Here is a 115,343-nt window from a genome sequence, read left to right on the forward strand (position 1 = left end):
GGAAAGCGGTTGTTGCTTTCCGGACAGCGAAAAGTCAGGAAGATTTTTTCTCCATTTGTTGTTCCATGTTTTCAATCGTTTTCCGGATTTCTTTGATTTCATTTTGCAGGGCGTCTTTGTTTGGCTCAATGCTTTTTTGCCATTCTTCGATACAGTGTTGGATTTCTTCCATTACGTTCGTGGCGACTTTTTTGCCTTCTATTGAAAAATCTTCGACGGATGCTTTTAAGTCTTTTACATTTTCGGCGATCCTTTTGGCCGATTCAATGAAATCACCGGAATTATTTTTGATGGCTTCCCGTATTCTTTTTCCGGAAGCGGGTGTGGTGAAAAGGACGGAAACAGCGCCTGCTGTTGCTCCAACCAGTAATCCGTAAAATAAACTGGATTTGTTCATGGAATGCACCTCCTGGAATGGTCTTTTATCCTCATGATATAGAATTTGCCAGTCTTTTGCAAAGTTCTCTTTCTTTTTTGCCGGGCTCGTCCAAAGCGATATTCCAAGCTTGACCGCGGATTGTCCTTCACGGGCGGTATGAAGGACAAAAGAGCGGACGCCACGCATCCAACTGTCTTTCATCAGCCCGATGAAAGACAAAACCTGGCCCCCGTGCCGTGGAATTGTCCTTCACAGGCGGTATGAAGGACAAAAGAGCGGGCGGCATGCATCCAACTGTCTTTCATCAGCCCGATGAAAGACAAAACCCGGCCCCCGCACCGCAGAATTGTCCTTCATAAGCGGTATGAAGGACAAAAGAGCGGGTTCGGCGCGTGCCTCTGTTTGTTCTTTACCCGCGTCTGGTACATGTTAATCCGCATCAGGGCATATGATGTAATAGTCCAGGCAGAAAAGAGGGGGAGTTCGTTGGGGCGTGTTGCTTTCTGCTTTTTAATGGCCGGCGTTGTCCTGTTTGCCGCGATGGTCCGGCACATGCTGCTGTACCAGAAAAGAAGAATTTATCCGCCGCGGAAAGTCATAAGAAAAAGGATTGCATTTTTCGGAACGGCCGGAATGGTTTTCCTGCTTCTCGCCGCTCTGTTTCATTTATTTTAAGCTGTGCAAGCGAAAAAAACCGCCGGAAACCCGGCGGCCATTTTCACGCTTGCATGCTGTGGGCGGCATTTGTGCGCTTTGCAACGTTTGAGATGATCGGAAAAAGAATAAACATCGCAACTGCATTGAGCACGGTTGCCGGCAAAACGACGGTGCCAAACAAAATGGCAAAAGGCCCTGGCAACCCGGCAATAAAGAACGCGGATCCTAAGAAAATGATGCCTGAAATCAGTGTGCCAATGGCCGTGAATACAATCAGTGCCGGCAGCTTTTTTGCCAGTTTTCCGGAAGCGAGAAGCAAACCGTAAAAAGCAAAAGAAGTGATACATTTATCGATGATGTTCGGGAAAAAACCGCCCGGGAAGCTGGTGGTCAGGCCGGAAATGATGCCGGTCAGTACACCAAGCAACAGTACGTATTTTTTCTCCTTGAACAAAATAATGCCGATAAACATCATAGTAAGCATCATATCCGGTTTCATCCCGAACACGAAGCCCGGAATCACCGTGTGTAATACCGTGCCGATCCCAACAAGCAACGCCAAGCTGACAAGTGATTTTGTCTTCATCTGTCTCCACTCTCCTATTCTCATCTCATCTGGTGCTTTCCCGACGTACCCTCATGGCCGGCGGCGAAAGATTAACCTTATTATAGCATGCAGCCGGAAAAAGTGACGCATGTTTTGATCAAATTGGGCGCAACAAAAAATGGCAGCCCAAATGGCCGCTGAAAAAAATAAGCGCGAACCCGGCTGCAAAAACGCAAAAGTGGGCTTATTCAGTGGCACTACCCGGTGCAACTTATATTTTTTTGGAAATCTCCGCGGCGATTTGCTGGAGGTCCTCCTGGCTGTAATCTTTTTCATGTGTTTTCCAGACTGCCCCGAAGCCGTCTCCTTTTCCATATCGCGGGATCAGGTGCATATGATAATGGAATACAGACTGGCCGGCAATCTCGCCATTATTGTTCAACACATTGAGCCCCACAGGCTGGAATGCCGCTTTCAATGCATTGGCTACGACAGGGACGGATTCAAAGAAATTGCGGGCAATCTCCGGCGTCAGTTCGTAGACATTCTCTTTATGTATTTTCGGGACAATCAGGGTATGGCCCTTTGTCACCTGGCTGATGTCAAGAAAAGCGTATACATGCTCATTTTCGTACACTTTTGCACTCGGGATTTCACCGTTTATAATCTTGCAAAAAATACACATTTTGATCAACCTTTCCATTTTTTTGATTTCATTATAACGGATGAAAAGGCGAAAGAAAAGGAAACGGGGCGGAAATCTGCGTTTCCGCCCCGCTCTGCAGGGTTTTTCAACTAGCCGAAAAGCACCTTTGATCAACACTTCATTTACGAATGATATGGTTGATAATGGGCTTCCTCAACTTTTTCCAACGCGATCATCCCCTTATTGGGTAACGTTTAAAGTGCATCACCTTTAAACAGATTCACCGCCAGCACCTCATGAAAAGGGTGCCTGGAAGTCGGTTATGGCTAATGTAAAGCATCGTTACTGGTCTTTGACAACCACCCCGATTGCTTGTTTTTCCCCTGCAAGTATAGGATGGGCAAATGGTTGGAATCTATACATGCGCATTGCAAAAATTTTTCAGGCGCGCAGTTGGCATTCAGTCACGAACGCTTTCATGGTACAATAAAGGGTACAGATCAGAACTTTTGACATAAAGGGGTTCTTTAGATGACATTATTGGAAGTGGCGTCCTTAACAGGTGGATATACGAAAAAACCTGTGATTCAAGATGTTTCATTTACAGTAGAAGCGGGGCAGCTGATCGGGCTGATCGGCTTAAACGGCGCCGGAAAAAGTACGACCATCCGGCATATTATCGGGTTAATGGAACCGAAAAAAGGGCGGATCACGATCAACGGCAAAAACTTAAACGCGGATCCGGACGCTTATCGGAAGCAGTTTTCGTACATACCGGAAACCCCGATTTTATATGAGGAACTGACGCTGGAAGAACATTTAAAACTGGCGGCAATGGCATATGGCATCGATGAAAAAACCTATGCGGACAGAACCGCGCCTTTATTAAAGGAATTCCGCCTGCATAAAAAGCTCGGCTGGTTTCCGGCCAATTTTTCAAAAGGCATGAAGCAAAAGGTGATGATTATGTGCGCCTTTTTAGTCCAGCCGAGCCTGTACATTATTGACGAGCCTTTTCTCGGCCTCGACCCGCTCGGCATCCAGTCACTGCTGGATTTGATGGGCACGATGAAGAAAAAGGGGGCGGGCATCCTGATGTCCACCCACATTCTTGCAACGGCAGAACGGTATTGCGACGGATTCATCATTTTGCATAACGGGCGGATCCGTGCGAAAGGAACATTAGAAGAGCTGCAGCAGCAATTTTCGATGCCCGGCGCAACATTGGATGATTTGTATATCCAATTGACAAAGGAAGATGACGATGAACGAAATTGACCGCCTTTGGAAAGAAAGATTTGCTTCCTACTTACAAAACCTAAGGCGCTATACACGGTATATTTTTAATGACCATTTGCTGTTTGTGCTGATTTTCGGGCTCGGTGCCGCCGCTTTTTATTACAGCCGCTGGGTGAAGCATCTCAGTCCAGATTTTCCCGTTGCCCTTGTAATGGGCCTTTTGCTCGGGTTGTTTCTGGCGGCGAGCCCGGTGTACACGCTGTTAAAAGAAGCGGACCGGGTGTTTCTTATCCCGATGGAAATGCGGATGCGCCCGTTTTTTAAAAAAGCGATCCTGTTTTCCTTCAGCATTCAGGCTTATCTGCTTCTGTTTGTGCTTGCCGCTTTGATGCCGATGTATGCGGCTGTTACGGGGCACGGATTCGGCCGTTTTTTTGGTCTGCTGATCCTGCTGCTCGTGTTAAAAATGTGGAACCTGCTTTTGAGCTGGAACGTGTATAAACTGCCGGAGCCGTATGCCCCTGTTTTCGACTGGATCATCCGGTTTGCATTAAGCGCCGCGTTTGTGTTTCTCGTTGTCAATGAGGCAAACCTCTTTCTTGTGGTCATTCTGGCTGTCGTTATGCTCGGCTTGTTTCTGTATTTTTACCGGCTCGCCCAAAAACGGACACTCAGATGGGATGCGCTCATTGAACGCGAAGAAAGGCGGCTAATGGGTTTTTACCGGTTTGCAAATCTGTTTGCCGATGTGCCGGAACTAAAAGGGCAGGTCAAACGGCGCAAATGGCTCGATCCGCTCCTCGCCGGCATCCGGTACGGCCAGGAACATACGTATCAATACTTATTTGCCCGCACGTTCCTCAGGACAAGCCAGTATTTCGGGCTTTTTGTCCGGCTGACCGCGATCGGGGCCGTGCTGTTGTTTTTCAGCCATGAACGGGTGCTCACGCTCGTTCTTGCCGTCGTGTTTATTTATTTGACAGCTTTCCAAATGATCCCGATGATCGGCTCCCACGATTTAAAAATCTGGCTACGCCTCTATCCGGTGCCCCGCAAGTTGAAAGAAACGTCTTTTATCCGGCTGCTTGCAGTCTGCCTGTATGTGCAGACGGTCATTTTTGCAGCGGCGGCCGCATTGAACGGCTTGTGGATGAACGGTCTTTTCGTCCTTGTGGCAGGCGCTGTATTTTCCTGGCTGCTTGTCGCCTGGTATGTCCCCGGAAAAATTCGGCGCCAGTAACGCCGGCGTAAATTTAAAAATGGCGCAGGCTCTCCATGTAAGCGGCGGTTCAGTTGGCAAGTGGCAGCCTGCTCGTAAACATGAAAAACGGCACAAGCTGGAGAGCCTGTGCCGTTTTTCCATGTCCGACCGCCCCATTTGAATGCGTCCGTCTATGGCGTTTTCAGCCACTGGCCAAAAAGCCGCCCCTTGTCTTTAGAGATTGCAGGCTTTTGCTGAAAAAACGGAACCCCATGCCTGCAGCGGTTTTTCAAAACGCCCGGATTGCCGGGGAAAATAAAACCAGGCCGGCAACGTTGATGCTTGAGCATTTTCAGACGTTCTGGTACCGGATGGCTGCTGCACCCAAAGTTTTGGCGGCAATAAGCATCGCTTTTTCATGGATGTCAAAGCGCGGATGGTGATGCGGATAGGCCGGGTCGGCTTTTTCCGGGTCCGCCCCTGTAAAGAAAAAGACGCCTTTTACATGCTGTAAATAATAGGCAAAATCTTCCCCGATCATTGACGGGTCGACTTCTTCCACATTGGTGACACCTTCGATTTCTTTTGCGCAGTCGGCCAAAAATGCTGTTTCAGCCTCATGGTTCACAACCGGCGGATATCCGCGGAAATAGTGATAATCATATGTGCAGTCCGCCGCCAGGCATGTGCCTTGGATGATCCTTTCGATTTCTTTTTCCACCCTGTCCCGCACATCTTCGTCAAATGTCCGGACCGTGCCCGTGATTTTCGCCGTATCGGCAATGATATTGAAAGCATCGCCGGATGAAAAGGACCCGACCGTTAAAACCGCGGACCGGATCGGATTAATCCGGCGGCTGATGACTTGCTGAAGATTCGTGACAAGTTGCGCCCCGACTACGACCGCGTCTTTCGAAAGATGGGGCTGGGCGCCGTGCCCGCCATGGCCTTGGATCGTCACTTCAAACCGGTCGGCAGCCGCCATAAACGGCCCTCTCCGGTATTGGATATGTCCAACCGGGACCGTTGCCCATAAGTGTGTGCCGAAAATGGCATCCACGCCTTCGAGGCAGCCATCTTCGATCATGGCTTTTGCCCCGCCTGGCGCGTATTCTTCGGCATGTTGATGGATGAAAACATACTCGCCTTCCAATTCATCTTTCAATTCATGTATCGCTTTGGCGAGCATCAGCAGTGTCGCCGTATGCCCGTCGTGTCCGCATGCGTGCATCACACCCGGCACCTGTGATTGATAGGGCACATCATTTTCCTCCTGGATCGGCAGCGCATCAAAATCGGCTCGGAGCGCGATGGTTTTCCCTGGCTTTGCGCCTTTTACACGGGCGACGACACCGTTTCCGCCGACATGTTCGCGCGGCCGGATGCCGAGGTTTTTGTAAAAATCAGCGATATAGCGGGCTGTTTCCACTTCTTTAAAGGACAATTCCGGGTGCATATGGAGATATCTTCTTGTCTCCACCATTTCCGGGTACAAACCGTCCAGTTTTTTATGTATTTTTTCCAACACTGTCATCTGCGATTCCCCCAACCAGTTATTTTTACTATTATACCATAATTGTGAAAAAGTCTGCTGCTTTATCGCGGTAACAGCAAAAAGAAAGCGGCACCTGCAGATGCAGGCTGCCGCTGTTGACGCCTTACTACATCATTTACCGCACCGTGTCAAAACGGGCCGCTGTTGGCCTGTGCGAATGGGGAGATCGCAGCTTCAGCCGTCCCGTTTCCGGTCTGCCTGGACATGGACATGGGTCAGATTAGAAACATCGCGACAATGGTTGTCACAATGAGACCGGTGATGACAGGGATTACATTGCGTCTTGCCAGTTCAAACGGGTCGACATTGCAAATAGCGGCAGCTGGAATTAATGCCCACGGAATGATTGTTCCCCCGCCAACGAAAATTGCGGCAATTTGCCCGAGTGCGGTCAGGGTGGCGGCTCCCGAACCAATCGCATGGGCAAACAGTGCTGCAATTGAGCCGGCGAGTGAAATGCCGGAAAACCCCGATCCGTCAAGACCGGTAATGACGCCAACTCCGGCTGTTGTCAGTGCGCCGATTTCTTTTGAGACCGGCATAACCGATGCCAGGGCGCTGCCAAGATCATTCACAATTCCTTGGGAAGCGTCCGGCAGATCGGCATGGATCATCGTATGGAAACCGTCGCCGCCAAGATAGAAAAACGCGGCAATCGGAATGACGGGGCCGAACACCTGGAAACCGAACTGCAGACCGTCTATCAAATATTTTGTTACTTTTTCAAGGCCGTTTTTATGGGAACCGGCCATTGTAATGAGAAGCAGGATCATGATTGAGGTGCCGCCAACGAGTGCGGTTGCCGCATCCCCCTGCAAATGAAAAAGAACCATGGCAACGATGTCAAGGATGAAAAAAACAGGAATGAAAAGAGCAAAAAGTTTTTTGTATACCGGCTTGAGCCTGGGGACTTTTGCATCAGGCGGTGCGGTGCGGCCGGCCGGGTTCTCCCCGGCAGCAAGCAAGCCTTTTTTCATATCGCGTTTAAGCAGCAGAAAAGCGGTAACGGTCGTCACCACGCCCATCACGATGACGAGTGGCACGCTTGCTTCTATTACGGACGATACGGGAATGCCGGCACCGTCAGCTGTCAGTTTCGGCGCCCCCTGGATGACATAGTCGCCGGAGAGGGCGATCCCGTGCCCGAACAAGTTCATTGCGACAGCTACACCGATCGCCGGCAGCCCGACCCGGAGTGCAACCGGCAAAAGCACAGCCCCCATCAGTGCGACAGCAGGGGAAGGCCAAAAGAAAGTGGAGATAAACAGCATTAAAAAGCCGATGATCCAAAAAGCGAGATTCGGCCCTTTTATCAGCTTTGCGAACGGGGCCACCATCACATCATTGATCCCGGTATCAAGCATGCTCCTGCTCATTGAGACGATAATGGAAATGACAAGAATGATGGGCAGCAATTCTTTGATCGCAAATACAAAGCTTGTAAAAATACCGCTGACAGACGCAGTGAACGATCCCGTTGCAATCCATGCAATGATGAAAATGCCGGCAATACATACAAGGGACGTATCCTTTTTCAGTACCATCATCAGGATAATGAAAAAAATAAACATCAAATATACAAAGTGAATGGCAGTCAGATCAATGCCCATTTCCATTGCCCCCTTCTTGATGCAGCATATGGCGGGGGCAATAAATGGGTGACTGTCACGATCAGAGTGCTTATGGCAATATTATCTGCGTAAATCCGAATGGTAACAATAACAGATCCCGGCTGCCTAAGCAGGCGGCCGGGATCTGTTTATCCTTCCTCTTCATCTTGCGGGATGACATATTCTTTTGTAAAAGCAGGGGCATCGTATGTGCTTTTGTTTGTGCCGATTTCATCCAGATCCAGGCTATGGATAAGCAAATAGTCAATGGAACGCTTCCATCTTTCGAAACTTTCTTTGTCTTTCCAGCCGGTAATGGCGATATACGTATCCCCTTTTACCGGGCGGAGGAGCCGGTATGCTGCAAAACCGGGCTTATTCTCTATGGCCGGGGTGTTTTTTTTGAAGTGGAATTCGTAAACCGGTTTTCCTTCATCCGGAATCGGAAGATGGGTAAAAATGAAGAATATGCCGTCTTCCAAATTCCCGTTGGAGGCAGCTAGCTGATAACGGCGTGGCGAGGCAAAAACGGTTTTCCCCTCCGTTTCGTGCAGCAACAGGGCATGTTCCGGGTTTTGCAACAGCACCATCTTTTCATCGGGATATTTTTCCTTTATTTTTAAGAGAAAATCATAAGTACCCGTTGTGACGTAGACATTCATTTCTATCACCCCTCTCTACTTCCAGTTTAACCTATATCTTTCCGCTGTTCAATTTGTAAAGTTTTGCAAAATAAAGACGGCGGCCGAAAGCGAATAGAAATAGGAAGCGGCTCACGCCTTTTCATCTTTTCTGTCTGTGCCGGAGAGGCGATGGGGGAAGGAAGCGGCACAAAATGGAATAATAATGAAAAAACCGGGTAAAAATCGGACATAGCCTGTATTTCGCGTACAACCCTAAGGAAAAGCAAAATACGGCAAATTTGTGACAGTTGAAAGAGCTGGCTGCACAATGCTTTTTAAAACGATTATAGTAAAAAAAGATATTACCCTTTCAGGATAAAATAGTTTTTATTTGAAAAGAATTATTATAAAATAAATGGTGACTGTGTGGCGTGAGGAGGATAACATTTGAAGAAAAAAATCCTAAACGATTCCCTTTTAAAAGCGGCCAGGGGAGAACAGACAGGCCGCGTCCCCGTCTGGTATATGCGGCAGGCCGGCAGATCCCAGCCTGAATACCGGAAACTGAAAGAAAAATATTCTCTGTTCGACATCACGCATCAGCCGGAACTGTGCGCATATGTGACAAGGCTGCCGGTAGAGCATTACGATGTGGATGCCGCCATTCTTTATAAAGATATCATGACGCCGCTCCCCGCCCTCGGTGTGGAAGTTGAAATCCTCAAAGGAGCAGGCCCTGTCATACATAACTCGATTTCTTCGTTAAAAGATGTGGAAAAATTGGGGGAGTTGCATCCGGAAGAAGATGTTCCCTATGTGCTGGAGACGATCCGGCTGTTAACGGAGGAACAATTGGCGGTTCCGTTGATCGGATTTTCCGGCGCGCCTTTTACTCTGGCCAGTTATATGATTGAAGGCGGGCCTTCAAAAGATTATAGAAAAACAAAAGCGTTTATGTATACAGAACCAAAAGCGTGGTTTGCGCTGATGGAAAAACTGGCGGACATGATCATCGTGTATGTAAAAGCACAAATCAAAGCCGGTGCCAGCGCCATTCAAATATTCGATTCATGGGTGGGCGCTTTAAATGCAGCGGATTACCGCAATTATATAAAACCTGTAATGGAACGGATATTTACCGCATTGCGAACAGAAAATGCCCCGTTCATCCTGTTCGGTGTCGGGGCCGGGCATCTGGCGCTAGAATGGAACAGCCTGCCAATTGATGTGGTTGGCCTCGACTGGCGGCTGCCAATCCAAAAAGCGCGCGCGCTCGGCGTGACAAAAGCAATCCAGGGGAATCTTGACCCCGCCGTGCTCTTGTCCCCGTGGGAAGTTATTCAAGAAAAGGCGGCCGCCATACTGGACGAAGGCATGGCGCAGCCGGGTTACATCTTTAACCTCGGGCACGGCGTCACCCCTGATGTCCGTCCGGAAACATTAAAAAGGCTGACAACGTTTATTCATGAATACAGCGAAAGAAAACAACAGGAGGAAGCATAATGGAAAAGAAAAAAATCGGACTGCTTGTCATGGCGTACGGCACGCCGTATAAAGAAGAAGATATTGAGCGTTACTATACCCATATCCGGCACGGGAGAAGGCCCCAGGATGAGATGCTGGAAGATTTGAAACGCCGGTATAAAGCAATCGGAGGTCTGTCCCCGCTTGCCAAAATAACAGAAAACCAGACATATGCGCTTGAAGCGAGGCTGAATGAACGGACGGACGGAGCGGAATTTAAAGCTTATATCGGCTTAAAACATATTGAACCTTTTATTGAAGATGCCGTCAAACAAATGCATGATGACGGTATTGAAGAAGCGGTATCGATCGTGCTTGCGCCACATTACTCGGCTTTTAGCGTGAAATCGTACAACGAAAGGGCGAAAGAAGCAGCGGCAAAACTGGGTGGGCCCGCCATCCAATCGGTCGAAAGCTGGTATGATGAACCGAAATTTGTCGATTTTTGGGCACAGCAACTTCAGAAAACGTATGCTACAATGAGTGAAGAAGAACGTGCGTCTTCCTGCCTGATTGTATCGGCCCACAGCCTCCCGGAAAAAATTTTGCAGTACGGCGACCCGTATCCGGAACAAATCCGGGAAACAGCTGATCTGATTGCGGAGGCAGCGGGCGTCCAGGCGTATGCAGTCGGCTGGCAAAGTGCAGGCAATACGCCGGATCCGTGGCTCGGCCCCGATGTGCAGGACCTTACAAGAACGCTGTATGAAAAACATCATTATAAGGCTTTCATTTATGCTCCGGTCGGGTTCGTTGCGGAACATCTGGAAGTTTTATATGATAATGATTATGAGTGCAAGGCAGTTTGCGATGCAGTCGGCGCATCGTATTATCGCCCGGAAATGCCGAATGACAACCCGGCTTTTATTGATGCGCTGGCTGAGGCCGTTTTGAAAAAAACAAAATTCGGTTTACTGCCGCAAGAATAGGCAGCCGCCGGAGATTTTTAACGTATTTCCATAAAACATGACATTATTGCCAAAGAAGGTGCTGACCATGGCCGGAAACAGAAAAAAAGTAGCTGTACTTGGCGGCGGAATCACCGGCTTGACAGCTGCTTATTATTTGCGGCGCCTTGTTGAGGACCAACAGCTGCCGCTTGATGTGATATTGTTGGAAAAAGGGCGCCGGCTTGGCGGCAAAATCCAGACGGTCAGGCGTGCCGGATTTGTCATTGAACGCGGGCCGGATTCTTTTCTGGCAAGAAAGCAAAGCGCTTTGCATCTGGCAGAAGATCTCGGGCTTTCGCCTTCCCTCGTATCTAATGCGACAGGCAAATCTTATATTTTATTAAACCAACAGCTCTATCCGGTGCCAAGAGGGTCTGTGATGGGCATTCCGACAAGATTAGCGCCTTTTTTTGCTTCTCCTTTGTTTTCCGTTACCGGCAAAATCCGGGCGCTCTGCGATTTGATCCTGCCCCGGAAAAATACCGGTGAAGACCAGTCAGTCGGGGATTTTGTCCGCTACCGGCTCGGTGAAGAAGTGCTGGAAAACCTTGTTGAACCATTATTGTTCGGGGTATATGCCGGGGATGTCGACGAGCTGAGCGTGCTGGCAACGCAGCCTCAATTTTTCGAGGCTGTCCAAAAGCACCGCAGCCTGATCCTCGGCATGAAAAAAGTAGCAGCGGAATTTGCGCAAGACTCCAGGCCTACCCGGAAAAAGGGGGCTTTTTTAACCTTTCAAAACGGCCTTGAAACGCTCGTTGAAGCACTTGAGGAAAAAATCGGCGCTGAGGCAGTCATGAAGGGTGTGACGGTGGACGCGATTGAAAAAAGCGCGGGCGGCGGGGATTACAGGATCACATTGACAAATGGAACCCACATGAAAGCGGATTATATTATTTCAGCCCTCCCCCATTTTTCGCTCCCCCATATTTTTTCAAAGTATGCTTTTTTTGCGCCGCTCGAAAAGGTGCCATCCACGTCCGTCGCAACCGTATCGATGGCGTTTCCGGAGAGCGCGGTAAAAAAAGACATTGACGGGACAGGCTTTGTGGTGACGAGAAACAGTGATTATACAATTACAGCCTGCACGTGGACGCATAAAAAATGGCCGCACACCGCACCGGAAGGAAAAGCGTTGCTGCGTTGTTATATCGGCCGGTCGGCGGAAGCCGCGGTCGTCGATCTCGCAGATGACAGGATCCAGAAAATCGTGCTGGAAGATTTGAATAAAATCATGGAAATTACAGCAGAACCGGAGTTTACGGTTGTTTCCCGCTGGAAATATGCAATGCCGCAATATACGGTAGGCCATAAAGAAAGAATGGATAAGATTTTAGCGGCAGCCAAACATGAATTGCCGGGCATTTCTTTTGCCGGCAGCTCGTTTAACGGGGTCGGCGTGCCGGACTGCATCTCCCAGGGAAGGGCGGCGGTTGGCGAGATGCTCCGGTACTTCCAACTCAAGGCTGAATTTTAATAGACAGTGAAGAAGCGGTAGGGTGCATTCGACTGGCACCTGCCGTTTTTATTGTCCCGAAACGGGAGTCAGGCATGTATAAATTTTTCCGGCGCGTTGCCAGGTAAGTATGCCGCATCAGCGCGCACTCCCCAATGGAGAAATGCTTTATTTGAAGAAGCGGGCAAGCTGAAAAATGAAAAGCTTGAATGATTCGTTTTGGCAAGAAGCAGATTCACTGAATGCAATTACTTGATGTTCAAGGGGAAACGTGGTATATTACTTTTTGTGCAAAAATGACCAAAAAACCAAAATAGTCAATTGTTCTCGAGGGAGGTGGAAAGCTTGGAAACGGACCGCAGGCTGCAAATATTAAACGCTGCTACAAAATCTTTTGCCCAGTATGGTTATAAAGCGACAACAATGGATCTGATCGCGAAAATGGCCAATGTTGGAAAAGGGACCATTTATAACTTTTTCCGCAATAAAGAAGAATTATTCCATGAAATCATTGCCCGCCTGATTGATGAAATGGAGCAGGTGGCAGAAGCGTCAATGGATCCAGATGCTTCCTTTTATGCCAATCTGCATTCCGCTCTGTTCAGCATCCTTGAATTCCGCAAAACCCATCAGCTGACGCTTAAATTATTTGAAGAGCAGAAAGAAATGGGAACGCCGGCCGTCAATGACATGGTCGAGAAAATTGAAGAGCGGATCATTGACTATTTGAAGGGGATGCTCGAACGGGCGATACAGGCGGGGAAAATCAAACCGTGCAATCCGGAACTGACCGCTTTTATCATGTTTAAACTGTACGTCGCCATTATTTTTGACTGGGAAAAGCACCATGATTCCCTGTCGAAAGAGGAAATCGCGGAGGCGTTTGAACTGTATTTGTTAAAAGGGCTGCAGAACTGATTTTTCGGTTGGAAAAGGAGGTATTTTAGATGGACAATTTATGGTTCGCGGAAATACGGAATATTTTACGTTCGCCGAAAAAGCTGATTGAAACGGCAGCCATTATTCTTGTGCCAATTTTATATGCCGGCATGTTTATCTGGTCTTTTTGGGATCCGTACGGGCATCTTGAAAAATTGCCGGTTGCCGTTGTAAATGAAGACAAAGGAGCACAAATGGAGGGGGAACATCTCGCCCTCGGGGATAAGCTCATCAAAAATTTAAAGGAAAAGGACAGTTTTGATTTTCACTTTGTCGATAAGCAAACAGCGGAGAAAAAACTGAACGATAACCAATATTATATGATTATAGAGATCCCTGAAGATTTCTCTAAAAACGCAACCACATTACTGGATAAAAACCCAAAAAAATTGCAGTTGAACTATATTCAAAACCAAGCAATGAACTACACTTCTTCCAAAATTGAAGAATCTGCAATGACAAAAATAAAATCGAGCGTTGCAGAACAGGTGACAAAAACGTATGCGGAAGAAGTATTCGGCAAAGTGAAAGAGATGGCAAACGGCTACCGGTCTGCCGGAAACGGGGCAAGTAGCCTTGCCAAAGGGAGCGGAAAACTAAACGACGGCGCAGTTGTCTTAAGAAAAGGAACGGAAAATTTATTGACCGGCGCTACAGCCTTGAACGACGGCATCGGCCGGGTTCATAACGGCGCGGCTGATTTAAACAAGGGCGCTTTGAAACTGTATAACGGTTCACGCACGCTCGGCGAAGGAATTGCCCAGGCGAACAGCGGCGCCGTTTCCTTGAAAAACCATTTAGCCCAATTGGCGGCAAGCTCGGTTACTTTTTCAAACGGGCTGTCGGAGGCAAAATCGGGTGCTGACAAGGTCGCAAATGGTTCAAAATCGTTGGCCTCAGGCATGAACCAGCTGCAGACGGCAAGTGGCCAGTTGCTTGATGCGTCGAAACAGCTTCAATCTGGTGCCGACAAGGTGGCAAACGGGAGCGCCACATTAAGTAATGGCTTAAATGATGCAAACAAAAAGCTTCCGGCGTTAACGAGCGGCACCGCCAAAGTGCAAAGCGGCGTAAAAGAGCTGCAACAAAAGTTGCCTGAAAATCTTGCAGCGGGCATTACAAGCCAGATGGAGAAAACGATGATGTCCCCTCGTGTTCAGTCACAAATCGATGCGATGAGCGGTAGCATGTTTGACCAGCAAAAGGCACAGGCAGAAAACTTGCTCAGCCAGTTAAAACAAGTGCTGCCACCCGAAACGTATCAGACGGTTTCCAACCAAATCTTAAGTAATTATACAGATAAAAAGAAACAGGAATTCCAACAAGCATTCCAAGACGAGGTCAAAAATAAGCTTTTGGCATCGTTAACCAGCGGGTCTGCCTCTACGCAAGCCGCTTTGCAAAGCCAAATTCAACAGGCGATTGCTCCGTACTTTTCCGACCTGAACGAAGGGCTTACAAAGGTAAGCAGCGGGCAGCAAAAATTGCAAACTGGTATTGACCAACTTACCAAAGGTGCCAATACTTTGAATGCTGGCGCACAGCAACTTGCAAGCGGCCAAAATGCATTCGTCAAAAACGCAACCATTTTTAACGGGAAACTGCAACAAGCTGCATCTGGCGCAAACAGCCTTGAATCCGGGGCGACGGCGGTTGCATCCGGACTTGGCCAGCTTTCTAGCGGATCAGGTCAGCTCGTAACCGGAACGAAACAACTGGCAGACGGGTCAAGCACGCTTGCAGAAGGGACCGGAAAACTGGCTGACGGTTCAAACGAATTGACGAACGGTACACAATCGCTTGCAAACGGCTCAAGCGTGCTCGTAAAAGGCACATCCCAATTGTTAAACGGCGCAGGCCAGTTGCAAAGCGGCAGCAAGCAGTTGAACAACGGTGCGGGCAACCTTGTTTCCGGCACAGGCCAATTAAATGACGGCGCAGACAAACTGAGCAATAAACTTGGCAAAGCGGCTGACCAGGCTGGGGCTATCAACCCGACCGGCGCCACTTATAACATGATGAGCAGCCCGGTCCGGCTGAACCATGATGCTGTGACAAAAGTGCCGAACTATGGTACCGGCCTTGCTCCGTATTTCTTATCGCTCGGGCTTTTTGTCGGCGGATTATTGCTGACGATTATCTACAATGTAAAAGCACCGGCAATCATGCCGAAAAACGGGGTAACCTGGTTTCTTGGAAAATTCGGCGTCATGGCACTGATTGGCGTCTTACAATCGCTTTTGGCAGATTTCATTCTGCTTGATCTGCTGAAATTGCATGTGCAAAGTGTGCCGCTGTTTATGATCGCAACCATTGTGACGAGCCTGACCTATATGGCGATCATTCACTTTTTGGTTGCGGCATTCGCCAACCCAGGCAGATACATTTCCGTCATCATTTTGATTTTGCAACTGACGACAAGCGCAGGCACATTCCCGCTTGAATTGATTCCAAAGCCGCTTCAGGCTGTTCATGATCTGATGCCGATGACCTATTCGCTGCAAATGTTCAAAGCGGTGATTTCAAGCGGCGATTTCAGCTACATGTGGCAAAATGTTGATAAGCTTTCGGTCTTTTTTGCAGCGTTTATCTTTCTTTCCCTTCTGTACTTTGTTGTGAAATTTAGACATCTTCACAGGATGGCAGAAAAGGAAGGAGCAGCCTCTCCGGTAGAAGCATAAGAGATTTGCTGTAAAAGCAGCAGGACGAAGCCATTTTGGCCGATCCTGCTGCTTTTTTATTGCAAAATATGACGAACAGGATAAATTGCTTCAGGCAACACGTAAAGGAGGAATGGTTAGTCCGACTATAGTTGTATTTGTAAATGGAGCTGCATGCCGGTATTTTATATTTCAAGGGCTTGCCGGACATTGCTGTAAAAGACAGGTTTCCGCCATTTTCCATGTGAAGCGATCACAAAAGCAGCCCCTTTTTCGGAAACAATGATAAAACTTTCACAAACTTGTCATGAACGGGTATAAAAGCGCTTTCTGCAGGGGCTTATAATAAGATTAGAGATGGTGTAAAGGAAAGGGTGAGAGAGGTGGGCTACGAACGATTGGCCAGTAAACTGGTGCAGCTTTCGGGAGGCGGGGAAAATATTCAAGCGGTTTTCCACTGTTCAACAAGGCTCCGCTTTAAATTAAAAGACCCGGGGCGGGCAAAAAAAGCGGCGGTAGAGGAGCTTGACGGGGTGATTTCGGCCGCTGTTTCCGGCGGGTATTTTCATATTGTGACAGGGATAAATGCCGGGGAAGTGCACAATGACATGTTAAAATATCTGCATCTAGTCCGGATGGAAAGCGGGCAACGGGAAGAAACTTCTGGCTTTGAAAACCCGGTCATGCAGCCGGGCAGATTAACCGGACGCCCGGATGCGGCAGAAATATCCGGCCTTGAGGATCAATTGTTTCATCAGATGATGGACACGGCGACATCCATTTTGAATGCCCGGGGCGGAGGCGAGCCGGTTATGGTCGTTTTATTCGGGTGCAAAAACAAAGAACCGGCCGTTGCCGGAGGTATCCCGCATAAGAAAACGGAAGAACCGGTGCGATATCAGAAAAAGGAAATGATCGCCAGCCCGTTTACAGGGGAAACGATCCCGCTTGAGCAAGTCAATGATCCTGCATTTTCTTCCGGCATACTCGGCAAAGGGGTCGGCATTAAGCCTTCTGTTGGCAAGCTTTTTGCGCCGATCAGCGGGACGGTAACGGCGGTGTTTCCGAGCGGGCACGCGATCGGCATCACGTCCAAAACCGGCATTCAAATTTTGATTCATATCGGTATTGATACGGTCCGGCTCGAAGGAAAATATTATCATGTCCATGTGAAAAAAGGCCAGCCGGTTGAAAAAGGTGAAATGTTAATCGAATTTGATATTCCTGAAATCGAAGCAGCCGGGTACGATTTAACTTCCCCGGTTGTGATCACGAACGCGGACAATTATGTTGAGGTGCTGGAAACGGACCGGAAAAAAGTTGTTGCCAGTGACCAGCTGATGACGATAGTCAGTTAAAAAACAAACAGGGTGCCACATACGGCGCCCTGTTTGTCAGTAAACAATATCCACCTGATGATCTTTGAAAAAACGGAGCCATTCATCACTCGGTTTTTCATCTGTGACCACAAAGTCAACAGCCGAAAAATCCGCAAAATGGACAAAGGCAATTTTGTCGAATTTGCTTTTGTCCGCGAGCAGAATGACTTTATTTGCCTGTTTGAGCATTTCCTTTTTAATATGGCTTTCCGCTTCATTCGAGTCGGTGATCCCCCGCACCATGGAAATGCCTTTACAACTGAACAGCGCCACATCGACATTGTATTGGCGCACAGCATGTTCAGCAACAGAACCGACCAGCGAATTGGAACGTTTCCGCAGCGCTCCGCCTGTTGACAGAAGCTGAATGTTTGACTGGGCCAGTTCGCTTAATGCGATGGCAGAATTGGTTAAGACGACAAGTCCCTCTTTCGTTCTGTTCAACTCTTTTAACGCTTCCAACACGGTCGAGCTCGCATCCGCCACAATCGTATTTCCGTCTGAAATGAGCGGCTGCAGCTTGCCGGCAATGTTTTGCTTTGCTTCCATATTGACGGTGAATCTTGTCTGGTAGGGGAGATCTTCATTTGTATGGAGATTGAGCACAGCACCCCCGTATGTCCGCGTCACAATTCCTTCTTTTTCAAGCTTCTCCAGATCTCGCCTGATCGTCTCTTCCGTTACTTGAAACTCCTTTGCCAAATTGGCAACATACACTTTTTTCTCCCGGTACAGCGTATTTAAAATTTTATCTCTCCGTTCAAAAGCCAGCATGTCCCCAACCCCGTTCCTGTCCTGTATCCTTTTCTCTGATAAGCCCATTTTAGCAAAAATCGTCCGTTTAAAAAAGAAAACAACAAAAGTACAATAAAATAAATAAAAAAATCTTTTTTTATATTGATTTATGTTTGTTCTTTCGCTAGTATAGGAAATGTGAAGAAGGGTTTTCACAAACCAGTTAAAGAAAGCGGTTTCTGAACCAAATTTTGAAGTGCACGCATGGCGGCTTGTTTGTCCCGCTGCCCAACAATCAATATAACATGGAAGGAATAAGGGCGGCGGAAAAAGCCATACAGATTGCTTTTGATGGTTTGTATATCGGACTGCTGGCGGATTTTTCATCTGGTAATAAGATAGAAGATTTTAAAATAAAGGAAAGCGAGGGGTAAAACGTGATCAGAAAAGCGAGTGTAATGTTTGTGCATAAGGATCAATATGAGGAATACAAGCGCCGGCATGACCATATCTGGCCGGAAATGTCAAAAGAATTAAAGGCGCACGGGGCCCGTAATTATTCGATTTTTTTGGATGAAGAAACGGGTCGGTTATTTGCTTATTTGGAAGTGGAAGATGAAGCGCTCTATGAAAAAATGGCAGATACAGAGATTTGCAGAAAATGGTGGGACTATATGGAACCGCTAATGGAAACCAATCCCGATAACAGCCCTGTGTCTGTTGCATTAAAGGAAGTTTTTCACCTGACCTAACAGCCATCCCATTCAGAACTCCAGCAGTTCACATTGTAAGCGATATCAAACCCTTCATAAAAATGATAACAGAAAGGCGGAGAAGAAATGGCGAGAATAGGAAGCAAAAGCACGACCGGCTGGAAAGCGACAATTTCGGTTGCCATGGCCAATTACATTGAAGCCGGTTCCATTATCGCAGCAGCCAGCAGTTTGACGCTCTGGCAGGCTTACCTGCACTTAAACAGCATTTCCGTGGGTTTGTTAAGCGCCCTCAGTGCCAACGCATTTGGCGCGGCAATCGGAGCACTGTTCGGCGGGTATTTAACCGATAAATACGGCAGAAAATTTATCTACACGTATGATTTGCTTGTATATATGCTTGGTGTGTTTTTGATTGCGGTTTCCGTCAACTTTCCGATGCTGTTAATCGGCACCATTATTACCGGGGTAGCCGTAGGAACAGGGGTGCCTGCTTCGTGGACATATATTGCGGAAGAAGCCCCGCATTCAAAGCGTGCGGCCCATGTAGGTACGGCGCAATTGGCATGGTCAACGGGGCCAATGATCACGTTTCTGCTCGCCGTTTTGCTTGCGCCGCTTGGCCTGCTCGGCAGCCGGATTATTTTCCTCCATCTATTAGTCATCGCATTCATCACTTGGTATATCCGCCAGGGGCTTGAAGAATCAGCCATCTGGAAAGAAGATAAAGAAAAAGAAAAAACCGACGCCCAGCTGGGGAAAAAATCAAGAAGCTCCTTGAAAGAATTATTTCGTTTAAAAGTAAACCGCCAGGCCCTCTTTTTACTGATCGGCATTTATCTATTCTGGAACTTAACGGCAGGGGCAATGGGGTACTTTATGCCCTATATTTACCAAAATGTTGGCGGCCTGACGAACGAACAGGCGAACTTGCTGCAAGCTTTCCTCTGGGCGTTAACGGTGCTGACAACCTATGTTGTCTTTATGAGGCTGGGTGACCGTTACAGCCGGCGTTTCCTCTTTGGTTTAGGGGCGGTGATGGGCATTGCCGCATGGCTTATTTTGACTTTTACAGGGATGAATTGGTTCTCCCTTTTTGCCTTTGTTATTCTCTGGGGAAGCGCTGCCGGATTCGGCGCCCAGGCGTTTTACGGCTTGTGGGCGAGCGAACTGTTTCCGACCCGGTACCGCGCGGGCGCACAAGGGTTCATTTATTTCCTCGTCCGGTTCGGAATTGCCATCTGGTCTTTTCTGCTTCCGACCATTATGGACACGCTCAGTTTTAAAGTAGCGGGAATTGTAATGATCGTATTCCTTGTCATCCATTGTATCATCGGAATCGCGCTCGCACCGTCTACACAAGGAAAAACGCTGGAAGAAATTGAAAAAGAACGGTTCGGGACCGTTCGGGACGGGGTAAAACGAGCCGTTACACCAACAACTGCAGCGGAACATTTGAATCAGTAAACCAAAAGGCACAAGTGCGGATCACACTTGTGCCTAAAAGATTATCTGTTTTTTGCCCGGCTGACCCTGAGTTCGGGCTGTTTGCTTCCGGCTGGCAACAACGTCATCAGTGAACCCGCGACGATCAGGATAATCCCGACCGTAACAGCCGGCGTAATCGCTTCTCTCAGAAAAATGAGGGCCAAAATTGGCGCCAGTGCAGGCTTAATAAAGAAAACCATCGAAGCCATTGATGCACTTGTTACATCCATCGCAAGGAAGTAAAACGCAAACCCGAGCCCGGTGACAAAAATGCCGATATAAATCAGGCTTGGCAGCGTATGCCATGCAATTCCGCGGAACACGGGCACATTTGCAAATACGCCGAGGCCAACGGAACGCAGCCAGCCCGCAACAAATCCAATTTTCGAAATCAATACAAGCGCAAGAATTTCAATGCTGCCGGTAAAAAAGCTCAAACAGGTTAAAATGACACCATCACATTTAAACTGCTGGCTGCCTTTTCTGCCGACAACACTGTAAAGCGCAAACGTAACCGCCGAAAGAAGCGCAACAATGATGCCAAATGGACTTTGGATTTCAAACGGGTTGACGATAAACAAAATGCCGACCAAGCTGATGCCCAATGCAACCAGCGTCCGCTTCGAAAGACGCTCTTTTAAAAGAAAATGGGCGAGCGGAATAACAAACAGCGGGTTGCAACTGAACAAAATCGCAACGGTGGAAGCTTTCGTATAAACAATGGCCAATTGGTAAAATGTCATGCTAATAACAATACATAAAAAGCCGGTTACAACAAAAAATAAAAAACTGTCCTTTGTCATGTGAAAATGATATTTTTTCATATGCTGAAACGCCAATGGCGACAATATAACCGCGCCAATAAAAAAGCGAAGCAGGTTCAATTGGATCGGATGAAACGTACCGGCAACCATTTTTATGGCAATTTCCATCGTGCTGAAAAATATAGCAGACAAAACAATGTATAAAATTCCTTTTTTCATGCTCATTACCTCGATCTCTTTCAAAATGTTTAAATGGTTATCCGGTCATCTGATGATCAACAAAAAACGGCAGCGCAAATTCCCCTATTTCAGTTTTTTTCATCTCTTATTATAATGCTCTTCCATTCATAAAGAAAAGGACAACTATGTGAACAATAGGACAAATTGGTGTCTGCCGCCTGAAGAATTCGTTTCCCTCTCCTTTCATCTTATTTTTCCTTCGATTTTCGCTTGTTTCCTGATGGATTTGTTTTGCAGAGGAACGAGAAAGCCCATGCAGCCCGCAACCCGGTTTCGGACTTGGTAGAGAAGTCCAGCGAATATGAACGATCACGAAAACTTGTAAGAATGGCGGAACTTTAAGTATCTGAAAGTGCCACCTTTTTGACGATCTGTTGAATCAATAGACAAAGAACAGCAAAAAACAAACAACATCATAGTTATATAAATTATGTTTGTTTTATTTGACACCCCAACATAGCCACATTAAAATAAAAGAAGAAACAAAAAATTTCAGATTGAAAGGCTGGGAGAGGATGAAAACGGATACAAAAACATACCAAATGTATATTGACGGGGAATTTACAGATGCTGCTTCAAAAGAAACTTCCCAAGTTATAAACCCGGCAACAGAAGAAGTGATTTCCGAAGTCCCGAAAGCAACAATCGAGGATGTCAGAAGGGCAATCGATGCGGCAGAACGTGCCCAGAAATCATGGGAAAAATGTCCTTCTTCTGAACGGGCAAAATACTTAACTGCGATAGCACAGGAAATACGCCGCAACGCCGATGCTTTGGCGCGCGTCATTTCAGAAGAAGTCGGAAAAACGCTGGAACTTTCCACAACCGAAGTCCATTTTACAGCCGATTATATCGACTACATGGCCGGCTGGGCGCGGCGATACGAAGGGGAAATCGTGCCAAGCGACCGCCCGAAAGAAAACATTTTCGTCTACAAAGCCCCCATTGGCGTCATTGCTGGCATTTTGCCATGGAACTTCCCGTTTTTCCTCATCGCCCGTAAAGCAGCGCCGGCGCTGATTACCGGAAATACGATTGTGATCAAACCGAGCGGGGAATCGCCGAACAATGCGTTGGAATTTGCAAAAATCATTGACAAAATCGGCCTGCCGAAAGGGGTTATCAATATTGTCACAGGCAGCGGAAGCACGCTCGGGGATGAACTGTCCCGCAACCCGAAAGTTGGCATGGTCAGCCTTACCGGCAGTTACAGTGCAGGAGCGGCCGTGATGCGGGCAGCCGCGGACAATATTACAAAAGTTTCGCTTGAATTAGGCGGGAAAGCCCCGACGATTGTGATGGACGATGCCGATATCGATCTTGCTGTCAAATCGGTTGTTGAATCGCGTGTGATCAATACCGGGCAGGTTTGCAACTGCACAGAACGCGTATATGTTCAAGAAAGTGTCGCAGATGTGTTTATCAGCAAAATCGTCAAAGCCATGCAGGATGTCAAATTCGGTGACCCGCTTGCTGAAGAAGGGCTGGATATGGGGCCGCTTGTCAGCAAAAGCGCACTGGAAAGCGTCGATCAAATGGTGAAAAGAGCGGTTGAAGGCGGCGCCAAAGTGTTAACCGGCGGCAAACCGGCTGGCAGGGACAAAGGCTACTATTATGAGCCGACCGTGCTTGTCAATGTCGATAACACAATGGAAATCATGCGCGAGGAAATTTTCGGGCCGGTTCTCCCGATTGCGACGTTTAAAACACTTGATGAGGCGATTGAACTGGCAAATGACTGCCAATACGGCCTGACTTCTGCCATTTTCACTTCCAATGTAGACACAATGATGCGTGCCAGCAATGAATTGAAGTTTGGCGAAACGTATGTGAACCGTGAAAGCTTTGAAGCGATCCAGGGCTTCCACGCCGGCTGGAGAAAATCGGGCGTCGGCGGTGCAGACGGCAAACACGGCCTCGAAGAATACTTGCAAACGCATGTTGTATATGTACAATACAAATAATCAAAAGCGCCGGCCGGCAGCCGGCGTTTTTGATTATCGCAGTTTCTCAATTTCTTTCATGATTTTTTCAGCATCAAAGTCCGCACTTCCGTCAAAGTCTTTTATAAGCTCACCGTCTTTATTGACGACATAAAAACTCGTGCCGTGGACAACCTGGTCATTTCCATCCGATTTGGCGACCGGGTTTTTAAAATTTTTCATCGCAAACTTTTCAATTTTTTTCTGCGAGTAGCCGGTAAGGAAATGCCACATGGAAAAATCGCTGTGAAATTGGTTGGCAAATTGTTTCAGCTTTTGCGGCGTATCCACTTCGGGGTCGATGCTGAAAGATACAAGTTCCACATCTTTGTAACCCGCTTTTTTAATTTTCTCCTGCAATTCGCTCATATGCATCGTCATCGGGGGGCAAACCGTTTTGCAGCTCGTAAAAATAAAGTCGGCCACCCATACTTTCCCTTTTAAATCGTCCAGACTGAAAGATTTCCCATCCTGGTCCTTAAATTGAAAGTGTTCAACCGGGTCCCCTTTTGGCGCACAGGAGGAAAGCGCCGGAAGCAAAAATACGAACAACACGAGAAGTGCAATCTTTCTCTTCAAATCAGCCTCCCCCTTTACGGATGTAAGCGTTATTTTGTATGATCATTATAACATGTATTTTCAGTATAAACGGTAAAAACAGAAAAAGGAGGGTGAAGTGGTGAAAAAGTGGATTCTGGCGGGCTTGTTCCTGATGGCCGTATCGCTCTTTGCCGGATGCGGAAAACAGGAGCAGGCGGCTGTAAAACCGGCGAAAATGGTAAAAGTGCAGCTCATCGTGCCCAAAACCGCTAACGCCGGCACAAGCATCCCGTTAAAGGCGGTTGTCACACAAGGAAAAGAAAAAGTAGACGATGCAGACGAAGTGAAGTTTGAAATTTGGAAGGAAAATTCGGATAAAAACAGCTCGATGTTGGAAGCGAAGCATGATCAGCACGGCATTTATACCGCAAAAACGGTCATCAAAGAACCCGGCACATATACGGTCCAGGTGCACGTGACAGCGCGGAAAATGCATGTCATGCCTAAAACCGCTTTATCCGTAAACTGAAAAACAACCGGGCAGCGTGAAGGCGTTTTTTATCTTTGCGCTGCCCTTTTTGTTATTCATGGCTTTTCACATGCAGGCAGTTCGGGCATGTATTGCCATAGCATTCCGACTGCTCATCGATTTTTTTACCGCATTCTGTGCAATATTTGTCAGGCAAGTTTTTGAAAAAGTCTAAAATATTTTGTACCATTTTCACGACTCCTTTGTTATATAACTGTTTACTATATTTTTTAATTGTATTATAACAGTTTTTAAATGTCAATGGCGAAACGGTGAATTTTTTAGAAAAATAGAGAAAAGATCAAAGATTGCCCACGGGCATCCCTTGTTCTATAATGAAAATGAAAGGGATTGCTTTACATTTTGCATAAAGGAGGCGGCATTATGCTGTTTATTGATAATCAGGGTATTACCGACCCGCGCATCAACCTTGCCATCGAAGAGTATGCCCTGAAAAATCTCGATATCAATGAAACTTATTTACTTTTTTACATAAACCAGCCGTCGATTATTATCGGCCGCAACCAAAACACCATCGAAGAAATCAATACGGATTACGTGGACAAAAATGGTGTCATCGTCGTCCGCAGGCTCTCCGGCGGCGGCGCGGTGTACCATGATCTCGGCAACATCAATTTCAGTTTCATCACAAAAGATGACGGCGAGTCCTTCAGCAATTTCCGCAAATTTACCGATCCGGTTGTGCAGGCATTACGCAAACTCGGTGTAAACGCAGAATTGAGCGGGCGCAATGACATCCAAGTTGGCGACCGGAAAATTTCGGGGAACGCGCAGTTTTCCACAAACGGGCGCATGTTCAGCCACGGCACGTTGATGCTCAATTCAGAACTTGATAAAGTTGCACAGGCTTTAAAGGTCAAAAAAGAAAAAATCGAATCAAAAGGGATCAAGTCAGTGAGGAGCCGCGTCGCCAACATCTCCGAATTTCTCGACCATCCGATCTCCATGTCGGCATTCAGGCAATTGCTTTTGGAAAGCATTTTCGGCGGCAAGGAAATACCGGAATATCAGCTGACCGAAAAGGATTGGGAAAAAATCCGCCAAATTTCCAAAGAGCGGTACCAGACATGGGAATGGAACTATGGCAAATCGCCGAAATTCAATCTCCGACATTCCCGGCGTTTTCCGGTGGGAACGGTCGATGTGCGCCTTGACGTGAACAAAGGGATCATCGAAAACTGTAAAATTTACGGCGATTTCTTCGGCATCGGGGAAGTAAAGGATATAGAAGAAAAGCTGACCGGCTGCCGTTATGAGCGCGCCGGTATTGAAAAAGCGTTGGAAGGCGTAGATATCCGGCATTATTTTGGCAACATAACGAAAGAAGATTTTATCAGCCTTATCTATTAAGAACGCGCAAATTCCCGGGTTCCAATGGCAATCCGGGAATTTGTATTGAAATATTTTAATTGTTTTTATATAATAAATGGGTAGAATGAATGATTGTTCACTCAGAAAGGGGAGGGAGAAATTGAATTTACCGTCCAGTTTAAAAAAGACGGCGGAAACGAACGCGGACAAAACAGCTTATATTTTTATGGATCAGCTTGTTACGTACAAGGAACTTGACACGGCCGTTTCAAAGTTTGCGGACGGGCTGAAAAAACTCGGGCTCAAAAAAGGGGATCATATGGCCCTTCTGCTTGGCAATTCACCGCAATTTATTATTGCCTTGTACGGGGCGATGCGGGCCGGCGTGACGACGATACCGGTCAACCCGATTTACACGCCGGAGGAAATTCGCTACATATTGGATAACGGTGATGTGAAAGCAGTCGTGGCGCTTGATTTATTTGTACCATATGTGGATAAGATCGATGCCCTGCTGCCGAAAGTAGAGCATTACATCATTTGTGAAACCGATCCGGCAAAAGTGGGAAAATATGCGCACCCAAAATTGAAATCGTTTTCACAAATACTGGCGGAAAGTTCGCCGTTCGTCGAAGAAGTGCCGCTTTCTGAAGAGGATACGGCGGTTATTTTGTATACGTCCGGAACGACCGGAAAGCCAAAAGGAGCGATGCTTACGCATAAAAATTTATATTCAAATGCGAGCGATATCGGCTCCTATTTGAAAATGAGCGCGGATGACCGGGTCATTACGGCGTTGCCAATGTTTCACGTTTTCTGCCTGTCGGTTGCCGTGAATGCGCCGCTCATCAGCGGGGCAACGCTGCTCATATTGCCGAAGTTCAGCCCGAAAGAAGTGTTCCGGGTGGCAAAACAATACAAAGCAACGATATTTGCCGGCGTGCCGACGATGTACAATTATTTGTTCCAATATGAAGGCGGGGATCCGAAAGACTTCGCAACGCTCAGGCTGTGCATCTCGGGCGGCGCTTCGATGCCGGTTGCGCTTCTGAAAAACTTTGAAAAAAAATTCAATGTGCTCATTTCGGAAGGATACGGATTGTCAGAAGCCTCCCCGGTTACCTGCTTCAATCCGCTTGACCGCCCGCGCAAACCGGGATCGATCGGCGCCAATATTGTCCATGTTGAAAATAAAGTCGTGGATGAGCTAGGAAATGAGGTGCCTGTCGGCGAAGTGGGCGAACTCGTTGTACGTGGTCCGAACGTGATGAAAGGGTACTATAAAATGCCGGAAGAAACGGCGGCTGCGATCCGGAACGGCTGGCTGCATACCGGGGACATGGCGAGAATGGATGAAGACGGTTACTTTTATATTGTAGACCGCAAGAAAGATATGGTCATTGTCGGTGGTTTTAATGTGTATCCGCGCGAAGTAGAAGAAGTGCTTTACGACCATCCGGATGTCGTGGAGGCAGCTGCAGTGGGCATCCCTGACCCCAATCAAGGGGAAGTCGTGAAAGTATATGTCGTATCGAAAAACAAAAATCTGACGGAACAGGCATTGCTCGATTATTGCAAAGAACGGCTTGCCAAATACAAAGTCCCGAAAGAAATTGAATTTCTGGATGAGCTTCCGAAAAACACAACCGGAAAAATTTTGCGCAGGTCTTTAAAAGAACAGCTGCAAAAACAATCGGCCCGGCCATAAAAAATCGGGATACGGAAAAGCCAAAGATTAGAAAACCGGGCGCACGGTTTCCTAGAAAAATTGCAATATGGAAGTAGGGACTGCTGAAAACGATTAAAAAATCGGCGGTAAATGGCAAAAAACGCATGCAAAGCCAATCAGAATAAATCCGCCGCGGAACGGAAAACCGCTCGAAAAAGCCCGAAAGAAACGGCGGGACACCACCATTCATCGTGTCCCGCCGTTTTTTTATTGCATCTTTCTTGATAAACAACACTTTTTCAGTGCCCTTCTGAACGAAAAGCCAGATTTTTGGCATCTTGTTAGAAAAACAGACAAGGCGTATAATAGGAAAATATAAGAATATTGGATCATCATTTCAAAGCTGGGGGGATAAAAGTTGGAAGCAGCATCCATGGCGGAGGAAAAAACAGGCAGTTTCAAACCCGGGCTGCAGGCAGGCGCAAGCATTGCGATCGGATACTTTCCCATTGCGCTCACATTCGGCCTGTTGTCTAAAACAACCGGCCTGACATTGATAGAGACTGTGCTGATGAGCCTGATTGTCTATGCCGGCGCCAGCCAGTATATGGGTTTAAGTTTGATCGCTGCCGGCACAAGCCCGTTTGTCATTATCCTGACCACCTTTGTCGTCAACATCCGCCATTTTCTTATGACTGCCGCCTTGAACCAAAAAGTGGAAGAACCAAGCAAATGGAAACGCGGATTGTTTGCGTTCGGCATTACGGATGAAACTTTCTCGGTGCTCGCCATGCGGAACGGAAAAATACCGCTCGGCTACGGATTTGGCGTCACTTTTATCGCTTATGCCAGCTGGGTCGTGAGCTCCGGGATCGGGTATGTAATCGGAGCCAATCTGCCGCAATTTTTGCAGGCAAGCATGACGGTTGCCTTATATGCGATGTTTATTGGCCTCCTTGTCCCGTCTTTGAAAAAAAGTGTGAAAGTCCTTTTCCTTGCCGCCCTTTCAGCAGCGTTCAACAGCATTTTTACCGGTTACGGCGTCATGGAGGAAGGCTGGTCCATCATCGTATCCACTTTGTTGTCGGCTTTTTTGGTCGAAATGGCGGAAACATACAAACGGAAAAAGCAGGTGAAAGAAAAATGAACACCATCCTCCTCGTGATTATCGGCATGGGCATCGTAACGTTTTTGCCGCGGATGCTGCCGCTCGTCCTTTTGCAAAACAAAACGCTGCCGCCATTTTTGGAAGGCATTTTAAAAAATGTTCCGTACGCCATTTTAGGCGCCTTGATTTTTCCAAAAGTGTTTTTGATCCAAAAAGATCCGCTGTTCGGGGTAATCGGCGCGGGAACGGCCATCCTCCTCGCGTTCATCGGCGCGAATGTCATCATTGTCGTGCTCGGGGCGATTGCGGTGTTGAGCTTTTATTCTTTTCTGTTTTAAGGCAAAGCCGTATTGGCTGTTCTAAATGCCTTTTTCCTTGGCTACATATATAGAAGAGGACAAGGAAGGAGTGCATGTGGAGTGAAGATGAAGTGGGCGCTGCGGGCGATTGCGGCATACATCCTGTTCGGCCTTTTGATGTACTGGTATTTGTTTTATTACGCCGATGCTGCTCTTCCCGCCCAATATAAAGGGACAGCCGCAGATCCCGCTACTTTTATGAGCGGCCGCCAATTGTTTTTAAGCGAAGCATACGCAAAAATCAGGAATCTGCTTTTTTTCCTATCCGTGCCGTATGAATGGCTGTTTTATTTTTTGGTACTTGTGCTTGGCATTTCCAAAATGTTTGAACAATGGGCAGCGGCAGTTTCACGCATCCGCCTCATTCAAACCGCGGTTTATTTCTTTTGGTTTTCGCTTGCATCCTTTTTGTTTACCTTTCCGTTCGGTTATTTGTCCCATCGTTTTTCAAAAGCGTACGGCATTTCCACCCAAGATTTTGCAGGATGGATGAAAGATGAACTGACCGATTTCTGGGTAAACTTTGCCATCATGTTTGCTGTCGTCGCGGTATTGTACGCCTTGATGAAAAAATTCCGGCGAAAATGGTGGCTCCCGGCCTGGCTGCTTTCCATTCCTTTTACGGTATTCATGATGTTTATCCAGCCGGTCGTGATTGACCCGCTGTATAACGATTTTTATCCGTTAAAAGATAAGGCGCTGGAGGCGAAAATTCTGGCGCTTGCGGAAAAAGCACAGATTCCCGCTGATCATGTGTACGAAGTGAATATGTCGGAAAAAACAAACGCCCTGAATGCTTACGTCACCGGCATCGGTTCCAACTCAAGAATCGTACTCTGGGACACGACCCTCAACCGTATGGATGATAAAGAAATTTTATTTGTGATGGCACACGAGATGGGGCATTATGTAGAAAAACATATCTACTTCGGCATCGCGGGCTATATTTTGATGATGCTCATCGGGCTGTGGCTGATTGCCAGGTGGATGAATGCGGTTGGGCGGTGGATGTCCGGGATTTCCAGCATCAGCTCGCTGCCTTTATTTTTGCTCATTTCCTCGGTTCTCCTTTTTGCGTCAAGCCCGCTTACCAACTGGGCATCGCGCTACCAGGAGATGCGGGCGGACCGTTATGCCGTACAGATGACGCATGATAAAAAGTCCGGGGTTGAAACGTTCCAAATTTTAACAAAAGCGGGTTTAAGCGAAGTCAATCCACCGCTTCTTGTCAAAATATTTCGCTATGACCATCCAACAATGCTGGAGCGGATCCGCATGCTGGAAGAATAAGGGATACTGAAAGTGCAGTAGGCGCGGCCTGTTCCGGGCAAAAATCTTTTGGCCGCGCCCTGCATTTGCCATTTTTATGCAAAAGAAAAGCCGTGCAAACGGGCCGGGCCTGTTTGCATGGCCTGTATTTAACCAAATTGCAGGTTGATTTTTTTCAGTTCGTTTGTTAAATGCATGAACTGCTCCTTATCGCGAAGATCAAGTACATGGTCAATTTTTCTTAACAACGCTTCTCTTTTTTTGTTCAGCAGGATCTCATTCAGCAACATGTCCGTGTAAATGTGTTCCACAAATTTCTCCATCTGAATCCGGGACTTCGGGCTTTCTTTCGGCACGTCAGAGAAAGATTTTTTGTTTTCCATGTATGATCACCTTTTTCCGCTTTTTTTTATTATACAGAGCATTTCAATAAAAAGCAATGTAAAAATTGAATTTTTCTGAAACGGTAAACAAGGAAAAAAATGCATATTTTTAGAAAAACGACTAGAAATGTAGGAAATTTGTACTATAATAGAAAGTGAATTATGAGAAAAATAGAATGGGGGAATACTTTATGCAACATGGAGAATTGGACATTCATCCAAATACGATTGCGCTGATTCCTTGCCAGGAGGGAGGAGAAACAGGGACAAAAATACTGGAAGTGGATCGGGAACGATTTGTGCCAGAACTTCCCCTGAGTATCGTGAAAAAAAGCTGTCAATACTTTGGAAGCGATTACGAAGGAAGGAAAAATGCGACAAAAAGCTTGATTCATGTTCGGCACAAGCCGCCGATCCTCGTTGATCCTCATACAGCTACCATAATTTTTCCAACAAAATCGCCCAGCCAGCCGGACTGTATTTGGCTGATCTCCGGGCATATTAAAGACCACACCCCAGAAGGCAAAAAAACTGAAGTGATTTTTTCAAACAATCAATCACTCGTATTGCCAATCAGCTACGGTTCGTTTATTAACCAGTACCATAAAGCAGCTGCTTTGCAGGTTGCTTATGAAATTAATATCCGACGCTCCCGCATGCAATTTTTGAAACAACAGGGATACAGGGCGATGGAAGACAGCGGGCTGTATTGGATTTAAGCTTGGCAGGGAGGGGGCCCCTGCCTTTTCGTCCAATAAAACGAACGCCTGCCCGGGAAATAAAAATGAAACATTGCGAACGGCAAGTCCGTATACAGGGGGTAGTGCAATTTGAGGAGGTTTGGAAATGAACAACCACGATATTGATTTTAAACTGGTCGGGGATGACATGCAGTTTGTCGAAGTCGAGCTCGACCCGCAGGAGACCGTCATCGCCGAGGCCGGCAGCTTGATGATGATGGAAGACGGCATCCGGATGGAAACGATTTTTGGCGACGGATCGGGCAGCCAGGGCGGAGGCATTATGGGAAAACTGTTCTCTGCAGGAAAACGGCTGATCACCGGCGAAAGTCTTTTTATGACCGCCTTTACGAACGAAGGCCGTGATAAAAAGCATGTAGCGTTTGCAGCGCCTTATCCGGGCAAAATTGTACCGATGGATTTAAGTGAACAAGGGGGAAAAATCATTTGCCAGAAAGATGCATTTTTGGCAGCGGCAAAAGGGGTTTCAGTTGGTGTTGAATTTCAGCGGAAACTTGGAACAGGGTTTTTCGGCGGGGAAGGATTTATTATGCAGAAGCTTGAGGGAGACGGCCTTGCCTTTATTCATGCAGGCGGCACGATCCAGAAACGCGAGCTCGCACCCGGCGAAACATTAAAGGTGGATACAGGCTGCCTTGTCGCCATGTCACGGACGATCGATTATGACATTGAATTTGTCAAAGGGATCAAAACAGCCCTGTTTGGGGGAGAGGGCCTGTTCTTTGCCACTTTACGCGGGCCGGGATCGGTCTGGGTGCAGTCCCTGCCATTCAGCCGCCTGGCCAGCCGCGTATTTGCCGCAATGCCGGCAGCGGGCGGTTCGAAGGATGAAGGCAGCATGGCAAAAGGCTTGTTTAATTTGTTTAACGGGGATTAAGAGGTGTAAAAGCACTGCATTTTGCGGGACGTTTCCCGGAACAGGCAGTGCTTTTTTTTGGCATATGAAAAAATGATACGCCCGGACGGAAGCGGGGAGAGTGCCCCGACGGCGGTTGCGTGGACCGGCCGGATGGGGAGGGCATCCGGATTGGATGGGAAGGACTTTTCCGGGGGCGGGAAAAGGCAGTATTTTACTTGGAAGCGGGGCATCCCCCGGCAGAAAAAACAGGAAGCATATTTTTTTGGCAAAAAGCTTGATTCATAGAAAAATATCCGTTACAATAAAAGAACAAATGTTCCTTGTCCGGCATGTTTCCGGATATGGAGCCAACTGAGCCCATCAAAAGGAAGTGAACCAATTGTCCCTTCGATTTATTACCGGGCGCCCCGGGACAGGAAAGACAGCTTTCATCCACCGTGAAATCAGGCAGAAACTGCTTGGCGATCCGGGCGGGGCACCGCTCATTTACCTTGTTCCGGAGCAAATGACTTTTTTATCGGAAACACGGCTTGCGCATGACCCTGAACTGGGCGGGATGATCCGCGCCCAGGTGTACAGTTTTACGCGCCTTGCCTGGAAAATATTGCAGGAAGTCGGCGGGATCAGCCGTACCCATGTATCGAGCAGCGGGTTAAATATGCTCATTCGGAAAATTTTGGAAGACCAAAAAGAAGAACTGTCGGTTTTCACGCGGGCGGCGGATAAGACCGGCTTTATTGACAATGTCGAACGCATTCTGACTGAATTCAAACGATTTTGCGTTTCACCTGCACAGCTTCAGGAAAAACGTGCGTCAATCGAGGAAGCGGACGGGGAAAGAGTGCTTTCCGACAAGCTGCACGATTTGGAATGCGTATATCAGGCATATGAACAAAAGCTGGAAGGCAAATACATTGATTCGGAAGATTACTTAAGGCTGCTTGCTTCTGCCATTGAAAAATCCCGCTATCTGGACGATGCGGAAATTTATATAGACGGCTTCCATACTTTTAACCCGCAGGAATACTTGGTGATCGGGGAACTCCTGAAAAAATGTCGCCGCGTGACGGTTGCGCTCACAACGGACCGGGCTTTCCGCGGGATGCAGCCGGATGATTTATACTTGTTCCGGATGCCGGGAGAAGCCTATGCCCATATTTATGAACTGGCGCGCGCCTTTCAAATTGAAACGGAAGAAGACGTGGCGCTGTATGAACCGGTCCGTTTCCGGCATGAAAGTTTGCGCTTTTTGCAGTCCCGGTTTGAAGAACTCCCGTTTCCTTCTTTTCCGGGGGAAAGCAGCATCGAAATCTGGCAGGCGAACAACCGGCGGGCAGAAATCGAAGGCGTTGCCCGTTCCATCCGTGAAGCGGTTATGGAAGGCAGCTGCCGCTATCGTGACATTGCCCTCCTTGTTCGCAACGGGGAGGCCTATCAGGATTTAATCGAAACGGTTTTTTACGATTATGATGTGCCGTATTTTATTGACAGAAAACGGCCGATGCTGAACCATCCGCTCATTGAACTGATCCGTTCGACTTTGGAAATCATCCGCGGCAACTGGCGTTATGAACCGGTTTTCCGTGCCATCAAAACAGAATTGCTGTTTCCGCCTGGAGATACCCGTATGCTGCGTGAAAAAATGGACCGGCTTGAAAACTATTGTCTGGCTTACGGCATCCAGGGGGAACGGTGGACGAGTAGAAAAAGATGGGAATACCGGCGGATCCGCGGCCTCGAACTAGAAAACCTGCCACAAACGGATGAGGAAAGAAAAATCGAACAGGAACTGAATGAACTCAGGCTTCTCGTCACGGCGCCGATTTTGCGCCTGTCGCGGCGTTTGAAGCGCGCCCGCACTGGAAAAGCGCTTTGTGAAGCGTTGTATCTTTATCTCGAAGAATTGGAGATTCCGGAAAAACTGGAAGCGCTCCGGCTTGAAAAGGAAGAAGCGGGGGATCTTGTCGCTGCCAGGGAACACGACCAGGCATGGGATGAAGTCATGGGCGTTTTGGATCAGTATGTTGAAATCCTTGGCGATGAACCTGCTGATGTTGGGAAATTCTCTGCCATTATGGAAACCGGGCTTGAGTCATTAAAATTTTCGATCGTTCCTCCGGCTTTGGACCAGGTGCTCGTGGCGAATCTGGAGCAGTCCCGGCTGTCTGATGTCAAACTGGCGTTTATCATTGGGGTCAATGACGGGGTCATGCCGGCGAAAATTTCCGAAGATGGCGTTTTAAATGATGAAGAGCGTGAATATTTAAGACTTACCGGGCTTGAAATTATGCCCGGCAGCAAAAGGCGCCTGCTCGACGAAGAATTTATCTTTTACCGGGCATTGACGACACCTTCTGAAAAACTGGTACTATCTTTTCCGCTTGCCGATGAAGAAGGGAAAGCATTGCTGCCGTCCCCGTTCATCAACCGGATAGAGGACATGTTCCCGGCACGCGGCGGCGGATTATGGGTGAATGACCCGGCGGAACTGGAAGAGAAGCAGCAAGCTGCATACATTTCCCATCCGGCGGCTGCCATTGCTTTTGTCACTTCGCAGCTGCAGTTGAAAAAAAGAGGGTATCCGATGGCCGACTTCTGGTGGGATACGTATAACTTTTATATGGAGCACCCGGAATGGAAAAATCGGGCGGCCCATGCTTTTTCCAGTTTGTTTTACCAAAACAAAGCCCGGAAGCTCTCCGAAAAAACGAGCCGGGAACTGTACGGCGACCATATCCTTGCCAGCGTATCGAGAATGGAGCAGTTTTTCACCTGCCCGTTTTCCCATTTTTCGACATACGGGCTGAGGCTGCGGGAACGGGATGTATTTCGTCTTGATGCGCCGAATATCGGAGATCTTTTCCACGGTGCATTGAAATGGATTTCCGACACCCTGCAGCGCCAAGGCATTCCGTGGTCAGAGATCACAAAACAGCAAAGCATGGAGCTCGCAAAAGCGGCTGTGGACGATCTTGCCCCGAAATTGCAGCATCAAATCCTGCTCAGTTCAAAACGCTACCAATATATTAAAAGGAAACTGGAACAGGTTGTCGGAAGGGCTTCATATATTTTAAGCGTCCATGCGAAACGGAGCGGCTTTGAACCGGTCGCGATGGAACTCGCTTTTGGGCCGAAAAAAGAGCTCCCACCGCTTTCGTTTACATTGAAAAACGGGGCGAAAATGGAGCTGCAGGGCCGGATTGACCGCGTCGACAAGGCGGAAAGTGAAAACGGTGTGTACGTCAGGATCATCGATTACAAATCAAGTGCGCACAAGCTCGATTTGACAAATGTGTATTACGGCCTTGATTTGCAAATGCTCACCTATCTGGATCTCATTATGACGTATTCGAAACAGCTGACAGGGGAAGAAACGATTCCGGCAGGCGTTTTGTATTTCCATCTTCATGACCCGCTGATTTCGGCGGAAAAAATGTTGTCGGCTGAAGAAATTGAAGAAGAAATTTTAAAAGACTTCCGGATGCGAGGACTATTGCTGGACAGCCCGGAAGTGATCACATTGATGGACCGGTCGCTTGAATCCGGCAACAGTGCGATTGTGTCGGCAGGTTTGAAAAAGGACGGCCAATTAACGGCCCGGTCCGAAGTGGCAAGCAAAGAAGACTTTGAAGCGATCCGCAGCTATGTGCGCAATATTTACACAGAGGCTGGTAATGCGATCCTGTCCGGTACGACGGATATCGCGCCATATAAAATAAAAAAACAGGCGGCGTGCACATTCTGCCCGTTCCGTTCGGTCTGCCAGTTTGACCAGTCGATGGAAGAAAACAATTACCGCCTTATTCACCCGGAAAAACCGGAAGAAATCCTCGCCAAAATGAGAAAGGAGCGCAGAACAGATGAAAACAGCCATTCCGGATAAACCGGCGAATGCCGTCTGGACGGATGACCAATGGAAAGCCGTCATGGCAAAAGGGCAGGACATCCTTGTCGCAGCGGCTGCCGGTTCAGGAAAAACAGCCGTGCTCGTGGAAAGGATTATCCAAAAAATATTGGATGAACACGATCCGCTCGATATTGATGAACTGCTCATTGTCACCTTTACCAATGCTGCGGCTGCGGAAATGCGCCATCGCATCGGTAAAGCGATCGAGGAGGCGATCAGCAGCCGCCCGGATTCGCATCATTTACGGAAACAGCTGAGCCTGCTGAATAAAGCGCCGATTTCCACGCTGCACGCTTTCTGCCTTGAAGTGATCCGAAAATATTATTATTTGATTGACATCGACCCCGGATTCAGGATCGCTGATGATACAGAAGCCGAACTTCTGCGCGATGAAGTGCTGGATGACCTCTTTGAAACGGAGTATGCGAAAGCGGGAAATGACCTGTTTTACCGCACAGTCGATACATTCTCAAACGACCGCAGTGATGACGAGCTCCAGCATCTGATCCGGAAGCTTTACGATTTTTCCCGTTCCCACCCGGATCCGTCTGCATGGCTCGATAAAATGGTCGAGCTGTATGATGCCGGGGATGTGGAAGAGGTGGACAGCCTGCCGTTTATGGCAGCGGTGAAAGCTGATATTCACCTCCAGCTGCAGGCTGCAAAAGACATGCTGGAGGAAGCGTATGGACTCGCCTTAGAGCCGGGCGGGCCTGCGCCGAGGGCGGAAAATTATCTCAATGACATGAAGATTACAGACAGATTGCTTGCGGCAATTCACGGTCCATGGCAGGGGCTTTATGAAGAAATGAATGCATGGCAGTTTACACGCGCCAAAGCGTGCAAAGGGGATGCATATGAAGCGGAACTCGTCAAAGCAGCCGATGATTTGCGGAAATCTGCAAAGAAAACACTTGAAGATTTAAAAAAAGACTTTTTCTCAAGGAAGCCGGCATCGTTCCTGAAAGACATGCAGGAAATGCGGCCGGTGATTGCGGAACTTAGAACGCTCGTCAAAAAATTTGCAGAGGCTTATGGCGCGGTAAAAGCGGAAAAAGGGATCGTTGATTTTTCGGACTTGGAGCATTTTTGCCTGGACATTCTTGCTGAAAAAAATGAAGATGGCAGCCTCACCCCGTCAGAAGTGGCCAAAGCTTACCAGCAGCAATTTAAAGAAGTGCTGATTGATGAATTTCAGGATGTCAACATGGTACAGGAAACGATTATGAACCTTGTGGCAAAAGGGGCGGGATTTGACGGCAACCGGTTTATGGTTGGAGACGTGAAACAAAGCATCTACCGGTTCCGGCTTGCTGAACCGAACCTGTTTTTAAAAAAGTACCGGGATTTTGATCCGGAAGGCCGGGATACAGGTCTCAGAATCGACTTGTCGAAAAACTTCCGCAGCCGCAAAGAAATTCTCGACGGTACGAATTTTATTTTTAAACAAATCATGGGCCTAAAGGTGGGCGAGATGGCATATGACAGCCAGGCTGCACTTGTGGCAGGCGCCTCTTATCCGGAAAGGGATCATCCGGTCAAAGTGGCATTGATTGACCAGGCCGATGAAGCGATTGAAGAAGACATTTCGGATGAAGAAACGCTGGACCGGGCCGAACTGGAACAATCCCAGCTTGAAGCCCGTTACCTTGCCCGTGAAATAAAAAAACTGATCGACGAAGAACAGGTTTACAATCCGAAGACCGGCACATTCCGCCCGATCCGGTACAAAGATATCGTTATCCTGATGCGTTCCATGGCATGGGCGCCGACCATAATGGAAGAATTGAAACAGGCGGGCATCCCGTTGTACACCGAACTTTCAACCGGGTATTTTGACGCGACGGAAGTATCCATCATGCTTTCTTTATTAAAGGTAATTGACAACCCGTATCAGGACATTCCGCTTGCAGTCGTGCTCCGTTCCCCGATTGTCGGGCTCGATGAAGAAGCGCTTGCCCTTATCCGCATTCATGAAAAGCGGGGTCCGTATTATGAAGCGGTGAAAAAATTTATAGCAGACCGGCCGGATCCTGAGGAAGAAGAAGCGTATGAGAAAGTGTCCAGATTCATGGAAAAATTGTCGGTGTGGCGGTCTGTTGCAAGGCAGGGGGATTTGTCCTCCCTCATTTGGCAGCTTTACCGGGACACGCAGTTTTATGACTTTGCCGGCGGACTGCCTGGAGGAAAGCAGCGGCAGGCCAATTTGCGGGCTTTGTATGACCGGGCGCGGCAATATGAAGAAACATCTTTCAGGGGGCTGTTCCGGTTTTTGCGCTTTATCGAACGCATGCAGGAGCGCGGGGATGACCTCGGAACAGCGAGGGCATTGAGCGAACAGGAAGATGTCGTCCGCCTGATGACCATCCATGCAAGCAAAGGGCTCGAGTTCCCGGTGGTGTTCGTGGCCGGTCTCAATAGGAAATTTAATATGCGCGATATTAGCCAGGCGTTTCTTCTTGATAAAGATTTCGGGTTCGCCTCAAAGTATATTCATCCGGAAAAACGGATCACATACCCGTCTTTGCCGCAGCTTGCTTTTAAAAGAAAGAAAAAGCTGGAAATGCTGGCTGAAGAAATGCGCGTCTTGTATGTCGCACTCACTAGGGCAAAAGAAAAACTGTATTTGGTCGGGACGGTGAAAAATCTTGGCAAGCGCCTGGAAAAATGGGGGAAAACGAGGCGGCAGGAAGGCTGGCTGATGCCAGACCATGTGCGCGCAGCGGCCGGCACTTACTTGGACTGGATCATTCCTTCGCTCAGCAGGCATGCGGACGGAACAGTGCTTTTCGGGGATGACGGCCGGGTGGTGCTGGATGATCCATCCAAATGGCAGATCGCCGTTTTGCCGAAAGAACAGTTTGCCGATATCCAGGAACCGGAACAAGTTGGGGAAGTGGACTGGCAGCATCAAGTGAAAGCCGGCCTCCCGGTTGCGGCGGAATCCGCTTATAAAGCACAGGTTTTCGGGCGCTTAAGCTTCCGGTACAGCAATGAGCCGGCAACATTCCGGCGTGCCAAACAATCGGTATCTGAATTGAAACGGATGCATGAAGAGCATGACGAAACGAATGGTACCCGGTTTATTCCGAATGCGGAAAAACATATCTTTGACCGCCCCCGTTTTATGCAGGAAAAATCGATTACGCCGGCTGAACGCGGGACAGCGATGCATATGGTAATGCAGCATATCCCGTTTGATGCGCCGCCGACTTATGCTTCCGTTGAGGCGCTGGTTGAAGAGATGGTGAAACAGGAGCTGCTCACGGAAGAACAGGCGGATGCCATTGCGGCTGAACAGCTTGTCCGCTTTTTTGAAACGGATATCGGCCGCCGTATCCTAGCAGCCGGCCGGGTGATGCGGGAAATGCCGTTCAGTTTGTCCGTTCCCGCAGCGGAAATTTACCGAGATGCATCTCTTGCGGATGAACATGTTCTTATCCAGGGCATATTTGATTGCGTGGCAGAGGAAAAAGACGGCCTCGTATTGCTCGATTTTAAGACAGACAATATCCATGGCAGGTTTAAAGGCGGATTTGAAGAAGCAGAGCCTGTCCTACGCAAACGTTATGAAGTCCAGCTGGCCCTTTATTCAAGGGCGCTGGAAACCATTTTAAAGAAAAAGGTAAAAGCGCAATACTTGTATTTCTTTGATGGCGGGCATCTTCTCGAAATCCAATCATAAATGGGCCCTCCTTTAAGGGAGCCCATTCTTGCCATAGCTATTGCAACACATAAAAATTTATCTTTCCATTTTGAAGGCAGCGAGGTAGCGGAAAATTTGCCTGCCCTCTTTGCCTTTCTAATGGTTTCCTGCAGATGGCTGGTCGACAACACTGCCGTTAGCCGTATTGTTTACACTGAGCGCGTTGTTTGTAATGACAAATGCGGAAGTGGAAAGAGAACCGGAGCCGGTAGATGTTTTCGAACTTGTTTTCGGAGAGATGACAGCTGTGTCGCCAAAATGGACAATGCCGCTTCCAACATTATAGATTTGTAAAGGGCCTACAATGGCCGGCATTTTGATCACCTGCTTTCAGGATTAATCTGGCATGACGCTGCTTTCCTCGCTGACGGCAACGGTGCGCGGGGGAACACGGCCGCCAAGCTTCAGAATATTCGGGTCTAGCTGACGGGTATGGTGGACCCTTGATTCAAGGGCGATTGATTTAGTGCTTCCGACTTGCATGACGGTTGAAGTCGACATCCCAATGATCTCTACATTCGAAACTTTTATGACCGGATTTTCTTGGTAAACCTGAAACCGGATTTGTTCTGTTACTGGCGGAATCGGAACGGCCAGGCGGAAAATGGGAAAAGTTTGAAACGGCGCTTCAAATCCGTAGTACAATTCCTGCTGGCGCTGGATCGCAAGGACGGCGGCAGACATCTGGATCCGCTCGGAGTCTCCAACAATGACGTTCGAACCAAATATGACGGTTTTGACCCGGAGCGTATCCACAAAGGAGTTTCTTTGCATCCTGCTATCCCCTCGGCACAAACGGCACGTACGGACTGATAATTAGGGATTCCGGCGGCGTATCGAAGGCCGCTCCCTGCTGAATCGTTTCCGTATCGCCAATGAGGAAAACCGAGGCACTTGAAATCCCGATAATTTGGACATAATCCACACAGATTTCACGGTTTGTGACGTTCAGTTCCATCGCTGGCACCTCCGTTCATTTGCGGCGGCAGATGGGAAATAAAAACTTGTACGGCATGCGCCATATCCGCCTTGATTTGCCCGAGCAATTTGTCAAACCATTCGCCTTCAACGGGTCCGGTTGAATTGAGCTGGTTGATATAATAATCAATGCGCTGTGGAAGTTGGTTTTTCAAGTCATTTTTTATAAAATTATGATATTCTTGATTTAGGCGGACTTTAAATTGCCGCTCATTGTCGGTGATCGTTGTTGGGAGTTCTTTTTCCAAATATTCCATCAGTTTTTCGGTAAGCGCCTGTTTTAAAGCAGCACGGTGTTCATTATTGGCATGGGGGATGCCCTGCGTTTTTGGGATGGCTGCATCCTCTATGCTGGACAGGTCAGACGGATTAATGCCGATATTCAAGGTGCCATCCAGTGTTTCAATTTTTAGCTGATCAAATGCATATTCGATCCGGTCTACCCGGACAGGCGGCCTTGCTTTCAGCTGCTCAATCTCCTCTATGAGGGAGGCAAGCGTCTTTTCCATTTTCGCCAACTTCGTTTCATGGTGTTGAAAGTATTGGTAAAGCTGCCGGAGTTCGGCAAAAAGGTCTGGCATTCAAAAACCCCCTTCTGGCTTAAAGCCCGGCAGTGACCGCCGGCTTGGATCGGAACGAAACAATCAGCCTTGAACTTAAAGCAAAAATCGGCGTGCAGTGTCAATGCTGAACCTGGCGCAGGCTCCGGAAAGACGTGCAGGTTCCGTACACGTGTACATACCAGAAGTCGCTGCCGTCTAAATGTGTCAAGAAAGAACATGCCGGTTTCAGCACACGCGATCTACCCTACATCTGTCCGGAAAGAACATGCCGGCTTCAAACACGACGCCGGGAAAACCGGGTCCGCGCATCCTGCAGCCAGGAATGTATCAAGGCCGCGGCTTTTAGAATGACGCCCGAAACAAAGTGGTGCTTCAAGCCCGAAATGGCGCATAAGCCGGAAAGAACATGCCGGTCATGTTCAGGCATAACGCCGGGAAAACCGAGCCTGCGCTTTCTATCTTGAGCTTGAAGCGGAAGCGCCGGACTGCATCGGAACGGTCACATTCGGATTGTAAGGCTGGTCTGCAGCGGCAGTAGGAGCCGGTTCGGAAAAATTTCCGGTATTATACAAATAAGCTGCCGGCTTGATGATGCCGGACGTGCCAATTTGGAAGACGGAAGAATTGGTAATGCCGCCGATCTTGATCATGCGGATGTGGATGCTTTGTTGCACGTAAAAATTCATCTGTTTTCACCCGTTACAAATTAAAATAGTTTCCCTGGTCAATGGCATCAAAATCATACGTGTTGGTATTGGACTGGTAGTTTGTAATGGACAGGTTTTCACCGGTATTAAAAGATCCCGCCCCGGCAAACGTTTTGGAACTGGCAACCGGCTGAATTAGGAATACGTCACCGACATTAAAGACGCCGCTTGATCCGATGCTGATAATTTGGACGGCGCCGACAAAACCGGGCATGGCGCGCACATCCTTCCTTGGTCAGTGGCAATTGGCTTTTTCATATTTTATTGTATGAAGCAACCGAAAAAAGGGTGATTTATCCGCCTAACAGGCAAAAACAAAAAAGGAGCGTTGCAATGGCTGAATGGGCGCCAATCCGTGAAAAACGGCGGAATCCTGCAATTGACATACTGAGGGGATTTTCCCTTTTTGGCATTCTGATGGTCAATATGCTTTCTTTTCTGTCCCCTTATCTTTATATAAATCCGTATGACTGGTTCAAAGCGGAGGATCGGGCAATCGTGACATGGATTGAGGTATTTTTCCAGTCCAGTTTTTATCCCATTTTTGCGTTTCTTTTCGGATATGGGCTGATGGTGCAAAAACAGCGGGCGGAAAGGGCAGGGGTCGAGGTTTATCAGTTTCTTTTCCGGCGCCTTTCCGTTTTGCTCGTTCTCGGCCTTGCCCATGCATGGCTCATCTGGCCGGGGGACATTTTAGCGGCTTATGCAGTCTTTGGCATGATGCTTTTGCCTTTTCTGAAACTGGGAGGAAAAGTTTTGATGTTTGGCGGGGCTGCGCTCTTTTTTATCCCGCATTTACTCATAAGCTTTTACCTGATGGTGATGGCCATCCGGTCGCCGGACGCTTCACTTTTGTATACCGACTGGCGCAATGCCACCGCTTCATTGCAGGTGTATGCAAACGGGAGCTTTATCGACATTACGAAAAGAAGGTGGCTGGATTGGTATGCGGTATACGGCCCTTCCGGCACATGGCATGCTTTTCTGTCTGTTTTTCCGCTGATAATGGCGGGAGCGGGCGTTTGCAGGGAAGGCTGGCTTACAAAGAGGAGGATTCCGGCAAAAAAATGGCTGCTGTTTTTTTGTTGCTGCTTTGCTTTTGGCCTGTTTTGCAAACTGTTGCCGGTTATTGTCGCCCCCATCCTGCCTTTTCTGTACATCCGGGAGACGATCGGCGGCGTCATCTTAAGCGGTGCTTATGTTGCACTCATTGAGCTCTGTGTGAAGCACCGGCTGGCGGATTTTCTCAGGCCGGTTGCAATGGCCGGGAGGATGTCGCTTTCCAATTACATCAGCCAGTCTGGTTTAGCCTCTTTGATCTTTTACGCCTACGGTCTCGGGCTTTACGGAAAGCTGTCTGTGTCAAGCGGGGTATTGCTTGTTGTTTTGCTTTTTCTTATGCAAGTGCTGGTTTCCGACATTTGGCTGCACCGCTTCCGCTACGGGCCGCTTGAATGGGGCTGGCGGCGACTCAGTTATCGAAATGACAAAAAAGGATGAGGTGTATACGATGAAATTCATGAGCTTTGTTTGGCAAGACCAGGTACAATACGGTGTGCTTTATAATGAAACAACGATTTTAAATTTACGGGTCTTGGATGGTTTTCCGCCATCTTTGCTTGAAGGCATCCGGGCGGGCGAGGCGTTTACCGGCCGTGTCCGGGAAGCATTGAAAAAACCGGAAGCAACCCTTGATGGCGCGCTCGTTCCGCTTCACGAGGTTTCCTGCCTTCCCCCGATTCCGAATCCGGTGAGAAACATGTTGTGTGTCGGCAAAAATTACCGGGAACATGCGATTGAAATGGGGAGCGCGGAAGATATTCCTGAACATATTATTGTGTTTACAAAAGCGACAACAACTGTCAATGCACATGAAGCACCGGTTGATTCACACCGGACGGTTACCCGCGAGTTGGATTACGAAGGGGAGTTGGCCGTCGTGATCGGGAAGGAAGGGAAGCAGATTGCAAAAGAAAATGCCCTTTCCCATGTGTTCGGGTATACCATTTTAAACGATATCACAGCGAGGGATCTTCAACGGAAGCATAAGCAATATTTTATCGGGAAAAGTCTGGACGGATCCTGCCCGGTTGGTCCGTGGATTGTCGATCATTCCGAAATCGAAAATCCGAATGCGCTTGATATCGTGACAAAAGTAAACGGGGAAGTCCGCCAACAGTCCAATACATCCCGCTTCATTTTCCCGGTTGAGGAGATTATATCCGAATTGTCGAAAGGGATGACGCTTTTACCCGGGGATATCATTGCAACGGGCACCCCAGCCGGCGTCGGCAACGGGTTTCATCCGCCGCGTTTCTTGAATCCGGGTGATGAGGTTGAAATTACGGTTGAAAAGGTGGGAACTTTGCGAAACACCATCAAATAAAGTAAGATGGGTATAAGACAGATAAAGAAGCAAAGGAGAAGATCGAACGATGTTAACCCGGACAGATGCGCATGTCACAACATGGGTCATTGCGATCCTTTTGTTTATTTTGGCCTTGTTCCTCCATCGCGCAGGAAAAGAAAAGGCATTTAAAACGGTCCAGATGGTTTTAAGGCTGTTTTACATACTCGTCATCGTCACAGGTGCGCTGCTCTTTTTCCATAACCAGCGCCTCGATCCTGCCCTGTACGGCCTTAAACTGCTTGGCGGGATTCTCGTGATCGGGATGATGGAAATGATTACGCTGCGGCTTTCTAAAAGAAAAAGTACCGGAATTCTCTGGGTTTTGCTGATCATCTTTTTCGCCGCCGTCCTGTATCTTGGGCTGCGCCTGCCGATGGGATGGCATCCTTTTTATTGACGCCCATGCGGTACCGGTGCAATTTTTCAGGATAGGATTTGGAGAGGGGAGGCAAGGGTCGGCTTGCCTCCCTTTTTACATTTTTTTCAAAAGCATGCGCCTTCCGTTACTCCATGTACACTCGAACCACTCGTCCGCTTGTTTGCCCAGCCGGAAATGGTGGTGGACGGATAAAATAGCCTCCCCGTTATCAAACAGCATGAAATTCACGCCTTCTTTTTTCTCCAGGTTGACGAGGCATGACAATACGTTATGACAGTAGATACAATCATAAATAGAAAAGCCTGCCCCGTTTAAGAAAGAGACGAAGCGGTGAAACAGGCCGTCCTCCCACTCTCCGAAGAGCATCTCAAGCGAAAAATTGACCGGCTTCGGAATCCGCAAGCTTGCTTTTTCTTCAAGAAGAAGCATTTCTCCGTCCGACATGACGGTTTGATCTTCTGTTAATATGCCTTTTTTCCAACGCCCGGAATGGAAGATTTCAATTTTTTGGCCAACAAACTCCTCAAGCATCGATGCCTCATCAGATATATCATCAAAAAACACCCATTCTTCATTCAGCTTCTCGATTGAACCGGTTAAAAAAGCGCGGGACTGGCATTCCATGATTTTTAATCTGAACTGTCCGTCCATTTGCGGCCCTCCTTCCCGAGCATCATTTCCTTATTTGTTTTTGACAAGGGGAGGGGTTTTCATACCTTTATAAGCAGAAAGAAAAGGGTCCGGAGCTAGAGATTTTAGCCCGTAAAAATGTTCACTGTTTTGCATCAAGAAACTTTGGTCCGGGGAAATGTACGCCGGTATCGTGCGCGCCTTTTTTAAGCAAAAAGAAAACCGGAAAGGAATGTGCCTTTCCGGTGTGCGCGTCAGCCGTTGATCACGGTGCCGCCGTTTACGTGAATGACTTGCCCGGTCACATAGCTTGAGTCGTCGGACGCAAGATAGACATAGGCAGGTGCCAGTTCGGACGGTTGACCGGGGCGTTTCATCGGGACGTCGGAACCGAATTTTTCAACCTGATCTGCCGTAAAGGTTGACGGGATTAGCGGCGTCCAGATCGGCCCCGGGGCCACGCCGTTCACGCGGATGCCTTTTGATACGAGCGCCTGTGACAAAGAGCGTATGAATGCTGCGATGGCGCCCTTTGTTGCCGAATAATCAAGCAGTTGCGGGCTGCCTTGATAAGCCGTAATCGAAGTCGTGTTAATAATGGAGCTGCCTTCTTTTAAGTGCGGCAGTGCGGCTTTCACCATGAAAAATTGTGAAAAAATATTGGTCCGGAATGTTCTCACAAGCTGTTCTTCCGAGATATCCAGAATGCTTTTTTGCGGGTGTTGTTCGGCCGCATTATTCACCAAAATATCGAGCCGGCCGAATGTGCTGACCACTTTTTCCACTGCGTCCCGGCAATGCTGTTCGTCCCCGATATCGCCCGGGATGATCAGGCATTGGCGCCCCTCTTTTTCCACCAGTTCTTTTGTTTGTTTTGCATCCTCATTTTCATTCAGATAGCAAATGGCGACATGCGCGCCCTCTTTTGCAAAATAAATGGCGACAGATTTTCCGATCCCGGAATCCCCACCGGTAATGAGCGCAATTTTTCCATCTAGTTTGCCGCTTCCTTTGTAGTTGTCTTTTACATTTTTCGGCTGCGGGTTCATTTCCGTTTCAGTGCCGGGCTGCCTGTTCTGGTGCTGGGCGGGTAAAGTTTTCTTGGAAGCATTTTGTTCGTTCGCCATTTTTACCACTCCTCGTTCAATTTTTAAACGGAACGGCAATCCGGAATTTGGATTGACCGGCCATCACCATTAGTCTATACCCGTCCAAAATTTCTATTAACCGGTATACCCGGAAAAAAGTTGGAAGGCGTTATGGCAGCTCATTCAGGAAAAAGACGGATATTGTGCCAGGCCCGGCGTGCGACCCGATCACGGCGCCGATTGTGTTGATCAAGAATTGTTTTGTACCGAAACGTGCTTCAATCAGCTGTTTCATTTCTTCTGCAGCCGTTTCATCATCGCCGTGGCAGATGCCGATCAGCTGGTGTTCAAGGTCTGTGCCGCGTTCTTCCATGATATCGAGCATACGGTGCAACAGTTTTTTCCGCCCGCGGATTTTTTCAATCGGAATCAGCTTCCCGTCCTCTACATCGAGGATCGGTTTAATATTCAGCAAGCCGCCGAAAAATGCGCTTGTTTTCGATAGCCTGCCGCCTCTGGCAAGAAAATCAAGATCGGGGACTGTGAAAATATGCTCCATATGTTTGCTGCGGAATGCGGCATCCCGGATGATTTCCTCTTTTCCTGCCCCGTTTTTCCGTAAATCGGCGGCTGCTTTTACAACGAGGCCGTAACCGATCGAAGCACATTTTGTATCGAGTACCGTTAAATCAAGATTGGGATAGGCTTCTTTCACTTGGTCGGCGATCATGGCCGCCGTTTGGTACGTGCCGGACAGCTCGGACGAAAAAGCCAGGTAAATACCGGTATCTCCTGATTTGGCAAGATCGGTAAAAAGTTTTTCAAAATATTGCGGTGACGGTTGCGACGTTTTTGTACCCACCCCCGCGCGAATCAAGCGGAACACTTCTTTCGGGTCAATGCCGACAAGGTCGTCATAGGATTTGTCCTCTACATACACGGTCAACGGAATCAAGTGTACATGGTTTTCTTTGAAAAAAGACAGCGGCAAGTCGCTGGCACTGTCAGCAAAAATTTGAATGCCCATCGTTTTCACCCTCACAATCAGTTCTGTCTTTAGTTTACCGATTTTCCCCGTTTTGCACAATTTCAAGCAGATGCTTCAAGTGAGGAAAAATGAATCTTGGGGCGCTGCCGAAAAGAAAACCCGTTTCAGGAAGACGATAAGCAAAACCGATGCAGAAGACAACAAGCGAAACCACATGGCAAAGACAGCAAGCAAAACCGCTGCAGAAGGCAACAAGCGAAACTACATGCCAAAGACAACAAGCAAAACCACATAAACAAAAGGAATAGCTGCCGGAAGTCGGCAGCTATTCCAATTTTCCAAGTTCATGCTGCATGTCGCGCAGCTGTGCTTTTTCTGCAAGTGTCGTGTTGGCATATGCACTGGATAAGGCGTTTTTCGCTTTTTGCACCATTTCGTTTTTTTCTTGTTCCGTTCCGAAAGCAGCCGTCTCTTTCGCCAGTTCGACAAATTGCCTGGCCTCTTGAAACAGTCGGTTCGCCATTATAAGATGCCTCCCGAATTGCCTTCTTCGCTCCTGTTCGCTTCTGCTTCGGCCAATGTGGAGTGATACGGGAAACGCTCGCTATACTTTTTCACTGCATCTTTTCCCTGATGGACAAAACGTTTCGATTTGCTGCTTCTGCCCAAACGAAACACCGCCTTTACGGGAAGGGTGCACGGGGTGCCGCGCCCATTTATAGTGTTGGAATTCCCGGCGCTGATTATGCGTTTTTCAGGAGATGGCTTTCAAATTCAGCGCTTCTTCAAGAAAAAGGCCAATGCCGTCTTCCGTATTGGAAAGGGTGATTTCATTTGCGATTGCTTTTAAGGCCGGAATGGCATTTCCCATCGCAACCCCCGTCCCCGCGTATTCAATCATTTCCAGGTCGTTGTCTTCATCCCCGAAGGCAATGATCCGTTCTTTCGGTATTCCGTAGGCGTCGGCGACTTTTTTCACGCCGGCCGCTTTATTCAGCCCGGCTTTAATGATCTCGATGATGTGCCACGGTGCCCCCCAGCGCCTGTGGTCGATCACTTCGGCATGGACATCGCTTAAGTAGCTGCGGATCAACGGCACGTCTTCCTTTGCTGCATGGATCAGCATGGACGTCGGCTCGTCTTTTAAAAAGCGCATTAAATTTCCGGTTGTGACATGCGGGTTTCCAATTTGAAAAATATTGAGCAGTTTTTCGTCGTGATAATGGAGGTACACCTCATCTTTCACTTCTGCTACAATATTATACAGCCGGAAATCGCCGCATGTTTCAACGATCGATTTTGCTACTTGAAGCGGCATCGGTTCATGATAGATGCCAAAGCCCGTATTTTTCGGATGGTGGACAAAAGCGCCGTTAAAATTGACAATCGGCGTATCGAGTCCAAGTTCTTCATAATACGGCTGGCTGGAGCGGAAAGGGCGGCCGGTAGAGATGATGACCTTATGGCCGGCTTTGATTGTTTTTTGCAGAACGGATTTTGTTTTCGGGGAGATGGTCTTTTCATCATTTAACAATGTGCCGTCAAGATCCAATGCAATTAAATAAGGTTGAGGCATTTGAATTTCTCCTTTTTCTCGAAATGATTCAGTTTACATGCAATTTTCGTGATGATCCATTATACTAAATAATATAACATTTTCCCAGCTTAAAAACCTGCTGTAAAGCATTTTTATCTTGCATACCGTTTTGTTATGATAGTTACGGAGGAGGTTTGAAAACCATGGATGAAGCATTGAAAGAAAACATTATGGGCGCGCTTGAACAAGTGATTGACCCGGAAATTGGCATAGATATTGTAAACCTCGGGCTTGTGTATGATCTCGACCTAGATGAGGAAGGCTGCCTGACGGTGACCATGACCCTGACCGCAATGGGCTGCCCGCTCGCGGGAATTCTCGTTGACCAGGTGCAAATGGCGGTACAGGACATTCCTGAAGTGAAGGACACCCATGTCAATATCGTCTGGAACCCGCCGTGGACAAAAGACCGCATGTCGCGTTATGCCAAAATTGCGCTCGGAATTAACTGATTAAACAGCCCCCTCTTCGCCGTTGTATTTTTTGGCTGGCAAAAATAAGCGCTCATGCTTTAACAAGATCAGCCCAAACTAATGCTGACGATAAAAAAAGGGGGCGTTACTTTGGGGCAAAGCAACCTGTTTCACCCCGGAAGCAAAGCACCGAATAATGGGGTTTATGTAGAAGTTGGCGAAAATGGCGACCCGGTCGTAAACCCGAAAAGCGCCCATCTCCACAGAGGCGACCGCTTTCCGGAAACAACGAACGATGCCCGCCATTGGAGGCGCAAACGCAAACCTTAAAATCAAAACGGGGAGAAATCCCCGTTTTTTTGCTGCCGTCAAAGGAAAAACGGTAAAATAAGGACAGGTGCCCGCGCCGCGTTAAACGGTACGCGCCATTCGGAGGTGGAATGGATGGATATCAACCGCATGACTTTTACGGTACAGGAAGGGTTGGCGGAAGCCCAGCAGCTGGCCGCTCAAAAACATCACCCGGAACTCGATATTGCCCATTTATGGAAAACGTTAATGGAAAAGCCGGACAGCCTGCTTCCTGAGATATATAACGGCCTTGGCTTAAGCAAGGAAGAAATTGGAAAAATTGCAGATGGGATTCTCGCGAAAAAGCCGGAAGTGACCGGGCAAAGCGCGCCGTATTTGTCTGCGGCGCTGATCGAGCTGTTCAGACTCGCGGAAGAAGAAATGCGCGCGCTCCAGGACGAGTACATTTCGGTTGAACATCTGGCCCTTGCTGTCATGGATGTCGAACACGATGACCTGTCCCGGTATTTGAAAAGCAGGATCACGAAACAGCAACTGCTTCAGGTGATCAAAAACATAAGGGGGAATCAAAAAGTGGCCTCGCAAAACCCGGAAGCAACCTACAATGTTTTAAAAAAATACGGCACTGACCTTGTTGAAGCCGTTAAAGCCGGAAAAATCGACCCTGTTATCGGCCGGGATGCGGAAATCCGGAACGTCATCCGGATTTTATCACGGAAAACGAAAAACAACCCTGTTCTGATCGGCGAACCCGGCGTTGGGAAAACGGCCATTGTCGAGGGGCTTGCCCAGCGGATCGTCAGGAAAGATGTCCCGGAAGGCTTAAAAGACAAAACGATTTTTTCACTCGACCTCGGGGCGCTTGTTGCAGGCGCCAAGTTCAGGGGGGAATTTGAAGAACGGCTGAAGGCGGTATTGCAGGAAATTAAAAAAAGCAACGGGCAGATTTTGCTGTTTATCGATGAACTGCACACGATTGTCGGCGCCGGCAAAACAGAAGGGGCAATGGATGCCGGCAATATGCTGAAGCCAATGCTTGCCCGTGGTGAACTGCACTGCATCGGCGCGACGACCCTGAACGAATATCGGCAGTATATTGAAAAAGATGCGGCCCTCGAACGCCGTTTCCAGCAAGTGCTCGTCCAGGAGCCGGATGTGGAGGATACGATTTCGATTTTAAGAGGGTTAAGGGAACGTTTTGAAATCCACCACGGCGTCCGCATCCATGACAAAGCGCTTGTCGCTGCAGCAACATTATCAAACCGTTATATTACCGACCGTTTTTTGCCGGATAAGGCGATCGATCTTGTCGATGAAGCCTGCGCAAACATCCGTGTTGAAATGGATTCTATGCCGACGGAACTCGATGAAGTGACAAGGCGTGTCATGCAGCTGGAAATTGAAGAAGCCGCTTTGCAAAAAGAAACGGATGAAGCAAGCAAAGCCCGCCTTGGCATTTTGCAAAAAGAGCTTGCCAATTTGAAAGAAGAAGCGAACCGGATGCGCGCCAAATGGCAGGCTGAAAAAGCGGAATTGCAAAAAGTACAGGAAAAACGGGAATTGCTTGAAAAATACCGGCGCGATCTTGAAGAAGCGGAAAACCGGTATGATTTGAACAAAGCGGCTGAACTTCGGCATGGCAGGATTCCGGCCGTTGAAAAAGAATTAAAACAGCTCGAACAGCAAATGGCGGAAAAAGAAGGCAGCGGGCGGATTTTGCGCGAAGAAGTCACAGAAGAAGAAATTGCAGCGATTGTCGCGCGCTGGACAGGGATCCCTGTGGCAAAACTTGTGCAAAGCGAACGCGAAAAACTGCTAAAGCTGGAAAGCATTTTACATGAACGCGTCATCGGCCAGGATGAAGCTGTCCGCCTTGTCAGCGACGCGGTTCTAAGAGCCAGAGCCGGCATGAAAGACCCGAACCGCCCGATCGGATCCTTTATTTTTCTCGGCCCTACCGGCGTTGGGAAGACAGAACTTGCCAAAGCACTGGCACAGCATTTATTTGACGATGAAAATCATATGATCCGAATCGACATGAGTGAATATATGGAAAAATTTGCGGTCTCGCGGCTGATCGGGGCGCCACCGGGATATGTCGGCTATGAAGAAGGCGGCCAGCTCACTGAAGCGGTGCGGCGGAAACCGTATTCCGTCATTTTGCTGGATGAAATTGAAAAAGCCCACCCGGAAGTGTTCAATATCTTGCTCCAGGTGCTCGATGACGGCCGTATCACTGATTCACAGGGACGGACGGTTGATTTTAAAAATGCGATCGTGATCATGACGTCAAATATCGGGTCGTCCTATTTGCTCGATATCAAAGGCGATGACATCAGCGAAGAGACGAAAAATGCGGTGATGGCACAGTTGCACGCGTCGTTCCGGCCCGAATTTTTAAACCGGATTGACGATATCATCTTATTCAAGCCGCTCACGCTGGAAAATATGATGGGCATCGTGGATAAAATGATGCACGAATTGGCTGCACGCCTCGCTGAACAATCGGTCGGGCTTCAGCTGTCCGATGAGGCGAAAAAATGGATTGCGGAATCGGCCTATGATCCGGTGTACGGGGCACGGCCGTTGAAAAGGTTTATCCAGCATCAAATTGAAACGAGGCTTGCAAAAGAAATCATTGCGGGAAAGGTGAAGCCGCATCAAACCGTCACGCTTGATGTGAAAGACGGCGCGCTTCAAGTGACAACCGAATCATGATGAAAAAACCGGGAGGCACTTTGAATCAGCGCCTCCCGATTTCCGGTGAGGGGTGTTTTGATTTAATGTTCGGGACTTGTGTTTTTCGGCAATGCTGCATTGACAATAAATGCAGCAGCGGAAATGACAAGCGACATAATGGCCATCGTTTTCATGCTGTAATGCGAGTTTGACATGGCACTGCCAACGTAGCCGAGCATTTGGCTCAGTAAAAACACCCAAAAAATCGTTACGATGTATTTCATACTTTCACCCCGATTGAAAAACACTTTTTAAATCACCCTTTATCTTATCACAGCCGCAGTCATTGGAAAAGGGGAACCCGGTTGCCGCGGATGAAATTTTTCCCGAAGGCTGGAACGAAAAATGGGCACAGCGGCCTTTTGTCCGTTTTGGATCGTCCGGAAGTATCTTTACGGCGGGAAAAGCATATGCTTGAATAAAGATGAATGGAGGGCCGGCCATGAATCAAGCACTTGTCATTGGTGCCGGGGCGTTCTTCGGATTTGAGCTGTGCAAGGCACTGCTTGATGCGGGGTATCCGGTTATAGCGGCTGATCAAGAAACGGATCCCGGGTTTTTGTTGGAAGAAAGATGGATGGAAATCGGAAGAAATGCCAATTTGGATTACCAGCCTCTGAGCCGGTTGTCGCCGGAAAAATGCACATGCTGTATTCCGGTATACGATTATTATGTCCGGGATGCCCGTGAAGATTTACAAGATGCATGCCGCTTTTTAGAACCGTTTAAAGCGCAAATCGAACGTGTGGCACTCATTCTTCCAAACCATCTGGCGGTTGCGGAACAGGCAGAATGGGTTCCCGGCGTGCTTGGCGATTGCGCACGCATTACCTTTTTTGTTCCGGCACTGTTCGGCCCCGGTCAGCCCGGGAGCCTTGCTTTTTCCCAAATGATTAACGGGAATACGGAACCGGACTTGAAATATGACGACCGCGATGCCCTTTTTGCAGCAGATGCCGCAGTGGCCATTGTCTCCGAGCTTGAAAAAGGGGAAACGGGGAAAGCCTTTTATTTAAAAAGCCCTGACGGAAACGGATGGGAGCCTGTCGCCCGGTTTTTAACGCAGGATACAGGCAGCCCCACGCTTCCTTCGTGCAGGCTTGAGGCAAAAGGTGAACTGGAACCGATGATCGTCCGGCCGTCCGTTTCCTGGCAGGCCGCGATTCAACAGCAAATCGCCTGTCAACGGAAGAACAGCTAAAGAACGCTAATCTTCCTTTTCAAAATGGGAAAGCCACTTTTCAAAAACCGGCGTGATTTTCCGGAACAACGGCTTAAACTCCTCGAAAATGCCAACGACTTTGTCAGCTTGATCCAGCAACGCTTCCATGTCCACATTGCGGAAAAAAGAAAGGTCAAACAAGCCGCCGTTTATTTCTTCATCTGCTTCTTCCTGTCCGGTCCCGGGCGGCTCTTGCCGCTTTTGCGGGAAAAACATCCGGTCAAAAGGGTGGATTTTTTCATGTTCTTCCATTTTTTCACTTCCTTTCCTTCTTTTTTGCCAGGATGAGGGCGGTCCGGATCTATGATCAGCATATGAGAGAAAAACTGAATCGGCTTGCATCAATGGCCCGGATCTTAAAGCGGGAGGAAAACAAGCACCATGCGATCCGCGCGGCTCCGCCCTATTGGTAGCACGTTTTTTCATCCCGCCATTGTGGGCATGGCCCGTATTTTCTTCTATTCGTGACAAGCAAACAGGGCTTTGTTATAATTAGGAGCAGGTCATAATATTGTGCGATAAGGAATTATGCCGCTTTGATTATTTTAGTGAAAGAAGGAATGCAAAATGAATGCTGGCATTATCGGTGTCGGAAAATATAATCCTGAAAAGGTTTTAACAAATGCGGACTTTGAAAAAATGATGGACACGTCGGATGAATGGATCCGGACGAGAACCGGGATTGAAGAACGGCGGATTGCAGCGGATGATATGGAGACTTCCGATATGGCATATGAAGCGGCTGTAAAAGCGGTGAAACATGCAGGCATTTCCGCGGAAGAGCTCGACTTAATCCTTGTTGCGACCGTGACGCCGGATCAGCCGTTTCCGACGGTTTCCAATATTTTGCAGGACCGCCTCGGCGCAAAAAAAGCTGCCGCGATGGATATCAGTGCGGCCTGTTCCGGTTTTATGTACGGGCTTGCGACGGCCAAGCAATTTATTGAGACGAAAACGTATAAATATGTTTTAATTGTAGGTGTTGAGAAATTATCCAAGATCACGAACTGGGAAGACCGCAGTACGGCGGTGCTGTTCGGCGACGGGGCGGGCGCAGCGGTTGTCGGCCCGGTATCGGAAGGCAGGGGCATCCTTGCTTTTGAACTCGGTTCGGACGGTTCAGGCGGAAAATATTTGTATGAAGATAAAAGTGGCCATATTGTCATGAACGGTCGTGAAGTGTTTAAATTTGCCGTCCGCCAAATGGGCGAATCAAGCGTGCGCGTGATCGAAAAGGCCGGCGTCAGGAAAGAAGACGTCGATTTCTTAATTCCGCACCAGGCCAATATCCGAATCATGGAATCTGCGCGGGAAAGGCTCGGCCTGCCGGTGGAAAAAATGTCGAAAACAATCCACAAATACGGGAATACTTCGGCAGCATCCATACCGATTTCATTGGTGGATGAACTAGAAGAAGGAAAGATCAAAGAGGATGACCTCATCTTGATGGTCGGCTTCGGCGGCGGACTGACCTGGGGAGCCGTACTGATCAGATGGGGACGATAACACGCTTAAATGCAGCATACAGATTGTAAGAAACACGGTCTTCTTATACCAGGAAAAGGAGATGGCATAATGGAAAAAAGAAGAGTGGTTGTTACGGGAATCGGGGCTGTCACGCCGGTCGGAAATGATGCGCGGACAGCCTGGCAAACTGTGCTGGACGGGAAATCCGGCATCGGCCCGCTGACAAGGCTGGATGCGGACCAGTTTCCGGCAAAAGTGGCAGCTGAAGTGAGAGACTTTAACATCGAAGAATTTATTGAACGAAGAGAAGCCCGCAAAATGGACCGTTTTACCCATTATGCGGTTGCATCTGCACTGATGGCGGTAGAAGATGCCGGACTTACGATCAACGAAGAAAACGCAACCCGTGTCGGCGTCTGGATCGGTTCCGGTATCGGCGGCATGGAAACATTCGAAAACCAGTTTGAAGTATTCCAAAAGCGCGGATATCGGCGTGTGAGTCCTTTCTTTGTACCGATGATGATTCCGGATATGGCAGCAGGCCAGGTCTCAATCATTCTTGGCGCAAAAGGGATTAACTCTTGTACCGTCACGGCGTGTGCAACGGGAACAAACTCAATCGGGGACGCCTTTAAAGCGATCCAGCGCGGCGATTGCGATGCTATGATTGCAGGCGGGACGGAAGCGCCGATTACAAGAATGTCGTTCGCGGGATTTTGTGCCAATACAGCGCTGTCCACCAATCCGGATCCGGAAACGGCAAGCCGCCCGTTTGATTTAAACCGGGACGGGTTTGTCATCGGCGAAGGCGCCGGCATTTTGGTGCTTGAAGACTTAGAACATGCTTTAAAACGCGGAGCCAAAATTTATGCGGAAGTGGTTGGCTACGGGTCAACCGGGGATGCCTACCATATTACTGCGCCTGCGCCTGGCGGGGAAGGCGGCGCGCGCTCGATGCAAATGGCGCTTGATGATGCTGGCCTTGCCCCGGATGAAATCGGCTATATTAATGCCCATGGGACAAGCACGCCGTATAATGATAAATACGAGACAATGGCGATTAAAGAGGTTTTCGGCGACCATGCTTACAAACTGGCCGTCAGCTCGACAAAATCGATGACAGGCCATCTGCTCGGGGCAGCAGGCAGCGTGGAAGCCATTTTTACTGTGCTTGCGATCAAAGAAGGCATTGTTCCGCCAACCATCAATATTCAAACGCCTGATCCGGAATGCGATTTGGACTATGTTCCGGATAAAGCGCGCAAACAGGAGCTGAACGCAGCGGTCAGCAATTCGCTCGGTTTCGGCGGACACAACGCAACCCTTGCTTTTAAAAAATACGAAGCCTGATCCAAAAGGGGTATCCCGGTTAAAATGGGATACCCTTTTTGCATGGAAACGAAACCAAATATTGCGAAACGTTTTTCAAGGATCACGTGCTAGAAAAGCCGAGTCGCAAAAAGGGGATGGAACATCACATGCGGTTCCGATAACGTTTTGGCATGGGGATCAAAGGGTGCGGACAGACTCCCATGCTGGCGGTTTCAAAAGTGTGATTTTTGCGGGCGGAAAGATGAATTTACAGGGGAAAAAACGCATTCCGGGATGTGCGGCAGTCTGCTCTGGCTTTTGAAAAATTTATTTTCTAAAATCCGGTCTTCCGCAATAAAATAAAGCAAACGGGAGGGGGAACCGGCGATGGGGATCATTCGGACGGATTTGTGGATGGAAGAAGCTTTCTCAAAACCGGAGCTGTTTTTAGAAACAATCAAACAGGAAAGGGAAGATCCGGAAGATTTTTATCGCTACTTGCAGCGTTTCGGCATGTACCGCCCTTCAAGGCAGGCAGAACAGATTTTTACTGCGTTGAAAAAAGCGGATGCCTGGGAGAAAATCGGGGAGTATCATGCAAAATACAAAAAGCTTTGGAACGGGCCAGATCCGGACATTTACATTTTTCCAGTCAGGAATGGAAACGGTTTCAACTTTGGCCGCAGCCGCGGAAAATCGGGCGTAACACTGCCGGGTGCCGTTTTTTTATTTCTTGCACCGGTTCGGGACCGGAAAGAATGGGAAGCGCTGTTTGTCCATGAATACCATCATGCGGCAAGAATGAGCAGGTTGAAAAAACCGCTGCGTGATTATACTTTGCTCGATTCCCTCGTGTTTGAAGGCCTCGCCGAACATGCCGTGCTCGAGTATGTCGGAGAAGAATATGTATCGGAAACATCAAAACGCTATTCCGAAAAACAGAAAAAACATGCGTGGCAACAGTTTTTCAAAAAAAATCTTGCAGCCGGAAAAGAAGAAAAAATTCATGATGACCTTCTTTTCGGCAGAAAATACGTCCCGCCGATGATGGGATATGCGCTCGGATACCATTTGATAGAGAAGTATAAAACGGCCCATTCTTTTTCTACAATAGCAAATCTCGGCCGCCGTTCCGAAATATTTGCAGAAGGAATGTTTACCAACCCGCCGGAATCCTGAATCCATAAAGTACCAAAAAAATACAAATATAATTTTAACTAAAAAAATGATTGCGTTTCTTTTAATTTTGTAATATTATTTAAACAATAAATTAATAAGATTTTAATCTATTTTCGTTTTTTCTACTTTTACGAAGGGAGGTTTTGTATATTGGAAAAACCACCGCTTTTGCAAATTGAGGATTTGACTGTTTCTTTCCAAATCCAGGATACATACTATCCGGCAGTCGATCACGTCTCTTTAACCGTCAACGAAAATGAAGTGGTGGCGATTGTCGGGGAATCCGGCTGCGGAAAAAGTGCACTCGCTCTGGCAGTGATGGGGCTGCATCCGGAAGAAAAGACAAAAGTTGAAGGGCGCATTCTCTTTAAAGGGCAGGATCTCGTGCCGCTCGGGACTGGGAAACTGAATGAAATCCGCGGGGCGGAAATGGGCATTATTTTCCAGGATCCATTGACTGCGCTGAACCCGCTGATGACGGTCGGGCGGCAAATAGAAGAAAGCATGGATTACCACACCAAACTATCCGGTTCCGAAAAGAAAAAACGGACGCTTGAATTGTTAAGCCGGGTCGGGATCCCTTATCCCGAAAGAACATATAAGCAATACCCGCATGAGCTTTCCGGCGGCATGAGGCAGCGGGTGGTCATTGCCATCGCGATCGCCTGCCAGCCGTCGCTTGTGATTGCGGATGAACCGACAACCGCGCTTGATGTCACGATCCAGGCCCAAATTATGGATTTGCTGAAAGATTTGCAGCGCCAGATGAAGACGGGCATTATTCTGATTACCCATGATCTCGGCGTCGTTGCCGAAATGGCCGACAGAGTGGCCGTCATGTATGCAGGCGAAATTGTCGAAATTGCGGATGTTACAACACTCTTCAAAAATCCGTTACATCCTTATACCCGTTCTTTGCTGAATTCAATCCCGTCGGCGACGGAAGCCAAAGAAAGATTGCATGTCATCCAGGGCATTGTTCCTTCACTGAAGAACCTGCCGCGCTCGGGATGCCGCTTTAAATCAAGGATTGGCTGGATCAGCGACGCGGCGCACGAAGAAAATCCGGTTCTTCGCGAAGTGGAAAACGGCCACTGGGTGCGCTGTACCTGTTACAAACATTTTTATTTCCCGGACGAACAGAACATGGAGACAGGGGATATGTATCATGCCACTTCTTAAGATCGAAAATCTAAAAGTCTATTATCCGGTACGGGGCGGGTTTTTCCGCCGGGTGGTCGATCATGTAAAAGCGGTCAATGATATCAGCTTCGAATTGCAGCCTGGAGAAACGTACGGGCTTGTCGGCGAATCGGGCTGCGGCAAAACGACAACGGGCAGAACGATCGTCGGGCTGAATCATGCAACCGCGGGCAAAATTGTGTTTGAAGGAACGGATTTGGCCCGGCTCAGCCGGAAGGAATTTCAACATTACCGGAAAGATATCCAAATGATCTTCCAGGATCCGTATTCTTCCCTGAATCCGAAAAAGCGCGTGGCGGATATTATCGCTGAACCGATTCGCAATTTTGAGAAACTGCCCCGCGAACAAGAGCGGGAAAAAGTCCGCGAAGTCATGGAAAAAGTCGGCCTGAGTCCGGACTCCATGTTTAAATACCCGCATGAATTTTCAGGAGGGCAGCGCCAGCGGATCGGCATTGCCCGGGCGCTGACATTGAATCCGAAACTGATCATTGCGGATGAGCCGGTCTCCGCCCTTGATGTTTCCGTCCAGGCGCAGGTGCTCAATTTTATGAAAGACATCCAAAAAGAATTCGGGCTCACCTACCTATTTATTAGCCATGACCTTGGCATTATCCGCCATATGTGCGACCGAATCGGCATCATGTACCGCGGGCGTTTTGTGGAAGAAGGGACGAGTGACGAAATTTACGAGAATCCGCAACATATCTACACAAAACGGCTGCTGTCCGCGATTCCAAATGGGGACCCGGAAAATAGAGCAGCACAAAAACAGTACCGGGAAAAAATCAACAATGAATTCCGGCAAGCTTTCAGGGATTATTTTGACGAGGAAGGGAAGCCGTACCATCTCAAGCCGGTTTCGCATACCCATTCCGTAGCACTGCCGTAAAGAGGGGGGCACAGTTATGATTAAATTTATATTGCGCAGAATTCTCATCATGATCCCTCAATTAATTATTTTGAGTATTTTGATTTTCGTGCTGGCAAAGGCCATGCCCGGCGATGCACTGACCGGCCGGCTGGCGAGCAATCCGAAAATGGATATCCACACGCTTCATGAAATGAAAGAAAAATTGGGGCTGTATGATCCGGCTTATGTACAGTACGCCCGCTGGGTGAAAAATCTCTTCAAAGGCGATCTTGGCATGTCTTATATTCACCAGCAGCCTGTAACAGAACTGCTTGCCGGGCGACTGTGGAACACGATTTTACTGTCGGCGGTGATTCTGATCCTGACATATTTGATCGCCATTCCGCTTGGGATCGTGGCCGGGCGATGGACGGATTCATGGGCGGATAAGCTGATTACCGGTTATAACTATCTCAGCTATGCAACTCCGCTGTTTATCTTTGCATTGATTATGCTGTTTGTGTTCGGTTTTGTCCTATCATGGTTTCCGACAAGCGGCAGTGTCAATATCCAGGCCCGTGACGGCACGTTTGAATATTTCATGAGCAAGGCTTACCATCTAATTTTGCCAGCCTTATCCGGATCGCTGCTTGCAACGGTGGGCACGATCCAGTATTTGCGGAATGAAATCATCGATACAAAAATCAAAGATTTTGTAAAAACGGCGCGGGCAAAAGGCGTGCCTGAATCGAAGGTGTATACGCATCATATTTTAAGAAATTCGCTTTTACCGATCGCCACCTTTTTCGGTTATGAGATTACCGGATTAATCGGCGGGTCCGTCATTTTGGAATCGATATTCGGTTATCCGGGGATTGGGCAGCTGTTTTTGCAATCGATTATGCAGCGTGATTACAGCGTAGTCACGGCGCTCGTCATGATTTCCGGCGTGGCGACCTTGTTCGGCACATTATTATCAGACATTATTTTAAGCGCTGTGGATCCGCGTATCCGGATTGAGTAACGGGGGGTGAGAGGATGAAAGCAGTCATTTCAACACAACAGCCCGCAACTGTCGAAACAGAAAAAAGCCCGTCCGGATTTTCGATTATCTGGCGGGAACTGATCAAAGATAAAATGGCCGTTATCTCCATGATCGTGCTGGGGCTGATTCTGATAACAGTTTACGGCATGTCATTGATTTTAAACGAAAATGAGATTGTAAAGGTTGACCTTTTATCCATTTACGCACCGCCCTCAGCTGAACACTGGCTCGGCACCGATTACGGCGGCCGGGATATATTCGGGCAACTGATTATCGGTGCAAAAAATTCGTTTACAATCGGGCTTGCGATTACGTTGATTACCGGTGCAATCGGGCTTGCGGTCGGATTAATTGCCGGTTACTTCGGCGGAGTCATTGACAATATCATCATGAGAATCATTGACTTTATTCTTGTCCTGCCGTTTCTCATGCTCATCATTGTCCTCGTGACAATCGTACCGAAATATAATGTGTTTTCTTTTATTCTCATTATGAGTGCATTCCTTTGGGTCGGAAAAGCAAGACTGATTCGTTCCAAGACGCTTTCGGAAAGGGAACTCGACTATGTCAGTGCTTCCAAGACGCTCGGTACGCCGGACTGGAAAATTATTCTCTTCCAGGTCCTGCCGAATTTGAGCTCGATTATTATCGTGAACTTGACGATTAACTTGGCAAGCAATATTGGGATTGAATCGAGCCTGACCTATCTCGGCTTCGGGTTGCCGGAAAGCACACCGAGCCTTGGGACGTTGGTCAGTTATGCCACAAACCCGGATGTGCTCCAGCATAAATGGTGGATTTGGTTACCTGCATCGCTCCTGATTCTGGTGATGATGCTGTGTATAAATTTTATCGGCCAGGCGTTAAAACGCGCAGCCGATGCAAGACAAAGACAAGGATAAAAAAGAGGGGGCTTAGCAATGAGGAAAAGAAAATGGTCAAGCGTATTCAGTTTGCTGGTGATACTCGTATTGGTGCTGTCAGCCTGTAACAATTCACCGAGCAGCGGAAGCAAGGAAGACAAGGCAGTGAAAACGGAAGATTTAACAAGCAAGTTTCCGAATACCGTCAAAAACAACAAAAAAGCGATTGACGGCGGGATTTTGAATTACGGCATCGTTTCCGATACGCCGATTGAAGGCACATTCAACCTTGCTTTCTACGAAGGGCAACCGGATTTTGAAGTCATTAAATTTTTTGATGATTCGCTGTTAAAAACAGACGAAAACTATGAATTTACGAATGACGGCGCCGCCACGTACAAATTGTCCAATGACAACAAAACAATGACGATTAAAATCAAAGACAATGTCAACTGGTCTGATGGGAAGCCGGTAACCGCCGAAGACCTCGAATTTGCATACCTGGTTATCGGAAATAAAGACTATACCGGTGTGCGCTACGGCGATGCTCTGTTCCAAAATATCGTCGGCATGGATGAATACCATAAAGGAAAAGCGAAAAACATTTCTGGTGTTAAAGTAATCGATGATAAAACGATTTCCATTACCTGGAAGAGTGCCAACCCTTCCGAAAAAACAGGCGTCTGGACAACACCGCTTCCGAAACATTACTTAAAAGATGTGCCGATCGCAAAAATGGCACAGTCGGATAAAATTCGGTTACATCCTTTAGGCTTCGGTCCGTTTAAAGTTAAAAAAGTGGTTCCGGGCGAGTCTGTTGAACTTGTCAGAAACGACCATTACTGGGCAGGAAAACCGAAACTGAAAGGTGTCGTCATCAAAGTGGTCAATCCGAAAGTGGTGTTACAAGCCTTGAAAAAAGGCGAAATTGACTATGCTGCTTTCCCGGTAGACCAATACGAGGCTGCTAAAGGTGTAAAAAACTTCCAGCTGCTCGGCACGATCGATTTGGCTTACAGCTATATCGGATTTAAACTCGGCCACTGGGATGCAAAGAAACAGGAAAACGTCATGGATAACCCGAAATTCCAAAATAAAAAACTGCGCCAGGCGATGGCGTATGCGCTCGATAACAAGTCAGTCGGCGAAAAAATCTACCACGGTTTGCGTTTCCCGGCGACGACTTTAATTCCGCCATCTTTCCCGGAATGGCATGACAAGTCCGCAAAAGGGTACACGTATGATCCGAAAAAAGCAAAGAAACTGCTTGATGAAGCCGGTTATAAAGATGTCGACAAAGACGGGTACCGTGAAGATCCAAACGGCAAAAAATTCGTCATTAATTTCCTTTCCATGAGCGGCGGGGATACGGCCGAGCCGCTGGCAAAATTCTATATGCAGTGCTGGAAAGATGTCGGCTTAAATGTCAAACTTGTTAACGGTCGTCTTGCTGAGTTTAACTCCTTCTATGATATGGTGCAAAAGGATGACCCGAAAGTGGATATCTATGCAGGTGCCTGGGGAACAGGTAGCGATGTGGACCCGTACGGCTTGTACGGTCGGAACGTTATGTTTAACTACACCCGCTTTGTCAGCAAGAAAAATGATGAACTGTTGGAAAAAGGGCATTCTCCGCAAGCCTTTGACACAGCATACCGCAAAAAGGTTTACAATGAATGGCAGAAGTATATGAATGAGGAAGCGGCAGTCATTCCGACCGTTTACCGTTATCAATTGTATGCGGTGAACAACCGCGTGAAAAACTTGGCTGTATATCCGGATGAAACACAAACGGATTGGAGCAAGGTGAGTGTCACATCCGAAAAAGCGGACACCCAAGAATAATCCATAAAGGCCCTGTCTTTGGCAGGGCCTTTTTCCTTTCCGGCTTGCCGGGATCGGGAGAGCAGAGCGTCTTTTTAAAGCAGAGCCTTTATCCTTTCCGACTTACCGGGGGAGGGAAAACGAAGCGTCTTTTAAAGCAGGCCTTCTTCCTTTTCGACGCGGTGGGATTGGGGTTCTTCTTTTTACAAGCGAAGTGCAATCTTTATTTTCTACACAGCGGAATCCGGAAAAGAAGGAATAATTTAACTGCCCCCTGCCTATACTGAATGACAAACAGAGTATACGGGGGGTTATCCATGCTGTATCTTCACGATATATGGGTCAACTGGTTCGAGGGGGAGGAAAACAGTTATAATGTCTGCCCATTCCATGAGTGGCGGAGGGACGATGTGATTGAACTGCTGGACCAGGTGCCGCTTTTATTTGTGGACACGCTTTTATACGAGTACATTGAAAACGATTTGGCTGAACTGCCGCAAACTTTGCTGAATGATGTTTTCCAGAAGGCGGTTTTGCGCAAAAACCATGAACGAATCCAGCTGGAATATTGTTTTGTCGTGACGGATGGAAAAGGGATTTTGGCGGTGGATACGATCGGCTATACGCTACCGATCCGCAAAAGCCGGCTGATTCCGAGGCAGGAACAGCTTGTCTATGAAATGATCGAAGGGCATGAACCGGTGTCCTATCCGTTTGAAAACCGCAGCAATCCGAAAGAACATCATATTTTATCCCCGTCGCCGGAGTGCATGCAGGGGCTGACAAGAAGGGAACGACAATTAAAGCAGCTGTTATTTATGGCGCTCGACCAGCTCTATTCCTCGAAAAATACGGCGGAAGTGCGGTACTGGTATACAGAGTGGTGCCCGGAGCAGTATGAACACATCCAGTTTATGCCTTTTGAAGATGCGTGGGAGCGGCTTTATGCAGAAACAAAAACAGGCTGGTCCAAAAAGCATGAACAGTTGTGCGAAAATATGATCAAAGGGCAGCCTTTTTTTGAAAAACTATGGGAACTGGAACACAATGAAAAAAGCGAACTGATGTAAAAACGAGTTGCGAAACCTCCGCAACTCGTTTTTTTCTTAATGGCGTTTTTTTCTGCCCAATCCCATCGCATTTTCCATTTTTCTCAGCATATTTCCGGCTACAATACTGGCTTTTTCCGCGCCTTCATCTAAAATCCGGTCCAGTTCCTCCGATTCAATCAGTTTATAATACCGTTTTTGGATCGGGGCCAGCCCTTCATTCACTACATCAACGAGATCCGCTTTAAACGCGCCATAGCCGACGCCGTCATATTTCCGTTCCAGCTCTTCAATGGTCAAGCTGCTGAAGTTGGAATAGATGTCGAGCAAATTGGAAATGCCCGGTTTCCGCTCTTTGTCGTATTTGACCACGCCTTCTGAGTCTGTAACCGCGCTTTTAATCTTTTTGTCGACCAGTTTCGGGTCATCAAGCAGCGAGATAAATGCTTTTTTATTCGGATCGGATTTGCTCATTTTTTTCATCGGGTCCTGCAGCGACATAATCCTTGCTCCGGAATTGGAAAGCTTAATATCCGGCAGCGTAAAAATTTCGAGGTAACGTTTATTGAACCTTTCCGCCAAATCCCTTGTCAGCTCGAGATGCTGTTTCTGGTCCTCACCGACCGGCACAAGATCCGTGCTATACAGTAGAATATCAGCGGCCATGAGCGGCGGATATGTGAGAAGCCCGGCCGATACGCTTTCTTTCCCTGCAGATTTGTCTTTAAACTGCGTCATCCTTTCCAACTCGCCGACATAGGCAACGCATTGCAGCATCCATGCGGCCTGGGCGTGCGCCGGCACTTCCGACTGGATAAAGAGCGTCGCTTTGTTCGGGTCAATGCCGACTGCCAGATAAAAAGCGGCAAGGCTCCTGATGTTTTTGCGGAGTTCAAGGCGGTCTTGCGGGACGGTAATGGCGTGCTCGTCAGCAATGCAAAAATAGCAATTAAAGCTGTTCTGCAATTCCACAAACTGCTTCATTGACCCAAGATAGTTCCCGATGTGGATCGTTCCACTCGGCTGAATAGCTGAAAAAATCGTCCTCATTTTTTCTTCCTCCTAAAGCATGGATATTTTTCCAGAAAAATAAAAAACCCATTCAACCAAAATTAGGGACGAATGGGATAAATCCGCGGTGCCACCCTAAGTGCCCGGCAATACGGGCCGCTTAGTTCCAATGCCAATTGGAGCCTGGTTAACGCAAGGCGTACGCCGGAAACTAATGAGGCGGCCGCCCGTTCATCTCCGGAGCTCGAAAGCCCATTCCACCTGCAGGCATGTTTGTTTCCACCAGCCACAAACTCTCTGAAAAGCCATAAACAGATGTACTCTTCTTTTTCATCGCTTCTATATACCAGTATCATTATAATGAAAAGATGGAAAAATGTCAAAAACCGCTGTCCGCCAAGGCCCATTTTATGTAGGATTCCGTCTTTGCCTGATCGTTTTAAACGGCCAGCATTTTATGACGAACTTTGCAGAAAAAGGGCGATGGCCATCAGCACCATCATGGACACCCCGGTAAGAAAAGGCATGGAAACACGCAAGGTAACCAGCTTCGACAGCGGGCGGACGTCCTCCTCGTTAAATTTAGAAGACATTCTTTGAAAACCGTAAACAAACGCGTCAAAAAAACCGGTCCGCGCCATGAAAACCGATGCGGCAAAAAGAATCAACAGTGCCCCGATCGTAAATGAAGTATTAATATAGCTAAGCAAATCGATCCGCTTATACACCAAAAAAGAAAAAAACAAAACAAGCAACTGGGAGGCCAGCAACCAGCAGACAAGCTTTTTGAACATACGCTCACCTACAAAATGATTTTCATTCATTATACAGGAACAAAAGAAAAGATGAAATAGCGGAAAATCTAAACCTAAATTAAAGTTAAATTAAATTTATTAAAATTAATGAAAAAATTATAAATACAACGGAACGCGGAAGTTAAGCGTTTGTTAACGCTTTCAAACAAAAAACATTGTTAAAAAACCTACCAAAGTTTATTTATTTTAATAGTTTTATTTATAATTTTTTTAACCATTTGTAAGGGGTTACAATATTGAGATGACAATATCTTTTTGGTTTATTACTCCTTTTACGTAATTAAAAAAGATTAAAAAAACATGTACAAGAAAGTGAAATGTTAGTATAATTAAATTCGAAAAGTCACTAGCTTTTCAGAAAAATAAAAAAAGGGTGGTTAGCTGATGAAGAAGTCAAAATTTTATGTGTTTATGACGCTGGCTTTTGCCCTGTCGCTCGTCCTCGGCGCATGCGGCGGCGGAAGCAAAAACAGCAGCTCAGGTTCAAGCAGCGGTTCATCCAAAACCAAGCAAGTGCTGAATATGGATGAAACGGCTGAACTTCCGACAGGGGATCCGACACTTGCAACGGATGCGGCAAGCTTTACCGTTTTCGGTAATACAATGGAAGGCCTTTATGTCGTTGGGAAAAATGATGAGCTGAAACTCGGGATTGCGAAAGAAGAACCGACAGTCAGCAAAGACGGCAAAACGTATACATTTAAGCTCCGTAAAGACGCAAAATGGTCAAACGGTGATCCGGTTACAGCAAAAGACTTTGTTTACTCTTGGCAAAGGGCTGTGAATCCGAAGACAGGGTCGCAATATGCTTATATGTTCTTTGGTGTCGTTAAAAACGCTTCGGATATCAATGCTGGCAAAAAAGATCTAAGCACTTTAGGGGTAAAAGCGATTGACGATCATACATTGCAAGTCCAGCTTGAAAAACCGGTTCCTTACTTAAAATCATTGCTGGCTTTCGGCACATATTTGCCGCTCAACCAAAAATTTGTTGAGTCAAAAGGCAGCAAATTCGGGACAAACAGCGACAATATGCTGTTCAACGGCCCGTTCGTATTAAAAGACTGGAACGGCACAGGCTTGACATGGAAATACGTGAAAAACCCGAATTACTATGACAAGAAACATGTGAAACTGAGCCAAATCAATGTTCAGGTTGTAAAATCGCCAAGCACAGGCGTCAACTTGTACAATACGGGCAAAATCGACCGGACTGTTTTGAGCGCCGAATATGCGAAACAATATAAAAATAACAAAGAAGCTGTGACAAATCCGGAGTCAAGCGTTTTCTACTTCAAATACAATGAAGTTAGAAACGGAAAGAAAACCGCTTTAGCAAACAAAAACATCCGGATGGCACTGGCGATGGCTTATGATAAAAAATCGTATGTCGACACGGTCTTGTCTAACGGTTCGATTCCGGCAAACGGGCTCGTGCCGAAAGACTTTACAAAAGATCCGAAAAACGGCAAAGATTTCCGTACGGAATCGGGTTCTTACCTCCAGTATAACCCGACAGAAGCAAAAAAATATTGGGAAAAAGGGTTGAAAGAACTCGGCAAGAAGAACTTAACGCTTGAAATTCTCGGTGATGATACAGATAACGCAAAAACAACAGGCGAATTCTTCCAAAACCAATTGGAAAAGAATCTTCCTGGGTTAACGATCAAACTGAAAAACGTACCATTCAAAAACCGTTTGCAATTGGATACAAACCAAGATTATGACATCCAGGTTGCCGGTTGGAGTCCTGACTACAAAGACCCGATGACCTTCCTCGACTTGTTTGTAACAAACGGCGATAACAACAAATCCGGCTATTCGAATAAAGAATACGATAAGCTGATTGATGAAGCGAAGAACAAATACGGCAATGATCCGGAAAAACGTTGGCAAATCATGCTGCAAGCTGAAAAAATCCTGATGGACGATGCGGCGATCGGCCCGATTTATCAACGTGCTACATTACGCCTTGTTAAACCGTATGTAAAAGGGATCGAGTACCATACATTCGGGCCGGATTACACGTTTAAAGATGCATATGTGCAAAAGTAAGAAAACTGCATGACCTCAATTAAAAAGGTAAAAGAGAGTATTTTCTTTCCGAAATACTCTCTTTTCACCGTTAAGAGGATTTTTATGTGAAAAATTTAAACATTCCTTTTCTTTGGGAGGTGTCACGTGTGACGAAGTACATTGTGCAAAGGATTATTTATTTGTGCATTACCTTATTAATTATTGCTTCTTTTACGTTTTTCCTGATGAAATTTTTGCCGGGGACCCCGTTCCGGAACCAGCAAAAATTATCACCGGAACAGGTTCATATCCTGAACCAGAAATACGGGCTGAATGAATCTTTGCCTGTCCAGTATAAAAATTATATGGTGAATTTGCTGAAAGGGGATCTCGGCGTTTCTTTCCAGTTTGACAACCAGCCGGTTACGCAGCTGATTGTGGAAAGGATGGGTCCGTCCTTGCAGTTGGGGCTTCAGGCCATGATTGTCGGCACGTTAATTGGCATATTACTAGGCGTACTGGCGGCAATGTTTCAAAACACATGGATTGACTACGGAAGCACATTTCTTTCGGTCCTCGGTATATCCATTCCCTCGTTTGTATTTGCCGCAGTCCTGCAATATGCGATAGGCGCGAAACTGCAATGGCTGCCGGTTGCAGCTTGGGATGGGTTCGCCTCTTCCATATTGCCCACGATTGCGCTCGCTATTTTTCCGGTTGCAACAGCTGCACGGTTTATGAGAACGGAGCTGATTGAAGTGTTCGGTTCCGATTACATTACGCTGGCGAGAGCAAAAGGGAATTCTTACGGGCAAATCGCCTTTAAGCACGCGATCCGGAACGCGCTGATTCCGCTTATTACGGTGCTTGGGCCGCTTGCCGTTAACTTGATGACCGGATCGATGGTTGTGGAACAAATTTTTGCTGTTCCCGGGATTGGCGAACAATTTGTTAAATCCATTCAAATGAATGATTACCCGATTATTATGGGGACAACCCTCTTTTTCTCATTCCTGTTAGTTTTGATTACATTAGTTGTCGACATTTTATACGGTGTCATTGACCCGAGAATTCGATTGGCCGGGGGGAATAAATCATGAACAACAACGTAGAGACATTGCCGAAAGAATTATTTGAACCCGCAGCCCCGGATCGCGAACAAAGTGAGTTGATCGCCAAACCGCAACTGTCCTTTATGCAGGATGCATGGATGCGGATCCGCAAAAACAAAGGCGCGGTTGCCAGTCTGTTTGTGATTGTGATTTTAATTTTGATGGCGATTATTGGGCCGCATCTTTCCAAATCGGGTCCGTACGCACAAGATACTTCCAGGGCGAATTTGCCGCCAAGAATTCCTGTGATTGAAAAGCTCGGCATTTTTGATGGGTCCCAGACGGTTGGCGGGCAAAAAGTGAACATGTATGAACAAAACCATATTCATACGTATTACTGGTTCGGCACGGATGCCCTCGGCCGCGACTTGTTTGCAAGGGCATGGCAAGGAACGAGAATTTCCTTATATATTGCCTTCCTTGCGGCGTTGATCGATATGCTCATCGGCGTTTCTTACGGCCTCATATCCGGATACAAAGGCGGGCAGGTCGATAACGTGATGCAGCGGATTATTGAAATTTTGTCCGGTATTCCGAACTTGATTGTCGTGATTTTAATGCTTTTGATCTTTAAACCGGGAATCTTTTCGATCACGATTGCGATGGTAATCACCGGCTGGCTGAATATGGCACGGGTTGTTCGCGGCCAGGTGTTAAAGCTGAAAAATATGGAGTATGTATTGGCGGCAAAAACACTTGGCGCTTCGAACATGCGGATTTTATTTAAACATCTGCTCCCGAATTTGACCGGGGTGATTATTATCAATACCATGTTCACCATTCCAAGTGCAATTTTCTTCGAAGCCTTTTTAAGTTTCATCGGGATCGGGCTCCAGTCCCCGGCTGCATCGCTCGGGACATTGATTGAAGACGGTTATAAGACATTCCAGTTCCTGCCGTATTTGATGGCAGTGCCGGGCACGATTATTTGTTTGCTGCTTGTCGCCTTCAACCTGCTGGCAGACGGTTTACGTGATGCATTTGACCCGAAAATGCGCGATTAAGAAATGAGGTGAAGCCGAATGGAAAAGATTTTGCAAGTGAAAGACCTGAATATATCCTTTCACACTTTTGGCGGTGAAGTAAAAGCGATCCGCGGTGTGAGTTTTGATTTATATAAAGGGGAAACATTGGCCATCGTAGGGGAATCCGGTTCAGGAAAATCGGTGACGACGAAATCGATTATGCGACTGTTGCCTCCTAACAATTCGGAAATCAAGTCGGGGCAAATCCTGTTCGGCGACGTCGACATTGCCAAAGCGTCAGAAAGAAAGATGCAATCGATCCGTGGGAAAGAGATTTCAATGATTTTCCAAGATCCGATGACGTCTTTAAATCCGACCATGACAATCGGGAAGCAGATTATGGAGCCGCTTTTGAAACACCAGAAGATGCATAAAAGTGAAGCAAAAAAACGTGCCATTGAGCTTTTGAAGCTTGTTGGCATCCCGAATGCGGAAATCCGTGTCAAACAGTATCCTCACCAGTTTTCCGGCGGGATGCGGCAAAGGGTCGTCATTGCGATTGCTTTGGCGTGCAACCCGAAAATTTTAATTGCGGATGAACCGACAACGGCACTTGACGTTACGATTCAGGCGCAAATCCTTGAACTGATGAAAAAACTGCAGTCTAAAATTGATACCTCCATTATTTTTATTACGCACGATTTGGGCGTGGTGGCGAATGTGGCAGACCGTGTTGCCGTTATGTACGGCGGAAAAATTGTCGAGATCGGAACCGTGGATGAAATTTTTTATAATCCAAAACATCCGTACACATGGGGACTGATCAGTTCGATGCCGAGCCTTGATGTCAAGGATGAAGAACTGTACGCGATACCGGGCACCCCGCCGGATTTATTGAACCCGCCAAAAGGGGATGCCTTTGCGCCGCGCAATCCGTACGCACTTAAAATCGATTTGGAGCAGGAGCCGCCGATGTTTAAAGTGTCGGACACGCATTATGCCGCAACATGGCTCCTGCATCCGGATGCCCCGAAAGTAGAGCCGCCGGAAGCCGTGAAAAAGCGGATGTACAAGTTTAAAGGAAATGTGCGCCCGATACCGGCTGAGGAGGGGAAGTAAGATGGCAGTGAAAGAAAAACTGATCGAAGTCAAACATTTAAAACAATATTTCAATGTTGGAAAAGCAAATGAAGTCCGTGCTGTCGATGATCTTACATTTGATATTTACAAAGGCGAAACCCTCGGACTTGTCGGCGAATCCGGCTGTGGCAAATCGACAACCGGACGGACGATTATCCGCCTTTACAATGCAACGGCAGGAGAAGTTTTGTATGGCGGCAAAAATGTCCATGCCAAAATGTCCCATAAAGAACTGAAACATTTTCGCCGGAAAATGCAAATGATTTTCCAGGACCCGTATGCTTCCCTCAATCCGCGCCTGAAAGTGGCCGATGTCATTGCGGAAGGAATTGATATCCACGGGCTTGCAAAATCAAATGAAGAACGGATGCACCGCGTTTATGAACTGCTGGAAACAGTCGGCTTAAGCAAAGAACACGCCAACCGCTATCCGCACGAATTCTCGGGCGGGCAAAGGCAGCGGATCGGAATCGCCAGGGCACTTGCGGTCGATCCTGAATTTATTATTGCTGACGAACCGATTTCCGCGCTGGACGTCTCGATTCAGGCACAGGTCGTGAACCTGTTGAAAAAACTGCAGAAAGAACATGATTTAACGTATTTGTTCATTGCCCACGATTTGTCGATGGTGAAATACATTAGCGACCGGATCGGCGTCATGTATTTCGGCAAGCTTGTGGAACTGGCCGATGCCGATGATTTGTATAACCATCCGCATCATCCGTACACACAGTCATTGCTATCCGCCATCCCGCTTCCGGACCCTGATTATGAACGGACACGGCAACGGAAAATTTACGACCCGTCCGTCCATCAATACAAGGAAGGCGAAGAAGTAAAAATGCGCGAAGTGGCACCGCATCATTTTGTTTACTGTTCAGAAAGGGAACTCGAGCAGTACAAAAAAACTTATCATGGCTAATCATTCTCAATGGGAAGAAGAACGCATGCCGGTTGAAATGCGTTCTTCTTCTCACTTTTTTTATAAAAAAATGAAGAATAGTGGTTTAAATAGAGAGAATTGGGGAAAAAGAAGACTATTAAACCGGTGGAAAAATACAACAAACTATTTTTCAAAAAAATATATTCAATCACGCGGATATAGTGTATAATACATAATAGAGATTGTTTGATTAAACTTATTTTAATGTGAGAATCAAATGGGAATCCAAATATAAAAATTTAGGAGTGTGAATGCTAGATGGTCACATTATACACTTCACCGAGCTGCACATCATGCAGAAAAGCAAGGAACTGGCTTGAAGAAAACCATATTGAGTATAAAGAACGCAACATTTTTTCTGAACCGCTTTCACTGGATGAAATTAAAGGGATTTTGCGGATGACGGAAGACGGGACGGACGAAATTATTTCCACCCGTTCGAAAACATTCCAAAAATTAAACGTCGATCTGGATGCCCTGCCGCTCCAAGAATTGTACACATTGATCCAGCAAAACCCCGGTTTATTAAGAAGGCCAATTATCGTGGATGAAAAACGGCTGCAGGTCGGCTATAACGAAGATGAAATCCGCCGCTTCCTGCCGCGGAAAGTGCGGACCTTCCAGCTAAGGGAAGCACAACGGCTTGTCAATTGACAACTTTTAATATTTCTTTTGCCGGATGCCTTTTATAAGCGTAAACCGGCAAATCACCTCCCAGGTTCCGGCCCGGGAGGTTTTCTTCACCTTTTTGTCATAAAATTGTCAAATAACGAATATGTATTTAGAAAATTTTGTCTTGAATTTCTGCAGCAAATCGGATACAATACAAAAAAGATGTAAATGATCTTTTTTGCCGGATGTTTAAGAAATGGGCCGGCGTGGAATTTTAAAAAGGAAAGTTTTTTTATTTCCATTTGCCAGTATTTTATCATAAAATAAAAGTACAAGGTTACCTATACCTGAATGGGGGAACATGTCCCTTCACTACATCTGCAAGAAGGGAGAGTTGATGTATGGAAATCGAAAGAATCAATGAGAACACGGTGAAGTTTTATATTTCGTACGTTGATATAGAGAAACGCGGGTTTAATCGTGAAGAAATCTGGTATGACCGGGAAAGAAGCGAAGAATTGTTCTGGGAAATGATGGATGAGATTCACACGGACGACGATGTATTTGACCCGGAAGGCCCGCTTTGGATACAGGTGCAGGCGCTCGAAAAAGGGCTGGAAGTGCTTGTCACGAAAGCGCAGTTGTCGAAAGACGGACAGCGTTTTGAGTTGCCGATTCCGGATGAGAAGCTGAAAGAACTGCCAATCGGCGACCAGCTTGAGGAATTTTTCAGCGAGAACTTCCAAACGCCGATGCAGCAGGTTTTCACGGATGGCGATCCGCTCGAACAGGTCTTGTATTTCAAGGACTTTGAAGATTTGCTGGCGCTGGCCAAAAACGTCCGGATGGAAGACGTCAGCACGAAGCTGTACGTCTTTGAAGGCAAATATTATCTGTATGTCCGCTTCCCGGAAGATGTAACGGAAGAAGCTAATGACTTTAAGTTAAGCCAGCTGCTGGAGTATTCCGATCTTTCCTCTGTCACCAGCCATCGTCTGCTGGAATACGGAAAGCCGATCATTGACAGCAATGTATTTGCAAAATTAAACTCGTACTTTTAATCGATAAAAATCGGTGCGCAAACGCATCGATTTTTTTGTTTATCCGGAAAAAATTCATCCTGGCAAACAGGATTTTTCGCCCCGGGTGGTGAATGTATTCAATACGGCTGTGCATGGCGTTTATACAGATAAGGGCCGGTCAATCTAAGGCTTGCGGAGAGGCCGGCAACTGCATACGACCGAATGCCACGGCCAAACAAAAGCGGGACTGCCGGCTAGAGGGCCCGCCTACAGTTAAAAAAGGAGAGGATGCCGTTGCTTTCTGCGCTAAACGAGCGGGGGGAGCTGATCATGCTGACGGAACGCTTTACAAGATTGGATCTAAAGCAGTTAAAAACCTCCCATACGTTTTACTGTCGGGACTGCCGTGAACCCCTCATTTTAAAAATCGGCAGCCGTGTCACCCCCCATTTTTCCCATTACCGCCATTCCACTTGTGCCACATTTTCTGAACCGGAAAGCCCGATGCATTTGCAAGGCAAAAAAGACTTGTTTTTATGGTTGAGGGGGCAGGGGCTCGATGTTTCCCTCGAACAATATTTTCCTTCTATCCGGCAAAGGGCAGATCTTGTGGTGCGCAAATACCGGCAGCTTTTTGCCATAGAATACCAGTGTTCCCCGATCCCGTTTGAGCGGCTGATGGAGAGAACGGAAGGGTACAGGCACCTCGGCATTTTGCCTGTTTGGATACTGGGCGGTATGCCTTTCCGGTCCTCAGGGAAAGAGGCGGAAAGCGTGTACCGTTGCAGCGATTTTCAGTTGTCTTTTTTACGGCATACCCGGCACCACTTTTATTTATTCAGCTATCCTCCCGGCAAAAAGAAGGTCTGCCTCTTGTCCCACATGACGCCCATATCCGCCAAAACGTTCCACGCCTGTTACGCGGAAAAGCCGCTGTCTGCCTTTTCTTTTCCGTTTACAGATGACCAGTTTTCATTTGTTTCTGCCCCTGTGCCGCTTCCTGAATGGTTTGCGGAAAGGCGGCGCTGGATCGGCCTGAAGATTCAGTTTGGAAAAGCCTTTCAAGACCCGTTTTTACGGCACGTGTATGAAGCGGGAATGCACCCCGGGTCCCTGCCGCCGTTTATCGGCCTGCCGCTTTTGCACATGGCTGCCTGTAAACAGCATCCGGTCGAGTGGCAATTCTATATATGGCTGGATGCCCTTTTCGCATTGCGGACAAAAGCAGCGGTTTCACTGGACGAACTGCTGCGGCTGTTTACCGTGAGGATGGAAAAAAAGGAAATTGCATTCAGAAAGTCACCGTATGTACGCGAAAGGAACGCGGCGAAAGCGATGATTTATGAGTATGCGCAGCTGCTCGTTCAATTAGGGCTCTGGTCAAAAGGAAAAGCAGGCTACTATATGAATAAAAATGTTTTTGCGCCAAAAAATACAGAAGAACTTGAACATATGGAGCGCCATCTGTCTTCCGTGCTCGGGGCCGGTGTTTCAACCGGGAAAGCGGAACAGTAGCGGGATCAGGGGAGTTACGCTAAAATGAAAAAAGAAGGAATTTTTTGTGAAGAATGGAGGAAAATTGATGGAAAATGGGAAAAAAGTACACGCGTTGCCAAGCCGGGACGAGGTTCGTGAAGCATTAACCTGGAGGCTTGAGGATATTTTTCCAAGCGACGATGACTGGAATAAAGAATACCAAACAGTAAAAGAAAAGCTGGCCGATGCCGCTTCTTATCAGGGGAAACTTGGCGAAAGCGCGGAACAGCTTTATCATGCGCTAAAGTTCCAGGATGAAGTGACAGAAAGGTTCGGCAAGCTGTATACTTACGCGCATATGCGTTATGACCAGGACACAACGAATGCCTTTTACCAGGGGATAGACAGCAAAGCAAAAAGCCTTGCTGCCCAGGTTGGGAGCGCGTTTGCGTTTGTGGTGCCGGAAATTCTTTCGATTGAAGAAGCGAAACTGAACCAATTCCTGGAAGCTTATGAGCCGCTGCAATTGTACCGGCACGCATTGGAAGAAATCAATGAGATGCGCCCGCATATTTTATCGAAGGAAGAAGAAGCATTGCTCGCACAGGTTTCAGAAGTGCTGAATACTTCCAGCACCACTTTCGGCATGCTGAACAATGCCGACCTTGAGTTCCCGACCGTGATCGATGAAAACGGCAATGAAGTGCAGATCACGCACGGCCGTTTTACACGCCTGCTGGAAAGCAAAGACCGCCGCGTGCGCAAAGAGGCATTCCAGAAATTGTATGCAACCTACAAAAAATTCTCCAACACGTTTGCGAGCACGCTCAGCGGCCAGGTGAAAAAGAACAATGTTGTTGCGCAAATCCGCCATTACCATTCGGCGCGTGAAGCTGCCCTTTCGGCAAACCACATTCCTGAAAAAGTGTACGACCAGCTTGTGGAAACGGTGAACAAGCATCTTGGTTTGCTGCATCGGTATGTTGCACTGCGCAAAAAAGCGCTGCAGCTTGATGAAGTGCATATGTATGATTTGTATACGCCGCTTGTCCAGGACGCCGATATGGAAGTAACATATGAAAAAGCGAAAGAGATTGTGCTTGACGGCCTCCATCCGCTCGGCGAGGAATACCGGAGCATTTTGCAACAGGCGTTTGAAAACCGCTGGATTGATGTGGTGGAAAATAAGGGAAAACGGAGCGGGGCCTATTCTTCGGGCGCTTACGGGACCAATCCGTACATTTTGCTGAACTGGCAGGACAATATTGACAATGTGTTCACCCTCGCGCATGAGCTCGGCCACAGCGTCCACAGCTATTACACGCGGAAGAACCAGCCATATCCGTACGGGGATTATTCTATTTTTGTGGCGGAAGTGGCTTCCACGTGCAATGAGGCACTATTGAATGACTATCTGTTAAAAACGATCAAAGACGAGAAACAGCGGATTTATTTATTGAATCATTATCTGGAAGGTTTCCGCGGGACGGTTTTCCGCCAGACGATGTTTGCTGAATTTGAGCATCTGATCCATCAAAAAGCGCAACATGGCGAAGCGTTGACGGCGGAACTTTTAACAGATGAGTATTATAAGCTGAACCAAAAATACTATGGTACGGATACCGCCATTGATCAGGAAATCGGGCTAGAGTGGGCACGCATTCCGCATTTTTATTACGATTATTATGTATATCAGTATGCGACCGGCTTCAGCGCCGCGACCGCGTTAAGCAAACAAATCCTCGAAGAAGGGGAACCGGCTGTCAAACGCTATATCGGCTATTTGAGCGCCGGCAGCTCGGAATATCCGATTGAAGTATTGAAAAAAGCAGGCGTCGATATGACGTCACCCCAACCGGTCGAAGATGCGTTAAAAGTTTTTGAAGAAAAATTAACGGAAATGGAAAACTTGCTCGGATAAAGAAACAACGGCGGAATTTTTCCGCCGCTCAATTTGTATGGGACACTTTTTGTAGATAAGGGAGCAGGCAGCAAGCGTTGTTTTTTAACCCGCTTGTTACAAGTGGCGCCTGTTAAACCCTTTAAAACGGTTGCGGCGGTTTACATGCAAAAGCAGCGCGAAGATGGCCGCGAACAAAAGCGTGGACGTGAGAAAAAGAGGGAGAAGCTTCATCAGGCCGAGCAGATTCAGGCAGAATAAAGCGCAGAAACCGGCGGCAAGTGCGATAAGTTTACATTTTTTCATATCCACCAGGCTCCTTTCATCAGGTTTACACAGTCCCGGTCTTCCGTTATTTACACAGCTTCAGTGCTATTTTATGAACAGGCTGACGCGGTATGCAAAATTTAAATTTGACAGATGTGTGAACTCTTTAACAAGTACTTGCATACCGGATAGGGGGATGTTATTATATAGATGTGAAGTTGATCACAAGCAAACATACCCCTTTGTTTGACCGTGAAAAATTTCTCCCATCCCCTTTGTTCGTGTTGAAAGAGGCCTTGCAAACGCAAGGCCTCTTTCTTTTTTAGGGTTTGGCAAGGATGTTTGGAAAAAATAAATGCAAGCATTTTATGGGAAATCCAGGACGCGAAAGTCGATTCAACACATGGAGAAGACAAACGTACGCATTTTCGTAAATCAAACTCAAAATCGGATTCGCTCAGCAAGCCTAAAATATAAAAATCCCCTGCCATAGACAAGGGTCAGTTGATATATTTCCAGAATGAGCCGTGCTTTCCTTCGATTTTCCGAACCTTTTGCTGAAGAACGAGCTTTTTCAATTCTTTTTCGGCTTCATGGACCGGCAGATCGTATACCACCGCAATTTCCTTTGATGCCACAAACCCGAAATACTTCAGAAATTCCTCCAATGGGGGGAGCGGCAATGGTGAAGGCTCTTTGCCCAGCATCTCCTGAAGAACTTGTACATAAATATCATAAGAATAGAGTCCGGAAATTTTTAATCCTTCATCTTCAATATGTTCATTAAAGAAAACAAGCGACGGGCTTTCGGTTACTTCCATTTCCGACGTAATTTTCAAATCGCACTGAAAAGCCTTCGCTGCGCTTTCGGAATGGATGTCATGCAAAAATTCGTCGACATCGATGGAAGCGCCTTTTGCACAATCCACTAAAATTTGGATATCCGATATATTTCGTTTTTCAAGAAAGACGAGCTCCTGTACTTTCCGCAAAAACCGCAATCCCTGTTTCTTTCCCTGCAGTTCGGCCGCTTTTATCGCAATCGACACGATATAAGGCGACGTAATCGGGTTTTCAATCCATAAACTGCCGTCGCAGGACATGCCGGTGCGGCTCGCCGTTTTTTCCCAGTAATCCGCAATCGCTTCCCGTTTTTTCGGAATGTCGTTCAGATTGGATAATTTTCCGATCAGCACATGGCGGAGGCGGAAATAGACGCCATACTCGAGACGCAGCTTTTTTAAAACCGGTTCCAGCGCCCAGCATTCCGGGCAAAGCGGATCGATAAAAACGTAGATTTCCAGCGGCTTTTTTGAAAAACAGCTGGAATGTTTCATTAAATCAATCATGTTTTTCAATTTGCGTCACCTGGCACATCATCCGGAGTATTGACCATATGCTGTGCGGTCAGGACAAGCCTTTGAAAAAAGAAGTCGCGGAATTCGCCGTCAATCCCTGTTTCGTCCATTGCGGCACTCATGCAGGACAGCCATGCTTTGGCGCGTTTAGGCGTAACTTCATGTGGCAGGTGCCGCGCCCTGAGCATCGGATGCCCGTGCTCTTCCGTGTACAGCGGGGGACCGCCCAAAAACTGCGTTAAAAACTGCTTCTGCTTCCTGGCAACTTCCGTTAAATCATCAGGAAAAATCGGGATTAAATCCGGATGTTTGGCGACCCGCTTGTAAAACGCATCAACAAGCCGGCCAAGTTTTTCTCCCCCAATGATCTCATATGGCACAGTTTTCTTTTCCACCATAGAATAACTGCTCCTTTATCTCGTTTTTATCTTGCGTATATTTAAAATCGACGAAAAGGTTTGCTCATTAAAATTTTTGTCGACATATCTGCCGTTTGTTCTTTATTTTATCAAGGGGGCCGCAATAACTCAAACAATCCGCTTTATTTGGCAAACTTTCACAGCTTCCTATGACCTGGAGCAATAGGTGTCATAATATTTATTTTGGAAAACCTGCGCGATCGACCTGATGAAAGACAATTCATTGGGATGTAAACGTGGTAATGATATTTATCGGGGCGGGGAAGGACAAAATGTATGCGTGTGACCGGGGAAATGTCCTTCATTGCGGCGGGATGAACAAGAGGTATGCGTGTGAGGCGGCGAACTGTCCTTTTGAACCTGTCAAAAGGACAAAACAGGATGCACCCGGGCCCGAAATGTCTTTTTAAAGCCGCCAAAAGGACAAAAGGAGTGGCGATTGGGCTCGAAATGTCTTTTTGGGGCTGTCAAAAGGACAAAACAGGCTGCATTCGGGCTCGAAATGTCTTTTTGAGCTTGTCAAAAGGACAAAACAGGCTGCGTCTGGGTTCAAACTGTCTTTTTAAAGCTGTCAAAAGGACAAAAGGAGTGGCGATTGGGCTCGAAATGTCTTTTTGGGGCTGTCAAAAGGACAAAACAGGCTGCATTCGGGCTCGAAATGTCTTTTTGAGCTTGTCAAAAGGACAAAACAGGCTGCGTCTGGGTTCAAACTGTCTTTTTAAAGCTGTCAAAAGGACAAAACAGGCTGCGTCTGGGTTCAAACTGTCTTTTTGAACCTGTCAAAAAGACAAAACAGGCTGCATCCGGGCTCAAACTGTCTTTTTGATGTCGCCAAAAGGACAAAAGGAGTGACGTTTGAGCCCGAAATGTCTTTTTGAGCTTGTCAAAAGGACAGAACACGCTGCATACAGGCCCGAAACGTCCTTTTGAATCTGTAAAAGGGAAAAAACGCATGCCCGAAACCGTTGAAATGTCCTTCATCGGGGTGATGAAGGACAAAAGTGAGCCGCCAAACATTGAAATGTCTTTCATCGGGCAAATGAAGGACAAAATGCAGGCCCGAGACCGTGAAAATGTCCTTCACCGGGTTGATGAAGGACAAAACGCGAGCCCGAGACCGTGAAAATGTCTTTCACCGGGTTGATGAAGGACAAAACGCGGGCCGCCAACCATTGAAACGTCCTTCATCGGGCAAATGAAGGACAAAACGCATGCCCGAAAGTCAAGTCCAGGTTATTGTGTAAATTTATGGGCAAATGTTTTCAACCACCCCTTCATTTTTTCGGCTTAACTTCCATGGATTTTTTTCTTCATCTCCGGGAAGGGATGTCAAATGCCTTTCAATTTGACATCCCTTCCCGGAGATGAAATCATCCATGATGGAAGTTAAGCTGAAAATGCTGCTAACTATTCTTTCCCATAAGTGACTTCCTCTTCGAGTATTCTGTATCTTGATACTGCATTAAAACGGCACCAACCAAACGAAAAGCAGATTGGGTATTAGGAAAAATGCGAATGACCCTTTCCCTTCTACGAACCTCTTGGTTAAGCCGCTCGAGGGAATTAGTACTCCGTATGTGCATACGAATATTCTCAGGAAAGTTCATGTATTGGATAGTATCTTCAAAACCTTCATCTAAAATGGCCAGGGCTTTTTCAAATCTTGCTTCTGTACCAAATTTGTTTATTAATTCATCTTTAAACTTGCGTATGTCCTCAATCGTAACGGCCTCAAACACGCGCTTAATCATCACCCGGATTTCTGCAGTATCTTTTTTGGGCAGTTTTTCAATGATATTGCGTTTAAAATGAACATTGCACCTTTGCCAAGCAGTGCCAATGAATTCCCGTTGTATTGCTTTCTGAAGGCCCATGTGAGCATCGGAAATAACGAGTTTTGGTGATTGGAGTCCACGTGATTTAAGTTGTTTAAAAAATGAACTCCAACTCTCCAAACTTTCTGCATGGTCAACGCTTAAACCCAGTATTTCACGTGTATTCTTCTCTGTAATGGCAGTCGCAATATAAACAGCCTTTGATATGACCTTATGGTGCTCCCGTACTTTTATATACATGGCGTCCACAAACACATAAGGGTAGTAGGTTGTATTCAACGGTCTCTCGGCCCAAGCATTCACAATGGGATCCAGTTTTTGCGTAAGGGAAGAGACAAACGACTTGGATACATTCTTACCGCAAAGCTGTTCTACGACATTTGTGACCTTACGGGTAGAGACGCCATTGATGACCATCTCCAACATAGAAAGGACGAAAGCTTGGTCACATCTGGCATACTTTTCAAATAAGGTAGTTGAGAATTCGCCATTACGTGTCCGGGGAACTTTTAATGTAACATTGCCGATGCTCATCAACAGCTCGCGTTCATAGTAACCGTTCCGGTAATCCCGGCGTTCAACAGCGCGTTCATAAGGGCTCGTTTTTAAATAGTCATCCCTTTCCTTTTCCATAAACTCGTTTAACACGAGGACAACCGCTGATTTAATTACCGCGTCAAGATCGGAAGTCATGATGGCTTCTTTTAAAACATCCAAATTTAAGTTAAACTGTAAGTGAGTCATTTTATCTCCTCTTTTCATTAGTTTATCGTCGTTGAAAACAGTGTTGCCAAGAGTTGATAAAATGACTCCTTCTTTTTACACAATTATACGGACTTAATCTCTACGAAACCGTTGAAATGTCCTTCATACGGCAAATGAAGGACAAAACGCGAGCCCGAGACCGTGAAAATGTCTTTCACCGGGTTGATGAAGGACAAAACGCATGCCCGAGACCATGAAAATGTCCTTCATCGAGGTAATGAAGGACAAAACGCGTGCCACCACACATTAAAATGTCCTTCATTGGGTTAATGAAGGACAAAACGCATGCCACCAACCATTGAAATGTCCTTCATCGGGCAAATGAAAGACAAAACACGAGCCCCGAACCGTGAAAATGTCCTTCATTGGGTTAATGAAGGACAAAACGCATGCCACCAACCATTGAAATGTCTTTAATAGGGCAGATGAAAGACAAAACGCAGGCCCGAGACCGGGAAAATGTCCTTCACCGGGTTGATGAAGGACAAAACACGAGCTCGAAACCGTAGAAATGTCCTTCATCGAGGTAATGAAGGACAAAACGTGAGCCACCAACCATTAAAATGTCCTTCATCGGGCAAATGAAGGACAAAGCGCGGGCCACCAACCATTAAAATGTCCTTCACACGACAAATGAAAGACAAAAAAGCGGAGCCTTGACCGGGTAATGTTCTTCATCGGCTCCAGTCAGAAATTTCCCCATAAAAAAATGCCGCACAGAGCGGCGGGTTTTAATCGTTATGCCAAATGATTCATAATCGATGAGACGTATTTCTGTGTTTCTTTGAATGGCGGAATACCGCCGTATCGGTCGACATTGCCGGGGCCTGCATTATAGGCGGCCAATGCAAGCTGGACATTGTGGTCGTATTTTCCCAGCAAAGATTTCAAATACTTTGTGCCGGCGTCCACATTTTGTTCCGGGTCAAGTACATTGCTTACCCCGAGCGAGGCCGCCGTTTCTGGCATCAGCTGCATCAGCCCTGCTGCGCCTGCCGCACTCACTGCATCCGGACGATAACCGGATTCCTGTTTGATGACAGCTTGAATGAGCTTTTCTGGCACGCCGTATTTTTCCGATGCTTGCTGAATCGCCTGGCTGATTTTCGCCGGGATTCCACCACTGCCGGAAGCGGCTGTTGTCTGCGTGCTTTCTGAAGCTGAATTTTGTGCAGAAGCGGAAAAAGCCGCGCTTGTTCCTGCCTGCGCCGCAGCTGACGTTTCCTTACCGGACAACGTGCTTAATCCTTGTGAAGCAGGCAACGTGGTAAGCACCGAATTTCCCCCCGTTAAAGAAGACAATGAATTGAACGCCGGATTTAAAGTTGCTGCCAGGGCTGATAACGCCCCGGATTCGTCTTTACCGCTTGCGCCAGCAGCCGTTTCATTTTTCTTTGCTTCTTCTAAAAAGCTTGACAGCATCTCTTGAAAAAGGGAGGTACTGTTGGCCGTTTGAGCAGCATTGCTGCCGGGAGAAAGCGACTGCAGCGCCTCCAGTTCCATTAAAGACGCGAGTTGGCTGATTGTACTCATTTCTCATTGCTCCTTTTTGCCTCATAAAAGCGGAGAACCTTGTTTTTTGCCGGATGGTGCGGGATGCCGTATGTTTCCAGCAATTTTAAAAACTGCTTTGTGCCTGTTTCCAGTTCACTTACTTCATATTCTATCTCAAAATCTTCCTCGTTTAAATAAAAATTATGGTCAAATACGAGCAGCCCGCCTTTATATGCGATTTCAGCCCGCTTTGTTGTAAGTTTTCCAAAATACACCAATTTACTTGGTGTCACCTCTAGTTCCATTAATTTTTCCATGACTTCGCCTTCCGGAAAACCGCTCCCGTTTTTAAGCTTTTGAAAAACTTTTTCGCCAATCATTTGGCTTGTTTCCAGTAGCCCGGTTTCCTCCGGCGTTTTCAAGGTGAGCTGAAAGCACCCTGCTTTTTTCCGGACACGCAAGGCCGATTTTTTATGTTTTAAAGCAAAATCAGGCGTATCAAAATAAAAGTTTTCCTGCTGTTTAAAATCATGTTCCGCGATGCAAAAAGCCCGGGCAAGCCGGCAGAAATCGCGGCGGGTGACCATATTTTTACATTCAATTTCAATTTCTTTGCTCATGATAAGCCCTCACTTCCATCTTCATTATACTAAAGCGAATCCCTTCCTTAAAGTGTCTATTCTCTGTGGAGATATGGTAAAATAAAATGGAATTGAAACTTTGTTTTCCGGCGGGAAGGAGAGGGAGGGAAGCAGATTGCGCAAGATCATTGAACTGGGGCAGCCTGAGTGGAAAGACGGGATCCTTGAGCTGCATTCTGAGCGCCCGGACGTTTCTATGCAGCACCTGAAGCCGGGAGGGCAAATGATCGTCGATTCGGATGCCTGTGCCTTTATCTATCTGGCTGAAGACGATGGCGATGAGGATTATACATATTTATATTTGCCTGTTCCGGTTTGGAAAGAGATTCGGACGGCGGCATTTGAACATAAAAAAGTGGTTGCTGTTTCAAAAGATGGGAAATTGGAGCTTACCGGGCTTGATGAGGAACTTCAATTTTTGCTCGATAATATCCGAGGCAACAGCAATTACGGAAAAAAGATGCTGGATAAGGTAGAGGCCGTTTTTGCATTGGAATGAGATCCGAAGAGGTGATCAGGCAGTGGATTGGGAGGAATTTTTAACCCCGTATAAACAGGCTGTTGATGAATTAAAAGTAAAGTTAAAGGGGATGCGCACCCAATTTGAAAAAGAGCATACCCATTGCCCGATTGAGTTTGTGACAGGGCGGGTAAAGCCGGTAGCAAGCATTATAGAAAAAGCGAACATAAAAGGCATCCCGCTTGACCGGCTGGAGGCGGAAATGCAAGATATCGCCGGGCTCAGGATGATGTGCCAGTTTGTCGATGATATTAAACTGGTCGTCGGGCTTCTCAGACGCCGGAACGATTTCCGGATTGTTGAAGAAAAAGACTATATTTCGAATAAAAAACCGAGCGGCTACCGGTCTTATCATGTCATTATTGAATATCCGGTACAAACGATCCGCGGGGAAAAGAAAATTCTTGCGGAGATCCAGATCCGGACGCTGGCGATGAATTTTTGGGCGACGATTGAACATTCTTTAAACTATAAGTATAAAGGCAGGTTTCCCGAAGAAATTAATTTGCGGCTGAAGCGGGCTGCCGAAGCCGCTTTCCGCCTTGATGAAGAAATGTCTGAGATCCGTGAAGAAATTCAGGAAGCCCAAATGTATTTTTCGAAAAACAAAGAGCGCGCGGAACGAAAAAAGCCATGAAACCGGCGGCAAAAAAAGAAGGGGAGGAGAAGCAGCTTGAAATTTGCCATCACTTCTAAAGGGGATACGGAATCCAATATATGGATGCATAAAATGCGTTCTTATTTGCAGGATTTCGGGCTTGTTTACGACGAGGCACAACCGGATATCGTGATCTCGGTCGGCGGGGACGGCACGCTTCTGTATGCTTTTCACCGCTACAGTTCCCGGCTTGACCGGACGGCTTTTGTCGGGGTGCATACCGGCCATCTCGGCTTTTATGCTGACTGGGTGCCGGATGAGATTGAGGAGCTGGTCGATGCCATCGCCCATAAAACTTACACGACGGTGGACTACCCGCTTCTTGAAGTGATGATTGCGTATGAGCACGGCGGCCACGAAACGCGTTACCTTGCGTTAAATGAGTCAACAGTCAAATGCGTGGACGGCACATTTGTCATCGATGTGGAGATCAATGGCCGGCATTTTGAGCGTTTCCGCGGTGACGGATTATGCCTTGCCACACCAAGCGGCAGTACGGCTTATAACAAGGCGCTCGGCGGGGCCATTGTCCACCCTTCCCTGCAGTCGATCCAGCTCACCGAGATGGCATCCATTAACAATAAAGTGTTCCGGACAATCGGCTCGCCGCTTATTTTGCCGGGGCACCATACTTGTGTATTGCGCCCGGTCCGGCAAAAAGATTTTTTGGTAACCGTTGATCATTTAACACTGCTCCATAAGGAAGTCCGGTCCATCCAGTACCGCGTGGCAAAAGAAAAAATCCGGTTTGCCCGCTTCAGGCCGTTTCCTTTCTGGAAGAGGGTGCATGATTCTTTTATTTCGGATTAGGTGAAAACATGTTGACATTATCGTGGACAATTACAGAAGATGAGGCACATCAGGAATTGAAAGAGTTTTTAAAAACGCGCCATATCTCGAAACGGGCGCTTGCGGATATTAAATTCCGCGGCGGGCTGATCCTTGTGAACGGCCGCGAAGTAACGGTTCGCTATCGCTTGCAGCCGGGCGATGCGGCCGCCATTGTTTTTCCAAAAGAAACCCCGAGCCCCAATCTTACGCCCGAAAACATTCCGTTCGGCCTTGTCTATGAAGATGAAAGCGTGCTTGTTGCCGATAAGCCGGCGTTTATGAATACAATCCCTTCCCGCGAGCACCCGTCCGCAAGCCTTGCCAATGCGGTGCTCGGCCATTACCGGAAAAACGGGATAGAATCCGCGGTCCATGTTGTGACCCGGCTTGACCGAAACACATCCGGGCTTGTCCTGATCGCAAAAAATCGTTATATCCACCATTTATGCAGCCTGATGCAGCAAAAGCATGTAATTTGCCGGACGTACGAAGCGCTCGCGGAAGGGACTTTTACTGAAAAAAGCGGCACAATTGAAGCCCCGATCGGGAGAAAAGAGACGAGCATTATAGAACGCGAAGTCCGGGACGATGGCCAGTTTGCGCGCACCCATTATGAAGTGGTCCGGCAATTTCCGGCATATGCACATGTGCGTCTCCGGCTTGACACCGGCAGGACGCACCAGATCCGTGTCCATCTTTCCTATATCGGCCACCCGCTTCTCGGCGACAGCCTGTACGGTGGCAACACGAGCCGCTTCACCCGGCAGGCGCTCCATTGCAGTGAGCTTTCATTTCAGCACCCGGTTTCAGGGAAAGAAATGCATTTCCTTTCTAAACCGCCCTTTTTGGATCTTCTTTGATGTTGATTCGGATTTCCCTGCTTCTGATGCCAGCGTTTAGTTTCCGGCATGGGCGTTTATCCTTAATTTTGCTGTTGCATGTTCTTTTCTCCCCGGGACTTTATGATTGCTACAGGATGTCCTGAAAAAGCTCAACGCTCTAAAAAAACATGAAGATGGTTATTCCATTATTGCCATGTGGAACGGGAAACGTCAAAATGATTTTATTAAAGCTTAGTTTTTCTACTCTTTTTTAACTATTCCAATTTGTATAAAGAAAAATAAATGCCGATAAAGGAATAATGATTAACGAAGAATAATATAAAAAAGCCTCTAAAAGAGAAAGTTTCCTTTCTCTTTTAGTTCTTTTTAAATGTCGAGAATAGCCTGCCGCATATACTAGGGTAAGTAGTTGAGTTAGAAAAAGTAAATGATTTAATGTCACGATTATTTATCCTCCTTTTAGCTGACTGTTTCGGCACCACCTATGCGGATACTGGGTTAACAAATAAACCGGTGGCCACAACCTTTCCAGCAGCAAGCCAATTCCCCTTTTCGACTTCTCGCGCAACTTCCTGTGCCATTGATTTGCTGATGTGAATCGCATCTTGTAAGGCGTTTTCCTGTGGTTGACCACCTTTTGATTCGTAAAATCTAAAAAATTTTTAGTAACTTTAAATGAAGAGTTTTCAAGTTCTTACTGGTTAATTGTATATTCTCCCGCTTTATTTTTTATCATAACATGTTCTAATATAGGGCTTACTGAATCAGTAAAATTTCTAGATTTGGCAAGGCTGCTGACAGCTTTGACAACCATTTTAATGCAAGAGTTTTACAACAAATCTAGAGAATGATTGCCCTCGAAAGCCGATTCAACGTATGGAGAAGATCAAATCACCCCTTTTCGCAAAAGGATTCTTCTATATTTTTAAGACAGAACTTGCAGACAAATTGGGTACAAACTCAGAATCGGATCCGTTCAGCAAGCCCTAATATAATTCATGGTGTCTTGAGTCTGTTATAATTGTTCTTTAGAAAGATCGTTATAGAACTCATTCCATGAAGTAGACAAGTTAAAACATACTTCCATGGATTTTTTTCTTCCTCTCTGGGAAGGGATGCCAAATGCTTCTCAATTCAGGCGAACGTCCTGAACTTTTCTTCCACATATGGCATTGAAGAGGGGACGGAGACGGTTTCAATTTCCGGATACCGGAGTGCTGTCAGTTTGCCGCCGAATACGCAGCCGGTATCAATATTGACCGTGTGGCCGATCAATCGCGGTTCTTTCACCGGCGTATGCCCGTATACAATCCAGCCTTCCCCCTCATCATTTTTCGCCCAGTCGCGGCGCACCGGTGTCCCGTCCGGATTGGTTTCCCCGTTAATATCACCGTAAAGGATAAAAGTCTGCACCGATTTATTCATCTTCCCAATATCTTTGCGCCGGATGCCGGCATGGGCGATGACTAGCTTGCCGCCGTCTAGAACAAGATAAAGCGGGGATTTCTCATACAGTTCCATAAATTGTTTGCTGTGCCGTTCCCGTTCTTTTACGGGGAGCGCCTCCAGTTCCGCCACCGTTGTTTCAAGGCCGTGCTTCTGCTGGACATTTCTCCCTAAAAAATATCGGTACAGCTTGTTGCAGTGGTTTCCGGGGACATACAGGCCAAGCTTCTTTTTCCACAATCGATAGACAGTATCGGCCACTTCCAAAGATGCCGGCCCGCGGTCTGTCAGATCACCGACAAAACCAAGCAGCCGGCCACCTGGATGAACGGGCATACCGTTTTCCCATTGATACCCCAGTTTTTCCGTAAGCTTCCTGAATTCCGCCATGCAGCCATGTATATCCCCAATGATATCGATTTTCATTGAACTCGCTCCTTCCAACTCTATTTTATGTTGTCCGGCGCGCCTAAACAAATGCCGGGTAGTTGAAAAAAGGTTGGTATTCCCCGGGGTCCCGGTACGATTATCCTGCAACAAATAAAACACAGGTGCTTTTCAAACCCGGAAAGTTCATGTAGAATTGGTATCAGGTACTAAAAATCGTATATAAATTGTAAATAAAGGAGTTAACACGATGCAGTTATCTTTGGAAAATAAAACATTTGTTGTGATGGGTGTTGCAAATAAGCGCAGTATTGCCTGGGGAATTGCCCAATCGCTTGATGCAGCAGGCGCAAGGATTATTTTTACCTATGCGCTCGACCGGAATGAAAAAAGCATCCACGAACTTGCTGAAACGCTGAATCGAAAGGACTATCTGATCCTTCAATGCGACGTGGAAAGCGACGAGCAGATTCAGTCATGCTTTCAAACGATCAAAAAGGAAGCTGGCACGATCGACGGTATTGCCCACTGTGTTGCGTTTGCCCGCAGAGAAGAATTAAAAGGCGACTACACAAACGTGACGCGTGAAGGGTTTTTACTGGCCCATAATATCAGTTCCTATTCGCTATCGGCCGTTGCCAAAGCGGTGAAAGAGCTGGAACTCATGCCTAACGGGGGCAGCATTGTTACCCTGACCTACCTCGGCGGCGAACGCGTCATGGAAAATTACAATGTAATGGGCGTTGCGAAAGCTTCCCTCGATGCAAGCGTCCGCTATTTGGCCTATGACCTAGGAAAGCTCAATATCCGCGTCAACTCGATCTCGGCCGGCCCGATTCGCACCTTGTCGGCAAAAGGTGTCAGCGACTTCAACAGCATTTTGAAAGTGATGGAAGAAAGGGCGCCGCTTCACCGTGGTGTGGATACACGCGAAGTCGGCGATACCGCGTTGTTTCTTTTTAGTGACCTGTCGCGCGCTGTTACAGGCGAAAACATTCATGTGGATGCCGGCTATCATATTATGGGCTAACCGGACAATTCCGGACGGTTCGAAAACTGGTCCTTCCGAATGCCGGCTATCATAAAATGCAACGGCTTGTCCAAAAGCGCAAATGAAAAAAGCCAGGAAGTGAAACCTTCCTGGCTTTTTTGGCATGGCATCAGTCTCTGTAATTTTTTTTATGGCCTTTTTTGTTGTCATAATGATAATGGTCGTTATCTTCAATTTCTGCAGCAGAGAATGTGTAGCTGACAACATTTTGAGGCGTCAGTGTAATGGTTCCAAGCAGGGTAGGTGCAACCCCCGGAATCGTTGTATCTGGAGCGAAATTACCGAGTTCAATGGTTAAGAAGTATTCGTTTTTCCCTTTGGACGGATCGGTATCTACGGCGTGAACCGTCGTTGTCACGTTTTCAAAGAGCACTGTAACGAGTCCGCCGGCTGTAAGAATGCCAATGCCGGAAATTCCGCTTTCATCCCGTTTTTGGGAAATGAGTGTCGTACCGGAAGAATTTCTTCTCCAGATTCGGAAGACTGCCGGAATGGTTAACGGAATGACGATCCCTGGTCCTGCTCCTGTAATTGCCCCAATTAAGGCTGCAAGTGTTACACCGAGTGGCAGGTCTGCTGGCGACCATTCGACAGTTGCGAGCAATGAAACACGGTCATCATAATCATCCACTTTTACATCTACTTCAGCAATAGCGTTTGCCATGTTAAAGACGCCTGTCACGGATACAGGTACGGACGGCGATTGATCTACATCGAATTCCGACAGAAGCCCCCGTTCTTCCTCGTCTTGCCGTTTGTGGTGGCGATGATCATCATAGCAGCTGTCGTTTGAGTCGTAATAAGACATTTAAATGCCTCCCTTCGTTTTGTTACTATATTCTACTCATTCGCATATTTTTGGAATAGACGGATGGTAGCGTATAAAAGCACATTTTTCCCTGCTTTATCCATTTGTGCCAATATGCTGTGGAAACCGCGGTTCCGTTCCTTGTCCCCAAAACATACGATAAGGCAGAAATAGCAAATGATTGGGAGATTCAAGCTCTAGGCACATTTCTTATTTTCGTGCATAGGTATAAAGCGAGCCAGAAATCAGGAGGAGGGATTTTGGAAACATGGAGGAGAGCCAGTACAGCAGCCAAAAACCGCTTCTTTATATTATCCAGCCGAAAAATGTTCCGCTCGCGATCAAGATGCAGAAAGTGTACAGAAATGTGGTGAGCGAAAAAACTGAACATGCCGGCCATGGAACGATCGCGGAACCAATGCCTGCCAGCGGCGATACAGGGCATGCCGAAGAAAAAAACAATGCAGCCGCACGCGAGAAAAAAACAGAACCGGAACAGCCCAAACCGAATAAAGCGGTAGAACAGGAAAAAACAGAAGAAGCTGCAGAACGCGGGGGAGCCGTAAACGTTTCATTCAAGACAAAAACGGCAGATCCTGCGGAACATGAGGAATCGGCAAATGCCATGGGGCAGCAACATGTTGCGGAACCCGCCGGAGCGGTGGAAGCGGAGACGGATTTGGAAACGGACGGCGCTGACAAAGCCGACACCTGGCCGGAACAAGAAACCGTCCAACCACCATCGAGAAAACGGTTCAAAGAAATGACAGTCCATGAAAAAATTGACTATTTAATTCATAAGCCAGGTTTTCTACCGGAAATCCCCGTCATGATTCAAACGAACAGCATCGCCTATCGTGCCGTGATCCTTGAACGGATGGAAGACCAATTGTCCGTCATGCCTTTTTCCTCAATGGAGACGGCCTGGATCAATCTGGACGAGATCACGGACATTAAATTACTGGTTCAGTAAAGCCACGGAAAAAAAGTCGATAAGCGGCAACTTATCGACTTTCATACATTACAAATTGACAAAAGTGTCTTCGAGGCATTGAATGGCAATGAAATCGGTTAAATCAAGCGTGATGCATGTATCGGTTGCTTCGAAGTGGACCCTAGAATGGCCGTCATGATGTTCGCAGACGCATTTTAAAACCCGTACAACAGCACAGCACCCTTCCACATTTTCGACTCTTAAAAATTTCGATTTTTCGCAGAAGTCGTCGCAGCTGTCAAAGTGGTGATTTTTGTAAAATGGTTCAAAAGCACAACCGTCTTTTGTATATAGAATGAATGGACGTGTGTTGACATGTGAATGTTTTTCCCTGTTGGCACCGAGCACGGGATTCAAGCAGTTGGTCGGGCAGCTGCTGTCTTCTACCGCAGCATCCTGCAAATCGTTGATGAAATGTACGACATCACAAACGCAAGTACGGGAATATTCATGGGATTTACTGCTCATTCATTTTTCAACTCCTTCAATGGTTTAGTTTCAGTACACTATAGAATATTGTCTCGGTGCTTTTTTTGTTACGAATGTCCCCGCGTTTTTGCAAAAATAGGCAAACAACTTGCATAGGGAATTTTGTACCCGGGGAAGGAGGCAGGAAATGGTTTCCTATTGGCTTGATTTCGTTCTGCTTGCACTGGCCAGTTTCAGACTGACGCGCTTGTTGGTTTATGATAAAATTACGGCCTTTTTACGAAAACCTTTTCATAAAGAAATAACCGAAATGGCGCCTGATGGAACAATCGAGGAATATATTGAAATCAAAGGAACAGGGATCAGAAAGTGGATTGGCGAATTATTAAGTTGCCACTGGTGCACCGGTGTCTGGTCCGCGGCCATCCTGTACGGGAGTTGGATGCTTTTTCCGCAAATCGGGTCGCCTATTGTCATGATCCTTGCAATTGCCGGCCTGGCGAGTATCCTCGAAACCGTTCTTTTGCGGATCATGGACGAATGAAGTGAACAACCGTGAAAATGCTGCATACGATAAAAAAGGAAGCGCGAATCCTGAGGAAAGGATGGTAAGATTATGGGCAAACCACGCATCAAAATTCCGGTCACCCCTTCATCCGTCCCGGCGTATACAAACAATCAGAAAAAAGTCAAAAAAGGCGGATGCGGCTGCGGCGGCAAAAAAACGCGATAAAACAAAAGCGGAAGGCAGGATTGCACTTCCGCTTTTGTTTTCCCTTTTTTCCAGGATGCGGCAAGAATTTCTAATTATAAAATCTGCGCTTGCGCGAAAAATAGAGAGGTAAAAGTTGAAAGCGCAGAGGGATGAGTATGAAAAAAATCATGTATGTTTTAGCTTCAGTATGTTTGCTCACCGGCTGCGGTTTTAACGGGCCGGAACACAAGGACAGCAAAATGGCCCTTGTGAAAAAAACACAACCGTCGCCGGTGAGACTCACGAACACCGGGAATAAGGCCGTTTCAGGACAATTGAAAAAAGATGTCCTTGGCTTTGACAGCATTTACGATGTGGCCATCATTGAAGGGCCAAAAGAAACATTGGTTGCCTACAAAGTCAGGCATCTGCACCGTTTTAAAATGAAGAAAATCGAAAAACAGCTCAACGCCTTTTTAAAGAAACGCTACCCCGGACGCAAATTTATTACTTCCAGCGACTATAAAATTTTCCTGGAAACCGTCCGCCTCAAGGAAGATATGGACGAGCACAAAATTTCAGCCGGCAAGGCAAAAAAACGTTTCAAAGACATCATCAAGCTGAAACAGGAATTAACATAGGAAAAGGGCTGAGATAATGGCAAACAAAAATCAAAACAAAACACCCGAACAAAAAGCGTATGATCAGTTCGAAAAAAAGCATGAGCTGAAAAGGCCGGTATTGAAAAACTGCATCCGTGCATTTTGGGTAGGCGGCTGTTTTTGTCTGGCTGGTCAGGCCCTTACTTACTTCTATATATACATGTTTAATTTCACCGAAAAAACGGCCGGCAACCCGACAACCGCGACAATGGTGTTTTTATCCATGCTGTTGACCGGCTTTGGCATTTATGACCATATCGGGCAGTACGCCGGTGCAGGGAGCGCGGTGCCGGTAACGGGCTTCGGGAACTCCGTTGTATCCGCTGCGATTGAACATCGGACGGAAGGCTATGTGCTCGGCGTCGGCGGAAATATTTTTAAACTGGCCGGCACCGTCATTGTATTTGGTGTGTTTTCCGCGTTTGTTGTCGTCCTGATCCGGACCGTCATCATGATGTGGGGGGGATCGTAATGCCCGCAAAATCGCAAACATGGACTTTCACGAACCGCCCGGCCATTCTTTCAACCGGTGTTGTCGGGGGCCCGTTTGAGAAAAAGGGGCAGATGGCAGACGATTTCGACCGGTTTTTTGAAGATTTGTGGATCGGCGAGGATTCGTATGAAAAAGCCCAGCGCAAACTGATCGAGGAAGCAGTTGGCATTGCCCTGAAAAAGCGAAACCTTAAGGAAACCGATATTCAGTTTTTTCTCGCTGGTGATTTGATTAACCAAATCACGCCGACAAGTTTTGCGGCAAGGACAAATGCGATTCCTTACCTGGGCCTTTTTAGCGCCTGTGCCACTTCGATGGAAAGCCTGGCGCTTGCCGCTTTCATCGTTAATCACGGTGGGGCGGAGAAAGTGCTGGCCGGGGCTTCGAGCCACAATGCAACAACAGAGAAGCAATTCCGTTATCCGACCGAATACGGCGGGCAGAAACCGCCGACCGCACAATGGACAGTGACGGGAGCGGGATTCGCGGTGGTCGGTACGGAAGAAAACGGGCCGGCGCCGCGGATTACGTCGGCCACGATCGGAAAAGTACTGGACCTTGGCATTTCCGATCCGTTTAATATGGGTGGTGCAATGGCGCCGGCTGCGGTCGATACGATTGAACAGCATCTCCGGGAAACCGGCCGTGATCCATCTTACTATGATTTGATTGTGACCGGCGATTTGGCGAAAATTGGCCGTTCCATCGCGCTCGATCTTTTCAAACAGAGGAATCTTGACATTCGCAGCGAACAGTTCCAGGATTGCGGCCTGATGGTATATGACAAGTCCCAGCCCGTGCAGGCCGGGGCAAGCGGGGCCGGATGTTCAGCGATTGTCTTGTACGGCCATTTGCTAAACGAAATGAAAAAAGGCCGTTACCAAAAAATCTTGCTCGTCGCAACCGGCGCACTATTGTCGCCTTTGTCTTATCAGCAGGGCGAAACCATTCCGTGCATCGCGCACGCCTGCGCCATCGAATATTTGTAAGAAAGGGTATTGCCTGGGTTGCGTTGCGGCATGGATTGAGCCTGCGCCATCGATATTTGCTTAGGTTGCGGCACGGATACGGATAATTTGAGGTGCGCGATCGAGTATTCGCTTAGGTTGCAGCATGGATTGTGTGAGCCTGAGCGATCGAGTATTTGTAAGAAAGGAAGGATGCGTAATGCTTGCAATGTTTTTCTGGGCCTTTGTGATTGGCGGGCTGATTTGTGTAATTGGCCAGTTGCTGTTTGATGTCGCAAAATTATCGCCGGGGCATACGATGAGTGTCCTCGTTACGGCCGGCGCGATTTTATCGGGCCTCGGCCTTTATGAACCGCTTGTAAATTTTGCCGGTGCCGGGGCGACCATTCCAATTACAAGTTTTGGCAATTCGCTTGCAACTGGCGCCATGCAGGAAGTGCAAAGGCATGGCATTGTCGGGGTATTGACCGGCATGTTTGAAGTCACATCTTCCGGCATTTCGGCTGCGATTATTTTCGGATTTATCGGCTCGCTCCTCTTTAAGCCAAGAGGATAATGATGCCGTCCCTGACACACGCCTATACCGAATGCCTGCACCTTACATATTGTATAGTGTAATACAAGAAGTGAGGTGAAAAACATGTTTGGATACGGTTATGGCGGCGGCTGCGGCTATGGCGGTTACGGCGGTGGTTACGGCTACGGCAGCACATTTGTATTGATCGTTGTTTTGTTCATTCTGTTAATTATTGTCGGTGCAAGCTTCTGCTGACAAGTTGCGGGGAGGATTCCCCGCCTTTTTTTATAGCCGGAGAAAAAACGCTCGTACGAGGGGAACGGGCACAAAATGCGAGGCCGGGAATCGGCGAACTGTTCTTCATAGGGAACGATGACCGAGCCGCCTCTAATTGGACAAAAGCCCCGGAACCCGAGCGTGTTTTGTCTAATTGGAAGATCCAATTAGACGCCCATGCTGCAGTGAACGCGCACCAACAGTAGAATGAAAATCAGCTGGCGCATATTTTTCAGGATAGACAAAAGTGAACCGTCAAATTGTCCTTCATCGGAGTAATGTTTTGTTTTGTCCGTGTGGCAACTTCAAAAAGACATTTTGATCCAGTCGCGACTCCTTTTGTCCTTTTGACAGGTTCAAAAGGATATTTGGGCCCAAACGCGATCCTTTTTTTGTCCTTTTGGCAGGTTCAAAGGGACATTTCGGATCCAGACGTAACGTGTTTTGTCCTTTTGGCAGGTTCAAAAAGACATTTTGGACCCGGAAGCAGCGTGTTTTGTCCTTTTGACGGCTTCAAAAGGATTAAGTCCGTATAATTGTGTAAAAAGAAGGAGTCATTTTATCAACTCTTGGCAACACTGTTTTCAACGACGATAAACTAATGAAAAGAGGAGATAAAATGACTCACTTACAGTTTAACTTAAATTTGGATGTTTTAAAAGAAGCCATCATGACTTCCGATCTTGACGCGGTAATTAAATCAGCGGTTGTCCTCGTGTTAAACGAGTTTATGGAAAAGGAAAGGGATGACTATTTAAAAACGAGCCCTTATGAACGCGCTGTTGAACGCCGGGATTACCGGAACGGTTACTATGAACGCGAGCTGTTGATGAGCATCGGCAATGTTACATTAAAAGTTCCCCGGACACGTAATGGCGAATTCTCAACTACCTTATTTGAAAAGTATGCCAGATGTGACCAAGCTTTCGTCCTTTCTATGTTGGAGATGGTCATCAATGGCGTCTCTACCCGTAAGGTCACAAATGTCGTAGAACAGCTTTGCGGTAAGAATGTATCCAAGTCGTTTGTCTCTTCCCTTACGCAAAAACTGGATCCCATTGTGAATGCTTGGGCCGAGAGACCGTTGAATACAACCTACTACCCTTATGTGTTTGTGGACGCCATGTATATAAAAGTACGGGAGCACCATAAGGTCATATCAAAGGCTGTTTATATTGCGACTGCCATTACAGAGAAGAATACACGTGAAATACTGGGTTTAAGCGTTGACCATGCAGAAAGTTTGGAGAGTTGGAGTTCATTTTTTAAACAACTTAAATCACGTGGACTCCAATCACCAAAACTCGTTATTTCCGATGCTCACATGGGCCTTCAGAAAGCAATACAACGGGAATTCATTGGCACTGCTTGGCAAAGGTGCAATGTTCATTTTAAACGCAATATCATTGAAAAACTGCCCAAAAAAGATACTGCAGAAATCCGGGTGATGATTAAGCGCGTGTTTGAGGCCGTTACGATTGAGGACATACGCAAGTTTAAAGATGAATTAATAAACAAATTTGGTACAGAAGCAAGATTTGAAAAAGCCCTGGCCATTTTAGATGAAGGTTTTGAAGATACTATCCAATACATGAACTTTCCTGAGAATATTCGTATGCACATACGGAGTACTAATTCCCTCGAGCGGCTTAACCAAGAGGTTCGTAGAAGGGAAAGGGTCATTCGCATTTTTCCTAATACCCAATCTGCTTTTCGTTTGGTTGGTGCCGTTTTAATGCAGTATCAAGATACAGAATACTCGAAGAGGAAGTCACTTATGGGAAAGAATAGTTAGCAGCATTTTCAGCTTAACTTCCATCATGGATGATTTCATCTCCGGGAAGGGATGTCAAATTGAAAGGCATTTGACATCCCTTCCCGGAGATGAAGAAAAAAATCCATGGAAGTTAAGCCGAAAAAATGAAGGGGTGGTTGAAAACATTTGCCCATAAATTTACACAATAACCTGGACTTGACTTTCAAAAGGACATTTCGGATCCAGACGTAACGTGTTTTGTCCTTTTGACGGCTTCAAAAAGACATTTCGAGCTCGGATGAAACGTGTTTTGTCCTTTTGACGGCTTCAAAAAGACATTTCGAGCTCGGATGAAACGTGTTTTGTCCTTTTGGCAGGTTCAAAAAGACATTTCGGACCCGGAAACAGCGTGTTTTGTCCTTTTGACGGTTACAAAAGGACATTTCGGGCCCGGATACATCGTGTTTTGTCCTTTTGACGGCTTCAAAAAGACATTTCGGGCCCGGATGCAGCGTGTTTTGTCCTTTTGACGGTTACAAAAGGACATTTCGGGCCCGGATACATCGTGTTTTGTCCTTTTGACGGCTTCAAAAGGACATTTCGGATCCAGATGCAGCTTGTTTTTCCTTTTGGCAACTTCAATGAAAGACAAACCCCAGGCCTGGCAAAGCCGAAATGTCCTTCATCGAGATGATGAAGGACAAAACACCGGCTGAAAAATACCAAATTGTCCTTCATCGAGGTGATGAAAGACAAAACCCAGGTCTGGCAAAGCCCAATTGTCCTTCATCGAGGTGATGAAGGACAAAACACTGGCCTGGCAAAGTCAAATTGTCTTTCATCGAGGTGATGAAAGACAAAACACCGGGCGGATAACGCCGAAATGTCCTTCATCGAGGTGATGAAGGACAAAACTCAGGTCGGGAAATGCAGAAATGTCCTTCATCAGGGTAATGAAGGACAAAACCCAGGCCGAAAAACGCCAAACTGTCCTTCACCAGGTTGATGAAAGACAAAACAAGTGCCATGAAACATCAAACTGTCCTTCATCAAAGCACTGGCTGTAAATCAAGCTTGTGCACCGGGAAAATGCACTTTTTTGCAATGTAAAATTCCGGCTAACACGTTTTCAATTGAAAATCCACTTTTGTACTGTCAATCCGGCTTCTTTTTTCATACGATAAAACAGCTTGAAGAGAGGAGCGACGAAGGTGGATCATCAGTTTTTCAAGAATATCGAAAAGAAGACAGGCGTTAATATGAATGACATTTTCCAGCTTGCAAATTCCCTGCAGAACGCGAATTTTAAAGATGAAAATACCGTCCGTGGCATCATCCAGCGCGTCTCGCAAATTGCAAACAAACGGGTACCGAAAGAGCTGGAAGATAAAATTGTTGAATCAATTGTCAAAGATGGAAAAAAGCTCGATTTTAACACGATCAACAAAATGATGAACAACGGAAAGTAACCAAAGCGGGCTTGCAAATCAGATGCAAGTCCGCATTTTTCTGTTTAAAATGAAAGAAGAGAGGGAAAAGAATATAGAAATCATTTAAAGGGGTGACTGCCATGAGTTTGATCGCTCCAATTCCAGACTATCAGGCAAGCCAGTACCGGCTTTATGACGGAATGTCCTTACGCCAGCTTGAAGTGGAAAAAGCAGATGCCGTTTCGAGGGCTTATCCTGTTAAGCGGCAAAACGGCGTCACGGGCGGAACAGAATACCATTTTAAAGCAAATGAACAACCGGGAAGAAAACCGGCAAAAAGCCGGATCATCGCAAAAATCACCGGCCTGGGGCAATATATTGATCTTTCGGTTTAAATCTTTCCCGCTGAAGTGTGAATTTTTTCACAAGATAAGCAGCAAGGTTGAAAAAGCGATTATATAAAATAAACAAAATTGGTGCAAAAAAATAAGGCCATTCTATAGACAAAGCGGCGAGACACAACTCCTTCTCGCCGCTTTGTCACGGATTCTGCAGCCCCAGTTTCCGGATGCTATTTGATCGTTTTCTCCATTGCTTTATGCGGAATGCCGGCATCGAGAAATTCACCGGAAACAACACGGTATCCGAGTTTTTCGTAAAAAGGAATCGCGTGTGTCTGTGCGTTTAATTTGCATTTTTGCACGCCTTGTTCTGCGGCATAATGTTCAATTGCCAGCATCAGTTCCCGGCCGGCCCCTTTCCCGCGCACGGACGGAAGGATGCAGATGCGTTCCACTTTCCCGTACCCGTCCACCATCCGAAAACGCCCGGCGCCTGAGGGTTTCCCTTCATCATCGTACAGCAGAAAATGCGTGCAGTCCTGTTCCAATGCGTCAATTTCTTCTTCAACCGGGACGTGCTGCTCTTCTACAAATACTTTTTTCCGGATTTGAAAAGCCGTCTCCAGTTGTTCTTCATTTTCTACAATTATTACGTCCACATTTGTTAGTCCTTTCCGAGATGATAGGTCTCATAAACGGTCCAAACCCCGTTTTCCAGCTGATATAAAAGATGGAACCGGTTTACCTTTTCTTCGTGGTCAATGCCAACCATTTCCAGCTGGCGGAACACATCGGCATGTTCCTCTTTAGACAACTCCTGGCCGATGGTAATATGCGGCACAAACGGGTACGGAGGCGGCCCGCCCGGCAGACGGTCCCTGAAATCTGCGAAAAGCCCTTCCAGTTCAGGCGTCGGTTCAACTTTAAAATAAATCGTATTGCTGACGGGTTCAAAAGATTTCACTTTTGTTACTTTCAACAAAAACGGGTTGTATTTTTTGGCAATTTCCTTCAGTTGCCCGCGAAAAACTTCCGCCTCTTCTTCGGATGCCTCGAACGCTGCTTTTAGCGTAATATGCGGCGGGATTAGCGCGTATTTCGGATCATAGCGCTTCCGGTAGGAGTTAACAAGGTCCTGAAGTTTTTTTGATGGAAAGACAACAAGCGCATAATTCATAAAATGGCCTCCTCTTTCTGGATATTAAGCCGTTATAATACAATTTTATCAGAAAAATTGCCGAAAATTAATCTTTTTTAAACAGGTACTTGAGGGCACGTGGCAAATCTTTTTGCCAGTACCTCCAAGAGTGATCACCGTCAAATTCGTCATAAAATCCGGGGACCCCTTTTTCTTCCAGAACTTGATGCAGGGTGCGGTTCGGTGTGATAAAATTCTGGATCTTGCCGTCAGTCGTTTTCACTTCCGTCTCGCCTTTTCCAGCAATATGGTAAATGTCCAGCAACTTTGGATCCGTACATTGTTTTGCGGCTTCCATCACTTTTTCATTCACGAGCGGCGACATTAATGCGGCTTTTCCAAATGTATGGGGGTACTTGAATGCCGCCATGAGCGAGACGGTTGCCGCCAGTGAGTCTCCCGCCAGTGCTCGGTCCGATGCCATTTGCGCAGTCGGAAACTCACGGTCAAGGAAAGGGACAAGTTCATGCGCCAAAAACCGGATATAAGCGCCATGTTGCTCGCCGTCAGGATGGTATTTCCGGCGCCTGTCCGGAATATCCGCATAAGGGATCCCGACAATAATCAAGTCTTCAATTTCGCCTTTTGCAAGCAGTTCATCCGCCGCACGTGCAATCCGGCCGAGCTGGAAGAAGTCTTTTCCGTCCTGGCATATGCATACGGCATATTTATAAAGCGGGGAAAAACGCGCCGGCAAGTATACCCAGAGATTGAGCGTTTCCCCGAGTTCCCTGCTTTCAAACGGGACATCTTTAATCGTGCCTCTTTCAATTTCCATATGTTGAAAACCTCCTTCTCAAGATGGGGGCTGCCTCGCCTTCCCGGAAAAAATGGCATTCAGGAAAAAATTTACACACCCCGCTGCCTGTAAATTCAGTTTACCAGCCCATGCGAAAAACATCCAGAATCCGGCAACGCTTGATATGGATAAACCAAGCACCTTTGATGAAGAGAGCTGATTACAGCATGGATAGATTTGGAAAAACGAAGACGTGAGGGAGATCCTAAATTTGAATGTGATATCCATCCGGATGGGAAAAACGGAGCTCATTTTATATGAAGAAAAATTCTCATTAATTTTTTGCCGAACCTGTCTGCATCCTTGCCAAATCTAGGAATTTTGCTTATTTAGCAAGCCCTACTTAAAAATTTTTATTGTTTTCCTTCATTCTCTTTTTCAACATTTCGCGTATAAGTCTTGTCGTTTCAATATCTTTCTGTCGTTCTTCTTCAGAAGCATAATGCTTAGTTCCGCTTACAATAGCAGTGAATTTACCATCGGATGTCATTCCTGGTGGTTCTGTTCATCGTTTGTCAGAAAATAGTTTTTTGCTGCTCATTTACATTTCCTCCAACTCAAACAAAATTTTACCGGATTGAAACTTTTGATTTAAGATTTTAAATTGACTCTCTTAAATAATACTTTGGCCTCCTGATCATTAATTCCTTTCAAATCTCTACCGATTGGGCAGCATCATTCTATCCTTCAAAGATATATATTCTTTAAAAGTAATTTTGGTTTTTAATATGTCGTTGGAATCCATGGAATGGATCATAATATTCCAACGACAAATTCTATTTATTGTTTTTATGGCGTTCTTTTAGCATTTTCAAAAATTCTTTTCGAATCTTCTTACCTTCTTCGATATCTCTTTGTCTTTCTTCTTCTGATGCATAATGTTTGGTTCCTATGGAAATAGCGCTGATTTCCCCATCTTCTGTTATTCCAATTGGATCCGTCCAACGACGGTCGGAATATGGTTTATTATTTTTATCCATAGGATTTCCTCCAATTCGAATATAACTCTACCATTTATAAATTGACTGGATAAGATTTTATAAGCTGTATTACGTTTAAATAATACTTCTTGCTCCTCGTCATTAAATCCTTCTAAATCATGACCATTTTTGCTTTTTATTATAAGGTGAGATTGACCATTTACGTCGTGATCATTCTTCTGCTTTTTGGTTGCAGGTACCTTTTATCTCATGATTGTTTTTTAACGCTTTCAATCATAGGCAAAAGAAAAAGTACCCAGCACAAGGTACTTAAAAATTTTTATTGTTTTCCTCCATTCTTTATTTCAGCATTTCACGTATATATCTTGTCGTTTCGATATCTTTCTGTCGTTCTTCTTCTGTTTCATAGTGCTTTGTCCCACTACTAATTGCACTTGGAGATCCATCAGATTTTAGTCCTATAGGTTCAGTCCAACGAGGAGCAGAAAATAATTTTTCTTTTTTTCCCATATTAAAATGTCTCCATTTCAAAAATAATTTTTCTATCCTTAACAGTTTGGATCGAAATTTTAAATTTGGAATTCCTAACAAATAATACTTCTTGCTCCTCGTCATTAAATCCTTCTAAATCATGACCATTTTTATAAGGTGAGATTGACCGATTACGTTATAATCATTCCTCTGCTTTTTGGTTGCAGCACCTTTTATTTCACGATTGTTTTTTAACGCCTTCAAACATAAAGACTCCTTTTAACGCCTTGCTCAGGGCGAGATAAAGAGAGTCCGCATCCCCATTCCGCCAAAATAAAAAGCAACCTGATTAGAGGAAATATCTTGCTGTCAATTCGGTTTATTTAGGGGACACATCAGTTATTTTTTCAATGTCACTTTTTCTAACGGGTATCGTCCATCATTTTCTGGTATTCCACCCTCAATAAGATAAAATCTTTTTGAGCCGTTTTTAAAAACTTCAAAAATCCATCTTTTAACCCCCACATCCAATTTTTGGGGGACTCATTTATCAACCCCCCTTGCTACAGCGACGTTAGGCATGGCTGCGGGGACAATACAGGAGCTGTACGTCCACTTGGTCTGTCAAATCCATAAAATGCCAAATTCTAATTCGTTCAGCAAGCCCTATTTAGCTGCAGGAATATGTAATACCCGGCCGCATGCTGAGGAGAATCCTCCAAAAAGCCAGGGACGCTGTTTTCCACAAAAAATGGAAACGGCAATCCGGCGCGCATTTTTTTCGGAAGCGGACGCATATTAAAAGAAAGGAGGCGATCCGTGTGAAATGGAATGAACAAGCGGCACCCAATAACCATCAGGCGTCCGCTGATTTGCTTGCGGCTCAAAGTGATGAGACAGAATTTCAATACGAAGAACTTTCAGACGGCGGTGAGCGGAATAAAGTGATACAAGAACAGAAAAAACGCCGTACGCACTTGTAATAGAGGTGGGGCTCCATGGAAATCAAAATCGGACAAGTATATAAAGAAAAGCAGCATGAAACACTTGCCATGGTGGTCGCAGTCCAAAACGAAAGCATTATGCTCGGCACCGGCAATCTGGTATCGCCGAAAACGATTGAAGACCGCTATGTTCTTGTCCGGGATGCCGAATAACGGTGCCCCGGACTATTTTTTTGCAGCAATCTTAAAAATATAGCCTACAATGGCATATCCGGCTAACAGACAAAATGAAAAAATCAGAATCGGGATAAAGATCGCGCCAGCGCCTTCTTCTGGGAGATAGTAGGCAAATATCCGGGATATCAGTTGGTTGATAAAATAAGCCAATACGAGCGTCAGGCAAAACTTCACCACCGTTTTCATGGTCCTCACACCCTTCGTTTCATTTTATATAACTGACACTAAGACAAGGTCATCCATTCGCATGATAATGAGCCGGCAACAAAGTAGCAAAAAATAAAAAAACCGGCAAAAGCCGGTTTTTAAGGGGGTATTGCTAGACAACAAAAAGGGGGGGTTGTCTAGTTGGTATAGGGTTTTGTAACTTGTCCTTGCTACAGGTATAATAGTACGGTTCTTTTCCTAAAAGATCATGAAAGAAAAATAAATTTTTGATGAGAATTGTCGATTTTTGTTGAAACTCTACTTCTTGTCTTGATCGGCAGCATCGTTGCTGTCTGCAGCCCGCGCCTTGTATTTTTCCACGATCTGCGCGATTTCTCCTTTATCTCCTTTTGCATTCATCATTTCAAACCATCCGTTTAACCCTTCAGAAATTCTTTTATCATCGTTTTTCATGGCTTGCCTTCTTTCCTCTTTTCCAAATATTTTTTGATTTCGGGCCGGCAAATCAGGGCTGCGATGGCGGGCGGCACAGCAAACATAAAAAATACAAAGTATAACGTGTTCATCACATGGAGATAAAACCAGGTTTCCAAATCGTCCACCCCCGGGTTTGCTTCTATGTATATTTTTTCGCCCGGCCTTTTTCTTATACCGTATAAATTGGTTTTAACCTGTAAATCCTATAAGGAAAAAGAAGGGAGACGCCACAAATGTTCAAGCGCCTGTTAGATTTGTTCAAACTGGACACAACAGGGGATTGGGAAGATTGGGACCTGGACGATGAAAATTTGGAAGACGACTGGGATGAAGAGGACGATGAGGAGATGTAAAGCAGACTTACGGGCCGGGGCATCAAGATTGCGCCGGCTTTAATGCGAAAAAAAACCGGCACAATGCCGGTTGGTAAGGGGAGTTTTTTCTAGACATTAAGGGGGGTATCTAGAAACTTAAGGGTTTGTTGCTTTTTCCTTGCTACACCTAAAATATAACCCTCTTACACTAAAAAGTCATGAAGAAAAAATGAGAAAAAAATGAGAAACAAATTTGTCACATTTTATGCGGGTTCCGATATATAAACACTTAACTCAATTGAAGAAAACGGTATACTAGAATGAGAGATATTTACCTCTCCATTATGAACGGAGAGGCCATTCAAACCAATTTTATTGAGGGGGAATCACCATGCTTTTTGGCGGAGTGGAAGCAGGCGGTACAAAATTTGTTTGTGCAACGGGAGATGAAACAGGGAAAATTCAGGAAAGGGTTGAGTTCCCGACGCGCGATCCGGAAGAAACGGTGAAAGATGTAATCGCGTTTTTTTCACAGTTCGAGACAAAAGCAATCGGCATTGCCTCATTTGGGCCGATTGACGTCAATCCGGAAAGTGATACATATGGATACATTACAACAACACCGAAAACGGCCTGGCAAAATTATCCCATTAAGCAAACGATAGAGAAAGCATTGGGCGTTCCGGCCGGTTTTACGACAGATGTGAACGGGGCGGCGCTCGGGGAGTCGGTGCTTGGCGCGGCCAAAGGGCTAGACAGCTGCCTGTACATCACGGTCGGTACCGGTATCGGAGCTGGAGCCGTTGTAAAAGGCAATCTCCTTGAAGGATGGTCGCACCCGGAAATGGGGCATATTCTTTTGCGCCGCCACCCGGATGATCATTTTGAAGGGGCATGCCCTTTCCATCATGACTGCCTCGAAGGACTCGCAGCCGGGCCGGCAATCGAAGCGCGGTGGGGGCAGAAAGGAAAAGAACTCTCGGACCGTCCGGAAGTCTGGGAAATGGAGGCAGATTATCTGGCACAGGCGCTCATGCAATACATTCTAATTGTGTCGCCGAAAAAAATCATCATGGGCGGCGGCGTGATGCACCAACAGCAATTGTTCCCGCTGATACACAAAAAACTGACCGAGCTGATCAACGGTTATATCAAGCTGCCTGAACCGCTGTCCGAATATATTACGTCCCCGGGCCTTGGCAACGACGCCGGCATTACAGGGGCGATTTTGCTCGGAAAACAGGCATATGAAACAGGTAAATTATAAAACAAAATTTAGCTGAGTGCTGGCTGCTTCTCCGATTTTTCGATTTAAATCGGCATAAATCGAGGGAGTGGCTGGCGTTTTTTTATGTATATTTTCTTCATAAAGACGATGAAGTTTTATTTGGAGCCTGCATAAAGACTGAATCAAAAACTTTTGCCAGGTCCCTGTTCTGTTCGTGCCGCGCTACCAAAAAATAAATCTGAAAACCTAACAATACGGTGAGGTAGCTGAAACCTAGAGTTTCTCGACCGGAAAGAATGAATAAGTTATAATAAATATGATTCTGAATTTTCGTCTAATACAGGGGGAGTCTTTTTGATAAAGAAACGGAAATATGTGTTAACTTTTGTTTTACTGCTATTGCTGGCTGCAGGGATCTATGCCTTTGCTTTCCGGCAATCAGCAAAGTTTTTGGTTTTCCTATTCCTGTAAGCGCAAAGCTTGTAAAGGATAAACAGTCCGTAGAAATGTATAAATGGTGGGAAGCAAGTGAAGTGAACGGGCTCCCCTATGTTTATCGGAAGGAAATCCAGTGGTGCGGATGGAAGCAAATTGACCGGGAAGGTGCTATGACCATCTATGAAAAAAATGGGAAAAAAGTGTCTGTCATTTCATTTGATAATACTTTTTCTGTCGCAGAAGAAGACTAATCGAAGCTACCTTCTAGTCTTTCTGCAAGGCAAGAGAAGTACCTTGGTTCTTACCCGATATTACCCAAAGTTTGGGGGAATTTTTCAATTTTAACTTCTATTTAACTTTCACAACTTAGGTTCATCTTTAAAGTTGGAAGATGAATAGTGATAGGATATAATATTTGTGAGCGCATTCACGAATACTTGAAAGCGCATTCAGAAAGGAGAGGGGATTATGGCAAAACTGGATGGAAAAGTTGCGGTTGTAACAGGCGCTGCCTCTGGTATGGGCAAGGCGATTGCAGCGCTTTACGCAAAAGAAGGAGCAAAAGTGGTGGCATCCGACCTCAATTTGGAAGGTGTGCAGCAGACGGTTGCTGAAATAGAAGCTGCAGGAGGCAAAGCTCTGGCAGTCCAGGCCAATGTGGCGAGCGAAGAAGATGTGCAACATTTGATTGATACCGCCGTGAAAGAGTATGGAACACTCGATATTCTTGTCAATAATGCGGGGATCATGGATAATATGGTGCCGGCTGGGGATCTGACAGACGCCCTGTGGGAAAAAGTGTTTGCTGTCAACACAACCGGGCCGATGCGCACGATCCGGAAGTCACTCCCGATCTTTATTGAAAAAGGAAACGGCGTCATTGTCAATGTTGCTTCTGTCGGCGGGCTGAACGGATCGCGGGCTGGCGCCGCTTATACGGCGTCCAAACATGCGGTGATCGGGTTGACAAAAAACGTCGGTTTTCAATATGCACTGAAAGGCATCCGCTGCAATGCGATTGCGCCAGGCGGGGTGGAAACGAATATCGGCACAACCATGAGCGAGCCAAATGCTTTCGGGCTTGAGCGGGCAATGTCCGGGTCGGCAATCAACCCGAGGAGCGGAAAACCCGAAGAAATTGCGACTATCGCCCTGTTCCTTGCTTCAGACGATGCTTCCTTCGTAAATGGTGCCGTGATTACGGCAGATGCTGGGTGGACGGCTTATTAATTTCAAAAAAGCGGCGGGAAAATATAGAAAAACCCGCTGCTTTTTTTGAAAACACTGTTTGGCAAATGTACAAAGCCAGCTATATAAAAATGAACTTAAATTTTTCGCACCAAAATCAGCTGAACATTGCTTCTGGCTATACATAAAGAAGTAGTAATATTAGTTCAACTTATATATAAAATGAACTTCAGTTTGCATCAAGCCCGGGCACCAATTTGCATGATGATGAGCGGTAATTTTTCTTTATATGACTGAAAATTTATAAAAACTCATCCATCAAATGGGTAGTAACAAGTCATTGAAAAAGCTGCTTTTTTAAAATGTATGGATCATCAGGGGAAATTTCCTGCAGACTTTTGAAACTTTTCCTGCCGGTTTGCGTAAGTACGAACAAAGGAGGGGAAATCATGTCCTTGGTGTTGGAACATGTGACGAAAAAATTTGGCGCGTTTACAGCGGTAAACGATTTGTCGTTAATGATCCCGGAAAAGGAGCTGTTCGGGTTTTTAGGGGCAAACGGAGCAGGAAAAACGACGACTTTCCGGATGATCCTTGGTCTATTAAAGCCGAATGAAGGAAACATCTCCTGGAACGGGCGCAAAATGGATTACACATTGAGCCCAGAAATCGGGTATCTGCCGGAAGAACGCGGGCTGTATCCAAAATTAAAAGTAAAAGACCAGCTTGTTTATCTTGCACGGCTGCGCGGGATGGGCAAGCAGGATGCGGTGAAAGAACTAAAATACTGGCTTGGCCGTTTTCATGTCGAAGAATATTTGGATAAACGGGTGGAAGAACTGTCAAAAGGAAACCAGCAGAAGATCCAGTTTATCGCTGCTGTTCTACATAAGCCGAAGCTGCTGATTTTAGATGAGCCCTTCAGCGGCCTTGACCCGGTCAATGTGGAAACGTTAAAAACAGCGGTCGCAGAACTGCGGGATCAGGGCGCGACCATTGTGTTTTCAAGCCACCGGATGGAACATGTTGAAGAACTTTGTGAGCATTTGTGCATTATGCATCATGGCAGCCCGGTTGTGCATGGTGAACTGAGAGCGGTCAAACGTGCATTTGGGAAACAAAATGTCGTGATCCATGCTGATTTTGATCTGGCATTTTTACGTGCCTTCCCGGGGGTCGTCCGATTTAAGAAAACGGCGCTCGGGGCAGAGCTGCAAATTGACCGGATGGAAGCGGCGCAAAAAATTTTAGATGAAATCAACGGAAAAGGTTTCATCCGCAAGTTTGCGCTTGAAGAACCATCTCTAAACGATATTTTCATAGAAAAGGTGGGGGCTTCCTATGAATAGGTTCGGCATTTTAATCGGTCATGCCTACATGTCAAAACTAAAAACAAAATCCTTTGTGATCACGACGGCTATTTTGCTTGTTGCTGTCCTGCTGATGGGAAACATAAACCGGATGATCGATATGTTTGCCGGCAGCAAGCAGAAAAAGGTTGCGGTTTTGGATGAGACGAACACGCTGTACGGGCCGCTTAAGCAGCAATTAAAAACCGTTGATAAAGATATCCGGCTTGTGCAGGCCGAAAAAAGCGAAAGTGCGTTGCGGAAAGAAGTATTAAAGGAAAAATATGAAGGGTATGTTGTTTTATCGCTTGACGCAGCTGGCATGCCGAAAGCAGTCTATAAAGCCCCGAATCTTGCCGATACCGGGACTACGGACAGTTTGGAGCAGGCGCTGCAGGCTGTAAAAAGCAATATGGCGGCAGGAAAACTGAAGCTTTCTTCTGCAGAGCTTTCACTTTTAAACAGCCCCGCATCCTTTAAGAGCATCAATCTGGAGCGGGATGCAAAATCCGAAGCAGAACTGGCGCAGGCGAGGGGGCTTGTCTATATTTTGCTGTTTGCGATTTATTTTGCGGTCATTTTTTACGCCAGTGCGGTCGGGATGGAAGTGGCGACTGAAAAAGCTTCACGCGTGATGGAAATCTTAATTTCGAGCGTGCCGCCTGTGCAGCAGATGTTTGCGAAAATCATCAGCGGCGCCCTGCTCGGTTTGACACAGATGGCGGTGCTCCTTGCCGCCGCTTACGCCACTATCAAACAAAATATCAATCACTTGACGGGCGGCTTTTTTTCTGTGTTTGGATTTTCGGATATAAAGGTTTCAACGATTGTGTATGCCGTGGTGTTTTTCCTGCTCGGGTATTTGCTGTATGCCACGTTAGCGGCTTTTCTCGGCTCGCTTGTCAGCCGGATTGAAGATGCCCAGCAGATGATGATGCCGATGACGTTTCTTGTGATGATCGGTTTTTTCCTTGCGATGGCAGGGCTTGGAAACCCTTCTGCCGGCTATATTACCGTTCTTTCGTACATTCCGTTTTTTACGCCGATGCTCATGTTTTTGCGGGTCGGCATGCTCGACTTGCCAGTATGGGCAGGGCTTTCGGGCGTGGCGGTTATGGTTGTCACGATTGTTTTCATGGCGATAGCAGGTGCGCGCATCTACCGCGGCGGCGTGCTGCTTTACGGCAAAAGCAATTCGTTGAAAACCATTCTGAAGGCGCTGCAAATGTCAAAAGAAGCCTAATCCTGCCAGTTTGAATTCTCCCCTCGTTGGGTAAACTGAATGTAACAGAAAGTCCGTGCAGAGGGGAGCGTTTTATTTTGAAATCAAAAAGAGTCGTCTTTGGTACCATTGTGCTTTTTCTTATCGTCGTGGTGCTTGCCGGTTACTTTATTTGGTTCAGCAAATAAAGCCGTATTACATAGATGAGCGATAAAGGTCCGGGCTGCCCAAAATTTTTTATGACTCGGCGGCAAGGATTGCGTGTTGAAAGACAAAATACGCACCGGAACGAACAGGCGCTTCTGCTTGTGCTAAGGCCCCATCCGGATGTGTATGCAACTCTTTAAAGACGTACGGAAACGTCCGTGAATTTGGGTGAATTTTCCGAAAACAGAACGCTCACAGCCATGCTGCGAAATAGGAAGACGGGAGCGGTTTATCTCTGCGAATGGCGATTTTGATGCAGCTGAATTTGCGTAAATCATTCCGACTGCCCCGGATGCTAAATTGAAGAAAGCGGATTTCCCATTTGCAGGAAGTCCGCTTTTGCCTGTTAAATGCTCTTTTTCATCCCGCATCTCCGGCATTCACGCAAAAACACGCCATGTTTGACCGATGACTTGAAGTGGCTGTAACCACAATTGTCACAGCGGCCCGGATGGACGTCGGGCATTTCTTTATAATCATAAACAATACTTGTATCATAACCTTTTGTTTCATAATCCTTTTCTTCACTCATCTGCCATCACCCCGTTTGAGTCTTTCTCGTAAAACAGCATACCATAATTTCGAAAAACGTGTGAAAGAAGCGGACGAAAAACCCTTCCTCACCGCACAGCGGAAATGCAAAGGAAAAATCACCGAACCGTGTCCCGTTTCAGAAAGGCATGCTTTTCCAAAACGCAAAATTGTCTTATCTGATTGAAAAAGGCGTATAATAAAAAAGAACTTAATGGAAAGGAAGATTTAAATGGCAAAAGACATTACACGGGAAATGGCGGAGCGGTTTTCCCGACAAATCCGCGAACTGCCGCAAAACAAAGTGATTCAAAATGCAATGATGAAAAACGGGATAAAGGCCGCGACAATCAACAATGATGCTGTGGTTTCTATGAATCACGTATTCTCCCACGAAATTGAAACGGGAAAAGTGTCAAATCAGAAACAAAGCGGGCGCTGCTGGATGTTTGCCGCCTTAAATACGTTTACGCATAAGTTAAATGCCAAATTCAGATTGAAAGACTTTGAGCTTTCGCAAAACTATACGAATTTCTGGGACAAATTTGAAAAAGCCAATTACTTCCTGGAAACGATGATTGAAACCGTAGACGAACCTGTGGAAGGACGGCTCATTTCCTGGCTGCTTGAAACCCCGCAGCAGGACGGCGGGCAGTGGGATATGCTCGTCGCGCTCATTAAAAAATACGGCGTTGTGCCGAAACAGGTCATGCCGGAAACGTATAACAGCAGCAGCTCACGCGAACTTAATTCGCTTTTGAATGCCAAACTCCGCGAAAACGCGGTGAAACTGAGAAAATTGCACGCAGCAGGGCAGCCGGAAGAAGAATTGCGGCAAGCGAAAGAAGGTATGCTTGCAGAAGTTTACAAATTGCTTGCCTTTGCACTCGGTGAGCCGCCGAAGACCTTTGATTTTGAATTCCGCGATACCGACAAATTGTTCCATCGCGAGCAAAATATCACCCCGCAGGCATTTTTTGAGAAATACGTCGGGTTTGACCTCGACAATTACATTAGCATTATCAATGCGCCGACAAGCGACAAACCGTACGGCAAAACGTATACGGTGCAGTATTTGGGCAATGTGGTTGGCGGCAAACCGGTCAAATATTTAAATGTCGATATCGAAACCTTTAAATCGCTGGCCGTAAAACAGCTGAAGGATAACCGCAGCGTCTGGTTCGGCTGTGATGTTGCAGCATCATCAGACCGGAATGAAGGCATCATGGATACCGGCCTTTTTGATTTGGAAAAAGCTTTCGGATTCTCGTTCGGAATGACCAAAGCAGAACGCCTCGATTATAAAGACAGTGTGATGACGCATGCAATGGTACTGACCGGTGTCAACCTCGTTGACGGCAAACCGGACAGATGGAAAGTGGAAAACAGCTGGGGTGAAAAAGTGGGCAAAGACGGTTATTTTGTCATGAGTGACGCCTGGATGGATGAATATACGTACCAAATCGTCATTGACAAAAAATATTTGCCGGAGGAATTGCAAAAAGCATGGGAACAAGATCCGATCGCCCTGAAACCTTGGGATCCGATGGGGTCTCTTGCCTGGATGCATTAAACAAAAGGCGCGGTTGATATAGCCGCGCCTTTTAAGTATGCAAATGCCCACTTGGCGTTTTAAAAATGCAAAACATTCCCCCAAAAAAAGATCCGGCCCTGAAATTTTTTACCGTGATTGTAAATATATTGGTATTTTGTGCGGTACCCTGTAAAATGGAAGAAAGAAAGGAGTTGCAAATATGAAATATAAGAATACTTGGGATCTGGATGCCGTTATTCCGGGCGGCACAAAATCGCCGGAATTGCAGGAAAAACTGCGCGGGCTGAAAGAAGAAATCGGGCAATACAAAAGCCGACTCGACGGATGGGCATTTTCGAAAGACCCGTCTCCGGAGCCGTTTAAAGCCATCCTGAAAAAACAGGAAGAGATCGAAAAAGGGCTCAGCCAGTCTGCGACATTTGTGCAAATGTGGCATGATGCCTATATGGATGATGACTATGCAAATGTCGTGATGGGCCAAATCATGGATTTGTACAGCGAGATGCAAAAGCTCGGGACCACTTTTCAGAAAAAACTGGTGGCCATTTCGGACGAAGACTGGAAAAAGTTTTTACAGGACAAGGAATTGAGCGAAGTCTCCTTTGCCCTCAATGAAACGCGCGATGAAGGAAAACGGCTCTTGTCGGAAGAAGAGGAAAAGCTGATTGCCGATCTCAACCAGGACGGGCTGGCCGGCTGGAGCAGATTGTATGACACAGCTGTTTCCGTTATGACAATCCCGTTTACGGACAAAGAAGGCAAGACGGTATCCTTATCCGTCGGCCAGGCGATGAACCGGATGTATGCCGACCCGGATCCGGAAGTGCGCAAACAGCTGTTCGAAAACTGGGAAGCGGCATGGGAAAAATATGCGCCGGTTTTTGCCGATACGCTCAACCACCTGGACGGGTACCGGATTACGCTGCAAAAAGCCCATGGCAGGAAGTCTTTTCTCGAAGAGCCGCTTGAATACAACCGGATGTCTGAAGACACGCTTCATGCGATGTGGAAAGCCGTTTCTGAAAACAAGCAGCCGTTTGTCGACTTTCTCAACCAAAAAGCAAAAATTTTCGGGATGGAAAAACTCGGCTGGCAGGATGTTGATGCGCCGGTTGCACTCGGCGATATGAAACCGGCCCGATTTACATATGATGAAGCGTGCGATTTTGTCATCCAACATTTTGCTTCTTTCGGGCCGAAACTGTCTGCATTTGCGAAACACGCCCTTGAAAACCGCTGGGTAGAGGCGGAAGACCGGCCGAATAAACGCCCGGGCGGCTATTGTACCAGTCTGCCGGAGTTCGAAGAGTCGCGGATTTTTATGACATTTACCGGCTCCACAAATGATGCAAGCACGTTGGCGCACGAACTTGGCCACGCCTTCCACAGCCATGTCATGCGCGATTTGCCGCGTTTGAACCGCGAATACGCGATGAACGTGGCCGAAACGGCGAGCACCTTTGCAGAAACGATCATCGGCAATGCGACTGTCGCCAATGCAAAGTCAAAGGAAGAAAAAGTTTCTTTATTAAATGCAAAGCTTGAAAATGCAACGGCTATGTTTTTAAACATCCATGCCCGCTTCCTGTTTGAAAAAAGTTTTTACGAAGAGCGTTCAAAAGGCATTGTGTCCGAACAAAGGCTCAATGAACTGATGGAAAAGGCGCAAAAAGAAGCGTATGCCGGCAGCTTGTCCGGCTACCACCCGCATTTCTGGTGCAGCAAGCTCCACTTCTTTATTGACGATGTGCCGTTCTACAACTTTCCGTACACATTCGGTTATTTATTCAGCCTTGGCATTTACGCCGAATTTTTGAAGAATCCAGATGGCTTTGAAGACAAATATATTGCCCTTTTGCGCGATACCGGCCGGATGAAGGTGGAAGATCTTGCCAAAAAACATCTTGGCGTTGATCTGACAAAACCGGACTTCTGGGCAGCCGGCATTAACCTTATGGCAGAAGATGCCCGCGAATTTATCCGGCTTTCGGACGAATTGCTCGGCAAGTAAAGGCGCACGCCAAAAAAGCCGCACAGTTGGCAAAACTGTGCGGCTTTTCAATACGGGGCATGATGAATGTATTCAAAAATGCGGAGAGGATTTTTAAATATACAAATGAAAAGCGGAAGAACACAAAAATATTTTTGCTGCCGCCGCACGGGAATTGACGTGTGCCAAAAAGATATCGGCTATTTCAGTAAAACCGGGAGACATGATACAGAAATCAACCGGATTCTCAGCACCATTAAAAAATAAAAAGCATCCGTCTGCGGCCGGGGAAAAAACATGTTTTTTCTAAAATCAGATGGGTACGATAAAAAAGAGGGAGGTGTTAACCATGGCTGTAATAATCGGTGTAGAAGAGGCTTTGACAAATGTCCAGGAAGCGCTGCGCGATAAAGGATATGAAGTGAAAACCATTAAGAACGAACAAGATGTACAAGGTTGTGACTGCTGTGTTGTAACTGGCAGCGAGATGAACGCAATGGGGATCAATGACACGATGACAAAGGCGCCTGTCATTGATGCAAAAGGCATGTCTGCTGAAGATATTGTAAAAGAAGTGGCGAGCAGAATGTAAAAGGCCGGGATACCCCCGGCCTTTTACATTTGCAAAAAGCGCCCATTTAGGAGCGGTCAGACGCTCAATCA

Annotated in this window: 120 protein-coding genes, 1 pseudogene and 1 other annotated feature (1 of these 122 running past the window's edge); of the genes and pseudogenes, 75 read left to right on the forward strand and 46 right to left on the reverse strand. The window is 46.8% G+C overall.

Annotated features, from left to right (window positions below; genetic code table 11):
* Nucleotides 1–34: 34 nt before the first annotated feature.
* Nucleotides 35–397, reverse strand: coding sequence for a YtxH domain-containing protein (locus OF158_RS04930; protein WP_035182125.1), 363 nt, complete (start codon nt 395–397; stop codon nt 35–37).
* 468 nt (nt 398–865) lie between these two features.
* Here OF158_RS04930 and OF158_RS04935 point away from each other — a divergent pair, with 468 nt between their 5' ends.
* On the forward strand, nt 866–1,054 hold the full coding sequence (locus OF158_RS04935; protein ID WP_026683724.1) for a membrane protein YhzF: 189 nt from the start codon (nt 866–868) through the stop codon (nt 1,052–1,054).
* A gap of 43 nt (nt 1,055–1,097) precedes the next feature.
* Here the strand turns inward: OF158_RS04935 and OF158_RS04940 are convergent, their stop codons facing one another.
* Both OF158_RS04940 and OF158_RS04945 read right to left on the reverse strand, forming a co-directional pair.
* Nucleotides 1,098–1,622, reverse strand: coding sequence for a tryptophan transporter (locus tag OF158_RS04940; protein ID WP_035182103.1), 525 nt, complete (start codon nt 1,620–1,622; stop codon nt 1,098–1,100).
* A gap of 232 nt (nt 1,623–1,854) precedes the next feature.
* A complete protein-coding gene (locus OF158_RS04945; protein ID WP_302466497.1) occupies nt 1,855–2,274 on the reverse strand; it encodes an HIT family protein in 420 nt (139 codons plus the stop codon).
* A 486-nt stretch (nt 2,275–2,760) separates the two neighbouring features.
* Here OF158_RS04945 and OF158_RS04950 point away from each other — a divergent pair, with 486 nt between their 5' ends.
* Both OF158_RS04950 and OF158_RS04955 read left to right on the forward strand, forming a co-directional pair.
* On the forward strand, nt 2,761–3,507 hold the full coding sequence (locus tag OF158_RS04950; RefSeq protein WP_026683727.1) for an ABC transporter ATP-binding protein: 747 nt from the start codon (nt 2,761–2,763) through the stop codon (nt 3,505–3,507).
* On the forward strand, nt 3,494–4,708 hold the full coding sequence (locus OF158_RS04955) for an ABC transporter permease (RefSeq protein WP_035182101.1): 1,215 nt from the start codon (nt 3,494–3,496) through the stop codon (nt 4,706–4,708). Before OF158_RS04950 ends, OF158_RS04955 begins: the two co-directional genes overlap by 14 nt.
* Before the next feature lie 313 nt (nt 4,709–5,021).
* On the opposite strand, the gene OF158_RS04960 is transcribed toward OF158_RS04955, so the two are convergent.
* From OF158_RS04960 to OF158_RS04970, 3 genes are all read right to left on the reverse strand, one after another.
* Nucleotides 5,022–6,203, reverse strand: a complete 1,182-nt coding sequence (locus OF158_RS04960) for a M20 metallopeptidase family protein (protein WP_017550224.1) — start codon at nt 6,201–6,203, stop codon at nt 5,022–5,024.
* Between the two features lie 236 nt (nt 6,204–6,439).
* On the reverse strand, nt 6,440–7,834 hold the full coding sequence (locus tag OF158_RS04965; protein ID WP_035182099.1) for a hypothetical protein: 1,395 nt from the start codon (nt 7,832–7,834) through the stop codon (nt 6,440–6,442).
* 149 nt (nt 7,835–7,983) lie between these two features.
* Nucleotides 7,984–8,496 (reverse strand): antibiotic biosynthesis monooxygenase family protein, encoded by a 513-nt coding sequence (locus OF158_RS04970; RefSeq protein WP_035182096.1) that lies wholly within the window; start codon nt 8,494–8,496, stop codon nt 7,984–7,986.
* Nucleotides 8,497–8,904: 408 nt separating this feature from the next.
* Here OF158_RS04970 and hemE point away from each other — a divergent pair, with 408 nt between their 5' ends.
* From hemE to OF158_RS05000, 6 genes are all read left to right on the forward strand, one after another.
* Nucleotides 8,905–9,960 (forward strand): uroporphyrinogen decarboxylase, encoded by a 1,056-nt coding sequence (gene hemE / locus OF158_RS04975; protein WP_017550222.1) that lies wholly within the window; start codon nt 8,905–8,907, stop codon nt 9,958–9,960.
* A complete protein-coding gene (gene hemH / locus OF158_RS04980; protein WP_014095784.1) occupies nt 9,960–10,910 on the forward strand; it encodes a ferrochelatase in 951 nt (316 codons plus the stop codon). The genes hemE and hemH overlap by 1 nt, the downstream gene beginning before the upstream one ends.
* A gap of 67 nt (nt 10,911–10,977) precedes the next feature.
* Complete coding sequence (hemY, locus tag OF158_RS04985) at nt 10,978–12,408, forward strand: protoporphyrinogen oxidase (protein ID WP_014095783.1); 1,431 nt, start codon at nt 10,978–10,980, stop codon at nt 12,406–12,408.
* A 324-nt stretch (nt 12,409–12,732) separates the two neighbouring features.
* Nucleotides 12,733–13,305, forward strand: a complete 573-nt coding sequence (locus OF158_RS04990) for a TetR/AcrR family transcriptional regulator (RefSeq protein ID WP_014095782.1) — start codon at nt 12,733–12,735, stop codon at nt 13,303–13,305.
* A gap of 29 nt (nt 13,306–13,334) precedes the next feature.
* A complete protein-coding gene (locus OF158_RS04995; RefSeq protein WP_035182093.1) occupies nt 13,335–16,007 on the forward strand; it encodes a YhgE/Pip domain-containing protein in 2,673 nt (890 codons plus the stop codon).
* Nucleotides 16,008–16,384: 377 nt separating this feature from the next.
* A complete protein-coding gene (locus OF158_RS05000; RefSeq protein ID WP_100183719.1) occupies nt 16,385–17,344 on the forward strand; it encodes a PTS sugar transporter subunit IIAB in 960 nt (319 codons plus the stop codon).
* Between the two features lie 36 nt (nt 17,345–17,380).
* On the opposite strand, the gene OF158_RS05005 is transcribed toward OF158_RS05000, so the two are convergent.
* Nucleotides 17,381–18,139, reverse strand: coding sequence for a DeoR/GlpR family DNA-binding transcription regulator (locus OF158_RS05005; protein ID WP_026683736.1), 759 nt, complete (start codon nt 18,137–18,139; stop codon nt 17,381–17,383).
* Between the two features lie 398 nt (nt 18,140–18,537).
* Between OF158_RS05005 and rhaM the strand changes: the two genes are divergently transcribed.
* Nucleotides 18,538–18,852: an L-rhamnose mutarotase gene (rhaM, locus tag OF158_RS05010; protein ID WP_014095778.1), complete on the forward strand. Its 315-nt coding sequence runs from the start codon at nt 18,538–18,540 to the stop codon at nt 18,850–18,852.
* Nucleotides 18,853–18,939: 87 nt separating this feature from the next.
* A complete protein-coding gene (locus OF158_RS05015; RefSeq protein WP_017550216.1) occupies nt 18,940–20,280 on the forward strand; it encodes an MFS transporter in 1,341 nt (446 codons plus the stop codon).
* 41 nt (nt 20,281–20,321) lie between these two features.
* Here the strand turns inward: OF158_RS05015 and OF158_RS05020 are convergent, their stop codons facing one another.
* Nucleotides 20,322–21,290, reverse strand: a complete 969-nt coding sequence (locus OF158_RS05020; RefSeq protein WP_017550215.1) for a DMT family transporter — start codon at nt 21,288–21,290, stop codon at nt 20,322–20,324.
* Between the two features lie 530 nt (nt 21,291–21,820).
* Here OF158_RS05020 and aldA point away from each other — a divergent pair.
* Nucleotides 21,821–23,269, forward strand: coding sequence for an aldehyde dehydrogenase (gene aldA / locus OF158_RS05025; RefSeq protein WP_035182090.1), 1,449 nt, complete (start codon nt 21,821–21,823; stop codon nt 23,267–23,269).
* Nucleotides 23,270–23,302: 33 nt separating this feature from the next.
* Here the strand turns inward: aldA and OF158_RS05030 are convergent, their stop codons facing one another.
* Nucleotides 23,303–23,866, reverse strand: a complete 564-nt coding sequence (locus OF158_RS05030) for an SCO family protein (RefSeq protein ID WP_014095774.1) — start codon at nt 23,864–23,866, stop codon at nt 23,303–23,305.
* A gap of 100 nt (nt 23,867–23,966) precedes the next feature.
* Between OF158_RS05030 and OF158_RS05035 the strand changes: the two genes are divergently transcribed.
* Entirely contained in the window at nt 23,967–24,356 is a 390-nt protein-coding gene (locus OF158_RS05035) for a FixH family protein (protein ID WP_035182088.1), read from the forward strand.
* Between the two features lie 52 nt (nt 24,357–24,408).
* Here OF158_RS05035 and yhfH read toward each other — a convergent pair whose 3' ends face one another.
* Nucleotides 24,409–24,546, reverse strand: coding sequence for a protein YhfH (gene yhfH / locus OF158_RS05040; RefSeq protein ID WP_065200775.1), 138 nt, complete (start codon nt 24,544–24,546; stop codon nt 24,409–24,411).
* Between the two features lie 194 nt (nt 24,547–24,740).
* Here yhfH and OF158_RS05045 point away from each other — a divergent pair, with 194 nt between their 5' ends.
* From OF158_RS05045 to OF158_RS05065, 5 genes are all read left to right on the forward strand, one after another.
* The gene (locus tag OF158_RS05045; RefSeq protein WP_035182085.1) at nt 24,741–25,727 is read left to right on the forward strand and encodes a lipoate--protein ligase; all 987 of its coding nucleotides are present in this window, start codon (nt 24,741–24,743) and stop codon (nt 25,725–25,727) included.
* Between the two features lie 121 nt (nt 25,728–25,848).
* A complete protein-coding gene (locus OF158_RS05050; RefSeq protein WP_035182083.1) occupies nt 25,849–27,396 on the forward strand; it encodes a fatty acid--CoA ligase family protein in 1,548 nt (515 codons plus the stop codon).
* A gap of 394 nt (nt 27,397–27,790) precedes the next feature.
* A complete protein-coding gene (locus tag OF158_RS05055; protein WP_035182119.1) occupies nt 27,791–28,504 on the forward strand; it encodes an AzlC family ABC transporter permease in 714 nt (237 codons plus the stop codon).
* Nucleotides 28,501–28,803, forward strand: a complete 303-nt coding sequence (locus OF158_RS05060; RefSeq protein ID WP_035182080.1) for an AzlD domain-containing protein — start codon at nt 28,501–28,503, stop codon at nt 28,801–28,803. Before OF158_RS05055 ends, OF158_RS05060 begins: the two co-directional genes overlap by 4 nt.
* Nucleotides 28,804–28,884: 81 nt before the next feature.
* Nucleotides 28,885–30,114 (forward strand): M48 family metallopeptidase, encoded by a 1,230-nt coding sequence (locus OF158_RS05065; protein ID WP_035182078.1) that lies wholly within the window; start codon nt 28,885–28,887, stop codon nt 30,112–30,114.
* A 128-nt stretch (nt 30,115–30,242) separates the two neighbouring features.
* On the opposite strand, the gene OF158_RS05070 is transcribed toward OF158_RS05065, so the two are convergent.
* The gene (locus OF158_RS05070; RefSeq protein WP_026683745.1) at nt 30,243–30,476 is read right to left on the reverse strand and encodes an IDEAL domain-containing protein; all 234 of its coding nucleotides are present in this window, start codon (nt 30,474–30,476) and stop codon (nt 30,243–30,245) included.
* A gap of 191 nt (nt 30,477–30,667) precedes the next feature.
* Here OF158_RS05070 and OF158_RS05075 point away from each other — a divergent pair, with 191 nt between their 5' ends.
* From OF158_RS05075 to addA, 4 genes are all read left to right on the forward strand, one after another.
* The gene (locus tag OF158_RS05075) at nt 30,668–31,195 is read left to right on the forward strand and encodes a competence protein ComK (RefSeq protein ID WP_035182076.1); all 528 of its coding nucleotides are present in this window, start codon (nt 30,668–30,670) and stop codon (nt 31,193–31,195) included.
* A 127-nt stretch (nt 31,196–31,322) separates the two neighbouring features.
* Nucleotides 31,323–32,114 carry a TIGR00266 family protein gene (locus OF158_RS05080; RefSeq protein WP_035182074.1) on the forward strand — a complete coding sequence of 264 codons (792 nt, stop codon included), beginning with the start codon at nt 31,323–31,325 and terminating at the stop codon, nt 32,112–32,114.
* Between the two features lie 361 nt (nt 32,115–32,475).
* Nucleotides 32,476–35,979 carry a helicase-exonuclease AddAB subunit AddB gene (addB, locus tag OF158_RS05085; protein WP_035182069.1) on the forward strand — a complete coding sequence of 1,168 codons (3,504 nt, stop codon included), beginning with the start codon at nt 32,476–32,478 and terminating at the stop codon, nt 35,977–35,979.
* On the forward strand, nt 35,957–39,688 hold the full coding sequence (gene addA, locus OF158_RS05090; protein ID WP_035182067.1) for a helicase-exonuclease AddAB subunit AddA: 3,732 nt from the start codon (nt 35,957–35,959) through the stop codon (nt 39,686–39,688). Before addB ends, addA begins: the two co-directional genes overlap by 23 nt.
* Nucleotides 39,689–39,805: 117 nt before the next feature.
* Here addA and OF158_RS05095 read toward each other — a convergent pair whose 3' ends face one another.
* The 6 genes from OF158_RS05095 to OF158_RS05120 form a co-directional block, all read right to left on the reverse strand.
* Nucleotides 39,806–40,024: a spore germination protein gene (locus OF158_RS05095; RefSeq protein WP_035182064.1), complete on the reverse strand. Its 219-nt coding sequence runs from the start codon at nt 40,022–40,024 to the stop codon at nt 39,806–39,808.
* 21 nt (nt 40,025–40,045) lie between these two features.
* Nucleotides 40,046–40,483 carry a spore germination protein GerPE gene (locus OF158_RS05100; RefSeq protein WP_014095761.1) on the reverse strand — a complete coding sequence of 146 codons (438 nt, stop codon included), beginning with the start codon at nt 40,481–40,483 and terminating at the stop codon, nt 40,046–40,048.
* Between the two features lie 4 nt (nt 40,484–40,487).
* Nucleotides 40,488–40,667, reverse strand: coding sequence for a hypothetical protein (locus OF158_RS05105; protein WP_014095760.1), 180 nt, complete (start codon nt 40,665–40,667; stop codon nt 40,488–40,490).
* The gene (locus tag OF158_RS05110; RefSeq protein ID WP_014095759.1) at nt 40,642–41,268 is read right to left on the reverse strand and encodes a spore germination protein GerPC; all 627 of its coding nucleotides are present in this window, start codon (nt 41,266–41,268) and stop codon (nt 40,642–40,644) included. Before OF158_RS05110 ends, OF158_RS05105 begins: the two co-directional genes overlap by 26 nt.
* A gap of 437 nt (nt 41,269–41,705) precedes the next feature.
* Nucleotides 41,706–41,936 carry a spore germination protein GerPB gene (locus tag OF158_RS05115; RefSeq protein WP_035182062.1) on the reverse strand — a complete coding sequence of 77 codons (231 nt, stop codon included), beginning with the start codon at nt 41,934–41,936 and terminating at the stop codon, nt 41,706–41,708.
* A gap of 13 nt (nt 41,937–41,949) precedes the next feature.
* Entirely contained in the window at nt 41,950–42,171 is a 222-nt protein-coding gene (locus OF158_RS05120; protein ID WP_013858760.1) for a spore germination protein, read from the reverse strand.
* A 119-nt stretch (nt 42,172–42,290) separates the two neighbouring features.
* Between OF158_RS05120 and OF158_RS05125 the strand changes: the two genes are divergently transcribed.
* Genes OF158_RS05125 through OF158_RS05135 form a run of 3 tightly spaced genes read left to right on the forward strand, consistent with a single transcriptional unit; the run spans nt 42,291 to nt 44,764 of the window.
* A complete protein-coding gene (locus tag OF158_RS05125; RefSeq protein ID WP_026683751.1) occupies nt 42,291–43,457 on the forward strand; it encodes a DUF418 domain-containing protein in 1,167 nt (388 codons plus the stop codon).
* 10 nt (nt 43,458–43,467) lie between these two features.
* Nucleotides 43,468–44,343, forward strand: coding sequence for a fumarylacetoacetate hydrolase family protein (locus OF158_RS05130; protein ID WP_014095757.1), 876 nt, complete (start codon nt 43,468–43,470; stop codon nt 44,341–44,343).
* A 49-nt stretch (nt 44,344–44,392) separates the two neighbouring features.
* A complete protein-coding gene (locus OF158_RS05135) occupies nt 44,393–44,764 on the forward strand; it encodes a YisL family protein (RefSeq protein ID WP_014095756.1) in 372 nt (123 codons plus the stop codon).
* A 75-nt stretch (nt 44,765–44,839) separates the two neighbouring features.
* Here OF158_RS05135 and OF158_RS05140 read toward each other — a convergent pair whose 3' ends face one another.
* The 3 genes from OF158_RS05140 to OF158_RS05150 all read right to left on the reverse strand — a co-directional run bounded on the left by OF158_RS05140 (nt 44,840) and on the right by OF158_RS05150 (nt 47,491).
* Nucleotides 44,840–45,397, reverse strand: coding sequence for a DUF2777 domain-containing protein (locus tag OF158_RS05140; protein ID WP_017550195.1), 558 nt, complete (start codon nt 45,395–45,397; stop codon nt 44,840–44,842).
* 233 nt (nt 45,398–45,630) lie between these two features.
* Nucleotides 45,631–46,503, reverse strand: a complete 873-nt coding sequence (locus OF158_RS05145) for an SDR family oxidoreductase (RefSeq protein WP_014095754.1) — start codon at nt 46,501–46,503, stop codon at nt 45,631–45,633.
* Nucleotides 46,504–46,633: 130 nt separating this feature from the next.
* On the reverse strand, nt 46,634–47,491 hold the full coding sequence (locus tag OF158_RS05150) for a DegV family protein (RefSeq protein WP_014095753.1): 858 nt from the start codon (nt 47,489–47,491) through the stop codon (nt 46,634–46,636).
* 79 nt (nt 47,492–47,570) lie between these two features.
* Here OF158_RS05150 and OF158_RS05155 point away from each other — a divergent pair, with 79 nt between their 5' ends.
* Nucleotides 47,571–47,747 (forward strand): hypothetical protein, encoded by a 177-nt coding sequence (locus tag OF158_RS05155; RefSeq protein ID WP_155375940.1) that lies wholly within the window; start codon nt 47,571–47,573, stop codon nt 47,745–47,747.
* A gap of 30 nt (nt 47,748–47,777) precedes the next feature.
* Here the strand turns inward: OF158_RS05155 and OF158_RS05160 are convergent, their stop codons facing one another.
* The 3 genes from OF158_RS05160 to OF158_RS05170 all read right to left on the reverse strand — a co-directional run bounded on the left by OF158_RS05160 (nt 47,778) and on the right by OF158_RS05170 (nt 49,028).
* The gene (locus tag OF158_RS05160) at nt 47,778–47,975 is read right to left on the reverse strand and encodes a DUF3813 domain-containing protein (protein WP_014095752.1); all 198 of its coding nucleotides are present in this window, start codon (nt 47,973–47,975) and stop codon (nt 47,778–47,780) included.
* Entirely contained in the window at nt 47,975–48,121 is a 147-nt protein-coding gene (locus OF158_RS05165) for a hypothetical protein (RefSeq protein ID WP_017550193.1), read from the reverse strand. Before OF158_RS05165 ends, OF158_RS05160 begins: the two co-directional genes overlap by 1 nt.
* An 85-nt stretch (nt 48,122–48,206) precedes the next feature.
* Nucleotides 48,207–49,028, reverse strand: coding sequence for a Cof-type HAD-IIB family hydrolase (locus tag OF158_RS05170; RefSeq protein ID WP_014095751.1), 822 nt, complete (start codon nt 49,026–49,028; stop codon nt 48,207–48,209).
* 164 nt (nt 49,029–49,192) lie between these two features.
* Between OF158_RS05170 and OF158_RS05175 the strand changes: the two genes are divergently transcribed.
* The 3 genes from OF158_RS05175 to clpB all read left to right on the forward strand — a co-directional run bounded on the left by OF158_RS05175 (nt 49,193) and on the right by clpB (nt 52,492).
* Nucleotides 49,193–49,501, forward strand: coding sequence for a metal-sulfur cluster assembly factor (locus OF158_RS05175; RefSeq protein ID WP_014095750.1), 309 nt, complete (start codon nt 49,193–49,195; stop codon nt 49,499–49,501).
* A 111-nt stretch (nt 49,502–49,612) separates the two neighbouring features.
* A complete protein-coding gene (locus tag OF158_RS05180) occupies nt 49,613–49,792 on the forward strand; it encodes a YjzC family protein (RefSeq protein ID WP_017550192.1) in 180 nt (59 codons plus the stop codon).
* Between the two features lie 114 nt (nt 49,793–49,906).
* Nucleotides 49,907–52,492 carry an ATP-dependent chaperone ClpB gene (gene clpB / locus OF158_RS05185; RefSeq protein WP_035182059.1) on the forward strand — a complete coding sequence of 862 codons (2,586 nt, stop codon included), beginning with the start codon at nt 49,907–49,909 and terminating at the stop codon, nt 52,490–52,492.
* A 62-nt stretch (nt 52,493–52,554) separates the two neighbouring features.
* Here the strand turns inward: clpB and OF158_RS05190 are convergent, their stop codons facing one another.
* On the reverse strand, nt 52,555–52,737 hold the full coding sequence (locus OF158_RS05190) for a YjzD family protein (RefSeq protein WP_017550190.1): 183 nt from the start codon (nt 52,735–52,737) through the stop codon (nt 52,555–52,557).
* Nucleotides 52,738–52,955: 218 nt separating this feature from the next.
* Between OF158_RS05190 and OF158_RS05195 the strand changes: the two genes are divergently transcribed.
* On the forward strand, nt 52,956–53,714 hold the full coding sequence (locus OF158_RS05195) for a Rossmann-fold NAD(P)-binding domain-containing protein (protein WP_026683755.1): 759 nt from the start codon (nt 52,956–52,958) through the stop codon (nt 53,712–53,714).
* Nucleotides 53,715–53,720: 6 nt separating this feature from the next.
* Here the strand turns inward: OF158_RS05195 and OF158_RS05200 are convergent, their stop codons facing one another.
* The gene (locus tag OF158_RS05200; protein ID WP_014095745.1) at nt 53,721–53,987 is read right to left on the reverse strand and encodes a hypothetical protein; all 267 of its coding nucleotides are present in this window, start codon (nt 53,985–53,987) and stop codon (nt 53,721–53,723) included.
* 315 nt (nt 53,988–54,302) lie between these two features.
* Here OF158_RS05200 and OF158_RS05205 point away from each other — a divergent pair, with 315 nt between their 5' ends.
* From OF158_RS05205 to OF158_RS05245, 9 genes are all read left to right on the forward strand, one after another.
* Nucleotides 54,303–55,241 (forward strand): beta-ketoacyl-ACP synthase III, encoded by a 939-nt coding sequence (locus tag OF158_RS05205; RefSeq protein ID WP_035182057.1) that lies wholly within the window; start codon nt 54,303–54,305, stop codon nt 55,239–55,241.
* 69 nt (nt 55,242–55,310) lie between these two features.
* Nucleotides 55,311–56,552 carry a beta-ketoacyl-ACP synthase II gene (gene fabF / locus OF158_RS05210; protein ID WP_035182055.1) on the forward strand — a complete coding sequence of 414 codons (1,242 nt, stop codon included), beginning with the start codon at nt 55,311–55,313 and terminating at the stop codon, nt 56,550–56,552.
* Nucleotides 56,553–56,900: 348 nt separating this feature from the next.
* Complete coding sequence (locus OF158_RS05215; protein WP_035182053.1) at nt 56,901–57,692, forward strand: DUF2268 domain-containing putative Zn-dependent protease; 792 nt, start codon at nt 56,901–56,903, stop codon at nt 57,690–57,692.
* Between the two features lie 150 nt (nt 57,693–57,842).
* Entirely contained in the window at nt 57,843–58,874 is a 1,032-nt protein-coding gene (locus OF158_RS05220; protein WP_014095741.1) for an ABC transporter ATP-binding protein, read from the forward strand.
* Entirely contained in the window at nt 58,861–59,787 is a 927-nt protein-coding gene (locus OF158_RS05225; protein ID WP_014095740.1) for an ABC transporter ATP-binding protein, read from the forward strand. The genes OF158_RS05220 and OF158_RS05225 overlap by 14 nt, the downstream gene beginning before the upstream one ends.
* A gap of 16 nt (nt 59,788–59,803) precedes the next feature.
* Nucleotides 59,804–60,772 (forward strand): oligopeptide ABC transporter permease, encoded by a 969-nt coding sequence (opp4B, locus tag OF158_RS05230; protein WP_014095739.1) that lies wholly within the window; start codon nt 59,804–59,806, stop codon nt 60,770–60,772.
* 14 nt (nt 60,773–60,786) lie between these two features.
* Nucleotides 60,787–61,695 carry an ABC transporter permease gene (locus OF158_RS05235; protein ID WP_014095738.1) on the forward strand — a complete coding sequence of 303 codons (909 nt, stop codon included), beginning with the start codon at nt 60,787–60,789 and terminating at the stop codon, nt 61,693–61,695.
* A gap of 18 nt (nt 61,696–61,713) precedes the next feature.
* Nucleotides 61,714–63,501, forward strand: a complete 1,788-nt coding sequence (opp4A, locus tag OF158_RS05240; protein WP_014095737.1) for an oligopeptide ABC transporter substrate-binding protein — start codon at nt 61,714–61,716, stop codon at nt 63,499–63,501.
* A gap of 296 nt (nt 63,502–63,797) precedes the next feature.
* Nucleotides 63,798–64,550: a YjbA family protein gene (locus tag OF158_RS05245; protein WP_014095736.1), complete on the forward strand. Its 753-nt coding sequence runs from the start codon at nt 63,798–63,800 to the stop codon at nt 64,548–64,550.
* A gap of 36 nt (nt 64,551–64,586) precedes the next feature.
* On the opposite strand, the gene trpS is transcribed toward OF158_RS05245, so the two are convergent.
* Together trpS and OF158_RS05255 are read right to left on the reverse strand one after the other, a co-directional pair.
* Nucleotides 64,587–65,579, reverse strand: a complete 993-nt coding sequence (trpS, locus tag OF158_RS05250; RefSeq protein ID WP_014095735.1) for a tryptophan--tRNA ligase — start codon at nt 65,577–65,579, stop codon at nt 64,587–64,589.
* 61 nt (nt 65,580–65,640) lie between these two features.
* Nucleotides 65,641–65,883: a binding site (T-box leader), on the reverse strand.
* 112 nt (nt 65,884–65,995) lie between these two features.
* Complete coding sequence (locus tag OF158_RS05255; protein WP_014095733.1) at nt 65,996–66,334, reverse strand: DUF3899 domain-containing protein; 339 nt, start codon at nt 66,332–66,334, stop codon at nt 65,996–65,998.
* Between the two features lie 405 nt (nt 66,335–66,739).
* On the opposite strand from OF158_RS05255, the gene OF158_RS05260 reads away from it, so the two are divergent.
* The 9 genes from OF158_RS05260 (at nt 66,740) to pepF (ending at nt 77,562) form a co-directional block, all read left to right on the forward strand.
* Nucleotides 66,740–68,410 (forward strand): peptide ABC transporter substrate-binding protein, encoded by a 1,671-nt coding sequence (locus tag OF158_RS05260; protein ID WP_014095732.1) that lies wholly within the window; start codon nt 66,740–66,742, stop codon nt 68,408–68,410.
* Between the two features lie 128 nt (nt 68,411–68,538).
* Nucleotides 68,539–69,471: an oligopeptide ABC transporter permease gene (opp3b, locus tag OF158_RS05265; protein WP_014095731.1), complete on the forward strand. Its 933-nt coding sequence runs from the start codon at nt 68,539–68,541 to the stop codon at nt 69,469–69,471.
* Complete coding sequence (gene opp3C / locus OF158_RS05270; RefSeq protein WP_014095730.1) at nt 69,468–70,487, forward strand: oligopeptide ABC transporter permease; 1,020 nt, start codon at nt 69,468–69,470, stop codon at nt 70,485–70,487. Before opp3b ends, opp3C begins: the two co-directional genes overlap by 4 nt.
* An 18-nt stretch (nt 70,488–70,505) precedes the next feature.
* Nucleotides 70,506–71,567, forward strand: a complete 1,062-nt coding sequence (locus OF158_RS05275; RefSeq protein WP_014095729.1) for an ABC transporter ATP-binding protein — start codon at nt 70,506–70,508, stop codon at nt 71,565–71,567.
* A 1-nt stretch (nt 71,568) separates the two neighbouring features.
* On the forward strand, nt 71,569–72,510 hold the full coding sequence (locus OF158_RS05280) for an ABC transporter ATP-binding protein (RefSeq protein WP_014095728.1): 942 nt from the start codon (nt 71,569–71,571) through the stop codon (nt 72,508–72,510).
* Nucleotides 72,511–72,789: 279 nt separating this feature from the next.
* The gene (spxA, locus tag OF158_RS05285; RefSeq protein ID WP_013858789.1) at nt 72,790–73,185 is read left to right on the forward strand and encodes a transcriptional regulator SpxA; all 396 of its coding nucleotides are present in this window, start codon (nt 72,790–72,792) and stop codon (nt 73,183–73,185) included.
* A 359-nt stretch (nt 73,186–73,544) separates the two neighbouring features.
* Nucleotides 73,545–74,204 carry an adaptor protein MecA gene (gene mecA, locus OF158_RS05290; RefSeq protein ID WP_014095727.1) on the forward strand — a complete coding sequence of 220 codons (660 nt, stop codon included), beginning with the start codon at nt 73,545–73,547 and terminating at the stop codon, nt 74,202–74,204.
* Nucleotides 74,205–74,453: 249 nt separating this feature from the next.
* Nucleotides 74,454–75,680 (forward strand): competence protein CoiA, encoded by a 1,227-nt coding sequence (locus OF158_RS05295; protein ID WP_225620976.1) that lies wholly within the window; start codon nt 74,454–74,456, stop codon nt 75,678–75,680.
* 67 nt (nt 75,681–75,747) lie between these two features.
* Nucleotides 75,748–77,562 carry an oligoendopeptidase F gene (gene pepF / locus OF158_RS05300; protein WP_035182049.1) on the forward strand — a complete coding sequence of 605 codons (1,815 nt, stop codon included), beginning with the start codon at nt 75,748–75,750 and terminating at the stop codon, nt 77,560–77,562.
* Between the two features lie 96 nt (nt 77,563–77,658).
* Here the strand turns inward: pepF and OF158_RS05305 are convergent, their stop codons facing one another.
* The 3 genes from OF158_RS05305 to OF158_RS05315 form a co-directional block, all read right to left on the reverse strand.
* On the reverse strand, nt 77,659–77,847 hold the full coding sequence (locus OF158_RS05305) for a hypothetical protein (protein WP_014095724.1): 189 nt from the start codon (nt 77,845–77,847) through the stop codon (nt 77,659–77,661).
* Nucleotides 77,848–78,308: 461 nt separating this feature from the next.
* Nucleotides 78,309–79,166: a ClpXP adapter SpxH family protein gene (locus OF158_RS05310; protein WP_014095723.1), complete on the reverse strand. Its 858-nt coding sequence runs from the start codon at nt 79,164–79,166 to the stop codon at nt 78,309–78,311.
* A complete protein-coding gene (locus tag OF158_RS05315) occupies nt 79,163–79,564 on the reverse strand; it encodes a globin domain-containing protein (protein ID WP_014095722.1) in 402 nt (133 codons plus the stop codon). The genes OF158_RS05310 and OF158_RS05315 overlap by 4 nt, the downstream gene beginning before the upstream one ends.
* 973 nt (nt 79,565–80,537) lie before the next feature.
* On the opposite strand from OF158_RS05315, the gene OF158_RS05320 reads away from it, so the two are divergent.
* On the forward strand, nt 80,538–80,708 hold the full coding sequence (locus OF158_RS05320) for a hypothetical protein (protein ID WP_155375939.1): 171 nt from the start codon (nt 80,538–80,540) through the stop codon (nt 80,706–80,708).
* A 280-nt stretch (nt 80,709–80,988) separates the two neighbouring features.
* On the opposite strand, the gene OF158_RS05325 is transcribed toward OF158_RS05320, so the two are convergent.
* From OF158_RS05325 to OF158_RS05335, 3 genes are all read right to left on the reverse strand, one after another.
* Nucleotides 80,989–82,164 carry an IS256 family transposase gene (locus tag OF158_RS05325; RefSeq protein ID WP_017551449.1) on the reverse strand — a complete coding sequence of 392 codons (1,176 nt, stop codon included), beginning with the start codon at nt 82,162–82,164 and terminating at the stop codon, nt 80,989–80,991.
* Nucleotides 82,165–82,923: 759 nt separating this feature from the next.
* A complete protein-coding gene (locus tag OF158_RS05330) occupies nt 82,924–83,718 on the reverse strand; it encodes a lytic transglycosylase domain-containing protein (RefSeq protein WP_035182043.1) in 795 nt (264 codons plus the stop codon).
* Nucleotides 83,715–84,299 carry a CYTH domain-containing protein gene (locus OF158_RS05335; protein ID WP_035182041.1) on the reverse strand — a complete coding sequence of 195 codons (585 nt, stop codon included), beginning with the start codon at nt 84,297–84,299 and terminating at the stop codon, nt 83,715–83,717. The genes OF158_RS05330 and OF158_RS05335 overlap by 4 nt, the downstream gene beginning before the upstream one ends.
* A 136-nt stretch (nt 84,300–84,435) precedes the next feature.
* Between OF158_RS05335 and OF158_RS05340 the strand changes: the two genes are divergently transcribed.
* The 4 genes from OF158_RS05340 to OF158_RS05355 are packed head-to-tail and all read left to right on the forward strand — an operon-like array spanning nt 84,436 to nt 87,189.
* The gene (locus OF158_RS05340; protein ID WP_035182039.1) at nt 84,436–84,819 is read left to right on the forward strand and encodes a UPF0738 family protein; all 384 of its coding nucleotides are present in this window, start codon (nt 84,436–84,438) and stop codon (nt 84,817–84,819) included.
* 22 nt (nt 84,820–84,841) lie between these two features.
* Complete coding sequence (locus tag OF158_RS05345) at nt 84,842–85,477, forward strand: GTP diphosphokinase (RefSeq protein ID WP_172653432.1); 636 nt, start codon at nt 84,842–84,844, stop codon at nt 85,475–85,477.
* A gap of 36 nt (nt 85,478–85,513) precedes the next feature.
* On the forward strand, nt 85,514–86,308 hold the full coding sequence (locus OF158_RS05350) for an NAD kinase (protein WP_017551790.1): 795 nt from the start codon (nt 85,514–85,516) through the stop codon (nt 86,306–86,308).
* Between the two features lie 8 nt (nt 86,309–86,316).
* Nucleotides 86,317–87,189, forward strand: coding sequence for an RluA family pseudouridine synthase (locus OF158_RS05355; RefSeq protein WP_035182036.1), 873 nt, complete (start codon nt 86,317–86,319; stop codon nt 87,187–87,189).
* A gap of 1,116 nt (nt 87,190–88,305) precedes the next feature.
* Here the strand turns inward: OF158_RS05355 and prpE are convergent.
* Nucleotides 88,306–89,043, reverse strand: a complete 738-nt coding sequence (gene prpE, locus OF158_RS05360) for a bis(5'-nucleosyl)-tetraphosphatase PrpE (protein WP_035182034.1) — start codon at nt 89,041–89,043, stop codon at nt 88,306–88,308.
* 211 nt (nt 89,044–89,254) lie between these two features.
* Here prpE and fabI point away from each other — a divergent pair, with 211 nt between their 5' ends.
* Complete coding sequence (fabI, locus tag OF158_RS05365) at nt 89,255–90,034, forward strand: enoyl-ACP reductase FabI (RefSeq protein WP_035182031.1); 780 nt, start codon at nt 89,255–89,257, stop codon at nt 90,032–90,034.
* A gap of 130 nt (nt 90,035–90,164) precedes the next feature.
* On the opposite strand, the gene OF158_RS05370 is transcribed toward fabI, so the two are convergent.
* Nucleotides 90,165–90,863, reverse strand: a complete 699-nt coding sequence (locus OF158_RS05370; RefSeq protein ID WP_035182029.1) for a hypothetical protein — start codon at nt 90,861–90,863, stop codon at nt 90,165–90,167.
* A gap of 268 nt (nt 90,864–91,131) precedes the next feature.
* Between OF158_RS05370 and OF158_RS05375 the strand changes: the two genes are divergently transcribed.
* A complete protein-coding gene (locus OF158_RS05375) occupies nt 91,132–91,836 on the forward strand; it encodes a spore coat CotO family protein (RefSeq protein ID WP_035182027.1) in 705 nt (234 codons plus the stop codon).
* 48 nt (nt 91,837–91,884) lie between these two features.
* On the opposite strand, the gene OF158_RS05380 is transcribed toward OF158_RS05375, so the two are convergent.
* Nucleotides 91,885–92,325 carry a CotY/CotZ family spore coat protein gene (locus OF158_RS05380; protein WP_014095709.1) on the reverse strand — a complete coding sequence of 147 codons (441 nt, stop codon included), beginning with the start codon at nt 92,323–92,325 and terminating at the stop codon, nt 91,885–91,887.
* A gap of 148 nt (nt 92,326–92,473) precedes the next feature.
* Between OF158_RS05380 and OF158_RS05385 the strand changes: the two genes are divergently transcribed.
* From OF158_RS05385 to OF158_RS05425, 9 genes are all read left to right on the forward strand, one after another.
* Entirely contained in the window at nt 92,474–92,830 is a 357-nt protein-coding gene (locus tag OF158_RS05385; protein ID WP_014095708.1) for a DUF1360 domain-containing protein, read from the forward strand.
* Nucleotides 92,831–93,156: 326 nt separating this feature from the next.
* Nucleotides 93,157–93,621 carry a sporulation protein gene (locus OF158_RS05390; protein WP_014095706.1) on the forward strand — a complete coding sequence of 155 codons (465 nt, stop codon included), beginning with the start codon at nt 93,157–93,159 and terminating at the stop codon, nt 93,619–93,621.
* Between the two features lie 16 nt (nt 93,622–93,637).
* A complete protein-coding gene (spoVAC, locus tag OF158_RS05395) occupies nt 93,638–94,114 on the forward strand; it encodes a stage V sporulation protein AC (RefSeq protein WP_014095705.1) in 477 nt (158 codons plus the stop codon).
* Nucleotides 94,114–95,124, forward strand: coding sequence for a stage V sporulation protein AD (gene spoVAD / locus OF158_RS05400; protein ID WP_014095704.1), 1,011 nt, complete (start codon nt 94,114–94,116; stop codon nt 95,122–95,124). The genes spoVAC and spoVAD overlap by 1 nt, the downstream gene beginning before the upstream one ends.
* 178 nt (nt 95,125–95,302) lie before the next feature.
* Nucleotides 95,303–95,659, forward strand: coding sequence for a stage V sporulation protein AE (gene spoVAE / locus OF158_RS05405; protein WP_014095703.1), 357 nt, complete (start codon nt 95,303–95,305; stop codon nt 95,657–95,659).
* A gap of 84 nt (nt 95,660–95,743) precedes the next feature.
* Entirely contained in the window at nt 95,744–95,875 is a 132-nt protein-coding gene (locus tag OF158_RS05410; protein ID WP_017551778.1) for a YjcZ family sporulation protein, read from the forward strand.
* 640 nt (nt 95,876–96,515) lie between these two features.
* Nucleotides 96,516–97,691: an IS256 family transposase gene (locus OF158_RS05415; protein WP_017551449.1), complete on the forward strand. Its 1,176-nt coding sequence runs from the start codon at nt 96,516–96,518 to the stop codon at nt 97,689–97,691.
* A gap of 1,172 nt (nt 97,692–98,863) precedes the next feature.
* Entirely contained in the window at nt 98,864–99,121 is a 258-nt protein-coding gene (locus OF158_RS05420; RefSeq protein WP_014095701.1) for a sporulation-specific transcription regulator SpoVIF, read from the forward strand.
* Nucleotides 99,122–99,222: 101 nt separating this feature from the next.
* Nucleotides 99,223–99,477 carry a hypothetical protein gene (locus tag OF158_RS05425; protein WP_014095700.1) on the forward strand — a complete coding sequence of 85 codons (255 nt, stop codon included), beginning with the start codon at nt 99,223–99,225 and terminating at the stop codon, nt 99,475–99,477.
* Between the two features lie 176 nt (nt 99,478–99,653).
* Here the strand turns inward: OF158_RS05425 and OF158_RS05430 are convergent, their stop codons facing one another.
* The 5 genes from OF158_RS05430 to OF158_RS05450 form a co-directional block, all read right to left on the reverse strand.
* Entirely contained in the window at nt 99,654–100,082 is a 429-nt protein-coding gene (locus tag OF158_RS05430; protein ID WP_014095699.1) for a GNAT family N-acetyltransferase, read from the reverse strand.
* 5 nt (nt 100,083–100,087) lie between these two features.
* Nucleotides 100,088–100,600: a 2'-5' RNA ligase family protein gene (locus tag OF158_RS05435; protein ID WP_014095698.1), complete on the reverse strand. Its 513-nt coding sequence runs from the start codon at nt 100,598–100,600 to the stop codon at nt 100,088–100,090.
* Between the two features lie 67 nt (nt 100,601–100,667).
* Nucleotides 100,668–101,399 carry an alpha/beta hydrolase gene (locus tag OF158_RS05440; RefSeq protein WP_014095697.1) on the reverse strand — a complete coding sequence of 244 codons (732 nt, stop codon included), beginning with the start codon at nt 101,397–101,399 and terminating at the stop codon, nt 100,668–100,670.
* Between the two features lie 797 nt (nt 101,400–102,196).
* Nucleotides 102,197–102,400 (reverse strand): hypothetical protein, encoded by a 204-nt coding sequence (locus OF158_RS05445; RefSeq protein WP_014095695.1) that lies wholly within the window; start codon nt 102,398–102,400, stop codon nt 102,197–102,199.
* Nucleotides 102,401–102,700: 300 nt separating this feature from the next.
* The gene (locus tag OF158_RS05450) at nt 102,701–102,871 is read right to left on the reverse strand and encodes a hypothetical protein (RefSeq protein ID WP_164931345.1); all 171 of its coding nucleotides are present in this window, start codon (nt 102,869–102,871) and stop codon (nt 102,701–102,703) included.
* A 782-nt stretch (nt 102,872–103,653) separates the two neighbouring features.
* Between OF158_RS05450 and OF158_RS05455 the strand changes: the two genes are divergently transcribed.
* On the forward strand, nt 103,654–103,815 hold the full coding sequence (locus OF158_RS05455; protein WP_225620978.1) for a hypothetical protein: 162 nt from the start codon (nt 103,654–103,656) through the stop codon (nt 103,813–103,815).
* A gap of 15 nt (nt 103,816–103,830) precedes the next feature.
* Complete coding sequence (locus OF158_RS05460; protein WP_019721857.1) at nt 103,831–103,989, forward strand: hypothetical protein; 159 nt, start codon at nt 103,831–103,833, stop codon at nt 103,987–103,989.
* Between the two features lie 12 nt (nt 103,990–104,001).
* On the opposite strand, the gene OF158_RS05465 is transcribed toward OF158_RS05460, so the two are convergent.
* The 3 genes from OF158_RS05465 to OF158_RS05475 form a co-directional block, all read right to left on the reverse strand.
* Nucleotides 104,002–104,199, reverse strand: coding sequence for a hypothetical protein (locus OF158_RS05465; protein ID WP_035182016.1), 198 nt, complete (start codon nt 104,197–104,199; stop codon nt 104,002–104,004).
* 279 nt (nt 104,200–104,478) lie between these two features.
* Nucleotides 104,479–104,634 carry a hypothetical protein gene (locus tag OF158_RS05470; protein ID WP_014095692.1) on the reverse strand — a complete coding sequence of 52 codons (156 nt, stop codon included), beginning with the start codon at nt 104,632–104,634 and terminating at the stop codon, nt 104,479–104,481.
* Nucleotides 104,631–104,774, reverse strand: coding sequence for a hypothetical protein (locus OF158_RS05475; protein ID WP_164931346.1), 144 nt, complete (start codon nt 104,772–104,774; stop codon nt 104,631–104,633). The genes OF158_RS05470 and OF158_RS05475 overlap by 4 nt, the downstream gene beginning before the upstream one ends.
* 589 nt (nt 104,775–105,363) lie before the next feature.
* On the opposite strand from OF158_RS05475, the gene OF158_RS05480 reads away from it, so the two are divergent.
* From OF158_RS05480 to OF158_RS17610, 6 genes are all read left to right on the forward strand, one after another.
* Entirely contained in the window at nt 105,364–106,239 is an 876-nt protein-coding gene (locus OF158_RS05480; RefSeq protein ID WP_014095690.1) for an ROK family protein, read from the forward strand.
* 467 nt (nt 106,240–106,706) lie between these two features.
* Nucleotides 106,707–106,889, forward strand: a complete 183-nt coding sequence (locus OF158_RS05485; RefSeq protein WP_225620979.1) for a hypothetical protein — start codon at nt 106,707–106,709, stop codon at nt 106,887–106,889.
* 217 nt (nt 106,890–107,106) lie between these two features.
* Nucleotides 107,107–107,868, forward strand: a complete 762-nt coding sequence (locus tag OF158_RS05490; RefSeq protein ID WP_026684067.1) for an SDR family oxidoreductase — start codon at nt 107,107–107,109, stop codon at nt 107,866–107,868.
* 407 nt (nt 107,869–108,275) lie between these two features.
* Nucleotides 108,276–109,175 carry an ABC transporter ATP-binding protein gene (locus tag OF158_RS05495; protein WP_014095687.1) on the forward strand — a complete coding sequence of 300 codons (900 nt, stop codon included), beginning with the start codon at nt 108,276–108,278 and terminating at the stop codon, nt 109,173–109,175.
* The gene (locus tag OF158_RS05500; protein WP_035182015.1) at nt 109,168–110,418 is read left to right on the forward strand and encodes an ABC transporter permease; all 1,251 of its coding nucleotides are present in this window, start codon (nt 109,168–109,170) and stop codon (nt 110,416–110,418) included. Before OF158_RS05495 ends, OF158_RS05500 begins: the two co-directional genes overlap by 8 nt.
* 77 nt (nt 110,419–110,495) lie before the next feature.
* On the forward strand, nt 110,496–110,585 hold the full coding sequence (locus tag OF158_RS17610) for an archaellin/type IV pilin N-terminal domain-containing protein (protein WP_017554202.1): 90 nt from the start codon (nt 110,496–110,498) through the stop codon (nt 110,583–110,585).
* A gap of 365 nt (nt 110,586–110,950) precedes the next feature.
* Here OF158_RS17610 and OF158_RS05505 read toward each other — a convergent pair whose 3' ends face one another.
* Entirely contained in the window at nt 110,951–111,136 is a 186-nt protein-coding gene (locus tag OF158_RS05505) for a DUF8096 family protein (RefSeq protein ID WP_013858831.1), read from the reverse strand.
* Between the two features lie 231 nt (nt 111,137–111,367).
* On the opposite strand from OF158_RS05505, the gene OF158_RS05510 reads away from it, so the two are divergent.
* The 3 genes from OF158_RS05510 to OF158_RS05520 all read left to right on the forward strand — a co-directional run bounded on the left by OF158_RS05510 (nt 111,368) and on the right by OF158_RS05520 (nt 115,272).
* Nucleotides 111,368–112,708, forward strand: coding sequence for a C1 family peptidase (locus tag OF158_RS05510; RefSeq protein WP_035182013.1), 1,341 nt, complete (start codon nt 111,368–111,370; stop codon nt 112,706–112,708).
* A 181-nt stretch (nt 112,709–112,889) separates the two neighbouring features.
* Entirely contained in the window at nt 112,890–114,701 is a 1,812-nt protein-coding gene (locus tag OF158_RS05515) for a M3 family oligoendopeptidase (protein ID WP_035182012.1), read from the forward strand.
* A gap of 328 nt (nt 114,702–115,029) precedes the next feature.
* Nucleotides 115,030–115,272 (forward strand): YkuS family protein, encoded by a 243-nt coding sequence (locus OF158_RS05520; RefSeq protein ID WP_014095682.1) that lies wholly within the window; start codon nt 115,030–115,032, stop codon nt 115,270–115,272.
* 69 nt (nt 115,273–115,341) lie between these two features.
* Here OF158_RS05520 and OF158_RS05525 read toward each other — a convergent pair.
* Nucleotides 115,342–115,343: pseudogene (locus OF158_RS05525) on the reverse strand (phage major capsid protein) (its annotated part continues 757 nt past the right edge of the window); the annotation flags it as partial.

The organism is Weizmannia sp. WK01, assembly GCF_025905465.1.
Lineage (GTDB): Bacteria > Bacillota > Bacilli > Bacillales > Bacillaceae_C > Weizmannia > Weizmannia faecalis.

Coding starts and splice junctions, on each gene's coding strand:
- OF158_RS04930 (WP_035182125.1), bottom strand. CDS start 397: ATGAACAAATCCAGTTTATTTTACGGATTACTGGTTGGAGCAACAGCA.
- OF158_RS04940 (WP_035182103.1), bottom strand. CDS start 1,622: ATGAAGACAAAATCACTTGTCAGCTTGGCGTTGCTTGTTGGGATCGGC.
- OF158_RS04950 (WP_026683727.1), top strand. CDS start 2,761: ATGACATTATTGGAAGTGGCGTCCTTAACAGGTGGATATACGAAAAAA.
- OF158_RS04955 (WP_035182101.1), top strand. CDS start 3,494: ATGAACGAAATTGACCGCCTTTGGAAAGAAAGATTTGCTTCCTACTTA.
- OF158_RS04960 (WP_017550224.1), bottom strand. CDS start 6,203: ATGACAGTGTTGGAAAAAATACATAAAAAACTGGACGGTTTGTACCCG.
- OF158_RS04965 (WP_035182099.1), bottom strand. CDS start 7,834: ATGGGCATTGATCTGACTGCCATTCACTTTGTATATTTGATGTTTATT.
- OF158_RS04970 (WP_035182096.1), bottom strand. CDS start 8,496: ATGAATGTCTACGTCACAACGGGTACTTATGATTTTCTCTTAAAAATA.
- hemH (WP_014095784.1), top strand. CDS start 9,960: ATGGAAAAGAAAAAAATCGGACTGCTTGTCATGGCGTACGGCACGCCG.
- hemY (WP_014095783.1), top strand. CDS start 10,978: ATGGCCGGAAACAGAAAAAAAGTAGCTGTACTTGGCGGCGGAATCACC.
- OF158_RS04995 (WP_035182093.1), top strand. CDS start 13,335: ATGGACAATTTATGGTTCGCGGAAATACGGAATATTTTACGTTCGCCG.
- OF158_RS05005 (WP_026683736.1), bottom strand. CDS start 18,139: ATGCTGGCTTTTGAACGGAGAGATAAAATTTTAAATACGCTGTACCGG.
- OF158_RS05015 (WP_017550216.1), top strand. CDS start 18,940: ATGGCGAGAATAGGAAGCAAAAGCACGACCGGCTGGAAAGCGACAATT.
- OF158_RS05020 (WP_017550215.1), bottom strand. CDS start 21,290: ATGAGCATGAAAAAAGGAATTTTATACATTGTTTTGTCTGCTATATTT.
- aldA (WP_035182090.1), top strand. CDS start 21,821: ATGAAAACGGATACAAAAACATACCAAATGTATATTGACGGGGAATTT.
- yhfH (WP_065200775.1), bottom strand. CDS start 24,546: ATGGTACAAAATATTTTAGACTTTTTCAAAAACTTGCCTGACAAATAT.
- OF158_RS05045 (WP_035182085.1), top strand. CDS start 24,741: ATGCTGTTTATTGATAATCAGGGTATTACCGACCCGCGCATCAACCTT.
- OF158_RS05055 (WP_035182119.1), top strand. CDS start 27,791: ATGGCGGAGGAAAAAACAGGCAGTTTCAAACCCGGGCTGCAGGCAGGC.
- OF158_RS05060 (WP_035182080.1), top strand. CDS start 28,501: ATGAACACCATCCTCCTCGTGATTATCGGCATGGGCATCGTAACGTTT.
- OF158_RS05070 (WP_026683745.1), bottom strand. CDS start 30,476: ATGGAAAACAAAAAATCTTTCTCTGACGTGCCGAAAGAAAGCCCGAAG.
- OF158_RS05075 (WP_035182076.1), top strand. CDS start 30,668: ATGCAACATGGAGAATTGGACATTCATCCAAATACGATTGCGCTGATT.
- OF158_RS05080 (WP_035182074.1), top strand. CDS start 31,323: ATGAACAACCACGATATTGATTTTAAACTGGTCGGGGATGACATGCAG.
- addA (WP_035182067.1), top strand. CDS start 35,957: ATGAAAACAGCCATTCCGGATAAACCGGCGAATGCCGTCTGGACGGAT.
- OF158_RS05095 (WP_035182064.1), bottom strand. CDS start 40,024: ATGCCGGCCATTGTAGGCCCTTTACAAATCTATAATGTTGGAAGCGGC.
- OF158_RS05100 (WP_014095761.1), bottom strand. CDS start 40,483: ATGCAAAGAAACTCCTTTGTGGATACGCTCCGGGTCAAAACCGTCATA.
- OF158_RS05105 (WP_014095760.1), bottom strand. CDS start 40,667: ATGGAACTGAACGTCACAAACCGTGAAATCTGTGTGGATTATGTCCAA.
- OF158_RS05110 (WP_014095759.1), bottom strand. CDS start 41,268: ATGCCAGACCTTTTTGCCGAACTCCGGCAGCTTTACCAATACTTTCAA.
- OF158_RS05115 (WP_035182062.1), bottom strand. CDS start 41,936: ATGAATTTTTACGTGCAACAAAGCATCCACATCCGCATGATCAAGATC.
- OF158_RS05120 (WP_013858760.1), bottom strand. CDS start 42,171: ATGCCCGGTTTTGTCGGCGCCGTCCAAATTATCAGCATCGGATCAAGC.
- OF158_RS05125 (WP_026683751.1), top strand. CDS start 42,291: ATGGCTGAATGGGCGCCAATCCGTGAAAAACGGCGGAATCCTGCAATT.
- OF158_RS05130 (WP_014095757.1), top strand. CDS start 43,468: ATGAAATTCATGAGCTTTGTTTGGCAAGACCAGGTACAATACGGTGTG.
- OF158_RS05135 (WP_014095756.1), top strand. CDS start 44,393: ATGTTAACCCGGACAGATGCGCATGTCACAACATGGGTCATTGCGATC.
- OF158_RS05140 (WP_017550195.1), bottom strand. CDS start 45,397: ATGGACGGACAGTTCAGATTAAAAATCATGGAATGCCAGTCCCGCGCT.
- OF158_RS05145 (WP_014095754.1), bottom strand. CDS start 46,503: ATGGCGAACGAACAAAATGCTTCCAAGAAAACTTTACCCGCCCAGCAC.
- OF158_RS05150 (WP_014095753.1), bottom strand. CDS start 47,491: ATGGGCATTCAAATTTTTGCTGACAGTGCCAGCGACTTGCCGCTGTCT.
- OF158_RS05160 (WP_014095752.1), bottom strand. CDS start 47,975: ATGGCGAACCGACTGTTTCAAGAGGCCAGGCAATTTGTCGAACTGGCG.
- OF158_RS05170 (WP_014095751.1), bottom strand. CDS start 49,028: ATGCCTCAACCTTATTTAATTGCATTGGATCTTGACGGCACATTGTTA.
- OF158_RS05175 (WP_014095750.1), top strand. CDS start 49,193: ATGGATGAAGCATTGAAAGAAAACATTATGGGCGCGCTTGAACAAGTG.
- clpB (WP_035182059.1), top strand. CDS start 49,907: ATGGATATCAACCGCATGACTTTTACGGTACAGGAAGGGTTGGCGGAA.
- OF158_RS05190 (WP_017550190.1), bottom strand. CDS start 52,737: ATGAAATACATCGTAACGATTTTTTGGGTGTTTTTACTGAGCCAAATG.
- OF158_RS05195 (WP_026683755.1), top strand. CDS start 52,956: ATGAATCAAGCACTTGTCATTGGTGCCGGGGCGTTCTTCGGATTTGAG.
- OF158_RS05200 (WP_014095745.1), bottom strand. CDS start 53,987: ATGGAAGAACATGAAAAAATCCACCCTTTTGACCGGATGTTTTTCCCG.
- OF158_RS05205 (WP_035182057.1), top strand. CDS start 54,303: ATGAATGCTGGCATTATCGGTGTCGGAAAATATAATCCTGAAAAGGTT.
- fabF (WP_035182055.1), top strand. CDS start 55,311: ATGGAAAAAAGAAGAGTGGTTGTTACGGGAATCGGGGCTGTCACGCCG.
- OF158_RS05215 (WP_035182053.1), top strand. CDS start 56,901: ATGGGGATCATTCGGACGGATTTGTGGATGGAAGAAGCTTTCTCAAAA.
- OF158_RS05225 (WP_014095740.1), top strand. CDS start 58,861: ATGCCACTTCTTAAGATCGAAAATCTAAAAGTCTATTATCCGGTACGG.
- opp4B (WP_014095739.1), top strand. CDS start 59,804: ATGATTAAATTTATATTGCGCAGAATTCTCATCATGATCCCTCAATTA.
- OF158_RS05235 (WP_014095738.1), top strand. CDS start 60,787: ATGAAAGCAGTCATTTCAACACAACAGCCCGCAACTGTCGAAACAGAA.
- opp4A (WP_014095737.1), top strand. CDS start 61,714: ATGAGGAAAAGAAAATGGTCAAGCGTATTCAGTTTGCTGGTGATACTC.
- OF158_RS05245 (WP_014095736.1), top strand. CDS start 63,798: ATGCTGTATCTTCACGATATATGGGTCAACTGGTTCGAGGGGGAGGAA.
- trpS (WP_014095735.1), bottom strand. CDS start 65,579: ATGAGGACGATTTTTTCAGCTATTCAGCCGAGTGGAACGATCCACATC.
- OF158_RS05255 (WP_014095733.1), bottom strand. CDS start 66,334: ATGTTCAAAAAGCTTGTCTGCTGGTTGCTGGCCTCCCAGTTGCTTGTT.
- OF158_RS05260 (WP_014095732.1), top strand. CDS start 66,740: ATGAAGAAGTCAAAATTTTATGTGTTTATGACGCTGGCTTTTGCCCTG.
- opp3C (WP_014095730.1), top strand. CDS start 69,468: ATGAACAACAACGTAGAGACATTGCCGAAAGAATTATTTGAACCCGCA.
- OF158_RS05275 (WP_014095729.1), top strand. CDS start 70,506: ATGGAAAAGATTTTGCAAGTGAAAGACCTGAATATATCCTTTCACACT.
- OF158_RS05280 (WP_014095728.1), top strand. CDS start 71,569: ATGGCAGTGAAAGAAAAACTGATCGAAGTCAAACATTTAAAACAATAT.
- spxA (WP_013858789.1), top strand. CDS start 72,790: ATGGTCACATTATACACTTCACCGAGCTGCACATCATGCAGAAAAGCA.
- mecA (WP_014095727.1), top strand. CDS start 73,545: ATGGAAATCGAAAGAATCAATGAGAACACGGTGAAGTTTTATATTTCG.
- OF158_RS05295 (WP_225620976.1), top strand. CDS start 74,454: ATGCCGTTGCTTTCTGCGCTAAACGAGCGGGGGGAGCTGATCATGCTG.
- pepF (WP_035182049.1), top strand. CDS start 75,748: ATGGAAAATGGGAAAAAAGTACACGCGTTGCCAAGCCGGGACGAGGTT.
- OF158_RS05305 (WP_014095724.1), bottom strand. CDS start 77,847: ATGAAAAAATGTAAACTTATCGCACTTGCCGCCGGTTTCTGCGCTTTA.
- OF158_RS05315 (WP_014095722.1), bottom strand. CDS start 79,564: ATGGTGGAAAAGAAAACTGTGCCATATGAGATCATTGGGGGAGAAAAA.
- OF158_RS05320 (WP_155375939.1), top strand. CDS start 80,538: ATGCCCGAAACCGTTGAAATGTCCTTCATCGGGGTGATGAAGGACAAA.
- OF158_RS05325 (WP_017551449.1), bottom strand. CDS start 82,164: ATGACTCACTTACAGTTTAACTTAAATTTGGATGTTTTAAAAGAAGCC.
- OF158_RS05330 (WP_035182043.1), bottom strand. CDS start 83,718: ATGAGTACAATCAGCCAACTCGCGTCTTTAATGGAACTGGAGGCGCTG.
- OF158_RS05335 (WP_035182041.1), bottom strand. CDS start 84,299: ATGAGCAAAGAAATTGAAATTGAATGTAAAAATATGGTCACCCGCCGC.
- OF158_RS05355 (WP_035182036.1), top strand. CDS start 86,317: ATGTTGACATTATCGTGGACAATTACAGAAGATGAGGCACATCAGGAA.
- prpE (WP_035182034.1), bottom strand. CDS start 89,043: ATGAAAATCGATATCATTGGGGATATACATGGCTGCATGGCGGAATTC.
- fabI (WP_035182031.1), top strand. CDS start 89,255: ATGCAGTTATCTTTGGAAAATAAAACATTTGTTGTGATGGGTGTTGCA.
- OF158_RS05370 (WP_035182029.1), bottom strand. CDS start 90,863: ATGTCTTATTACGACTCAAACGACAGCTGCTATGATGATCATCGCCAC.
- OF158_RS05375 (WP_035182027.1), top strand. CDS start 91,132: ATGGAGGAGAGCCAGTACAGCAGCCAAAAACCGCTTCTTTATATTATC.
- OF158_RS05380 (WP_014095709.1), bottom strand. CDS start 92,325: ATGAGCAGTAAATCCCATGAATATTCCCGTACTTGCGTTTGTGATGTC.
- OF158_RS05385 (WP_014095708.1), top strand. CDS start 92,474: ATGGTTTCCTATTGGCTTGATTTCGTTCTGCTTGCACTGGCCAGTTTC.
- OF158_RS05390 (WP_014095706.1), top strand. CDS start 93,157: ATGAAAAAAATCATGTATGTTTTAGCTTCAGTATGTTTGCTCACCGGC.
- spoVAC (WP_014095705.1), top strand. CDS start 93,638: ATGGCAAACAAAAATCAAAACAAAACACCCGAACAAAAAGCGTATGAT.
- spoVAD (WP_014095704.1), top strand. CDS start 94,114: ATGCCCGCAAAATCGCAAACATGGACTTTCACGAACCGCCCGGCCATT.
- spoVAE (WP_014095703.1), top strand. CDS start 95,303: ATGCTTGCAATGTTTTTCTGGGCCTTTGTGATTGGCGGGCTGATTTGT.
- OF158_RS05410 (WP_017551778.1), top strand. CDS start 95,744: ATGTTTGGATACGGTTATGGCGGCGGCTGCGGCTATGGCGGTTACGGC.
- OF158_RS05415 (WP_017551449.1), top strand. CDS start 96,516: ATGACTCACTTACAGTTTAACTTAAATTTGGATGTTTTAAAAGAAGCC.
- OF158_RS05425 (WP_014095700.1), top strand. CDS start 99,223: ATGAGTTTGATCGCTCCAATTCCAGACTATCAGGCAAGCCAGTACCGG.
- OF158_RS05435 (WP_014095698.1), bottom strand. CDS start 100,600: ATGAATTATGCGCTTGTTGTCTTTCCATCAAAAAAACTTCAGGACCTT.
- OF158_RS05440 (WP_014095697.1), bottom strand. CDS start 101,399: ATGGAAATTGAAAGAGGCACGATTAAAGATGTCCCGTTTGAAAGCAGG.
- OF158_RS05445 (WP_014095695.1), bottom strand. CDS start 102,400: ATGGATAAAAATAATAAACCATATTCCGACCGTCGTTGGACGGATCCA.
- OF158_RS05450 (WP_164931345.1), bottom strand. CDS start 102,871: ATGGGAAAAAAAGAAAAATTATTTTCTGCTCCTCGTTGGACTGAACCT.
- OF158_RS05460 (WP_019721857.1), top strand. CDS start 103,831: ATGGAAATCAAAATCGGACAAGTATATAAAGAAAAGCAGCATGAAACA.
- OF158_RS05465 (WP_035182016.1), bottom strand. CDS start 104,199: ATGAAAACGGTGGTGAAGTTTTGCCTGACGCTCGTATTGGCTTATTTT.
- OF158_RS05470 (WP_014095692.1), bottom strand. CDS start 104,634: ATGAAAAACGATGATAAAAGAATTTCTGAAGGGTTAAACGGATGGTTT.
- OF158_RS05480 (WP_014095690.1), top strand. CDS start 105,364: ATGCTTTTTGGCGGAGTGGAAGCAGGCGGTACAAAATTTGTTTGTGCA.
- OF158_RS05485 (WP_225620979.1), top strand. CDS start 106,707: ATGTATAAATGGTGGGAAGCAAGTGAAGTGAACGGGCTCCCCTATGTT.
- OF158_RS05490 (WP_026684067.1), top strand. CDS start 107,107: ATGGCAAAACTGGATGGAAAAGTTGCGGTTGTAACAGGCGCTGCCTCT.
- OF158_RS05495 (WP_014095687.1), top strand. CDS start 108,276: ATGTCCTTGGTGTTGGAACATGTGACGAAAAAATTTGGCGCGTTTACA.
- OF158_RS05500 (WP_035182015.1), top strand. CDS start 109,168: ATGAATAGGTTCGGCATTTTAATCGGTCATGCCTACATGTCAAAACTA.
- OF158_RS05505 (WP_013858831.1), bottom strand. CDS start 111,136: ATGAGTGAAGAAAAGGATTATGAAACAAAAGGTTATGATACAAGTATT.
- OF158_RS05510 (WP_035182013.1), top strand. CDS start 111,368: ATGGCAAAAGACATTACACGGGAAATGGCGGAGCGGTTTTCCCGACAA.
- OF158_RS05515 (WP_035182012.1), top strand. CDS start 112,890: ATGAAATATAAGAATACTTGGGATCTGGATGCCGTTATTCCGGGCGGC.
- OF158_RS05520 (WP_014095682.1), top strand. CDS start 115,030: ATGGCTGTAATAATCGGTGTAGAAGAGGCTTTGACAAATGTCCAGGAA.